Annotated in this window: 77 protein-coding genes, 2 tRNA genes, 1 other RNA gene and 5 pseudogenes (1 of these 85 running past the window's edge); 41 read left to right on the top strand and 44 right to left on the bottom strand. The window is 31.7% G+C overall.

From position 1 onward, the window contains the following. The 4 genes in view from WOVOC_RS00465 to WOVOC_RS00450 are tightly spaced (at most 57 nt apart) and all read left to right on the top strand, a layout consistent with a single transcriptional unit that may run on beyond the window. On the top strand, positions 1 to 460 hold the end of the coding sequence (locus WOVOC_RS00465; RefSeq protein WP_025263977.1) for an NAD(P)H-dependent glycerol-3-phosphate dehydrogenase. Its footprint begins 524 nt before the window's first position; 460 of the gene's 984 nt are visible here — the last part of the coding sequence; its start codon lies beyond the left edge, outside the window; its stop codon occupies positions 458 to 460. A 19-nt stretch (positions 461 to 479) separates the two neighbouring features. After that, positions 480 to 962 carry a phosphatidylglycerophosphatase A family protein gene (locus WOVOC_RS00460; RefSeq protein ID WP_025263976.1) on the top strand — a complete coding sequence of 161 codons (483 nt, stop codon included), beginning with the start codon at positions 480 to 482 and terminating at the stop codon, positions 960 to 962. Then, complete coding sequence (locus WOVOC_RS00455) at positions 952 to 1,731, top strand: GNAT family N-acetyltransferase (protein ID WP_025263975.1); 780 nt, start codon at positions 952 to 954, stop codon at positions 1,729 to 1,731. Before WOVOC_RS00460 ends, WOVOC_RS00455 begins: the two co-directional genes overlap by 11 nt. A gap of 57 nt (positions 1,732 to 1,788) precedes the next feature. Then, on the top strand, positions 1,789 to 2,925 hold the full coding sequence (locus WOVOC_RS00450) for a transcriptional regulator (RefSeq protein WP_025263974.1): 1,137 nt from the start codon (positions 1,789 to 1,791) through the stop codon (positions 2,923 to 2,925). A 3-nt stretch (positions 2,926 to 2,928) separates the two neighbouring features. Here WOVOC_RS00450 and WOVOC_RS00445 read toward each other — a convergent pair whose 3' ends face one another. From WOVOC_RS00445 to yihA, 7 genes are all read right to left on the bottom strand, one after another. Further along, positions 2,929 to 3,717: a succinate dehydrogenase iron-sulfur subunit gene (locus WOVOC_RS00445; RefSeq protein ID WP_025263973.1), complete on the bottom strand. Its 789-nt coding sequence runs from the start codon at positions 3,715 to 3,717 to the stop codon at positions 2,929 to 2,931. 84 nt (positions 3,718 to 3,801) lie between these two features. Further along, the gene (gene ybeY / locus WOVOC_RS00440; protein ID WP_025263972.1) at positions 3,802 to 4,269 is read right to left on the bottom strand and encodes an rRNA maturation RNase YbeY; all 468 of its coding nucleotides are present in this window, start codon (positions 4,267 to 4,269) and stop codon (positions 3,802 to 3,804) included. 340 nt (positions 4,270 to 4,609) lie between these two features. Further along, positions 4,610 to 5,803 (bottom strand): cell division protein FtsZ, encoded by a 1,194-nt coding sequence (gene ftsZ / locus WOVOC_RS00435; RefSeq protein ID WP_025263971.1) that lies wholly within the window; start codon positions 5,801 to 5,803, stop codon positions 4,610 to 4,612. Positions 5,804 to 8,612: 2,809 nt separating this feature from the next. After that, positions 8,613 to 9,245: a hypothetical protein gene (locus WOVOC_RS00430; RefSeq protein WP_025263970.1), complete on the bottom strand. Its 633-nt coding sequence runs from the start codon at positions 9,243 to 9,245 to the stop codon at positions 8,613 to 8,615. Between the two features lie 108 nt (positions 9,246 to 9,353). Continuing rightward, complete coding sequence (dut, locus tag WOVOC_RS00425; protein ID WP_025263969.1) at positions 9,354 to 9,818, bottom strand: dUTP diphosphatase; 465 nt, start codon at positions 9,816 to 9,818, stop codon at positions 9,354 to 9,356. 69 nt (positions 9,819 to 9,887) lie between these two features. Then, positions 9,888 to 10,826: an acetylglutamate kinase gene (gene argB / locus WOVOC_RS00420; RefSeq protein ID WP_029784304.1), complete on the bottom strand. Its 939-nt coding sequence runs from the start codon at positions 10,824 to 10,826 to the stop codon at positions 9,888 to 9,890. Continuing rightward, positions 10,801 to 11,382 (bottom strand): ribosome biogenesis GTP-binding protein YihA/YsxC, encoded by a 582-nt coding sequence (yihA, locus tag WOVOC_RS00415; RefSeq protein ID WP_014868967.1) that lies wholly within the window; start codon positions 11,380 to 11,382, stop codon positions 10,801 to 10,803. Before yihA ends, argB begins: the two co-directional genes overlap by 26 nt. A 129-nt stretch (positions 11,383 to 11,511) precedes the next feature. Between yihA and prfA the strand changes: the two genes are divergently transcribed. Further along, the gene (gene prfA, locus WOVOC_RS00410; RefSeq protein ID WP_025263967.1) at positions 11,512 to 12,591 is read left to right on the top strand and encodes a peptide chain release factor 1; all 1,080 of its coding nucleotides are present in this window, start codon (positions 11,512 to 11,514) and stop codon (positions 12,589 to 12,591) included. 2,655 nt (positions 12,592 to 15,246) lie between these two features. Here the strand turns inward: prfA and WOVOC_RS00405 are convergent. After that, the gene (locus WOVOC_RS00405) at positions 15,247 to 15,450 is read right to left on the bottom strand and encodes a hypothetical protein (protein WP_025263966.1); all 204 of its coding nucleotides are present in this window, start codon (positions 15,448 to 15,450) and stop codon (positions 15,247 to 15,249) included. Positions 15,451 to 16,051: 601 nt separating this feature from the next. On the opposite strand from WOVOC_RS00405, the gene alaS reads away from it, so the two are divergent. Beyond that, on the top strand, positions 16,052 to 18,775 hold the full coding sequence (alaS, locus tag WOVOC_RS00400; RefSeq protein WP_025263965.1) for an alanine--tRNA ligase: 2,724 nt from the start codon (positions 16,052 to 16,054) through the stop codon (positions 18,773 to 18,775). Here alaS and WOVOC_RS00395 read toward each other — a convergent pair. The 3 genes from WOVOC_RS00395 to miaB form a co-directional block, all read right to left on the bottom strand. Then, positions 18,764 to 21,499: a hypothetical protein gene (locus WOVOC_RS00395; protein ID WP_025263964.1), complete on the bottom strand. Its 2,736-nt coding sequence runs from the start codon at positions 21,497 to 21,499 to the stop codon at positions 18,764 to 18,766. The two genes, alaS and WOVOC_RS00395, sit on opposite strands and share 12 nt — an antisense overlap. Positions 21,500 to 21,558: 59 nt before the next feature. After that, on the bottom strand, positions 21,559 to 24,834 hold the full coding sequence (locus WOVOC_RS00390) for a class I tRNA ligase family protein (RefSeq protein WP_025263963.1): 3,276 nt from the start codon (positions 24,832 to 24,834) through the stop codon (positions 21,559 to 21,561). Positions 24,835 to 25,311: 477 nt separating this feature from the next. Then, the gene (gene miaB / locus WOVOC_RS00385) at positions 25,312 to 26,640 is read right to left on the bottom strand and encodes a tRNA (N6-isopentenyl adenosine(37)-C2)-methylthiotransferase MiaB (protein ID WP_025263962.1); all 1,329 of its coding nucleotides are present in this window, start codon (positions 26,638 to 26,640) and stop codon (positions 25,312 to 25,314) included. 786 nt (positions 26,641 to 27,426) lie between these two features. Between miaB and gltX the strand changes: the two genes are divergently transcribed. Next, positions 27,427 to 28,758, top strand: coding sequence for a glutamate--tRNA ligase (gltX, locus tag WOVOC_RS00380; RefSeq protein WP_025263961.1), 1,332 nt, complete (start codon positions 27,427 to 27,429; stop codon positions 28,756 to 28,758). Between the two features lie 184 nt (positions 28,759 to 28,942). Here gltX and WOVOC_RS00375 read toward each other — a convergent pair whose 3' ends face one another. Beyond that, a complete protein-coding gene (locus WOVOC_RS00375; RefSeq protein ID WP_025263960.1) occupies positions 28,943 to 30,274 on the bottom strand; it encodes a dihydroorotase in 1,332 nt (443 codons plus the stop codon). A 458-nt stretch (positions 30,275 to 30,732) separates the two neighbouring features. Here WOVOC_RS00375 and WOVOC_RS00370 point away from each other — a divergent pair, with 458 nt between their 5' ends. After that, the gene (locus tag WOVOC_RS00370; RefSeq protein WP_025263959.1) at positions 30,733 to 33,033 is read left to right on the top strand and encodes an ankyrin repeat domain-containing protein; all 2,301 of its coding nucleotides are present in this window, start codon (positions 30,733 to 30,735) and stop codon (positions 33,031 to 33,033) included. On the opposite strand, the gene sdhA is transcribed toward WOVOC_RS00370, so the two are convergent. Both sdhA and priA read right to left on the bottom strand, forming a co-directional pair. After that, on the bottom strand, positions 33,005 to 34,810 hold the full coding sequence (gene sdhA, locus WOVOC_RS00365; RefSeq protein WP_025263958.1) for a succinate dehydrogenase flavoprotein subunit: 1,806 nt from the start codon (positions 34,808 to 34,810) through the stop codon (positions 33,005 to 33,007). The two genes, WOVOC_RS00370 and sdhA, sit on opposite strands and share 29 nt — an antisense overlap. Before the next feature lie 987 nt (positions 34,811 to 35,797). Then, on the bottom strand, positions 35,798 to 38,047 hold the full coding sequence (gene priA, locus WOVOC_RS00360) for a replication restart helicase PriA (protein ID WP_025263957.1): 2,250 nt from the start codon (positions 38,045 to 38,047) through the stop codon (positions 35,798 to 35,800). Between the two features lie 532 nt (positions 38,048 to 38,579). Between priA and WOVOC_RS00355 the strand changes: the two genes are divergently transcribed. The 7 genes from WOVOC_RS00355 (at position 38,580) to rnc (ending at position 45,547) form a co-directional block, all read left to right on the top strand. After that, positions 38,580 to 38,807 carry a hypothetical protein gene (locus WOVOC_RS00355; protein ID WP_014868955.1) on the top strand — a complete coding sequence of 76 codons (228 nt, stop codon included), beginning with the start codon at positions 38,580 to 38,582 and terminating at the stop codon, positions 38,805 to 38,807. Positions 38,808 to 40,268: 1,461 nt separating this feature from the next. Continuing rightward, a complete protein-coding gene (locus WOVOC_RS04720) occupies positions 40,269 to 40,472 on the top strand; it encodes a hypothetical protein (RefSeq protein ID WP_025263956.1) in 204 nt (67 codons plus the stop codon). Positions 40,473 to 41,505: 1,033 nt separating this feature from the next. Next, positions 41,506 to 41,745 (top strand): hypothetical protein, encoded by a 240-nt coding sequence (locus WOVOC_RS04715; protein WP_369336060.1) that lies wholly within the window; start codon positions 41,506 to 41,508, stop codon positions 41,743 to 41,745. Positions 41,746 to 41,870: 125 nt separating this feature from the next. Beyond that, positions 41,871 to 42,767, top strand: coding sequence for a class I fructose-bisphosphate aldolase (locus WOVOC_RS00345; protein WP_014868954.1), 897 nt, complete (start codon positions 41,871 to 41,873; stop codon positions 42,765 to 42,767). 5 nt (positions 42,768 to 42,772) lie between these two features. Beyond that, positions 42,773 to 42,844: transfer RNA gene (locus WOVOC_RS00340), tRNA-Cys, on the top strand. An 834-nt stretch (positions 42,845 to 43,678) separates the two neighbouring features. Then, complete coding sequence (locus WOVOC_RS00335; protein ID WP_025263953.1) at positions 43,679 to 44,758, top strand: quinone-dependent dihydroorotate dehydrogenase; 1,080 nt, start codon at positions 43,679 to 43,681, stop codon at positions 44,756 to 44,758. 81 nt (positions 44,759 to 44,839) lie between these two features. Then, complete coding sequence (gene rnc, locus WOVOC_RS00330) at positions 44,840 to 45,547, top strand: ribonuclease III (RefSeq protein ID WP_025263952.1); 708 nt, start codon at positions 44,840 to 44,842, stop codon at positions 45,545 to 45,547. Positions 45,548 to 45,662: 115 nt separating this feature from the next. Here rnc and WOVOC_RS00325 read toward each other — a convergent pair. Further along, positions 45,663 to 45,734, bottom strand: a tRNA-Glu gene (locus WOVOC_RS00325). Between the two features lie 514 nt (positions 45,735 to 46,248). Here WOVOC_RS00325 and gatA point away from each other — a divergent pair. Beyond that, entirely contained in the window at positions 46,249 to 47,724 is a 1,476-nt protein-coding gene (gene gatA / locus WOVOC_RS00320; RefSeq protein WP_025263951.1) for an Asp-tRNA(Asn)/Glu-tRNA(Gln) amidotransferase subunit GatA, read from the top strand. Between the two features lie 62 nt (positions 47,725 to 47,786). Here the strand turns inward: gatA and WOVOC_RS00315 are convergent, their stop codons facing one another. The 3 genes from WOVOC_RS00315 to WOVOC_RS00305 form a co-directional block, all read right to left on the bottom strand. Beyond that, positions 47,787 to 48,716: an AEC family transporter gene (locus WOVOC_RS00315; protein WP_014868950.1), complete on the bottom strand. Its 930-nt coding sequence runs from the start codon at positions 48,714 to 48,716 to the stop codon at positions 47,787 to 47,789. Positions 48,717 to 49,023: 307 nt separating this feature from the next. After that, the gene (gene fabF, locus WOVOC_RS00310; RefSeq protein ID WP_025263950.1) at positions 49,024 to 50,289 is read right to left on the bottom strand and encodes a beta-ketoacyl-ACP synthase II; all 1,266 of its coding nucleotides are present in this window, start codon (positions 50,287 to 50,289) and stop codon (positions 49,024 to 49,026) included. Next, positions 50,286 to 50,558 (bottom strand): acyl carrier protein, encoded by a 273-nt coding sequence (locus WOVOC_RS00305; protein WP_014868948.1) that lies wholly within the window; start codon positions 50,556 to 50,558, stop codon positions 50,286 to 50,288. The genes fabF and WOVOC_RS00305 overlap by 4 nt, the downstream gene beginning before the upstream one ends. A gap of 151 nt (positions 50,559 to 50,709) precedes the next feature. Between WOVOC_RS00305 and WOVOC_RS00300 the strand changes: the two genes are divergently transcribed. Beyond that, positions 50,710 to 51,441, top strand: a complete 732-nt coding sequence (locus tag WOVOC_RS00300) for a polyprenyl synthetase family protein (protein WP_025263949.1) — start codon at positions 50,710 to 50,712, stop codon at positions 51,439 to 51,441. Beyond that, entirely contained in the window at positions 51,434 to 52,339 is a 906-nt protein-coding gene (locus tag WOVOC_RS00295; protein WP_025263948.1) for an FKBP-type peptidyl-prolyl cis-trans isomerase, read from the top strand. Before WOVOC_RS00300 ends, WOVOC_RS00295 begins: the two co-directional genes overlap by 8 nt. Before the next feature lie 32 nt (positions 52,340 to 52,371). On the opposite strand, the gene WOVOC_RS00290 is transcribed toward WOVOC_RS00295, so the two are convergent. The 7 genes from WOVOC_RS00290 to WOVOC_RS00260 all read right to left on the bottom strand — a co-directional run bounded on the left by WOVOC_RS00290 (position 52,372) and on the right by WOVOC_RS00260 (position 63,409). Beyond that, complete coding sequence (locus WOVOC_RS00290) at positions 52,372 to 53,868, bottom strand: proton-conducting transporter transmembrane domain-containing protein (protein ID WP_025263947.1); 1,497 nt, start codon at positions 53,866 to 53,868, stop codon at positions 52,372 to 52,374. A gap of 1,744 nt (positions 53,869 to 55,612) precedes the next feature. Then, positions 55,613 to 56,830, bottom strand: coding sequence for a tRNA guanosine(34) transglycosylase Tgt (gene tgt, locus WOVOC_RS00280; protein WP_025263946.1), 1,218 nt, complete (start codon positions 56,828 to 56,830; stop codon positions 55,613 to 55,615). Beyond that, positions 56,831 to 57,331, bottom strand: a complete 501-nt coding sequence (nuoE, locus tag WOVOC_RS00275; RefSeq protein WP_025263945.1) for an NADH-quinone oxidoreductase subunit NuoE — start codon at positions 57,329 to 57,331, stop codon at positions 56,831 to 56,833. Positions 57,332 to 57,903: 572 nt separating this feature from the next. Beyond that, positions 57,904 to 59,217 carry a cbb3-type cytochrome c oxidase subunit I gene (locus tag WOVOC_RS00270; RefSeq protein WP_052317716.1) on the bottom strand — a complete coding sequence of 438 codons (1,314 nt, stop codon included), beginning with the start codon at positions 59,215 to 59,217 and terminating at the stop codon, positions 57,904 to 57,906. 2,499 nt (positions 59,218 to 61,716) lie between these two features. Continuing rightward, the gene (locus WOVOC_RS04940) at positions 61,717 to 61,815 is read right to left on the bottom strand and encodes a hypothetical protein (protein ID WP_369665129.1); all 99 of its coding nucleotides are present in this window, start codon (positions 61,813 to 61,815) and stop codon (positions 61,717 to 61,719) included. A 409-nt stretch (positions 61,816 to 62,224) separates the two neighbouring features. After that, entirely contained in the window at positions 62,225 to 62,353 is a 129-nt protein-coding gene (locus WOVOC_RS04885) for a hypothetical protein (RefSeq protein ID WP_255325509.1), read from the bottom strand. A 336-nt stretch (positions 62,354 to 62,689) separates the two neighbouring features. Continuing rightward, on the bottom strand, positions 62,690 to 63,409 hold the full coding sequence (locus WOVOC_RS00260) for a triosephosphate isomerase (RefSeq protein WP_014868941.1): 720 nt from the start codon (positions 63,407 to 63,409) through the stop codon (positions 62,690 to 62,692). A gap of 2,652 nt (positions 63,410 to 66,061) precedes the next feature. On the opposite strand from WOVOC_RS00260, the gene WOVOC_RS00235 reads away from it, so the two are divergent. The 5 genes from WOVOC_RS00235 to WOVOC_RS04615 all read left to right on the top strand — a co-directional run bounded on the left by WOVOC_RS00235 (position 66,062) and on the right by WOVOC_RS04615 (position 71,472). Next, the gene (locus tag WOVOC_RS00235; protein WP_025263942.1) at positions 66,062 to 66,754 is read left to right on the top strand and encodes a phosphatidylserine decarboxylase; all 693 of its coding nucleotides are present in this window, start codon (positions 66,062 to 66,064) and stop codon (positions 66,752 to 66,754) included. Continuing rightward, entirely contained in the window at positions 66,751 to 67,521 is a 771-nt protein-coding gene (locus tag WOVOC_RS00230) for a CDP-alcohol phosphatidyltransferase family protein (RefSeq protein WP_014868939.1), read from the top strand. Before WOVOC_RS00235 ends, WOVOC_RS00230 begins: the two co-directional genes overlap by 4 nt. A 1,357-nt stretch (positions 67,522 to 68,878) precedes the next feature. Further along, complete coding sequence (locus WOVOC_RS00220) at positions 68,879 to 70,345, top strand: alanine/glycine:cation symporter family protein (protein ID WP_025263941.1); 1,467 nt, start codon at positions 68,879 to 68,881, stop codon at positions 70,343 to 70,345. A 138-nt stretch (positions 70,346 to 70,483) separates the two neighbouring features. Further along, positions 70,484 to 71,062 carry a glycerol-3-phosphate 1-O-acyltransferase PlsY gene (gene plsY / locus WOVOC_RS00215; RefSeq protein ID WP_014868937.1) on the top strand — a complete coding sequence of 193 codons (579 nt, stop codon included), beginning with the start codon at positions 70,484 to 70,486 and terminating at the stop codon, positions 71,060 to 71,062. Between the two features lie 242 nt (positions 71,063 to 71,304). Then, positions 71,305 to 71,472 carry a hypothetical protein gene (locus tag WOVOC_RS04615; RefSeq protein ID WP_155981141.1) on the top strand — a complete coding sequence of 56 codons (168 nt, stop codon included), beginning with the start codon at positions 71,305 to 71,307 and terminating at the stop codon, positions 71,470 to 71,472. A gap of 1,720 nt (positions 71,473 to 73,192) precedes the next feature. Here the strand turns inward: WOVOC_RS04615 and uvrA are convergent. Then, the gene (uvrA, locus tag WOVOC_RS00205; RefSeq protein ID WP_025263940.1) at positions 73,193 to 76,018 is read right to left on the bottom strand and encodes an excinuclease ABC subunit UvrA; all 2,826 of its coding nucleotides are present in this window, start codon (positions 76,016 to 76,018) and stop codon (positions 73,193 to 73,195) included. 486 nt (positions 76,019 to 76,504) lie between these two features. Between uvrA and ruvA the strand changes: the two are divergent. The 4 genes and pseudogenes from ruvA (at position 76,505) to WOVOC_RS00190 (ending at position 79,702) form a co-directional block, all read left to right on the top strand. Beyond that, positions 76,505 to 77,077, top strand: a pseudogene (ruvA, locus tag WOVOC_RS04090) (Holliday junction branch migration protein RuvA). After that, positions 77,074 to 78,020: pseudogene (locus WOVOC_RS04390) on the top strand (AAA family ATPase). The pseudogenes ruvA and WOVOC_RS04390 overlap by 4 nt, the downstream one beginning before the upstream one ends. Positions 78,021 to 78,121: 101 nt before the next feature. Then, positions 78,122 to 79,132, top strand: coding sequence for a hypothetical protein (locus WOVOC_RS00195; protein WP_025263939.1), 1,011 nt, complete (start codon positions 78,122 to 78,124; stop codon positions 79,130 to 79,132). A 60-nt stretch (positions 79,133 to 79,192) separates the two neighbouring features. Beyond that, entirely contained in the window at positions 79,193 to 79,702 is a 510-nt protein-coding gene (locus WOVOC_RS00190) for a DNA-3-methyladenine glycosylase (protein WP_025263938.1), read from the top strand. A 50-nt stretch (positions 79,703 to 79,752) separates the two neighbouring features. Here WOVOC_RS00190 and WOVOC_RS00185 read toward each other — a convergent pair whose 3' ends face one another. Continuing rightward, positions 79,753 to 80,625 (bottom strand): hypothetical protein, encoded by an 873-nt coding sequence (locus WOVOC_RS00185; RefSeq protein WP_025263937.1) that lies wholly within the window; start codon positions 80,623 to 80,625, stop codon positions 79,753 to 79,755. Between the two features lie 118 nt (positions 80,626 to 80,743). Further along, on the bottom strand, positions 80,744 to 81,115 hold the full coding sequence (locus WOVOC_RS00180; protein WP_014868932.1) for a glutaredoxin domain-containing protein: 372 nt from the start codon (positions 81,113 to 81,115) through the stop codon (positions 80,744 to 80,746). Positions 81,116 to 81,182: 67 nt separating this feature from the next. Between WOVOC_RS00180 and ribF the strand changes: the two are divergent. The 4 genes and pseudogenes from ribF (at position 81,183) to WOVOC_RS00160 (ending at position 85,271) form a co-directional block, all read left to right on the top strand. Continuing rightward, positions 81,183 to 82,117, top strand: a pseudogene (gene ribF / locus WOVOC_RS04975) (riboflavin biosynthesis protein RibF). Further along, positions 82,114 to 82,578 (top strand): signal peptidase II, encoded by a 465-nt coding sequence (gene lspA, locus WOVOC_RS00170; RefSeq protein WP_025263936.1) that lies wholly within the window; start codon positions 82,114 to 82,116, stop codon positions 82,576 to 82,578. Before ribF ends, lspA begins: the two are co-directional and overlap by 4 nt. A 52-nt stretch (positions 82,579 to 82,630) precedes the next feature. Further along, positions 82,631 to 83,971 carry a M16 family metallopeptidase gene (locus WOVOC_RS00165; RefSeq protein ID WP_025263935.1) on the top strand — a complete coding sequence of 447 codons (1,341 nt, stop codon included), beginning with the start codon at positions 82,631 to 82,633 and terminating at the stop codon, positions 83,969 to 83,971. Beyond that, positions 83,958 to 85,271 (top strand): M16 family metallopeptidase, encoded by a 1,314-nt coding sequence (locus tag WOVOC_RS00160; RefSeq protein ID WP_025263934.1) that lies wholly within the window; start codon positions 83,958 to 83,960, stop codon positions 85,269 to 85,271. The genes WOVOC_RS00165 and WOVOC_RS00160 overlap by 14 nt, the downstream gene beginning before the upstream one ends. A 2-nt stretch (positions 85,272 to 85,273) precedes the next feature. Here the strand turns inward: WOVOC_RS00160 and purN are convergent, their stop codons facing one another. Further along, the gene (purN, locus tag WOVOC_RS00155) at positions 85,274 to 85,840 is read right to left on the bottom strand and encodes a phosphoribosylglycinamide formyltransferase (protein WP_014868928.1); all 567 of its coding nucleotides are present in this window, start codon (positions 85,838 to 85,840) and stop codon (positions 85,274 to 85,276) included. Positions 85,841 to 86,565: 725 nt separating this feature from the next. Then, positions 86,566 to 87,090: a Na+/H+ antiporter subunit E gene (locus WOVOC_RS00150; protein WP_025263933.1), complete on the bottom strand. Its 525-nt coding sequence runs from the start codon at positions 87,088 to 87,090 to the stop codon at positions 86,566 to 86,568. 268 nt (positions 87,091 to 87,358) lie between these two features. On the opposite strand from WOVOC_RS00150, the gene WOVOC_RS00145 reads away from it, so the two are divergent. After that, positions 87,359 to 88,075 carry a TerC family protein gene (locus tag WOVOC_RS00145; RefSeq protein WP_025263932.1) on the top strand — a complete coding sequence of 239 codons (717 nt, stop codon included), beginning with the start codon at positions 87,359 to 87,361 and terminating at the stop codon, positions 88,073 to 88,075. A 3-nt stretch (positions 88,076 to 88,078) separates the two neighbouring features. Here the strand turns inward: WOVOC_RS00145 and guaA are convergent, their stop codons facing one another. The 3 genes from guaA to serS form a co-directional block, all read right to left on the bottom strand. Continuing rightward, positions 88,079 to 89,635 carry a glutamine-hydrolyzing GMP synthase gene (guaA, locus tag WOVOC_RS00140; RefSeq protein WP_029784303.1) on the bottom strand — a complete coding sequence of 519 codons (1,557 nt, stop codon included), beginning with the start codon at positions 89,633 to 89,635 and terminating at the stop codon, positions 88,079 to 88,081. 790 nt (positions 89,636 to 90,425) lie between these two features. Then, positions 90,426 to 91,697, bottom strand: a complete 1,272-nt coding sequence (purD, locus tag WOVOC_RS00135) for a phosphoribosylamine--glycine ligase (protein WP_025263931.1) — start codon at positions 91,695 to 91,697, stop codon at positions 90,426 to 90,428. Between the two features lie 35 nt (positions 91,698 to 91,732). Next, positions 91,733 to 93,010 carry a serine--tRNA ligase gene (serS, locus tag WOVOC_RS00130; protein WP_025263930.1) on the bottom strand — a complete coding sequence of 426 codons (1,278 nt, stop codon included), beginning with the start codon at positions 93,008 to 93,010 and terminating at the stop codon, positions 91,733 to 91,735. Between the two features lie 379 nt (positions 93,011 to 93,389). Between serS and WOVOC_RS00120 the strand changes: the two genes are divergently transcribed. The 3 genes from WOVOC_RS00120 (at position 93,390) to dusB (ending at position 95,409) form a co-directional block, all read left to right on the top strand. After that, positions 93,390 to 93,875, top strand: coding sequence for a hypothetical protein (locus WOVOC_RS00120; protein ID WP_025263928.1), 486 nt, complete (start codon positions 93,390 to 93,392; stop codon positions 93,873 to 93,875). A gap of 175 nt (positions 93,876 to 94,050) precedes the next feature. After that, complete coding sequence (locus WOVOC_RS00115; protein WP_025263927.1) at positions 94,051 to 94,347, top strand: hypothetical protein; 297 nt, start codon at positions 94,051 to 94,053, stop codon at positions 94,345 to 94,347. A gap of 96 nt (positions 94,348 to 94,443) precedes the next feature. Then, positions 94,444 to 95,409, top strand: a complete 966-nt coding sequence (gene dusB / locus WOVOC_RS00110) for a tRNA dihydrouridine synthase DusB (protein ID WP_044104034.1) — start codon at positions 94,444 to 94,446, stop codon at positions 95,407 to 95,409. 2,545 nt (positions 95,410 to 97,954) lie between these two features. Here dusB and glyA read toward each other — a convergent pair. The 4 genes from glyA to hemE form a co-directional block, all read right to left on the bottom strand. Continuing rightward, positions 97,955 to 99,232, bottom strand: coding sequence for a serine hydroxymethyltransferase (gene glyA / locus WOVOC_RS00090; protein ID WP_025263925.1), 1,278 nt, complete (start codon positions 99,230 to 99,232; stop codon positions 97,955 to 97,957). 56 nt (positions 99,233 to 99,288) lie between these two features. Continuing rightward, positions 99,289 to 100,509: an MFS transporter gene (locus WOVOC_RS00085; protein WP_029784302.1), complete on the bottom strand. Its 1,221-nt coding sequence runs from the start codon at positions 100,507 to 100,509 to the stop codon at positions 99,289 to 99,291. Positions 100,510 to 101,752: 1,243 nt separating this feature from the next. Continuing rightward, a complete protein-coding gene (locus WOVOC_RS00080) occupies positions 101,753 to 102,946 on the bottom strand; it encodes a pyridoxal phosphate-dependent aminotransferase (RefSeq protein ID WP_025263923.1) in 1,194 nt (397 codons plus the stop codon). Between the two features lie 69 nt (positions 102,947 to 103,015). Then, complete coding sequence (gene hemE / locus WOVOC_RS00075; RefSeq protein ID WP_025263922.1) at positions 103,016 to 104,026, bottom strand: uroporphyrinogen decarboxylase; 1,011 nt, start codon at positions 104,024 to 104,026, stop codon at positions 103,016 to 103,018. Positions 104,027 to 104,414: 388 nt separating this feature from the next. On the opposite strand from hemE, the gene WOVOC_RS00070 reads away from it, so the two are divergent. Beyond that, on the top strand, positions 104,415 to 105,230 hold the full coding sequence (locus WOVOC_RS00070; protein ID WP_025263921.1) for a transporter associated domain-containing protein: 816 nt from the start codon (positions 104,415 to 104,417) through the stop codon (positions 105,228 to 105,230). A 158-nt stretch (positions 105,231 to 105,388) separates the two neighbouring features. Here WOVOC_RS00070 and WOVOC_RS00065 read toward each other — a convergent pair whose 3' ends face one another. Both WOVOC_RS00065 and WOVOC_RS00060 read right to left on the bottom strand, forming a co-directional pair. Beyond that, on the bottom strand, positions 105,389 to 105,748 hold the full coding sequence (locus WOVOC_RS00065; protein ID WP_014868916.1) for a hypothetical protein: 360 nt from the start codon (positions 105,746 to 105,748) through the stop codon (positions 105,389 to 105,391). A 5-nt stretch (positions 105,749 to 105,753) separates the two neighbouring features. Further along, positions 105,754 to 106,047 (bottom strand): hypothetical protein, encoded by a 294-nt coding sequence (locus tag WOVOC_RS00060; RefSeq protein ID WP_014868915.1) that lies wholly within the window; start codon positions 106,045 to 106,047, stop codon positions 105,754 to 105,756. A gap of 133 nt (positions 106,048 to 106,180) precedes the next feature. On the opposite strand from WOVOC_RS00060, the gene purM reads away from it, so the two are divergent. Beyond that, entirely contained in the window at positions 106,181 to 107,218 is a 1,038-nt protein-coding gene (purM, locus tag WOVOC_RS00055; RefSeq protein WP_025263919.1) for a phosphoribosylformylglycinamidine cyclo-ligase, read from the top strand. On the opposite strand, the pseudogene purC reads toward purM, so the two are convergent. Then, positions 107,215 to 107,963: pseudogene (gene purC / locus WOVOC_RS04080) on the bottom strand (phosphoribosylaminoimidazolesuccinocarboxamide synthase). The gene purM and the pseudogene purC overlap by 4 nt on opposite strands. A 68-nt stretch (positions 107,964 to 108,031) precedes the next feature. Here purC and trmD point away from each other — a divergent pair. The 4 genes from trmD (at position 108,032) to WOVOC_RS00030 (ending at position 111,262) form a co-directional block, all read left to right on the top strand. After that, positions 108,032 to 108,739 carry a tRNA (guanosine(37)-N1)-methyltransferase TrmD gene (gene trmD / locus WOVOC_RS00045; RefSeq protein WP_025263918.1) on the top strand — a complete coding sequence of 236 codons (708 nt, stop codon included), beginning with the start codon at positions 108,032 to 108,034 and terminating at the stop codon, positions 108,737 to 108,739. Further along, positions 108,723 to 109,097 carry a 50S ribosomal protein L19 gene (gene rplS / locus WOVOC_RS00040; RefSeq protein WP_025263917.1) on the top strand — a complete coding sequence of 125 codons (375 nt, stop codon included), beginning with the start codon at positions 108,723 to 108,725 and terminating at the stop codon, positions 109,095 to 109,097. The genes trmD and rplS overlap by 17 nt, the downstream gene beginning before the upstream one ends. 113 nt (positions 109,098 to 109,210) lie before the next feature. Further along, on the top strand, positions 109,211 to 110,461 hold the full coding sequence (pstA, locus tag WOVOC_RS00035) for a phosphate ABC transporter permease PstA (RefSeq protein ID WP_025263916.1): 1,251 nt from the start codon (positions 109,211 to 109,213) through the stop codon (positions 110,459 to 110,461). Positions 110,462 to 110,464: 3 nt separating this feature from the next. Beyond that, on the top strand, positions 110,465 to 111,262 hold the full coding sequence (locus WOVOC_RS00030) for a phosphoribosylformylglycinamidine synthase subunit PurQ (protein ID WP_025263915.1): 798 nt from the start codon (positions 110,465 to 110,467) through the stop codon (positions 111,260 to 111,262). Positions 111,263 to 111,928: 666 nt separating this feature from the next. On the opposite strand, the gene lipB is transcribed toward WOVOC_RS00030, so the two are convergent. From lipB to WOVOC_RS00005, 4 genes and pseudogenes are all read right to left on the bottom strand, one after another. After that, positions 111,929 to 112,546 carry a lipoyl(octanoyl) transferase LipB gene (lipB, locus tag WOVOC_RS00025; RefSeq protein ID WP_014868908.1) on the bottom strand — a complete coding sequence of 206 codons (618 nt, stop codon included), beginning with the start codon at positions 112,544 to 112,546 and terminating at the stop codon, positions 111,929 to 111,931. Between the two features lie 1,388 nt (positions 112,547 to 113,934). After that, positions 113,935 to 114,372, bottom strand: a complete 438-nt coding sequence (locus WOVOC_RS00015; RefSeq protein ID WP_025263914.1) for a ClpXP protease specificity-enhancing factor SspB — start codon at positions 114,370 to 114,372, stop codon at positions 113,935 to 113,937. A gap of 24 nt (positions 114,373 to 114,396) precedes the next feature. Further along, positions 114,397 to 114,726, bottom strand: a transfer-messenger RNA (tmRNA) gene (gene ssrA / locus WOVOC_RS04380). 364 nt (positions 114,727 to 115,090) lie between these two features. Then, positions 115,091 to 115,343: pseudogene (locus WOVOC_RS00005) on the bottom strand (GTPase ObgE); the annotation flags it as partial.

Below are 115,343 nucleotides of genomic sequence, written 5' to 3'. Positions count from 1 at the left end.
TGTTATAGGAGTACAGATTTGTGCAGCATTAAAGAATGTTTTTGCTATAGCATGTGGGATCATTTTGGGTAAGAAACTTGGATACAATGCTCATGCAGCATTAATAGCAAAAAGTATGAATGAAATTCAAACTGTTTATCTAGCAAAAATCAATAATAGTAATATAGACACAGATACATTACTTGGACCAGCATGTTTAGGTGATCTAATTATGACATGCACATCCTTAAATTCAAGAAATCTATTCTTTGGATTCAAAATAGGTAGTAGCAATAATAGTTTTAATATCCAGCAAATTTTATTAGAAGGTAAATCAGTGATTGAAGGTCTTAGTACTGCTCAATCTGTATTTTATTTAGCAAAAAAGCTAAAGATAAAAATGTCTATATGTGAAGCTGTTTATAGACTATTATATGAAAATGCTCCTATAGAGAATACTGTTTCTGTTTTTCTAAGTTAATCTTTTGCTTTGGTGTATTATGAAAATTTTTCATAAATTGATATCAACATGGTGGTTATCTGGCACAGTAAAAAAAATGCCAGGTACTGTAGGCAGCTTAGCTTCTTATCCAATTGTTCCTATAGTACTAAGTAACAGAATTTTAGGTACAGTAACTATTATTTCTCTGTTCTTAATTGGATTATGGTCCATAAGTAACTACACAAAACACTACCAAACTCTACACGACCCAAAAGAGATAGTGATTGATGAAGTAGTTGGCCAACTATTGACAATATTTTTAATTTCGGTGCCGCTAAACCAAGAAATTAATAGCCTTTTATTGATGTTATGCTTTTTTTCTTTTAGGTTTTTTGATATAATAAAAACATGGCCTATAAATCTGATTGATAAAAATATCAAGTGTCCCTTAGGCATTATGCTGGATGATATTATAGCTGCAATTTTAGCCTGTGTTTTTATAGAAGCTTTTTATTGTTTATTATCTGTATATGCAGGATAAGGAAATCTATTATTCAAGTCTGGTTACTCAAAATCTAAAGGATTATATACTGCACGCAGCAAATTTATCTCGGTGGGAAGTACACAATGAATTTGATAACATCGGGTTTATAATAAATGGAACCAAGCAATCATTATTTAATTTTGTATTCTGTGAGGATCAATGTACTGAACTTTCTATACAAAAAACTTTAGATTATCTTAGAGCAAGGAATATAGAAGCAACATGGGTAATGAATCCACACACAAAGACAAATAATGTTCTAGAAAAAAGTGAGATAAAACACGTTAGTACACCAAAAAAAGTTTTAATTAATATGAAAAATTATCTCCTGTCTGCTGACATTGTTCCAAATTTAAGGTTGAATGTTGTAAATAGTAGCAATCTCTTAGAACAATTAGATTTATGTACCTCTAAAATCTTTCATCATAATGTTGGAATCGTCAGTACATTTTTCCGCGGCTTATCAAGCTACAATGATAAAAACTCAAGATTAAGGTTTTTTCTCGTAACACTAAATAATGAAGTTGTCGGAACATGTGGCTTTTATATTCAAGATAGCGTAGCCGGTTTTTATAGTGATGGAGTTTTACCAATTCATAGAAATCGTGGAATAGGTACCCAAATGGTTTTAGAAAGAATCAAAATAATCCAGCAGCTTAAATGTAAATACATAGTAGCACACTGTATGAAACCTTCTGTCAATCTTTATAAAAGATTGGGCTTTCAGATATTAGGCAATCTTTACTTGTATACTTCTTCAGCATAACTTATACATACCTTTATTGAGCAGTTACAAATTTTTACGTCCGTTTTTAAAGGTAATATGTTTTTTCTGTATGAAGTAGTTTTATTATTAATTTTAATACTATTCTTTCTCTCTTATTCTAAGTTGAAAGTAGATAATAAAATTAAGAGCTTACAACATCAAAATATTATAATAAACAATCTAATTGATACTGTAGACGATGGGTTTTATATCTGGGATGCAAAAAAACGTATAGAAAAGTTTTCCCCTAACTTACTGATCTTGCTCAACACCGTTTTTTACTCATTCAATGAATTTGTAAACTTTTTTGAGCAATCAGAAAGTTTAATTAAAAATTTTACTGAGGCAAAAAAAATAAATAAATCCTTTACTCTGGATTTAAAATCAAAAGATGGCGAGATTTACTGTATCTGCTATGGCAGAAGCATAATAGATAATTCTAATACTGTAATCGGCGTGTTGCTGTGGATAAGAAACATCTCAGACTATAAGATACAAGCTACTGAACTTGAATTAGAAAATAACAAACTTAAACAAAAAATAGAAAGCTACAGAAATATTTTCAACTCTCTACCATTTCCGATACTCAAATATAATGAAAATAAAAAGATAAAGTTTTATAACTCTTTTTACGATAAATACATAAATAACTCTCAAAGATTGACTGTTACTAACAGCGCTCAAAGCCTGAAATCAGGAAAACATGTAATAACTTACAAAAATGAACGCAAGGTTTTTGATTTTATTAAGATTCCAATACGAAACTCCGGTAGCATAGTAATATATGGAAAAGATGTTAGTGATACAGAAGAGTTATACGTTAGATTAGATAGCTACTTAGCAGCACAGAAAAATTTACTTGAGGAATTACCAATTGCTATCACGATATACGGTAGGAATCAAAAACTAAAGTTTTTTAATAATGCTTTTATAAAAAGTTTTCAATTTGACATAAAGCTCTTGGCATCTTATCCCACTTATCATGAAGTCATGTTTTACTTATTCGAATCTAAAAAACTTCTAAAACAAGAGGATTTTCAAGCTATTAGTAACCAAAGGCATGAGTTATTCAAAAAATTACTTACACCATATAATAGTACAATCAACCTCACAAATGGAAAAGCATTTAGAACATTAATAATACCTTATGCTTCGGAAGGTCTACTCTTCTCATACGAGGAGTGCAAGAGGTAACATTCAAACTCCTCCCCTCTTTAACATAAGCTGCTTTATTTCTACTATTGCTCTTGCTGGATTAAGCCCCTTAGGACAGGTTTTTGTACAATTCATTATTGTATGACAGCAATATAACCTAAATGGGTCATTTAAGGCATCAAGCCTCTCATCTTTCTTATTATCACGACTATCAGCAATCCACCTATAAGCCTGCAACAGTATTGCAGGTCCTAAAAATTTATTACTGTTCCACCAGTAGTTCGGACAACTAGTTGAACAACAGGCACATAATATACAATCAGAAAGTCCATCAAGTTTTCTTCTATCTTCAGGAGACTGCGAATATTCCTTATTTAATAAACCAGGCTTATCTGCTTGTAACCAAGGATTAATTGACTTATATTGCTCATAAAATTGGCTCAAGTCTGAAACTAAGTCTTTTATCACATACATATGAGGTAATGGATATACCTTCACGTCACCTTTTATATCAAATATAGACTTAATACATGCAAGAGTATTGGTTCCACCAATATTCATCGCACAAGATCCACATATTCCTTCTCTACAAGAACGCCTGAAAGTTAAGGTCGAATCTATTTCATCCTTTATCTTTATCAAAGCATCAAGCACCATAGAGCCACAATTATCCATATCAACAAAAAATGTGTCTATTCTAGGATTTTTCCCATCATCAGCTGACCAACGGTAAATTTGAAATCTTCTAACGTTTTTTGCCTTAGCAGGAGCAGGATAAACTTTACCCTTTCCATTAATTTTAGAATTCTTTGGCAAAAAAAACTGGACCATATGTTTACTTTTTATTATCTATGGCTATTTCTAAAATAGCTTCTATTTTGTAAATAACATATTTTATTATTATCTACTATACTTTTATTCAATTACCTCTAAATTAGATAAGTAATTGCAGCTAAAAGAGGTCAAAATACTGCTTTCCCAGCTTTTCATTATAACTTCTTCATCTTCTTTTTGGTGATCGTAACCAAGTAAATGTAATAACCCATGTACTAACATATGTGCAACATGAGCTATGGTAGATATATTGTATTCATTCGACTCTTTTTGTATTGTGTCTATTGAAATCGCTACATCACCTAGATCACACTTATTAGATAGTTGCTCATACCGAAACGATAACACATTAGTTGGTTTATCTATTTTTCTAAATTTTAAATTAAGTTGATGTAGTAAATTATCATCAGCAAGAACTACTGATATACTTGGCTTATAGTGGTCTATCTCCAATTTTTGCAGAGAAACACTCATAACGCTTAATACAAATCGCTTTGGATCATCTGTAACGCTATACCATCTCTCATCAAGAATATTTACTTCTAACATTTACTCATCCTTCCATCCATCTTCTATGAGACTGGAAAAACTGATAAACATGATTGTTCTAACATGACCATATTTTTCAAAAGTAATTTTTTTATATCACTCAACATCACTTGATTACCTAAAAACTTGAAAAGATCGGTAACATGATAACATTCCTTGAAGACTTCAACTATTCCAAATACCACCTTTCTTTACTTGCATGATAAAAGATGCAAAATCCCCTCGCTACATATTTCTTATACAACTTTTGAGCTTAATAGCTACCTACCCTATTTGCTATTCTTTTCTTTTCATTTTACCATAAATTCACTTAGCTCTCAGTTAAGTATCAAAAACTACATTATTTTTTTCTTCTTAAATAAGCTGGTATATCATAAATATTATTACTCCATTTTACTCTTTCACTTACTTGCTCAGCTGGCTTTGTCTTCAGTACTGAAGCTTGACTATAAGACCACTTGAATTTTTCTTCCTTTGAAATCTTAGTTTGACTGACAGACGAAGTTTCTGCTCTGCCATCACGGATATTACTACTATTATCAATACCAGTTGCAAGAACAGAAACTCTAACTTTACCTTCCATTGCCTGATCAAAAGTAGCACCAAATATTATATTTGCGTCTTCATCTACCTCTTCACGCACTCTATTCGCCGCAGCATCAACTTCAAATAGAGTCATGTCCTCACCACCAGTAATATTAATTAATATTCCCTGTGCACCTTTCATTGACATATTATCGAGCAATGGATTAGATATTGCAGCCTCTGCAGCGGTAACTGCTCTATCTTCCCCCTCTGCTTCTCCGGTACCAATCATTGCTTTACCCATTTCGTTCATCACTGTTCCTATATCAGCAAAGTCAAGATTAATGAGTCCTGGCATAACCATTAAGTCAGTTACTCCTCTGATGCCAATATGCAGAACATTATCAGCAAGTCTAAACGCATCGGCAAATGTAGTTTTTTCATTGGCAATTCTAAATAAGTTTTGGTTTGGAATAACAATTAGTGTATCTACATATTTTTGCAATTCTTCAAGTCCGAGTTCTGCAATGCGCATACGACGTACACCTTCAAAGTCAAATGGCTTGGTTACAACCCCAACAGTCAATATCTTTTTCTCTTTTAACATTTTATCTTTAACCGCAGCTCTTGCTTCCCTTGCCGCTTTCGCAATCACTGGTGCTGCACCTGTACCAGTACCACCACCCATTCCTGCTGTAATAAAGAGCATATGACTATCTTTTATATGTTCCATAATTTCTTCAATTGATTCTTCTGCCGCACCTTTACCAATATCAGGCAAAGCACCAGCACCAAGTCCCTTAGTTAGGTTAATACCTAACTGAATTTTTTTATCGCACAATGACTTTTCCAGCGCCTGAGCATCAGTATTTGCTACAACAAAATTTACTCCCTGCAAATTAGATTGAATCATATTATTCACGGCATTTCCACCAGCACCACCAACACCTATAACAGTAATTCTTGGATATAGAACAGGCAACTCCGGTAAACTGAAGTTAATAGACATTTACATTTCCAAATTTAGCAAATTTACTCAATAATAAGTTACTGTTTTTTTAACAACATGCAAACACTTTTCACTTCTATAAACAGTAAACAAGATTTACTTATTCTTACATTATAAGTATCATCAATTATCAGCGGTAACTATCAAATGTATTACCTAATTGATATAAAAACTAGAAAATATTAAAAAAGGGAAAGAGACTTATCTCTTTTTCTCATTAAACTACGCTTTTTAACTATCCCAATTTCTCCACCTATTAACTTAGGATTGCTTTGATCATCTTTTTCATAATCATTAAGTACAGTCTCTTTTACCTCTCCAATTTGGCTTACTTTACTATAGTTTATATATAAAGTTTACAGTAGGTACAACTATGTAGCAACTAACAGAGAACCAGTAGTAAATATCAGATAGTCACTGCGAGTGCATATAATCCTTTACCTTCAGCTATTATCATACCAACATAAGTTAATGCTGCTCCATAGTAACAGAAGTTACATAAACTAGACTTAAAAAATAAGCAACTATATAAAACTGCTACAATTCATATCAACAACTTGTAGCTGTTTTCATTTACCCTTTCTTCTAGTACAGTCATTAAGCCCACCCAACAGCATCTAAAATTTCCCAGTAACTTCAGCTTGTTTATATCCTTCTAAAATAGCACAAAAACACTATCTCTTGCATCTATATTTAGAATTTTTTAAAATGCCATAACTTTACTCTCTAAATAGAATATTTCAATTTATCTAAAAGTAACATACATAATTTTCAAGGCCTCATCAAATAGGTCCATTTACTAATATGCTCTATCCCTATAGTTAGCACCTTAGCGGATATGTGCTCTTCTCATCTCTCCACTTTTCTTAAAACTTGAATGGTTCTTATCACCTTCATACGCATATGCAACCCCGATTAGAAACATAGTCCTCTTTGCACGTATTTTAAATCTTAACTTTCTACTTGATCTAGCTTAGTAAATTTATCCAATGTTCCACCGCTTATTACTCTTTTTCTTACATTATCATTACCCCTCTCCTTTTGAGTAAGGTTCAAAATACTGACAGGCTAACATTTTGACACATATATCTCTTTCTTATCAAGAAACATTCTTGACATTTTTTTGCCATTACAATTTCTGTCATGCCGTAAAGTTTATTGCATGATCTACTCAAATCACCTAAATAACCACATATACATGAATTCATTGCAGCAATTGATTAAAAATGTCCTAGGCAAGTAATATGAATATTAGCCTTTAAGGTAGTAACTCTCCTAGCTTCAAACAACTAACATAGAATACAAATGATTGAGGTTCACGAAATGGAAGGGTTATTTTAAATGCCTCATTGTAGCTTATATTATACTGAAAATAATATTTATATCAATAATTTCCTGCTTAGCTAAGCTAATCAATAAACCTATAAACTGCTTGGCAAGAATCAACTTTCTAGTAGAGGTTGTTTATTGTTTAAACAACAAAAGTATATTGTATCCATCTGCTTGCTGCAATTCCAACCGTTTTCTTTACAATAACTTGACTTTTAATATCTCTATATCAAAATAGATCTTTTTTTCTGCTTATTTTAAATTATTGACTCATAATTACCTACTCACCTTTATAAGGTCTTAATACGATATCAATCAACTTCTCTATAGCCAAAACTAAAATATTCTTTACCAATTCAACCTCTACTACATTTTTCTATGGATAAATCACTTTTTTGTTTTTCTGTTTTATATTAACTACCATTAGGAAACCCCTAAAACTGAAATAATTCACCATTAAGGACAAGTTCATTTATTAAAATAAATATTATAATATAACTAAACTTTTCAATCGGAATAATATATATTAATAATAAGTAGTCTAATAACAACATTAAGCCATAATGTTTGCTCTCTTTAAGCAGCAAATCTAGAAAAAAAGATTAATTGTGATCCTTTTAGAAAATAAGTAGTAGACAATTGAACTTAATGTTAATGCTACCTTAACACATCCCTAGATTCTGCAACAGCCTCATCTGGACAATTCAATGTATTAAAGGCAAAAACACCATTTACTATATGAATTTAGATATTAATATTCATTATGTTAATACCCTAAAGTAAACAGTACTCATATTTGCAATCATAATGTACCTTATTAAGATTAGAATCTAACATGCTAAAAGAATTACAAAAAAAATAGAGGTCACGTGTTTTAACTCTCCATACTTAAGCTATTAATAGACTTCTTACATAATAATTTACAGTGTACTAGGTATGATGTTACAAAAACAAAGAAATTACTCAACAAATCTAATTAATTTCTTACTACAGCACTAAGATTATCCTTGATCGGAAACTTACCTTCGATTTATAGATTTAACAACAAAATTCAGTAAAAACTTAAGGCATTTCCCCAGGTTACATAAAATTACAACAGCTTCATACTTCTAAACTTTCTCTATATTTAGTCAAATCGACCTTAAATAAATATTAGCAAGGAGTTATTACTATTAACTCAGAGAAGTACAGAATCAAAATCAGCACTAGAAATTTTTTTACCTTTCTTCTATTTGGTAAAACTTTTAGCATTTTTAGTTGCAATTTAAGAACCTGAGAGAGATTTATTTTAGTGCACAACCCTAAAACTTATATTTCTTTTTTTTCTGAATGATAGAAACTAGTTATCTGTACAGCACTACCTTGATAAATAAAAACTACAATATCCGTACGATTCACACATAGTGTTAAAACCCAAGAACTCTCCAAAAAGACAAAAGAGGTAGATCAAGACTACCTCTTTCTTGCTTAGCTATACTGCTTACTTTGCTTGTTCTTGATCTACAGTCTGTCCAATGATAACTGAGTTCAAATAAGTATTAAACTCTTTAGCACCCGCTCTATCTAACCCTAATGTCTTCGACATGTCAGTTTGAGCTACATATTTACCTTCATTACTTTTCATATTTAATGAACTTATATTTAAGAGCAAAGTATTACCCATTTCTTGGCTCTTCTCGCTTGTAACAATAACATAGCATTCCTTACCCTCTGAGTTAGCAAAATCTATACGATACTCACCTTCTACAATCCTTCCATCTTTATCTCTATTTTTATTATTTCTTTTTATATACTCAAACTCCTTCTTTGTCACTTGCAGCTTTACATTACCGCTATCAACAACAAACTTCATAGCTTCCAACTCAGATATTTTATTATTTTTACTGATAGCATACATTGCTAAACCAATTAGTGCAACAGCAACAGTTGCTAATATACCTATTCCAAGTGGTGTAGCTGCGAAAGTTGCAAGCGGAGTTAAAGCTGAAGTCGAAGATACCCAATGTGGTGCTGAAAATGCTGCTGTTGCACCTACAACATATAGAGAAGTAAGTGCTACAAGAGCTACATTCATTTTGCGAAGTTGACCACGATGATTCCTGAAAATTGACATTATTAACCTCTTTGATAAATCATTAATATACTAAAACTATATGTAAAAACTACCTCAGTCAAGAAATTTTTCACGTCAAACCCGATTGAGAGACAACGCTTACATAAACTATCTACCACTTGAACCAAAACCGCTTGCATTTCGGTCAGTTTCTTCCATGTAAAACTCTTCTGTATTATTCCAAACTATCCAAGATACAGGAGTAACAAGAATTTGTGCAATCCTATCTCCCCTTCTTATTTCATACGGTTGGTTGCTTAGATTAATTAAGCAAACTTTAACTTCACCTCGATAATCAGAATCTACAGTACCAGGAGAATTTAAGACAGTAATTCCATGTTTCGCAGCAAGGCCAGAACGTGGGCGAATTTGTCCCTCAAAACCATTCGGTATTGCAATTACAATTCCAGTTGGAATCAGCAACCTTTCAAGCGGATTTAAAATCACAAAATTACCCAGTGCTGCATAAAGATCCATACCAGCACTCTGCGCAGTTGTGTAGCATGGAAGAGGCAAACCCTCTCCATGTAATAATTTCCTTATCTCTACTTCAATTTTTTGCACTCTATCCACCAAAAGCTAAATCGTAATATATAAACTGTATATCCATAAAAGTAATATGTCACAGTAATTAATGCTCAGCTACAAATCACTCATAACCGATATACTTGAATTATTCTCAGTAAATAAATCAATCATAACATTAGGTATTCTACCATCAACTATATGCGCAGTTCCAGCACATTCTTCTACCATTTTAGTGCACGCTATAAGTTTTTCAATAAGCCTTTCTCCCCTAATTTTACCACAGTTAATTGATGTATTTAAATTTTTAATAGATATCCTCCTGCTACCAATTTTATCTATTTCTTCTGTATCACTAAAGGTTATCATTTTAGATGCAGAAACTGCAATTGCTATCGCACTTGCAGCACTATCAGCATCGATGTGATATGTCTCTCCACTTCTTCCATGACCAACAGGTGCAATAACCGGTATAAAATCTGATTCCTCAATAAAAAACAATATATCAGGATTAATCTCAATTGGTATACCAATAAATCCCATATCTAATATTCTTTCAATATTGTCTGACCCATTTTCTTTAAGGGTAGTGCTTACTTTTTCAGCCCTTATCAGGTTACCATCTTTTCCACACAATCCAATAGCTGAACCACCAGCAGAATTTATGTGCTGAACAATTTTTTTATTAACTGAACCACATAACGCCATTTCAATAATTTTCATAGTGTCTTTGTCCGTAAGTCTGATATTATTCACAAACTTACTACCTATGCCTAAGATTTTCAGCACAGAATCAATTTCACGCTCCCCGTCATGAACTATAACTGGGTTTATACCAAGCTGTTTCAGCAAGACAATATTATGTATAAAAGTACTAAACAGTGTTTCATCTGAAATTACCACACCACCACATCTGATGACAAAAGTTTCCCCTACAAAGTTGGGTATATTAGATAGCACTTCAAGCAATATTTCTGTTTTTTGTTTAAATGATATCTTACCATTTGAAAATTCACTGCTTTTCATCTTTTCATTTTGTAAACTTGAAAAATTCATCTCTTACCTTGGTTATTTTACATTTAACACGGGTGCTCATTTGATGAATTGATACATTCTCATTATTAACCCATTTTTGAGTGCTTTCTAAAATTGCATCGAGATTTTTTTGACTTACTTTGTCTACTTTTGTTAGCACAATATCAAAGTTAATATTGTTGTATATTAACCAATAAATAAAGTCTTTGTCTATTTCTTTTAGTCCTACTTTACTATCTACCAACACAAACACTCTTTTTAGGCTTCTTCTTTGAGCTAAATAATACTCACTTAGGTTCAGATACTGTATTGTTTCTTCTTTGCTTGCACAAGAATAGCCATACCCTGGCAAATCAACAAGTCTAAACTTATCATTATACATAGAATAAAAATTTACCTGCCTAGTACACCCAGGTTTAGAAGAAACTCTGGCAGCTTTTTTACTGTTTATAAGCAGGTTAATTAAGCTCGATTTCCCTACATTTGATCTACCGGCAAACGCAATCTCCGGAACTGACTCACCTGGTAGTGATTTTATGTCTGAAGCTCCAAATATAAAATTGCTATTTGATGTCATCTTTCTTGCACTATTATAGAAATATCTAAGGTAGTATGTATATTATAATGTTATTGCTTGATGTAAAAAATTTTTTATTTCAAGTATATGTTATTTACTAAGGTAGTTAAAATATTAGACTTAAGCTATATGGACATAGAAAACAATTTACAAGATTTAAAGAAAAAGTTTAATGACATAGAAAGAAAATTAGGAAATCCTATCAACTTAAGTCAAAAAGAATTTATCAATTTCTCAAAAGAATATTCTGAACTCAGACCAATTATCAAAATAATTGATGAATACAACACGCTGAAAAAAGAAATTTCAGATTTAAAGGAAATATTAAAAGATGAAAACAGTGAATATGACATAAAAGAGTTAGCAAAAGAAGAATTTCTCGAGAAACAAAAAGTATTATTACCAAAAGTAAAAGCTAAGCTAAAATTAGCACTACTACCGACAGATGAAGATGATTCAAGAAATGCAATACTAGAAATTAGAGCAGGCACAGGAGGAGAAGAAGCAGCGTTATTTGCAGCGATGTTATTCCGCATGTACCAAAAGTATGCAGAAAAAAGAAACTGGAAATTTGAACCAATAAGCATTTCTAGTACAGGCATAGGTGGCTACAAGGAAGCTTCTGCACTTGTTAATGGAACAGAAGTCTTCGCAAGGCTGAAATTTGAATCAGGAGTACACAGAGTACAGCGAGTACCAGAAACTGAATCCTCAGGAAGGCTACACACTTCAGCAGCTACTGTTGCAATATTACCAGAAGTTGAGGAAGTCGATTTTAAAATAGAAGAGAAAGATTTACGAATAGACGTTTACAGGTCTAGCGGCCCCGGTGGACAATCAGTCAACACAACTGACAGTGCAGTAAGAGTTACTCATTTACCAACAGGAATAGTTGTAATACAACAAGACGAAAAATCGCAGCACAAAAATAAGGCAAAGGCGTTTAAAGTATTGAGAGCAAGGCTATACGAAATTGAAAGGCAAAAAAAAAAGATAGAAAGATCAACAATGAGAAAAAGTCAAATTGGTTCTGGAGATCGTTCTGAACGTATAAGAACTTACAATTTTCCACAATCAAGAATAACAGACCATAGAATTAATCTGACTTCACATCGGCTAGAGCAGATTATAAAAGAAGGCGAGCTAGATGAATTTATTGAAGCATTAATTTCACGTAACGAAGCAGAAAGGTTAGCAGGAGAAAATTAATTACCTATACATCTATAATTAATCACACCTTATCCTTTAAAGGCAACAAACAAGCAGTAAAAATGAGTTCCAGCACTACTGAGAAAAACATAGACAGCTACACTGATTACTTACCATTGTAAATACAGCTTGTTGAGTTGATAAAAATAGTCATGACAAAAAATTTGATAAATGAAACTGTGAAGGAAGTTTATACCTCTAATTTCATAGAAATGATCCAATAATATGTCAAAGGCACTATTTGATAAACTTTATAACCAATACACAGAACAACAACCATAGGTAATACTACTAAATATAAGTATTGAATATAATTATACTAAATGTTAAAAAGTAATAGAGAGATCCAATAGTAATCCCGCTTATACCATAAAAATCTTACACCATCTCGCTCCAAGTTTTTGAAAAACATCGCCTGCAATTAGACCAACACTTAAGAAACACCCCTAAAACTATTTGTATCTTAATGTAGGGCACAAAATAGTGCCAAATAAACCAAAAAAATTCCATAAGTGATAAACGATATATAAGCAACAGAAAAGAGACTCAGTATAAAAATGGCACAGTAAGTTTTACACTTGATAATAACCTTTTACAACCCTCAATCATTTTTCTCAAACTGAAAATATTATGGTTCTTTTCTATTTCTAATAATACTAAAAGCAACACAATCTAGGGAATCAACCAAATTATTACGATACCTGCATAAATATCACACCATTCACCAATTCTATTGATGAAACTATCCAAAACAGACACAAATACCATGATCATAGCATAAAAATTATTATCTTACAGTACTTAATTAAGTTCTCTGCCAAAATATAAAGAAACAATAAATGCTAAAAGCCAAAACCTATCAATACACATTTTTAAATGCTATATATAATATAGCTGTCTGTAGCATACATTTCATACAAGAATGTTGCGGATCATACATTTACAAAGTCTTTCAATGTTTCAACTAGATGTTAATACAAACTGGTCCAATAAACCTTGTAAGTAAACCTATCTAGAAGAATATTTATAGGAATAGATGCTAAAACAATACCCTATATAATATAACCTCATAAAATTGTTCTATATCTATTACTCCTATATTAAACCTTATTAACAATTCAGGAACTACAACGTTTTAAATTACACGCAATACATATCGATCTATATAAAACAGAGATATTAATAACCATATTAAGTAGTTTCACTCTACAGCAATAACTTTACCTCAAAGCTGAGTTTATAGATGGTTTAGTCATAAAAAGAAGTTTTATGTCAGAAATTGTAAAAATTATATAATTTAACTAATATTCTTATTTTTTTTACAAATTTCGCTTAGCTAAGCAATTAGATACAGGAATGAGATATTATTTAGAAAAATAGAGCAAAAAAAATATTTATTTTTCATACAATACCAAAGAGAAGAAAACACAGAATAAGAGGTGAAATATATTACTCTTAAAGTTCTAAATGAACATGATGTTAAGCACATAGTTGTTGTAAACGTGCCTGACACTAGATTATATCAGATTTCAATATGAATAAAAAAAATACTGAATAATACGAAGAAAGTCGAAATAAAGGAACTTGATCGCAACTCAAAGTAAAAAACATGATTAGCGAATACAAGAGAGAAGGCTTCAACCATCAAGATACATGATATCAGACGTTACAGATTACTTAAAATATTAAAAAACATAAAAATACTTTTAAAAATTGATATTTAAAAGAAAACTTAACACTTAATATTATCCCCTAGATACAGCAAAGAAACACTAAGGAATTACTTCTTTTTCAATTACTTTCATCAGATTACAAAACCTCTCCATAAAGTTAGCAACAAATTATATTAGTTAATCAAAAATGATGAATAATGTGAGTTAATTAAATCAAAATAACAAGAGAATGTGCTCTTATAACCTATTCTCGTTTAAAAGCGTCCAAGTTTCAAAGTAATGCTTAGATTCTATAGTAATTTTATAGAATAAAATTGATTACTTTGTAAACAAAATCCTCCTGAAGGACATACTATAGATTTCATATGCACTTCAACTTGCTTAAACTATCACTGTATCCTTTATCTTTTTAATTTAATATCTTCATAAAATTTGTAAACAGAGTATAAGTATAGTAGCTTTTATATATCGATTAAATATCAAGCCAAAAAGACCTATGTGTTTCTAGCTCGATGCTCATTTCAATTAAGCAAAGAATTATACTCTTCAGTCAACACCTTATCTCTTTCCTCTCACAATGCTTTTTTATCATTGTAACCATCTTTTCTCCTATCCACTTCTATATCAAGTTAATATTCTAAAAAACCTATAATAGTAGCTACTAATACTCCCAGTACCTCTGGCATTCAATATAAGCACTTAGTGTTTAATAATTTTATTACCATTACTCCAGCAACCACCGGTTAATCTGCAATTTAGGTAACATTTTATCCATATTATCTAGATACTAGCATAATTCCTGATGTAAAGTTATTAAAATGAAAAACAATATCTATTACATTTTCAACCGCAATTCTTATTAGTATTAGACCTTTTTTCCTTTCATTATACCTCTAATTTCCTCGCTCATTTCATTCAATGCAAAGTAAAACCTCTTACTGTTTTAAAGAAGCTAATTCTATATGATATATTCACTCTATTTTCACACATTTCCACAGTTAATCTTTCTAGCAATAGACTCTTTCCGTTGATTTAAATTAGAAAATTTTGTTATTATAATATTAGTAACATTAACTCCCCTAATAGCCGCCTGCACCATATACTTGACTCCTTCAATAGTGGACTCTTCTAATTTATTAAAATAAGATGACTTTGCTGTTGTATTATCAATTCTAACACTTTCCACAATTGGTCATTGGCTACCTTGCATATTTTCAGTAGCACTTATCTCTTCTTTTATTGTATTAAATCTTTACTACTATAAGTACCATGCTTAACGTTCTTTGTTCCTACTAAGGATATAGGCTATGCTTTACTACTTAACTTAACCAGTATTAGTGCTAGGCAATTTATTGTAAAATTTACTAATCATCGATTATTGGGATTACTAAATATCATAAAATTTTTTATGATCCTTACCCGCTTACTTCAATTTGAAAAATTACATAAATACTAAACATAAAAGAAACAATTAATTTTTACTTCATCGCTTACAATTAAATGATTAAATCAATTTAACCTTTCATTAGTCCATATCTATCTTACATTGCCTGGTAATAATTTCATAGATATTTTATACTCTCCAAATTAATTTATGAAAATATTACTCAAATTAACAAACATCTTTTTATACTAGAGATAAACCACCTGAAAGTACAACCTTTTTACTAAAATCTTTATCTAAAGATAATTTCTGTTACACTAAATAATATATATTAAATATAGATCGATACATTGATTTTTATCCTCATTACAACTTATTATTCATAAATAACTTCAATAAAACGATGAAGCTAAACGAAATTAGGGAAAGGTTTATAAAATTTTTTGTAAATAATAATCACAAGCAGATTCCTTCCTCTCCTTTAATTCTAGAGCATGACCCAACACTCATGTTCACAAATGCTGGTATGGTACAGTTTAAAAACTGCTTCACCGATTTACAAAAAAATGAATTAGAACGTGCTGTTTCGAGTCAAAAGTGCCTAAGGGCTGGCGGTAAACATAATGATCTAGAAAACGTTGGTTATACAACTAGACATCACACATTCTTTGAAATGCTTGGGAACTTCAGCTTTGGTGATTACTTCAAAGAAACAGCAATAGAACTCGCATGGAAATTTATTACTGAAGAACTATCTCTTGATAAAAGCAGATTATCCATAACTATTTATCATACTGATGATGAATCATATGAGATTTGGCATAAAATAAGCGGTTTTTCAAATGACAAAATCATAAGAATTACAACAGACGATAATTTCTGGAGCATGGGCAATACTGGCCCATGTGGGCCATGTTCTGAAATTTTTTACGATCATGCAGAGTCCAGCTTACAAAACGATGATAGAATTGTTGAAATCTGGAATTTGGTATTCATGGAATTTAACAAGGATGAAGAAGGCAATTTACAAAAATTGCAAAAAAAATGCATCGATACTGGAATGGGTCTTGAGAGAATAGCCGCTGTGATGCAAAACGTTCACGATAATTATGATATTGATCTATTTTCTGCTATAATAAGTAAATCACAAGAATATTGTGGAAATATAAAAAATAAAGTAGCTCATAAGATTATCGCAGACCATCTTCGTTCAGCTGCATTTCTAATTGCAGAAGGAATACTTCCTGGAAGTGAAGGTAGAAACTATGTGTTACGCAGATTAATCAGGAGAGCTGCACGTTATATCCACCAGCTTGGATATAACAACCCCCTTCTTCATCACATTTTTCCGGTGTTAATAGATAGTTCAAGCTCAGCTTATATGGGAGATGTTTACCCTGAGTTAATCAGAGCTAAAAGCTTAATAGAAATGACGTTAAAATCAGAAGAAGAGAACTTTAAAGATACTTTAGTAAAAGGTATTAATCTTTTGGAAAAATTTACTGCAGATTTAAAACCAGGCGATACTCTATCAGGAAAATCAGCGTTTAAGTTATATGACACTTATGGATTCCCTTTAGATATCACACTCGATCTTCTAAAAGAGAGAAAAATAAATTTCGACCAAAAAGGTTTTAATAACGCAATGGAAGAACAGAAAAAAAGGGCACGTGTTAAATGGATAGAATCCAGTGAAAAGTCAGTTAAGCAAACATGGGTTGATTTGATTAATAAATTTGACAAAACAGAATTCATTGGTTATACTTCTAATGAAGCAAAGGATGCAAAAGTACTAGCCATAATCTCCCCTGAAAACAAAGTTATTGATTCTGCACAAAAAGGAGAAAAGGTAACTATCATACTTGATAAAACACCTTTTTATGGCGAGTCAGGTGGACAAGCAGGGGATATTGGAGAGTTACTTATTACCATTCCAGTGTCAAACACTGAGATTCAAAAAAAAAACAACCAATCATGCACTACAAATTATATTACTCAAGGTATAGTTACAGTAGAAAATACCAACAAAATTAAAGACTTATATTTCCACAGGTGCATAGTTAAATCTGGCTCAATTTGTAAAGGTGACATAGTTACAGCAACTATTGATAAAGGAAGAAGGCAAAGCTTGAGAAGAAACCACTCAGCCACACATCTTCTGCACTTTGCACTGAGAAAAACCTTAGGTGATCAAATTACCCAAAAAGGCTCCTTAGCTGCATCAGATAGATTAAGATTCGACTTTAGTCATAACACTCAAATCACTCAAAATCAGCTATTTTCAATAGAAGATATGATAAACTCCTTAATAAGAGAAGACCTCTCCACATTTACAAAAATTCAGAACATAAATCAGGCAATGAACGAAGGAGCTATTGCGTTGTTTGGCAAAAAATATAATAATCAGGTTAGAGTTGTAAACATTGGAGATTCGAAAGAATTATGTGGTGGAACGCACGTGAAACGCACTGGAGAAATTGGTTTGTTTAAAATAGTAACAGAATGTTCTATTGCATCTGGAATAAGAAGAATTGAAGCTTTAACTGGCCAAGAGGCAATTAATTATGTACGTAATAATGAAATTAACTTAAAAAAAGTTGCAAAATCCATAAAAGCGCCAACAAGTGAGATAATAAACCGACTAAATATTCTAAATCAAGAATACAAAGAATCCAAAGCTAAAATAAAAAGCCTTTATAAAAAACTCATAGAAGTAGAAAACATAAAAAGCACTAAAATAAATGGGATATATTTTATAAGTCATGCTTTTACTGACATTCCAGTAAACATAATAAGAGAATTTGTCCTGCAACAACAAAAACCAAAAACAATAATAGCTTTTACAGCAACTGGAAAAAACAAAACACTTTTACAATCCTCCATCATTCCAGCGACATACACTGAAACAATGCCAAGTGAAGTTGCTAATTTCTCACTAAACAAGAAGCCCAATAAAACAGTTCTGATTGTAAAAATAAGTAAAGACCTAACTGATAAAATCAGTGCAAAAGAGTTAGTATCTACCATAACTGGAAGAGACTGTGGTGGAAATGTTGAACTTGCTCAAACAAGCTGTAATAGCAGTAGTGATATTATCATAGCTATTTCTAACTACTTAGCAAGATAGTGTATTATATGGTAGAGCTTGTTGTTGTACTCCTATGTTACAAAGTTCACTCAACTTAGTTTTTACCGTCTCTTCTGCTTCTCGATAGATGTTCTTACCTTCATTAATCAGTGTAAACTCAATATCCTTAAAAAATCTATTCCACATACTACATAAATGCTCTTTTATTTGAGGCCATATGTTTTTTTTAAAGGTCTCTCCATCATCAGAAAATACATTACCTAATAAAGCTCCTACTTTCTCATAACTTGATTCAAAATATTGAAGCAATGTCTCCACCTCCTTATAAGTACTATGTGCCGAATCTAACGCTTTTCCTTCTACACTATTTTTATCTCCGATAGCTGATAACCCAAGCTTATTATAATTCAAAGCAATCTGCGCAGGTTTTATCACCTTTCTATATACCCAACTCCAACCCTGATCTAACAAATTATTTTTATAATCTTTCGATATATTTTTTGGTACATTATTTACTATACTTTCCATTAAAATACCTATCAAAGGAGACAATAAAGCCTGACAAAAATGTTTGATATTATCTTTTGTTTTAATCACAGGATACTTGATACATTTTTCTGCCAAACAGCATTCAAGTTCTGCTCTTTCTAATAACTTCTTGATTTCCTCTTCATTAAAAGCCTCTTGCTTACATACCTTAAACAAATCGTCTTCTATTACTGCAAATCTTATTTTTTCGCGAGACGTTAGTTCTTCCCTGTAATCATTTTCTGTTTTCTCATTTATCAATAACCCCTCTTTCTCTAATCCTAATCGTTCTAATGTTTCTAGAATTTCTTGATTATTTTTCAAGCATAACTCCACTAACTCTATACTTAAAGATTCCTTCTCTTTACTATTTTTCTCACTACCCAAACTCTTATTCTGCTTTTCTATCACTTTCTTCAATTCTACAGGTTGCGTTAAATATTTTCCTATCTCTTCTCGATAAGAAACTATCCTATTCACTAAAAGTTCTTCATCTTTTTCATCAAATAGCATGAATGCGCCAGTATTATCTTCTATGTCCCTTATACTCTTCCCTTGCTCTTGAAATAAACTTTGAGTTTTACATTTCGCTATTTCTGAATACATTTTCTCTACCAAAAGGTTTACTTTGTGATAAGAACACATATTTATATTCAAGTCACAGAATTCACTAAGTAGACCCTGCTTTACATCCATTGTTAAATCTGATTGATTTAATATAACTTCAGCTTTTCTTATTTTCGATTTTATTAATTCTCGATAAACGTATTGATTAGTAGGTTCAAATTTAAAAATATCCTCAAGTCTTTTTCTTAGGTTATTGCTTACTGAATTACTATTCTTTCTCAAGGCTTTATATATCTTTGGGTACATCATCTTTAATTCCTCTTTTATCTCATAATACTTTCGTTCTCCTTTTTCTTTCAACCCTGCAATCAAATTTCCAGCCTTAGAGACAGCTTTTTTTGTTTCCTGAGGATATATCTCACTATAAACACCAATTATCCCACCAGCCACACGCTGTTTCCACTTTGCTCTAAACAAAGGAAGTGCACCATTTCTTAAGTTATTTGATATTTTTAAATCCTTTATTATCATCTCTTTCTCAGTCGGTAACTCCTTACCTTGACTCTTCAATTCCTGTTCTACTAATATTTCTCTCAGTCTTTCTTCTATATTTAACCCTCCTCTTTTTTCTCTTTCCCTTTGTGCGATTTTGATTGCCTGTATAAAGGCAACTTTATAAGCATCCTGTATTAAGTAACTTGTCAACTTAAAATCTACACTATCCACCACCTTCAATCTGAACTCATTCAACAACTTTCTTAGCTTATCATACGTAATATCCTTTTTTTCCAGTTTTACCAGTTTTTCAATATTCTTTGCAAATTCTTGAATTGACTTCGCAACCACATTCCTAATCTCACTATACAAACGCACAAGACCATTTTTTAAGTGGACATTGGCTGACAGCTTCAGTATAGTACTATGCCCTGCATCTTGTGTAACAAACAGATTACTATTTTCATCTTCATATAAATCTTTAAGCAACTGTTCAAATTGTGGTGGGAACTTAATCTCCACATTCCACGCAATGTTCGGATTAAAAACTTCTATCTCATGATTTGTTTCATAAAAAGATACTCTAATATTTCGGTGCTTATTATGATACAACCCAATTCTTATTCTAAAAGCAGCAATCAAAGAATGAGATAATTCTCTATTTAAAAAATAAAAAGTCGCTAAAGCGAACATTGCAGGAATAATTAATGCCATAAGCGCAGCCATATTAACAAGAATCACTATCATAATAAGAACACCATATGCCAATCTCTTTGGTACACTTTTACCTATTTCACTTTTTTTTGTTTTATTCTTCCTAAAACTGATCTGTGTTTTATCGTCTACCTTGAATCTGTTATACATGACCAATACTAATGCAACAGAAGCAACATAAGGAAGCATCAAAACCGACAAAGCTAAATTTAATATTCGTTTTTCTGAGCAAGCACTACTTATTTCTTTGAATATTTCACTTGATACATTATACCAGGAAGTAAAAAAATCAGAGTTATAACCTTTATAATGAAATATACTCAGCGGGATACTAAAATCAACAACATTATCCTTCTTCTTCAAATTATCCTGCTCTCCTAAAGTAACAACAGACTCTTTTTTATCTAAACTACCGCAATTATAGTCATTTAAGTTATCAACTTTAACAGCTATATTCATACCGTAACCTCATTTGAAGCAACTTAAGTGTTGCATAAATAATGATAATTTTCAACTACTTAATAATTTAATCTGACACCAATTATTAAATTTTGATATTCCTTAAAATAGAAATCGGCTTCTATTTCTACACTAACCTCTAAAGATGAGGCAAGAGTTTGCTCTTTTATATACCCACTCCATGTATCCACCGCTTTTTTAATTCCCTCATCCTTTGTTTTGACTATTACTCTAATTCTATCGGATATATGAAAACCAGCTTGTTTTCTAGTTTCCTGAATAAGCCTCACTACATCTCTCGCAAGTCCTTCTAGAATTAATTCATCATTTAGTTCAGTGTTTAAGACAACAACCCCTTTGTTGTTATCAAATACAGCAGAATATTTTCTATTTACTTTTAGTAATAGTTCATACTCACCTTTTCCTATAACATAGTTTTCTAACTTATCCCCTAAAAATACTTGTTCATCTCCAATCTGCCTCCATTTTCCCTCTTTAACATATTGAACTAGCTTCTTGATTTTATTTGGGATCTTCTTTCCAAGTAGTGGGAAATTTAGTTTTAACTCTAATGATGCAATATCTTCAAGCCTGTTTACTAATTCTAAGCTTTTTATATTCACCTCATCCTTTATCATCTCCTGATAATTATCTTCAAAAAAACCACAAAAAAATTGATGATAAATTGTCATGCTGCTAAGTGGTTGCCTGATACGCATATTAAAAGTATTTCTGATAGAAAGTGCAGCATTGCACACCTCTCTTACCAAATCCATTTTGATAATAAACTCACTATCATACTTTTCTAACTGTGGAAAATCAGCTAAATGAACAGATGTTTCTTTATACTTAAGCCCCTGCCATATAGTCTCTGTTATAAACGGCAATAAAGGAGCCGCGGCTTTTAATATATAATAAAAAACCGTATATAAGACATTATAAGCATCAATTTTGTTCTGATCTAGACCACTTTTCCAAAAACGCCTACGATTGCGACGAATATACCAGTTATTTAGCACTTCAAAAAAATCTATCAGAACTTTGCAAGCTCCTTGAGAATTATAGTTGTTCATAGAAATTTGGATGCTTTCTATAGCTTCAAAACACTTAGAGATCATGTAACAATCGATAGTACTTTGATAATCTTTACAAACTTCAGCTTTAATTTCATCTGCATTCGCATACATAGTAAAGAAGTGATAACTACTCCAAATAGGTTTTATCACGTTCCTTAAGACATCTCGTATCAAGTTTCCTTCTTTATCAAGTAGTAAATCACCACCACAGACAATGGAATTAGACAGCATAAGAAAGCGCAGCGCATCAGAACCATACCTATCAAAAACCTCCATTGGGTCTACATAATTATTTAAACGCTTAGATAATTTCTGTCCTTTTATATCCAGAACTACACCGTGACATATGCAATTCTTAAATGGTTCACTGTCAAACAAAGCAGTGGACAACACAAAAAGCGTATAGAACCACCCTCTTGTTTGCGCTATATATTCAGTTATAAAATCTGCAGGGAAATTATCTCTAAACCATTTCTTATTTTCAAACGGATAGTGGACTTGTGCAAACGGCATTGAGCCAGACTCAAACCAGCAGTCAAACACGTCGGATATACGGCGCATAACTGATTTTTTCGTTGGATCATCAGGATTTGGTCTTGTTAAAGAATCGATAAATGGTCTGTGCAAATCATCTATTTTAACATTAAAATCTCGCTCCAGTTCTGCTATTGAACCATACACATCCACTCTTGGATACCTTGCATCATCCGATTTCCATACAGGAATTGGTGTACCCCAAAACCGATTACGTGAAATTGACCAATCATGTGCTCCTTCAAGCCATTTTCCAAATTGACCATCTCTTATATGATTTGGTATCCAATTAACTCTTTTGTTTAGCTCCATCATCCTCCTCTTAAACTTTGTCACAGCAATATACCAAGAGGGCATAGCACGATAGATTAAAGGAGTATCAGTTCTCCAGCAGTGTGGATAATTGTGAATATATTGCTCAGTTTCGAACCAGTTTCCTTGTTCCTTCAATTTCCTTATTACCATATCGCTGGCATCAAAAACATGAACTCCAGCTAAATCTGGAACTTCAACAGTAAATTTACCACTATCATCAATTGGACAAACGGCTGGAATATTATGACCATGGCAAAGGTAAAAGTCTTCTTCACCAAATCCAGGAGCAGTGTGCACAACACCAGTACCATCTCCTCCTATAACATAATCAGCAATAAAAATGCGAAACGCATTTCTTGTACCCTTAAAGTAATCAAACAGTGGTTTATAAGAAAGACCTACAAGATCATTTGCTTTAAGCCTTATATTACAGTCTTTATATGTAATATTATTTTTTTCACAGTAATCGATAAATCTTTCTAAGTAGCTTTTAGCAAAGATATATATCTCATCACTCACTAAATTTCCTTTATTACTCTTCATTGTCATTCCAGTGTCTTCCATAGTCTTAGCACCTCGACACTGAAATTCAGAAGTAGATTCCAGTGTCACATCCTGGAATGACACTAAGGAACGAACTAATACCGCACAATATTCAATATCTTTCCCTATTGCTAAAGCTAAGTTACTTGGTAACGTCCAAGGAGTTGTAGTCCAAGCAAGCAACTTACATTTTTGCTTCAATTGCTGTGGATTCTCCAAAAGCTCAAATGCAACAGTGACAGCCTTGCTAGTCCTTTCTTTGTAAGAGTTATCAAGTCTTGTTTCAAAATTAGATAATGGAGTTTCACATGCCCAGCTATATGGAACAACGCGTACTGATTCATACACTAAACCTCTATCATAAAGCTGCTTAAACGCCCACATAACTGACTCCATAAACGATTTATCCATGGTTTTATAGCCATTATAAAAATCTACCCACCTTGCTTGCCTATTTATATACTTCTTCCATTTTAAGGAAAATTTCATCACAGAAGCACGACAATAGTTATTGAATTTCTCAATACCGAATTTTTCCACTTCAGTTCTGCCGGATATTCCAAGTTCCTTTTCTGCACCCATTTCAGCTGGTAGCCCATGGCAATCCCAACCAAATCTACGTTCAACTCTCTTTTGTAGCATAGTTTGATATTTTGCAAATGCATCCTTTATAAAACCAGTAAGTAAATGTCCATAATGAGGGAGCCCATTTGCAAATGGAGGTCCATCATAAAAAACAAAACAATTATCTTTAGAACGTTCTTCAACCGATCTCTCAAAAATTTTGTTCTCCTGCCAAAATTTTATGATTGCGTTTTCTAATAAAGAAAAATTAGGACTACTAGTTGTACCAGGATAATGCTTCATGCTCGCTTTACCGAATAAAGCTTAAAGAGTATAGAGCTTTGCAAAAAATTACAAATCCAAAAAAATGTAAATCATATCTCTATAAGAGTTAATTTATTGATAAATATTAATATACCAAATATATTTAAGAAAATAACTATGCCTAAAAGTAATAACAAAAAGACAATCTTATCAGGGATTTCATAATGCTAATAAAAGCATCGGCACGAAAAATCCAACTCATAATTTACATTTTTATGAGAACAACAATTCCAGAGAAATCCAGGCAACATATCATAAACGCAAAAGAAAAAAATTAATGATAACCTAAAAGTACCCTATACGAAGCTTCATATATTGGCATAACAAAGAATTACAATTACTATAGTATCCAAAAATAATTGACTAGAGGTAAACGAAAAAAAGTACCTCTCTTATTTTAGAGCAGTACTTATCCTTCAAGCAAAAGGATAATTTTCCAACAAATGGCTAATAGAGCTAATCATTAAAACTTATTCCTAATAAACTATTCTGCCAAGCTTCTAATACTTTCACATTTACTATTTTATCTCTATATTTACCTTCAGGATCACTCACACACACTGATTGCATATATGGGCTTTTACCAATAATTTGGTTTTGGTGTTTACCTTTTTTATCACTAAATAAAACAGGTATAGCTTTACCTACCATGCTCTGGTTAAACTCAAGCTGTTGCTTATTAATTAACTTCCGTAAACAAAGAAGACGTTCTGTTTTAACTTCTTCTGGCACTTGATCTTCCTTTTCTGCCCCTGGCGTACCTGGTCTTGGACTATATTTAAAGCTATAAGCTTGAGCATACCCTACTTTTTCCACTAACTTTATAGTTTCCTCAAAATCTCTCTCAGTCTCTCCAGGAAAACCAATAATAAAATCAGAAGAAAATTCAATTTCAGGTTTCAATTTGCGAAACCTATTTATTATTTCTAAATACTCCTCTACAGTATACTTCCTATTCATTGCACGCAATATTTTATTTGAACCTGACTGCACAGGCAGGTGAATAAATGGCATGAGTTTTGGTTCTTCTGCATGCGCCAAGTAAAGGGATTCATGCATATCTCTTGGGTGAGAAGTCGTATAGCGGATTCTTTCTAGCTTTTCAATCTTGGCGATACGACTAATCAATTTCCCTAAATCCCACACATCCCCTTCGAATTCTCCACGATAAGCATTAACATTTTGACCGAGCAAATTGATTTCCTTCGTTCCATTTGCAACTAATTTCAGCGCTTCACGAAATATTTCATTCGCTGGTCGTGAATATTCAACCCCACGAGTATAAGGCACTACACAAAACGTACAAAACTTATCACAACCCTCTTGTATGGAAAGAAATGCGGAAGATCCTTGGCTATTACCATAGCATTCACCTGGCAATTTATCAAATTTTGCAATTTCAGGAAAATCAGTGTTTACTACATGGTTTTTATCTCTACTTGCCTTAACTATCAGCTCTGGTAAGGTAGCAATACTCTGTGGACCAACAACAGCATACACGAACGGAGCTCTCCTGAACACTTCTTTTCCTTCTGCTTGTGCTACACATCCAGCTACTACTATAATAACTTCCTTATTCTTTCGCGATGAATAAATCTTCCCAAGCTCTGAATAAAGCTTTTCTACCGCTTTTTCTCTAATGTAACAAGTATTTAGTATTACCAAATCAGCTTTTCCTACATCGCTAACAACGTTGAACCCCAAAGGCTTAATCATATTTTCCATTAAAACGGAGTCATAAACATTCATCTGACAGCCGTAAGTCTTGATATACAAACCTTTCATCTCACACTTCTTGCAAGTTGGCACATACTCTGATATATGAAAGTGCAACCGTGTAAGCACTGCTATTTAAGGCATCATAAAAAGCCACCACTAAGCAACTAACGCTAGAGATTTAACAAGCGGTTACACAATGAAAACTCAACTTCAATATTGATACTCACACAACATCATTTCCACTACAACCTTCATATAAGTAAAATTATACTAAAAACTAGGTTACTTGTCAAGCATTTAGATAACAGAATTTATAGTTACTATTTAAGTAGCTCAACACTAAAATTCAGAAAAAAGAAATATAGATTTTACCGTCACGTGCTGAAATAACACCATTTATTGTAAAAACAAATGGCCGCACACGAATTGCCTTAATATCTAAGAAATCTACTAAGTAAAAAAAGACAAGAGAAACTTTAGCACTATCTATTTTTAGTATAGGCGTTTTTGAAAAGTCTTAAACACTTTATAAGTACATTCCCAGCCTGCATAGACAAAAACTAGAAATTTAGGTAAAATTTATAAAGATATAAAGCACATATAGTACAAAAAGTTAAACGTAAGACACAAGCTACGTAATATTTCCATCACTTACCTTGTACAAGTTAAAGATAATTGAAATACCTTCACTATCACAATAAGAAGACTGGCAAAGCCTGTTAAATAGTTTTGCTTCGTATCTCTATTAGCTACTTAAACTCTTTTAGTAAACAAAGTATTTACATAAACTTAAATTGCTTTTCTTGCTTTAGTTGCATATTTATATAAAATTAAAAGAAGCTAGAGACATAAATGCTAACAAGATTCGCCCCAAGCCCAACTGGCTATCTTCATGTAGGGAATATTCGCACCGCACTTATCTGCTGGATGTATACACGCAGTCAAAACGGAAAATTTCTGCTTCGTTTTGATGATACTGACTTCCAGCGTTCAGATATCAAGTATATAAATAGCATCATACAAGACTTGCAATGGGTTAATATAGATTGGGATTTAAATTTTAAGCAATCAGAGCGCTTTGAGCGCTACAACGAGGTGTTTTTGCAGTTAGTAAAAGAAGGGCATATTTATACATGCTATGAAACAAGAAAGGAGCTAGATATTAAACGCAAACTGCAACTAAAACGTGGACTTCCTCCCATTTACGATAGAAGTGCACTATTTCTAACTAAGCAGGAGAAAGCTAGTTATGAGCAAGAAGGACGAAAACCATATTTTAGATTTAAGTTGGATAGAAATAAAATCGTTAAATGGGACGATGAAATTAAAGGCAAAATAAATATTGCAACTAGTCACATCAGTGATCCTATAGTAAGAAGAGAAGACGGAATTTATACATATATGCTACCCTCTGTCATCGATGATATTGATTTTAATATAACCCATATCATACGTGGGGAAGATCATATACCTAACACTGTAGCGCAAATACAAATAATACTAGCATTAAAAACAAAAGCTCCAACGTTTGCTCACCTTTCTCTGCTACATTTCAATGATAGCAAGATATCAAAGCGAAAAGGTGGATTGGACATCAGACTTATCAAAAAAAATGAAATTGAACCAATTACGCTCGTTAGCTATTTAGCAAAGCTTGGAACATCAGATCCTATTAAGGCTCATGTTGATATGCAATCTTTGATTGACTCATTTGACATTAAAAAATTTAGCTCAGCATCTACCCGATTTAGTCTGAGTGAAGTATATAAGCTAAATAGCAAAGCTCTGCAGCAGATGCCATTTAAAGCGGTGAAAGAGCGTCTAAATCAAATCAGAGTAAACTCTTCGGAGTTTTGGTATTTTATAAGAAGCAATATAGAGAAGTTTTCGGAGGTAGCAAAGTGGTGGCAAATATGCAAATCCGATATAGAACCTGTGATTTTTGATAAGGAGACTATAAAAATTGCGCTCAATGTATTGCCGCAAGGTGATTGTAATGAAAACACATTATCAGAATGGGTTAAAGCTATTCGAAAGGTAGTGGATACAAAAACAAAAGACTTATTTATGCAGCTTCGTTTAGCTTTAACAGGCACAAAAACAGGTCCTGAACTTGCTAAGTTGTTAGTTTTTATTGGTAGAAAAAGGATCGTTGCAAGATTAAAAAAAGTAAAGGATAAGTAGTAGCAAAAACTATGGAAAGAAAGTATACGGAATCCTTAGAATTAATCAAATATAGTGAAAAGAGTCAGTGTTTTTACACAGCATTTAATACTCACAATAAAATTATCAAGCTCAAAAAAGTTATAAATTAACATAAAAATGAAAATTTTATATAGCTATATGAGTAAGCTTTCTGTGAAAAGAATCATTCATGTGAATATACGGTTTTGCCGGATACAATAGTGCGCACTGTGTACCCTTTTACCTTGCGTTTATCAAAAGGAGAATTTTTTGATTTACTAGCAAAACTATCAATCTTAATTTCCCATTCGTGATTCAGGTCAACTAAAATTAAGTCTGCAGCGAGGTTCTTTTGTATACGACCGCGTGGTACATGTATTATATCCGCAGGCTTATATGTAAGCTTTGCTAATACATCAAACAAACTCATTTGCCCACTGTGATAAAGTTCAAGTGAAAGGGGAAGAATTGTTTCAAGGCCCACAATGCCAAATGCAGCGTTTTCTAACGGTAGATCTTTAGAATCACGATCATGAGGTGCGTGATCAGTTGCAATACAATCAATCACACCTGTTTTTAAACCTTCAACCATAGCCAAACGATCTCCTTCAGAACGAAGTGGAGGGTTCACTTTTGCGATTGTTCCATGTTGTTTTACTATATCCTCAGTTAAAGTGAAGTGATGAGGAGTCACCTCACACGTAACATTTAACCCTAAATCTTTTGCACGTTTAATCACATCAAGCGAATCCTTTGAGGAGATATGCAAAACGTGATAGTGCACATTTTCCATATCTTTCATGAGCAGTATATCACGACTTACCATAATCGATTCTGACGCACTTAAGATTCCCTTTACTCCCAATTCTTCAGAAATCTTACCTGCATTGATCGCTCCACCTGCCGATAAATTTAGATCTTCTGCATGTTGAGCAATAGGAACGTTCAGCATACTTGAATAAAGCAGTGCTTGTCTCATAACCATTGGATTCATAACTGGCATACCATCGTCAGTAAATCCAACTGCACCTGCTTCTTTTAAAAGTGCCATTTCAGTTAATCTTTCCTCCGAAGTGGTAATTTTAGCATAGAATTCAACGTTCACATGTGAAGTTTCAAGCGCTCTACATTTCAAATACTTAGCCAAAATAACACTATCTATTGCTGGAACAGTATTAGGCTGACAAACTACAGTTGTCACACCTCCCGCAGCTGCAGATTTGCTGCCTGTATATATAGTTTCTTTATGCTCTTGGCCTGGTTCACGAAAATGTACATGAATATCAATAAGACCTGGCATCAGAACAAGTCCTTCGCAGTCTACCATCTCGTCAATTCCACTTGGAATTCCATCTAAAAGCAATGATTCACCAAAATCAACTATTTTACTCCCTTCAGTTAGCAGTGAGCCTTTTATATCAAGTTTAGTCTCTGGGTCAATAATACGAGCATTTGTATATGCTACTTTATAATTTTCCTTCTGCCCTACTTGCAATAAACTCCAAGTTTCAGCCATAGGTTTACATATATTAATTATTCATTAAATTTAAAGTTTTTTTAATAAAACACAATCAAATTAAAATATAAGTTATATGGATAAAGTCTTATCTTTACCTTTTTGAAAATAACATATACCATAAAGCTACCATTTTCATACACACAAAAATAAAGTTTAATTATCACTTTTTGACTTTTTTGAAAACAACTTAAGCTAAAGTAATTTTGAAACCCACCTTAGCTAGGTTCATTCTTTTTTAAGATTAAAAGGCTAAAATAGCAGTGAACATTAAAGTGGAGTTTATAGCTACGATGACAAATCTTCTAATAAAAACTAATTTTCTACTTTTCTACCTTATTTTGATAATACATACAATATTTAGCTAATTTAAAAATTTAATTTAACTTTTTGTTATTATTTTCAACAAAATAAGCTTCCGTACTGATAACTAAATAGCTTTGATATTGAGGATTTACATGGGTATAGACATAAATGTACTAATTACTAATACGAATAAATTAAAAGAATACATAGATAAAAATGAAAGGCGAGAGCAGGAAAAAAAAGACAAGCAATCATATACTGCTATAGAGAGAAAGGTAAAAAAAGAAGAGTACAACCGTGAAAAACCAAGAAGTCAAGATAGAACTATCAAGAAGGGCAAAAGGTTAATCAAAAAAGGTGCTAGCCCTGAAGTATTGACTAGATTAAGAGAATCACTTAGAGAACAAGAAAAATATTATATATACTATATCCGGAACTTTCTTCTAGAATTAAATAGAAAAATATCGAAAGAACTAGACCCTATAAAAAAGGAGAAAATAAGACAAGCAATTTCTGAAATTACTTACAATAGCAAACATTGCTTTAATAGTACTGCTACCCACAAGCAAAACAATCACAGGAATAGTGAAAATAGTGAACTAGAAAATGGCTACGGCAGCGATATTGAAAATGATCATAAAGTAGAAACAAACAACATAATAGTAAGTAATAGTACTCAATTATTGAAAGCAATTAAAAATCAAAATGATAAAAAATTTAAAAAACATCTAAAAAATTGTATGGATATTAGCAGCATAAAAGATAAGGAAGAAAAGAATACTTTATACTTCATTGCATTCTTAAAAAGGAAACAGAAACTTAAGTTCCTAGGTACCCTAATTAAAACGGTTAGCAGAAAAAACTCAGTACAGTCCATTTGTAGCAAAGATGATGGAAAGACTCCTATTCAGGAGATATTAATCAACAAGATAACAGAAGAAAAACATGAATCCAATATGATCCAGAGTAACAATAACACGCTTAAGTTCTTCACAAAACTGTTAAGACATAAAACCAACTATAGTAATTTAGAATTATTTATAGAAGAATTACAAGGCTTAAAAGAAGAGCAAAAGGTATACTATCATAATTTCTTAGAAAAATCAACAGAATTAATAAAACAACCTAAATCAGAGCAAAAACCTGATATAGAAAAAAAAATTAAAGATATTATAATACGCACTATAAATATTTTAGATATTAATAGTAATTATTTATTACATTCAGCAATTAATAATTACGATAAAAAACTTTTTAAAGAATTGTTACAAAAAGGGTTGGATGTTAGCTTTAAAGACATAAATGGTAACAACGCCCTACATTTAATAATTTCAAAATTGAAAAAAGAACAAAAGCTCGAATTCCTCAATATATTACTAAAAGTAGGTCAAAAAGAACAATTTATCGATGCCATAAATAATAGAAAGAATCAAGAAGGGCAAACACCTTTTCATAAACTACTCCAGTACATACAAAAAAAGAGTGAAAAATCTTCACTGACAAGTTTTGAGAACACTAAAAGATATAAAGCCTTAAAACTACTATTAGAAAATGGTGCTGACATCACTGTTAAAGATAGTAATAAAAGGAATGCTCTACACTATATTGCTTCACTTAAAGGAGAACAAAAGGTTGTATGCTTGGATTTAGTAGTAAAAAGCACAAATATACCTGAGAATAAGCTAAGTCAAGCTATAAACGCTAGTAATGGTAAAAAACAAACACCGATACAAGTAGCGTTAATTTCCAAGGCAGTAAAAAGTAGACATAATCTTCCCAATCCTAGAAATCGTGATAACACAATCAAGTTCTGTGTAAAATTACTGCAAAATGGCGCTGACCAAAAACAATTAATATTGCCTAAACTATTATGGAATAGAGAGTATTATCAAACTATAAAAGGAATAGAGAAGTCAATGGGTAAATTACTTATTCCAGATAACATGAGAACTAACTTAAAACTTAATTTTGGTAAGAAATTTAAAGTACGTGATATTGTGAAGCGTGTCAACAATATTGCCTATAAAGTAATAATAACACTTATATTTGCTGCTCTAACCTGTGCAGTAGTATTCAGTGCTGCTCAGGGAAGTATTACAATTACTACATCATCTACTATAGCAGCTATAGGAATCTGTTACCTCATCTGCTTCAATTTAGAAAACATTTACGAAAAATTTAAAAAAGCTAAAAGGAAATTTACTGGAGAAAAACAAATTATACCTCAAGGTAAGATACCAAAAAATGATACACAATACAATAATTCTTCCAAAAGAATAAAAAATATACCTAATGGTTTAGAAGAACAAAAAACGCAAGAACTGCAAGACCAGTCAAAATATATTGAAAGCCCACCTAGTTTTAAAATAGAAGGCATATCAATATCCCAATTTACCAAGGAACTATTAGAATCCAACAATCAATTTAATAAATCCTCTCTTCTGGCGCTATGAAGTCAATCTCATCACTCAAAGTTTTTTCAGCAACTTTTTTATAATCAATTTTCACATTAATTTCGCCTTCCTCTTCTTCAAGCCACGCCATAGTGTGCTTCATCCAATTCTTGTCATCACGCTTAGGAAAATCCTCACGAGCATGAGCACCTCTGCTTTCTTCGCGGTTAGCTGCGCATTCCATAGTAATAACTGCTTGTGGAACCATATTAGCGAGTTCTAGTGCTTCAACTAAATCGCTGTTCCATATCATACTGCGATCTTCAATTACAATATCAAGCATCATTTTTGCTACTTCTTTTATAGCTTTCTTACCTTCTTCTAAAACTTCAGCAACGCGAAATATAGATGCATATCTTTGCATAGTGTTCTGCATTTTATTGCGTATTTTCGCTACTTTAAGCCCTCCAGAAGCAAATCTCATCTTATTGAACCTATCTACTATCCAATCTGTACAATCTGAGTGCAATTTTCTATGTGGTGTATTGAGCTTCAATTTTTCCTTTGCTCTTAGCGCTGCAGCTCTACCAAAAACTATAAGATCGAGAAGCGAGTTAGAACCAAGTCGATTTGCACCGTGTACAGAAATACATGCTGCTTCTCCAATTGCAAATAATCCTTCTACTATTTCTTCCTTACCTTTTTTCAACGTGATCACTTCTCCATGATAATTAGTTGGAATACCACCCATATTATAGTGAACAGTTGGAATAACCGGTATTGGATCTTTGGTAACATCAACTCCTGCAAAAGCCTTTGCGGTTTCACTAATTCCTGGAAGCCTCAGTTTTATTACTTCTGGATCAAGGTGTGCTATAACTAAATATATGTGATCTTTCTTTGGTCCAACTCCTCTTCCCTCTCTAATTTCAATTGTTATTGCACGACTTACCACATCGCGAGAAGCTAAGTCCTTTGCCTTAGAAGCGTAGCGCTCCATGAATCTCTCACCTTGAGAATTAATAAGGTACCCACCTTCTCCTCGACATCCTTCTGTCATCAAGCATCCTGAGCCATATATTCCTGTTGGATGAAATTGCACAAACTCCATATCTTCAAGTGGCAACCCGGCTCTCACTACCATACCATTACCATCACCTGTGCAGGTGTGTGCACTTGTTGCAGAAAAGTAAATACGCCCATATCCACCTGTTGCTATCACCACCGCATGTGCACGAAATTTATGCAGTGTACCATCACATAGTGACCAGGCAAAAACTCCACAGCACATTCCGGTTTTATTGTCCATGATTAAATCAATCACAAAGTATTCAACAAAAAATTTAACATTGAACTTAAGACACTGCTGATATAGAGTGTGAAGAATTGCATGCCCAGTTTTATCTGCTGCTGCACAAGTACGCTGAGCTGATTTTCCTTTACCAAAATGAGTTGTCATCCCTCCAAAAGAACGCTGGTATATTGTGCCTTTTTCCGTGCGAGAAAAAGGCACACCAAAATTTTCAAGTTCAATAACAGCCTTAGCAGCGTTTTTACACATATATTCTATTGCATCTTGATCACCAAGCCAATCTGACCCTTTTATTGTATCATACGCATGCCAGCGCCAATCGTCCTCAGCAATATTCCCTAAAGCTGCACTGATTCCACCCTGCGCTGCAACTGTATGACTGCGCGTAGGAAAGATTTTAGAGATGCAAGCAACTGAAAAATTAGTGGCAGCGATTTCAAGTGCTGTTCTGAGTCCTGCTCCACCTGCACCTACTACCACTACGTCATACTCATGCTCTATAATCGCGTACGCCAACTTATCCATATTTGCTTATTCATAACTACAGACTTATAATATCACAGGAGTAGAAAAAATCTATATTAGTTTTCTAGTATCCGTAGATAAAATTAATTGGGAGTTGAGAACACTGCAGAACTTAGAAAACGAGTTATTTAGGCACTTAATTTATTGTAATTAGCATATGTTACATCAAGGTCTTCGTGCCACTGGGTTCTTTTTGCAAAACTTTCATCACCAAATTACTTGGTTTTATATGCTTATGAAAAAACTTAGAATCATGCAACAAACATATTCCATTGTTTTAACCTGTTTATAAGCTTAACTAAAGAAATATATAGCCAATCCAACACCAAGAAAAAACTGAGTACAATACCAATCAACCACCACTACATCCATCTTTTCTCTTTTCTGATTTAGCTTAGTCTGTCCATACTACCACAAATGTGGCTCTTGCTTTTCCTCGAGCTAAATAACCCAATAGAACTTAGCCCTTTTTATTCTGAAAGTTTATGTAAGTATAAAATCCTTCATCCCAATTCCCTCATTAAGCCATTTACATAACCATTTACTGCTTATTTTAAATACTTCATCACATCTTCTAGTGGGTTATTCATCAGGATTTTACATAAAATGAAGCAGCATTTTGTGTACTACCACTTCTCTTGATATCTTCATGTTATAAAGCGCTGAAAATATAGCACGTATTTCTTACATGTGAACCACTTACCCATTAAAATCTGTAACAAGTAACAAACTCTATTTCATCATTATCAATAAAGTTTATTATTAAACCAATATTTTTTTCGTTACTAGCTTAACAAATTTTTACAATTAACTTAATCATACGCACCCTTATTCTGATTACATCAATAACATAATAAATTCTGTTAAAAGTCAAAAATTTAGCTAATAAATTAATATATCTTATGAAGTTTCTATGAATATTATAGAACTAACTGCAGAGTAAACGAAACATTATCCAATTTTGATCAACATTTTGTAACAAATCTGTTAAAAAAAACTTACAGGATCAACATCTACTATAACTGTGGTACTTAAATTTAAGTTACAGCTTTGAATCCAATATTTCAGCTTCTTTTGTACGGATAAACAATGTTTATTATGTATCTTTAGTAAGATCCTATACCGATACTTCTTATTTAAGAAATTTACTGCTGCCGGCGATGGACCAAGAATTTCAAATTCTTTTCTTCTAAGTTCTGGTATCACACACTGAAATGGCAATAAAGAAGGAGCAATAGTTAAACACTGATTATGCAAAAAGCTAGCTATTTTGCTTGCTGCTTTTTGTGTTGCAATCTGATCTTTACCACAAACTATAAGTGCTATCAACCTGCTAAATGGTGGCATTTGAGCTTTAGATCTCAACTCAAGTTCAAGTTCATAAAATAAGTCCCTTTTTTGATGCTGCAATGCTTTTATTATCAAACTTTCAGGATTATTTGTCTGCACTATTACCATTCCTTTTTCGTTAAACCTTCCAGATCTTCCTGCAACTTGGTGCAATAACTGATACATTTTTTCTGCTGCCCTTAGATCAGAATTCTCAAGACTTAAATCTGCATTTATTACCCCAACTAAAGTTAATTTAGGAAAATTGTGTCCCTTAGCAATTATCTGTGTACCGATTATAACATTCACTTCTTCCTTCAATATTAAGTCAATAACATTACTCACTGACTTCTGATCACTACTTACGATCACAGTTTTTGCGTTTGGTATTAATTTTACTGTTTCCTCAAGTAATCTTTCAATCCCTACACCATAAAGAAACAATGGCTGTTCACTTTCGCAATTAGGACATTTTTCTGGAAGGGTTAATTGATAAGAGCAATGATAACATAAAAGAACATTCTTTTTTTTGTAATACGTAAGCCAAACAGAACAATTTAAGCAGGAAATTTTGTATCCGCACTTTTTACAAACTGCAAGCTGAGCATACCCTCGGCGATTTAAAAAAAGCATAACTTGCTGATTTTTTTTTATGGCTCGTTCTATGCCCTCAAAAAGCTGATTGGAAATCCACTGCTTATTATTTCTCATGTCTACTACTTTAATCAGTGGCAATTCTGCATCACCAAAACGCTTAGCTAACCTTACATAATTATAATTACCGTTTTTAACATGATGAATGGTTTCAAGCAATGGAGTTGCTGACGATAAAATTATTGGAATATTTTCAATTTTAGCTAAGACTATTGCCATATCTCGAGCATTGTATATAGTTCCTTGCTCTTGTTTAAAAGATGAATCGTGCTCTTCATCAACAATAATTAATCTTAGATTCTTATAAGGCAAAAAAAGCGCTGACCTCGTCCCTACAATTACCTGTACATTTCCATTCGCTACATTAAGCCAATTATTGCGACGAGTTTTTAGAGTGAGCTCTGAATGCCACTGAGCTAAATTTCTTGATACTTGATCGCAGATACGATTTATCAATTGCGAAATTAAAATAATTTCAGGTAGAAGAATTAAAACTTGTGCATTACGCTCTTCAGATATCATTTTAACATTTTCTGACGTCATCCTAGCATGCTCATTTACAATGAAGCTTTCTAGATTACATCGTCTTGATACTAAAGTAACATCATTTTTGTTAGAAAGCAATCTTATATTATAACATTCATACAATTGCATACTTGACACTAATTTTCTTTCCTGAATTCCAACGTCTGCACACTGAAATGACAAAGTCTGAGCAGCACCTAGAACGGTAGATGGACTACTATAATTTTTAATCAATTGTGCAACTACAGAGAGATAAACTTCTGTTTTTCCAGATCCGGTTTCACCATCAAGTAAAGTTACTGAATACCCATTCAAGTTGCTTATTATTTTATCACTAGCTATTTGCTGCTCGGCACTTAATCGGCAGCTTATATTACTTATTTCCTGTTTCTGCTCAGTACAAACCAATTTGTTTACTTGGTCCACCTTTAACACTCCCCCCATTATCATTTTGGCAAGCATACCGATAGGTATTAAATTATATCGTGCAACCCACTCTGCAAATTCAATCAATTTTGGTCTAATGTTTGGTAAATCAATCTTTTGCTCAATAAATTTCAATTCTCGATTGCCTTTGCCGCCATATTTCCAAACTATGCCGATTAAGCGTTTCTTGCCAAATGGCACTACTACATAATCCCCAATTAAAATTTCAGTATTTTCCTTAATTGCATATGAAAATAACTGGTCAATTGGAAGTGGTAGCAGTACGTCAACCGTTCTTATCATAGCAACCTAAGTTTAGCACTATTTTGAATAGCTTTTGCTTAATTTTTATGAGCAAATTAATTTTAACTAATGTTATGTAAGTTTGTTTCGCTAAGATGATAAAACATACAAGAAACTCATATATAGAAATCAATAGAATTTTCTGAACTTCATAAAAATTTTATGCAGAACAGAAAATTAAGCAAACCGAAAAAACAATTATTTGAAATGAATGAGAATTTGAAGAGAATACTTCAAAACCATATTAAATATACGTAGCAATATGATTAACAAGAGAACTCTTGTTACACGCAGTACCAATTGCTTGGATGCTCAGTATTTGCTTTTATACATGGCTAAATTACTATCAAAAAATGAAAGTAAGAAGAATATCTGTTATTGCAGGCAAATTAATATATGAAAACAAGCACAGCTTAATTTTCTGTTATCTAAATAAAATAAACCAAAATGGTATATCAACTTGAAAGATATATTTGCTTAATATATCTCACTATACTGAGATGAAAATAAAATTGCTACAATTATAATTATTATGACTTTCAGTGAGAAGCATCTCAGTCAAGACCAGGAAAATGTAAACAAAAATATCGTAGGAAAAGCAGAGTATTTTCAAGTAATAAAGAAATATGTAGAAAACATACAAAAGGTTATCTGCTTTCCAGTGGTCATAGAAAATTGGAATAATAGTAATGTAAATAACTTCAAAGAAGCATTTCAAGGTGTATTATCTTTCAGTTTCTCTAATCAGTTCGATATATAAAAAACAGAAAAGATAAACCAGAAGTACCTACTACCACTATAACTTACTACCAAAATCTAAACCTAACTTTAAAAACAATAATTGATGATTTAGGTTACCATATTGTAATATTTACCAAATCATTCCAATCAAAAGTGAGTAGCAATGTTGAACCATCAACTGCAATGATAAGCGGACTTAAGAATAACTCACTATAAACAATATCGCTGCACGATCATCCGTTTTAATTTTCACATAACAAAAACAACTAGTAAATAGGAGCTTATAGATGTTCACAAGTAAAGTAACTTCACCTTCAACACATTTCAAAAAAACACACACAAATAGAAATAACAAATTGAAACAAAAAAAACAAAGCACCCAGCAACTATTTTGCAGTAAAAACAATAAAATGTATAATTTCTCGCAAAAACAGTCTTTAGAAACCTTTGCAAGGGAATGAATAAAATAGACCTAATTACTATTTGATGCTGCAGGTACACACTAGATACAATGAGAATCGTATCTAAAATCACTGCTATCAAAGTAATTACAACAGTTGTGTTATTAGAAAATCACAGGTACTACATTAGGTAGTATAGTATATATGGTATCTTACAAACATAATAATAAACAACTTTCATACCGAAACCACTACAGAAGTGACATATTACAAAAAGCTTATCTACAATAAACTGGACTCAGTTTTTTTTTAATAATTGTATGCTATCAATTATATATAAGTTCCCATTTTCTAAAGCAAAAGATGATTTATAAAAATTTAAAGGCAGTTTAAATAGAATATTGCCAATTACTTCTGATTTTCAATTTTAAGTACACACAAATAGAACATTTACTGTTAGCATTAACTAAAGATGTGATTGTAAATTATGTCCATCAAGATAAGCATCAATATAAACAATATTCTATCAAGATATAGATATAGTGTCAAAATTAATAGCTATTATGGTAATAACATAACAGGTCCTCTAGAAGATACTTCTGAAATGATCATCAATAGAACTAGGCCTGATTCATTATTTCAACGCATAAATACATATAGTCGTAATATAAGCTTGTAGCCTAGAAAGAAAAAATAAATAGTAAATGTTCTAGTAGAAATTTATCTAAACAGATCTATATACTGAGGATCTATTGCAGAAACAAAATACAAAGAATTCTAATTTAGTTTATCATATATCTAATATAAAATGTTCAAATGATATATATGAACACACTACTAATCATAAAGAAAAATTTGATAAAAATAACGATATCTCTACTATAGTAAATAAAGATAAGCTATTATAAAAATGAAAAAGCTCTGCAAAGTTATTGCAAAAATTTAAATGATTATGCGAAGAAGTAAGAAAAATAGACTATGTTATCGTTCGTGGTTATGAATTAGAACGTACTATAGAAATCTTACTAAGACATAAAAAATAATTTTCTATATGTCAGGGACTAGATATTGGTAAAACTATGATAGTTGAAAAAGATTTAGCATTAGGTAGTGCCTCCAATACGCTGAAGTCCAGCATAATTTATGCTTTAGATTTAGGTTCATTCCTTGCAAGAACTCCCTATAGAGGAAACTTTAAAGAGAAAATAAAATCTATAATAAAAACAATCGAGACAAAACCTGGTGCATCCTTTTCATTGATGAAATACACATACTATTACTGAAGCAGATTCAACAAGTGGTAACTTTCTTGATGCTACTGGTAATCCATTTAAACTTGTACACATATTGCATCGTATAGGTACAACTACATACAGAGAATACAACAACAGCTTTGAAAAGGACAAAGCATTAGTAAGAAGGTTTCAAAAGATTAATATGAAAGAATCTTCTGTTAACGAGGCAATAAAAATACTAAACGGTACAAAGTCCTACTATGAAAGAGAGTATATTATACAAAACACGCCATTAAGGCTGCAATTAAACTTTCATATAAATATATTAGTGGTGCAGACATTATCTGATAAAGCATAGGCATATTACAATTTACAAAAGAAAACAAACGAAAAATTGCAAACAGCAAAGATATCAAGAAATTATCACTAGGATTACAAACATATTTTATAGATCTGAATTTGATAACATACAAAAGTCAAACCTCTAAAAGAGAATCTCGAGAAGATAATTTTTGGTCAAGAGTAAGCGATAGAACCTCTTGTTAATTTTATTAAAAATGCTAAATTCGAGCTGAAAAATTATAATAAACCTCTAACTAATTATCTCTTTACAGACCAACAAGCATAGGTAAAACTGAACTTATGAAAACAGCTAGCAAAAATATGAATATGAATCTTGTACATTTTGACATATCCAAATATAAAGTATCTTATTCAATATCTAGAATAATTGGTTCCCCCATGGATATATTATAAGTTATAACCAAGGTAGACTGTTTACAGAAAATGTATCTAACAGTCAATATAATGTCGTACTTCCTAATGAAATCAAGAAAGCTCACAAGCGATATTTATTAATATATTACTACAAATCATAGATTATAATTGTATTATAAGCACCTACAGGCATAAAGTTTTAACTTTACTAATATAATTTTAATTATGACAACCAACATAGAGATATCTGAACGCAGTAAAAACTCCATTAGTTTTAAATATAAGGATCTTAACATTGGTGATAGCAAAAAAGCAATAGAGGCAGGTTTTTAGTCACGAATTCCATAATCGTCTCGATGTTGTTATTTCTTTCTCTGACTTAAATATAGATATAATCCTGCATATTATGGATAAATTCGCTCATGAACTAAAAACACAGCTCATGCAAAAAGACATAATCTGCTCAGTGAAGGAAGAAGTAAAATTTTACCTTATACAAACTGGCTACAGTAAGGAAATGGGAGCAAATCCAATAAAAAGACCAATTGGAGAAGAAATAAAAAATTACTTAATTAAGAAAGATACTGAATTAGTAATTAATTAAAGGGAAAAATTAAGGATTTATATAAATAAACAAGTAAATAAGATTACTTTTAATATCGTTTACAAAACTCTTGTACTAAGCTTTACCCTTGTTATAATTTAAAATTAATTTGAGTTATAGCAACAATGAGTGACAAAGTAAAACAAATTCTAAGTTACTACGAAAGTGAAAACCCTGGGGTAAAAGCAAACCTCACTCGTATTCTCATGCATGGAAAACTTGGCGGAACTGGTAGATTAGTAATTCTCCCTGTAGACCAAGGGTTTGAGCATGGACCAATCAAAAGCTTTGAAGTTAACCCTGATGCTTATGATCCGCATTATCATTTTCAACTTGCAATTGATTCAGGAGTCAACGCATACGCTGCCCCGCTTGGTATGATTGAAGCTGGTGTTTCAACTTATGCCGGAATGCTGCCACTTATCCTAAAACTCAATAGCTCGAACTCTTTACATTCTAAAAGTTTAACTTCCGATCAGGCAATCACTGCTTCTGTAAAAGATGCACTGCGTTTAGGCTGTACAGCTGTTGGATTCACCATATATCCTGGTTCTGCTAAGTGCTTTGATATGATAGAAGAAGCCTGTGAAATCATATCTGAGGCTAAATCTTGTGGACTCGCAGTAGTACTATGGTCTTATCCACGCGGTGAAGGAATTTCCAAAGAAGGTGAAACAGCAGTTGACGTTATTTCCTACGCTGCACACGTAGCAGCTTTGCTTGGTGCAAACATAATAAAAGTAAAACTTCCAACTATCCACTTAGAAAAAGAAAAAATAAAGGTTGAAAATATTGATTCCTTATCTAAAAGGATTAAATATGTCAGAAAATCTTGCTTTGCAGGAAAAAGAATAATAGTTTTTTCTGGTGGTGAGTCAAAATCAGCAAATGATATATATAATGAGGCAAAGGAAATTAAGCATGGTGGTGGTAATGGTTCAATCATTGGTCGCAACTCTTTTCAAAGAAAAAGAGAAGAGGCTTTATCTATGCTAAAAGATATAATGGATATCTACGCATAAAAATCGGCTAGGTGGCAGAATGGTTTATGCGGAGGATTGCAAATCCTTTTATACCGGTTCAATTCCGGTCCTGGCCTTTCTCGTTTTCTATATCTTGAAAAACTACTTAATTTAGCAGTATTTTTAGTGACTAACTTACCTTAACAAACCTAAGTCTACCTGGTTATGTCTTGAGTTCAAAATCTCAATTCCTTTAGCAAGTTAACAATCTTGCCCCAGTTTTAGTTGTAACTACCAAATCCTGTATTACACCCATTATAAGTTCCCAAAATGGAAGATAATATACTTACTCGTTGCACTAACCACACCACTATTTTCAACAGAGAAATTGCTTGCTCAAAAGTTTTACTATATGGCCTAAATTCAATAACTTCAGCGCATTTACTATTTTATAAAGCATTAACAACAACTACTTTAGACGTTAATTTTTCATTAATCAACGCCATTTACAGCAATTCAAAAAGTATGTCTCCCTTGCTCGTACTATAATGTTTTTTTCTTTACTTCCTAAAGTAACTATCTCGCACCATTAAGATAAGAAAATTATAACATATCAACACTGCTTAAGAAAAATAATCCGCCATGATTTTACAACCAGAAATCATACCTTTTATAACATAATTACTTTCTTAAACACTAAGCCATTAGTTTCCAAAAAGATAGCCAGTGTTTCTACTAAATTCAGAAATTTTAATACCAAGCTAGACCGCCTCATAATCTCAATTGAAGCAGTACTGAACAACTTAAGTGCTCAGAGCTAAATTTTTTGAAGTCTCTCACTATCGAAATAAGAAGAAGAATCAGATAATAGCAATAATAAACTTTGTGAAAAAAGCTTTTACCTATTATTTACAAGTAAAATCAATGAGAACACCTTTTTAAAAATTACGGCTATGCTTCCACAGTATTTTATGATAGAAAATAAGTTGAAGAGTATCATTATAGGAATGACACTACATAACTTACTGCTTTTGTTACCACCTGAAATTGCCCATTCATTGGTAATCATGATTCTAAAAAAGATACCTTACAAAAAACCCATAGAACACCTACCTGAGTCTTTAAACGTAAACTTCTTTGATAATAAACTTAAGAGCCCCATAGGTCTTGCTGCAGGTTTTGACAAGAATGCGGAAGTTATAAGCTCCATGCTCTCATTTGGTTTTGGGTTTATTGAAGCTGGAACTGTAACTAAATACCCCCAATATGGAAATAAAAAGCCAAGAATCTTCCGGTTAACCCAAGATGAAGGAATAATCAATAGATTGGGATTTAACAATAAAGGAATAGGTTACTTTCTCAAACAAATAAACAAAATTAGGCTTAATAATGACATTTTTGGAATCAATATAGGGAAAAATAGCATATCACAAAACAAAATCAGTGATTATATTGACCTAATAAAGATGGTACATGGAAAAAGCAACTATATAGTGCTGAACATTTCATCTCCAAACACACCCAATTTACGCAACTTGCACAATAAACAAGAATTATCAGAATTACTGAAATCCATAACTCTAGCCAGGCAGTCAATTAACAGTTCTAAATATACTCCTATAATGCTAAAAATCTCACCAGATATAGACCAACAAACGAAAGAAAACATTGCTGAGCTTGCATTAGAATATAAAATTGATGGCTTGGTAGTAAGCAACACTACAGTTAATCGAGATAATCTGTACTTTCATTATAATGAGAGTGGTGGACTGAGTGGCAGGCCGTTGTTCAAACTTTCAACTGAGCTATTGAGTGATATGTATAAACTTACCAAAGGCAAAATGTTATTGATAGGGTGCGGAGGGATTTCAAGTGGTATTGATGCATACAAAAAAATAAAGGCAGGAGCATCTTTAGTACAACTATATACTGCTCTCATATATCACGGACCTCAAATCGTGAATAAAATCAATCTGGAGCTTGCAGAGCTAATAAGAAGAGATGGACTTAGTAACATCAGTGAGGCAGTGGGTTGTGATTGTGAGTTTTAGCAACTTTATTTTAATAGAATAAAACTAATTTTCTGATATAAAGGTATAAAATAGGAAGTGTTTCTTTCCAAGATAACAAACATGCAAAACTTAAATGATACTATATCCGAAATTATTAACTATAGGTTTAAAAATTATTCTATTCTAAAAGAAGCATTAACCCATCCAAGCTTAAATAAACGAAACAGTAAAAACCAAATTGAAAATTATGAAAGACTAGAGTTTCTAGGTGACAGTATTCTAAATATGGTTGTGTCTACTATACTATTTAAACTCTTTCCTAAAGAAAAAGAAGGGAGGTTGGCAAAACGAAAAACAGACTTAGTCTGTGGTAGTACTATTGCTAATGTTGCCAAAGTGATAAAATTGGGTGATTTTATTATCATGGATAACAGTGAGCGATGTAATGGAGGAAAATACAACCTAAAAAATTTAGAAAACGCACTTGAAGCACTAATAGGTGCGATTTACATTGACGGCGGATTTAGAAATGTTGAAAGATTTGTCACCCAATATTGGGAAAAGCTAGCTAAATATATGCTCAATCCCCCTCAAGACCCTAAAACCTCGCTACAAGAATGGACACAGAAAAATAAACTACCCTTACCAAAGTATGAACTTAAAAAACAGACTGGACCAGCACATAATCCAGAATTTACTATATCAGTTTACATAAAAAATTATGGCAGAGTTTCTGCATGTGCTTCTAGCAAAAAGGTTGCCGAACAAAAAGCTGCCGAGTTAATGATAGGAAAAATTAATAATAGTAAGAAAACCAATTTAACTTAAGCAATCAACCTAAATATCAAAGAAGCCAAAAACAAGAAATAAAAACTTTCTGGCCAAAAAATAAAGCATTTCATTGCTTCTAGATATGACACCAACCATACTAGTTAGCCCAATATGACTCTTACGGGATTTGAACCCGTGTTACCACCGTGAAAGAGTGATGTCCTAACCACTAGACGAAAGAGTCAATATGCAATTGACTAAGTTATATTGATTACTCATATAAAGTCAATTCAATTGTTTTATAGCAAAACAAAGAGTAAAGACTACTTTTACAAGCTAACCTTGCTTTGTTGCATAGTAAGTTAGCTTATAGCTAAGGTTATAAACGACCTATTGAAAATTCTTTCTTCTACAATCAATTTAGTCAAATTTAAGAATAGTAATTCACTATTTACATTAGTAGATTTAATTATATTAAAATAAAAATGGCTAATAAATTCTAAATTTCAACAACAAACACTATATTATTCCAATTCTAAGAAGCTTGGAACACTGTGTTTTGCTGCGGAACTATCAAATCACAATATTCATATGATATACATTGAGATGATACTTCAAAAGTATGCTATCAACTTTAATTATAAACTCATTTTGGCAATCCAAGTTACCTTAATTACATTTCTAGCTATAACTATAAATGTATAGACCCTTTATCCTATTGTTGTTATAATTAATGTTTTGCTAAAAATTGAATATTAATGAATGAACTAAGAAAGTTAAGCATTACAGAGATGCGTGATGGGCTCAATCGAAAAGATTTTTCCGCTGTTGAACTTACAGAGGTACATATCAATGCAGTTGAAGATGAGAAACTAAATGCATTTGTAACAAAAACTCCAGAAATAGCAATAAAAGCCGCTAAAGCAGCAGATGAACATTTTTCAAAACAGAAAGACGATATAACTCCACCGCTCATGGGCATACCAGTTGGGGTCAAAGATTTATTCTGCACAAAAGGAATAAAAACAACAGCATGTTCAAAAATGCTAGAAAACTTCGTTCCTACTTACGAATCTACAGTATCTAAATTGCTTCTAAAAAGCGGAGCAGTCATGCTTGGTAAGCTTAACATGGATGAATTTGCTATGGGCTCCGCAAACACAAACAGCTGGTTTGGTCCTGTTGAAAATGTTTGGACTAGGAAAAGTGATGGGGAAAAGGTTGTACCTGGTGGATCATCTGGCGGATCTGCATCAGCAGTTGCCGGATTCTTATGCGCTGGAGCACTTGGAAGTGACACCGGTGGATCTGTACGCCAACCAGCAGCTTATTGTGGAGTAGTTGGAATAAAACCAACCTATGGGAGGTGTTCACGTTTTGGCATGATCGCATTTGCAAGTTCTTTGGATCAAGCAGGAGTTATAACCCGTTCTGTCTCTGACTCAGCATTAATGCTGGAAACAATTTGTGGCTATGATAATAAAGACTCAACATCAAGCGAAAGGCTAGTACCTAAGTTTTCTAGCCTTATAAGTGGTGATATTAAGGGCAAAAGCATTGGTATACCAAAAGAGTATAGAATGGATGGAATTTCAGAAGAAATCGTCCACTATTGGGAAAAAGTTTCTTCCAATTTAAAAGAAAGCGGTGCTGAAATTGTTGATATTGCTTTGCCATACACTAAATATGCAATACCAGTCTACTATTTAATCTGCTCTGCTGAAGCTTCATCTAATCTTGCTCGCTACGATGGTGTGCATTACGGATTCAGAGCTGATGCTGATACCCTTGAAGAAATGTACTCACTAACAAGAGCAGAAGGTTTTGGAAAAGAAGTGAAAAGAAGAATCCTCATCGGTGCTTACGCACTTTCTTCAGGTCATTATAATGAATATTATGAAAAAGCACAATGTATTAGAGCATTAATCAGGAATGATTTTATAAAAGCATTCGAGAAAGTAGATTACATACTTGTTCCATCCGCTCCGACAGAAGCTTTTGGCTTAAATGAAAAGCCAGACCCGATAATTATGTGCATCAATGATGTTTTTACTGTACCAGCAAGTTTAGCTGGCCTACCTGCTATTTCTATTCCTGTTGGACTTTCTAGTGAAGGGCTACCACTTGCTTTACAAGTAATTGGAAACTATTATGATGAAGCTGGAATATTGAATGTAGCAAATGTAATCGAGCAAAATTGTGGTAGGATAATTGAACTACGTAGCTTAGTTTGATATAAGACCATATTCAATCAGTAGTCAGTGTACATATAACGTCACACTGTCCAAGTTTCTAATCAAAAAGGAATAAGTTTAGCAAAAAATAATGATATCATTAGTGGAACGTAAAACAGTCCCACTGTGGTACTTATGAGAAGTAATAAAGTAGCTCTATCTGGTTGATAATTTAAAATATTAGCAAGTACCACACTAGATCCGGAAACTGGAATAATAGCTAGCAACATCAGTGCTTTATATATACTCTCGTCGTATATACCTATAATATGTTTGTCTATCAGAACAATTCCTAAAACAAATAATGGCCAGAACACGTACTTTGCTGTAATAGTGGTTAAAGCAAGCTTCCAATCTATTTTAAAATTTGTAATTTGTACAATACTCACTCCAAACAGCACCATTCCTAATGTAATAAATGTACTTCTAATATTCATCATAACATCTATCAAAAAAGCAGGTATTTGCACATTGCATATACTTAAAAAAAAGCCTAAAATCATCGCATAAGATGAAGGAAGCCTGAACAATCTTAACATACATTCTTTCGCAGTATATATACCATTTGCAGCTATATAAAATCCTAAGCTATTTTCAAACAGCGCCATTCCTATATAACAGACAACATATACAGACACTGAATCTTCATCAAATAAAGTCATAGCAATTGGCAAGCCAAAATAACCCATGCTTGTACTGCCTGAGCTAAATGCTAATATATTTTTCGTGTTATCTTTAAATAGAAAAGAAGAAAGATAATAAACCGATAAGGACATAGTGCTACCTATGAACCATATTAAAATCGGCAAAGAAATTACCTTTAAATTAACCTCTGTATGGGATACTCCATATAGAATCACTATTGGATTAGCTATATAAAAAAGTATTTGAGATATAGTATTTTTATCAACTTTAAGGTATTTCCCTGCCAAACAACCAATCAGTATTGTAATATAAACAGGCAATATTTTAAGAAAAAGGGTAAAAAACATATTAGCCTAAATTACAATCCTTTTTGATATTTTTTACTGATAAAGTGACATTAGATCTTAAGATATTGCAAAAGTAAATAAAATTTATTCCTCAACTTATCTAGGTCACAATCGACTAAAAAAGCTTCTTGAATATCTTTCAATAACAATAAGCTTACTGAAAAGTAAAATTTATTTCCATCTAAACTTCACTATGCACTTTTAGATGGTATAAGATAGAAAATTTATAAAAAGTAACTACTCTATAAAATAAGAGAACTCTATGTTTGTATATTTTAGCTATAAACAATTCCAGTAAAAAACTGAATTATACTTGTCCAAAGATAAGTGATGCGTTAGTGCCGCCGAAGCCAAATGAATTAGAAAGTACATATTGAATTTTGTGTTCTTGAGCCTTAAACGGTACAAAATTTAAATCACATCCTTCTGAAGGCTTATATAAATTTAAAGTTGGTGGAGTAATTCCGTTATTTAATGCAAGGATGCTAAATATTGCTTCAACGCTCCCTGCAGCGCCAAGCAAGTGCCCTATAGAAGACTTAGTGGAAGAAACCGGTACTTTATAAGCATGTTCACCAAATAACCGTTTTATTGCTATCACTTCAATTTTATCTCCAAGCGGTGTTGAAGTGCCATGTGCATTAATATATCCAATTTGATTTGGGTTAATTTGCGCACTCTTTAAGGCAATTTGCATTGCTTTGAATGCACCCCTTCCTTCTAAATGTGGCGATGTAATGTGATGTGCATCCCCTGTTAGTCCATATCCAACCAATTCAGCATATACTTTTGCTTCTCTTTTCCTTGCATGTTCATATTCTTCTAAAACTAATACACCTGCTCCTTCACCCATAACAAATCCATCACGTTCTTTATCCCATGGTCTTGAAGCTTCTTCAGGCTTATCATTAAATCTAGTTGATAATGCCTTCATAGATGCAAAACCCGCAATTCCCACTCTACACAGAGCACTTTCTGATCCACCTGCAATCATTACATCTGCTTCGCCAAGTTTTATAGTTCTTGCTGAGTTTATTATTGCATGTGCACCTGTTGCACATGCAGTTACTGCTGAATCGTTTGGGCCCATAAATTTATATTTAATAGAGATATGACCAGATATCAAATTTATTAAACTTGCAGGAACAAAAAATGGACTAACACGTCTAGGTCCTTTTTCCTGCATAGTAATTACATTTTCTTGAATTGATGAAAGGCCACCTATACCGGAACCAACAGTAACACCAATACGTTCCCGATTAATATTTTGGCTTTCTAAAATTAGTGAATCGTCTACTGCCTGAACAGCAGCAGCAACACCATAGTGAATAAAACGATCTGTCCTTTTTAGATCTTTTTTAGAAACATAATCTAATGAATTAAAGCAGTGATCAATATTATCATGTTGTAAGGGAACTTGTCCTGCAACTTTACAAGCAAGATCAGAAGCATTAAACCTGCTGATCCCTCTTACACCAGATTTACCATCTATTAACTTAAGCCAAGTATTTCTAACATCTGTTGCCAGTGGAGTAATTAAGCCAACACCAGTAACTATTACTCTTCTGTTCATTTACCACTAACTATTTGTTTTTTTACTACATAATCAACTATTTGTTCCATAGTTTCCATTATTTGAGCATCTTCATCAGGAATTTCTATTCCAAACTCTTCTTCTGCTGCCATAATTATCTCAACTGCATCTAAACTATCTGCTCCATGCTCCGAAAGCTTTGAAGAACTATCAAACTTCTCTACATCTTTACTAATGTGTTCTAACACAATCTTTTTCACTTTTTCTTCTATGTCTTCTCTAGTACTTTTTGCTAGTTCGCTATCCATTTTTTACCAAAAAATAACCTATCCTTTGATGTTATAAAAAATCTTTATGTTTGCAATACCTTTTATGATTGATAAACTATCACAAAGCTTTTTACTGCTCTAGCTAAGGCATATTTTAGTATCATACGCTAAAAAACTAATAAATTCAAAAATGTTAGACAAGTTAATAAAAAGTTTACTTATCGCAGAAACAGATAAAATTTTATCTAAAGTTAGCCAAAACAAGCATATATTAGCAATGCACTACGTGCTTTTCGCTCCCACAAAACACATAATACGTCCACTTTTAATTACAGCTCTGTCACAAGTGTTCAATTCAGAAGCAATATCAATTGCTGTAGCAGTTAAATGTGTTCACACCCACTCCCTGATTCAGGATGACTTGCCATATATAGACAATAGCAATAATAATAGCAAAAATCAGCTAAGCTGCTGCTATAAGAAATTTGATGAAGCAACAGCAGTGCTTGTTGCTGAAGATGCACCTCTTACTCTCGCTTCTGAAATATTATCTTCACCAAATAAGGATAGTAATAAGCGCCATGAAATCATAAAATCACCATCTCAGATGAGAGGAACTAAAGGAATGGTAGGAGAGCAAGTTTTAGATTCTGATAAAAACTTTGGCAAAATAAAAAAAATGCATCTGATGAAAACCGCAAAACTACTTGCAGCTCCATGTAAAATAGGTGCTATAGTAGGAGATACACCGGATAAACAACGTAGAGCATTATATAACTATAGGATAAATCTTGGGCTCATCTTTCAAGCTGAAGATGATACTGAAAACTACGAACAAGCTTTAAACAATCTCAGCAAACTCCGAGGAAAACACTGGTCATACCTATATGACTTATTGAATCAAGCAAAAAAAGATGGCTAAAAAAATTGTATTACAGTTGATTGTTTCCATGATAATAATTTTTACCTTAACTTCTGCTTTTGTATTTATTATAGTACACATAAATAAAGGCAAACCAGAAAAAAAGGACAAGCTTTATGAGATAAGTACTACCCATAATAGCTTAGTGCAGACGATAGCATACTATTTAGTGAAACCAATACTTGAATCAGCATTTGACCGTTATATTAAAAAGTATGGGATAACAGAATATTTAGAAGAAATAACACAGCAAAAAAGAGAGGAAAATATGATAAGCTTTTATGAAATCACAGAAGGCAACGGCAGCAAAGCTTTATGCGGTCAGGAAGTCCTATTACAAGTGTATAAAATATCTAACAATCTAGCAATACCACTTTTGAATCAAGTCTCTAATGTCACTTTTAAAATAGGTCAAAACAACTCGAAAGAGTTAAGTTTGGGAACAATAGGCATGAAGGAAGGAGGAGAACGTGTAATTACTGTAAACAGTACTACTAATAATACCGAAGCGAGCATTAGTTCTTATTATGTTAAACTACTTGAAGTAAAAGATAAATATCCAGATCTAGTAAATAATATGATGATTTTTGATGATCTAATTGACAAAACCGGGAAACAAGTAAAGTGCGGTGACGAAATATCGATTAAATATAGCATAATGAGGCATAATGGTAAATATATAATCAAAAATCAAACAACACAGTTGAAGGTTGGTGATAAAAAAGTACCACTTGCCATAGAGCTTGGAGTTATAGGAATGAGAGCTTTTAATAAAAGAACTATCATTTCTCCACCAGAACTCTTAAATATTACTGATAGCATGTCAATCAAAGATATAGGTTTCGACAAAGAACATATTTCGATAATTCATCTAAATCTAGATACCAACTCACAGTAGAATTAAAGTTCTAAAGCAAAAAGACAGATACTTTAAAATATTATTTGATAACTAAAGAAAATAACAAAAGTACATATTGCAGTAATAACCGGTGGTAAAACTAGAAAAATAGGTGTTTTTTTAATGAAAAACCTTTGGGAAGGTTTTAAGAAAAAAGCATTGTAAATTATTGGCAAAAAGTACATAGCATTGAGTATAGTGCTTACAATCAACAGAAGAATCACAAATATAATAAGTGATAAATCGCCGGAGTCAGAGACAGCTTGGAAAATGAGAAATTTACCCCAAAAAGTTGGAGCAGGTGGCACCCCTATCATAGATAACGCACCTATAGTAAATGCTATCATGGCAATTGGCATACTACGTCCTATGCCATGAATTCTATCCACATATTTCTCACCTGTTTTCGTTATTATGCTACCTGCAACAAAAAATAAAGTGATTTTTGCAAACGCATGACAAACTAACTGAAAAATTGCAACCTTTGCACTGAAGTCGCTAAGAATTGAAGCGGATAATATAATATATGATAATTGAGAAACAGTAGAGTAAGCAAGCAATTTTTTTAATTCTTTCTGCTTGAGTGCAATCAGCGAGGCAGCAACAATGGTAAACCCCGCAACATATGGCAGCCATCCTCCAGCAAACCAATTTTGTTGTGCAAAGCGTTGCAGATTACCGATACCGAAAATACACAATATAACTTTTATGATGATAAAAGCTCCGGACTTCACAACAACAACAGCATGCAGCAAAGCACTCACGGGAGTTGGTGCAACCATTGCTTTGGGCAACCAAAAATGCATTGGCATTAGTGCAGCTTTGCCTATTCCATAAATCAGCATAGTAAAACATACTGCAGTAAAAGTAATGAGTGAAGTATCAAATTTAAATATTCCATCGCTTACAAAGTCTAAAGTATGAAATTCACTGTATAAGAAACCAAGAACTGGAAAAAATAGTACTAAGGAAGAAAAAAACAGTACGCCAAAATAATAGCGTCCAGCTATCACTGATTCATTTGTGGCATTATAGGTAACAAGAGGATAGGTACTGATAGTTAAAAGCTCATAAAAAACAAATGTAGTAAGCAAATCTCCGGAAAAAGCAATAAACATCGCACAGCTAATCGATACCGAAAAAAAACATAAGAAACTTGAGTGATTACTACCAGGATAGTTACTCTTCATATAGCATACTGCATATATACTGGTTAATATCCATAAAAATGATATTAATAAACTAAATATTATTCCTGTAGACTCTAGTTTTAAACTAATATGTAAATTATTACCAAAATCAATGAGGATAAATTGAAAATAATCACTATATGCCCAATATAAAGTGCACAGACACGTATACGTAAATAGAAGTACAGAAGAGACAACAGTAATACTGTTACTTACTCTAGGCCATCTACCGGTAAAAAAGATAATTACTGCACCAAGCATCGGAATCAATGCAGTAATTAACAAATAATTTTCAGTAATAAAAAGCGGTAAGGAAAGAGATGTTAAAACATAGTCCATTAAATGATTCATCTTTCTGCTTAGGCAAAGCTAGAATTATACTCAAATTACAGAAAAGTGCCACTTTTTTAGTAAATTAGTTTTATATATTATGATATTTATCATATGGATGAAATAAGAGACGGGTACCAACTACTCTCTCATATAACTTAACCCAACCTAGATAAGTTTTTCTAATTTGTCATATATATCTTACACATTATAAAATTAAACAATGTGTTATCAAATCATCAACTTTTCTCAATAGCTTTAGCTTTATCCCCCATCTTCACTTTTTCATATGGCTTTCAGAAGCAATAATAGTCTTCTGCTTAAATTTATATTTTTCTTTATAGCCTCCTCCTATAGAGTTAAAATTCACACCTATTTTTTTATAAATTACGGCTCAACAACATTAATACCTTTTGTTCCAGCTGGTTGCCTTTATAACTACTTACAAGATCTTTGATCTTTTACTTTCCTTTTCATAACCAGACTACGGCGTCAATAGTATATTTTTATTTTAGAGATTTACATTGGTTTATTTCCTTTGACAGTAACTTCACTTTTCCTCTATTACACTATTGCCTTGCTTTTCAATTTTCGTCATCATTTTCTTTCGAAGAAATTACAAATAGTACCTATTATTTTTTGAATAACAATCTCTAAAAAAACCCTTGGTTACCCTGAACTTGTACTAAGAGAAATAATTTAGAATACATATTCATTTTCCACTTAGTGATAATTCCTCAGGTAGATTTTATTTGCTTGATAGGTCAACGCTGCATAATATCTTGAGTGCATTAGTCTTGTTTATCCTTCAGACAATAATATACCTTTAACATCCTCTTTTTTTACTCCTAATCTCATCAACAACTATACCAGTACTTGATTCCTTTTTCTTAGTAAGCAATAATGGTAATAACTTTTTTTAACAATGACTATGAATACCTAAAATTTCGGTATATAGGTTCTTACATAGGTTGCATTAATAAATTCTTGTACTTTTTAGATAATTAACACCTCCTACCATTTCACCATTTTCATTTATAGTGCCTACCACCCTTAAATTTGACTTTTTGTATTTCTTTATTTAATACTCAGCCTACTTTTTTCAAGGCCATTCCTCTTTTTTATTTATTAATTTAATAATTTTATTAATTTTCTTTATACTATTTATACTATAAAAAACCAAAAACAGATCTTTAGCAACTTCATGTTTGTTTTTATGTTTCACAATTGCCTTATAGATAGTGTAAATCTTCTCTAACTTAACTCTGTTGTTCTATGAGTCTTTTTGGAAACATAATATAATAATTCTCTTAGAAATCACTAAACATAAAAATACCAACTGCTTGCTCCTTAAACAAACTTAAATAATCTTCCATTATTTTCTTTCATAGCATACATATGACGATACAATATTGACCTTTACTCTACTTGAAAGTGCAGATTACAGTACAGGTTTCAGCCTTTTTTTTATTTCACCTTCATCCTTTAAAAACCCTCCTATTCATTATTAGACACTCCATTTTTTAAACCATAATCTCTTTCTATTTACTAGTAAAACGACTATACATGCATCCATTAGTAACAGTATTACCAAAATTGAATATTAATAAAATATCATCTCCTTTAGCGATATCTTCATCTTATAATTTTACTAATCAAGAATAAAAAGGCCAATACTAACAGGTTAATTATCTATTGTAACAATTTCAAAATCAATAATAAGAAAAAAAAGCTAACAGCATGAAGAAAAAACTTAAGAAGAAACAAGGTTACAAAATGACGGTATTTCACTAACCCAGTTACTCCTTTCCTGATTTAGTCTATTATTCAATATCGCTTGTCTTATTGATTTCATCAGTTCATTCATAAAGAAAATATTGTGAATAGTAATAAGAGTGTAAGCTAGCAGTTCTTTAGCTTTTAACAAATGGTATATATAAGCCCTTGAATGCTTTCTGCAAGTAAAGCATAGACAGTCACTTTCAATTGGACTATTATCCAGTTTAAATTGTTGATTTCGTAAATTAATATGCTCTTTGCACTTCGAAATAATAGAATTCCTATTTTTCACTTTAATAAGCGCACCACCATGTCTTGCTAAACGAGTTGGATGTACACAATCAAACGTATCGATTCCAAGCCCTACTGCATGAAAGATATCCACAATTCCACCAATACCAAGCAAATGAGTAGGTCTCGTTCTTTTTAAATGTTCCATAGTAAAAGAAACTATATCATGCATTTGCTTCTTACTCTGACCAAGAGATCCACCTATTGCTTGACCAAAAAATGGTAAATGATTAATAAAATCACAATTCTCTCTACGCAAATCTTGATACACTCCGCCTTGACTAATTCCATATAGTGCTTGTTTGCCATTATTATTCCTTTTAAACTCATTCAAAGAACGCTCAGCCCATTTATGGCTCATAAGCATTGATTTCTGTGTATATTCTTTGCTAACGTGAAACGGGGTACATTCATCCAAAACTAAGATTAAATCTGCACCTAACTTTCGTTGAATTTGAATAGACTTTTCAGGAGTTAAACAATAACTTTTACCATTGATGTAAGAACGAAAAACTGCTCCATACTCATCAACTTTGACTAGAGTTTTTTGTTTTTTTCTTATTCCCTTTATCTCTTCTGAAACTGATCCGTGTCCTAAGCTAAATATCTGGTATCCACCAGAATCAGTTAGCATCGGCCCATTCCATCCTATCATCTTGTGCAACCCACCAAGTTTTTCTACGGTATTCTCTCCTGGTTGAAGCATTAGGTGATATGTGTTAGACAGTATTACTTGAGTGCCAGCTTCGCTGACTCTCTCGATATCTGAAACTCTAATTGCAGCCTTTGTCGCACAAAACATAAATGCCGGTGTTTCTATATTTCCACTTGGAGTTTCAATAGTACCAACTCTTGCAGAACCTGATTGCTTAGTTATTTTAAATGAAAACTTTCTTTTCATCTACTTATTTGAAAGTTCTACTATAATGTTCTCTACTTTTTGAGGAGTAAGATTTTCATAAAAATCATTATTAATCTGTACAACAGGAGCACTAACACATGCACCAAGACATTCAACTTCCTTTAAAGTAAACAGATTGTCTTTAGTGGTCTCACCAACATCAATTCCTAGTTTCTTTTTAAAGGTATCTAGAACTTCTTCACTACTGCATAACCAGCAAGGAGTTGTTCTGCAAATTTGTACAAGATATTTACCCACTGGTTTTAAATTATACATAGTATAAAAATTTGCTACCTCGTACACACGAATATGTGGAATACAAAGCATATCAGCAATGTAGCACATTGCAGATCTAGGAACCCATCCACATTGTTCTTGAATCAAGTATAGCAAAGGCATAACAGCACTACCCTCTCTCCCTTTTGGATACATCTTTATAAACTTTTTTGCCTTCTCAAGATTTTCCGATGTAAAACTAAATTGTCTTTCTTTTTCTTTCATCTATAAAGATTACATAAGTCTCAACAGATTATATATTTGAATGATCAATAATTGCAATTAAACTTCTTGTATAACCTAGAAAGAAGTAGATATTTTAAATATCGTATTTTCTACAACACTGCGATTCAGCTGTTCTTAAATTCCCTTAATAATAAAATATCAAAAGCTTTAATAAGCAGAAAAAGGCAGAAGAAATCCTCGCTAGTACTTACTTCTAGCACTAGCGTTTTTTCTAAGCCTTAAAGCGCTGCAATTTAGCTACTCTTAAACTGTATCAGATATCCTAAGTTTAAATGCTCAGAAAAAAAACAAAAGAAATCCTCATGCAGACAGTTATTTATTATTCTCTAATCCTGTAAATTGATGTTCTCATTTTTTTAACGTTCTATAAATGCATTTCAGCTTGTATGGATAAAAACTAAAATCTAGTAAAAACATAAAGCCATAAAAATAAAATATAAGACACTAATCTCGTAATACTTCCATCACTTGACCTGCAAAGGTTGAAGATAATTCAATATCTTTATTAGTATAATAATAGGAGTTAGCAAGAAATTTGTTAAAGAATTTTTCTATGAATTATTCCAAGAAGCACAGCTACGCGCTCTGCCTTTAAACAGAGATAAAAGCACAATTACTACAAACAACACTCCACCAATAACTGATATAGCTCCACCCGCAATAAAGCAGGTACGTGCTAATATTGATGAAATACTTGGCAAATCCGCAACTTTTCTTAAGGCACTGTATCCACCAAGCCAAACAAGACCAGTAATATGAAGAAAATGTCCAAAGCCATAGGCATAAATTTGCAATTTTACCACAAAGTTTTCTACCTCTTTACAGTTCAGTTTTGGTAATAACCAATAAACAAAATTCATAAAAGCTATAGTGATGCCAATTACAGAACCGTGATAATGAGCAGGAATGGTAACATTTCCTTCAACAGTTAGTACTCCAAGTATGCCTCCATAAGTGAACAACACAAATGAGTGTAATAAATAACTGTTCTTATCATTAAGTAAGCTTTTTATACTACGACACACTAATATTGTTAAAAAACACGGCAAAATTGCTCCAGCAGTTCTCATATGCCAAGTAAAAAACTGTATCAATTCAGCACTATTCACCGAGTAAATAGAATATATAAATGGTCCACATACAGCCAAGATCATATTTATAAATAGTGGCAAAATAGCAATTTTATTGTTTGAAGTTAGATTGACATTGGAACTCAACATTATCAAATAAACTAAAAACATTCCTTGAGTAAAAGCAAATTGCAGCAAATGTCCACTTCCCCAAAAGAGATATTCGTAAAATAAATTTTTATCTAAGTGATATAAATCTACAGGCATGTTTTTGTGAGCTAGAACAAGGCAAAGGAACGACGATACAAATATAATAACTAACCCAACTTGCCCAACAAAAAAGTATGAGACTTGCCTATTTAACATACAGGTAAAAGCTGCATTTACCAATATGCTGATAATAAACAAACTAAGCCCAAACAAAAATAATTTGTTTTGTAATACGGGAATATAGTTGCTCTTAATAACTTCAGTACCCGGAACAAATGCTGACACAAATATCAGTAGCATGGAAAGGGTTGACAGAACCCATAAAAAGCTAAGCCAATTATTGGTGTTTTGTAGGTTTATAATAAAAAGTAAAGATATTATAGAGCACATCCATACCAAAATTGATAAATTCACATGTATCACTAGTGCATTATCAAAGATATATTGTGCAGAGGGAATGAGAGAGAAAACAAAAGGCAACCGCAGGAAAACAACAATTATCGACAGTAGCCCAGAACAAGCAAGAGCGCATACTGCCAAAAATATCCATCGTTTGCAAAGTGAAATGTTATCTTGTATAAGCACAGCTATTTTCCCCTTTTTATTTTTTGATCGATAAAGTACTATAACATTAATATAGAGTAATTTTTCGATGATTAATATAACTCTATATCAGTTCGTTCCACTAACAATTTAAGTGAAATACAAATAATATCACAACAAAGTAGGTTGTATCTTTCATCATGAAAATACCATATCCACCTTTGGTTAATACTACAATAGCGTTGCTATTAGCATTAGTCTGGGCCGTAGATATTTCCTTTTAGCAGCCCATGCTTAGGCATATTTAATAATAAAAGTTATTGTAGATTGTCCTTTAACATCAAATGTAGGTAACTCTTTTCATAAAACAGCAATTCCCTTCATATCTATATATACTAATATCATGCTCACTTAAATGAATTATCAAATTACACAACTATTTTTGAAATTAAGATAGGTTCCACCTTCGTAAAAATATTGTTAAATTAAGTATTACCATATTATTAAATCAAGGTAATAGTTACTATAAAAATAACTCCTATAGCAGTTTTATTAATAAGGTCAACAATTTGATAAACTATGTTCTAAATATTATACAAATAATAATTAATAGCTTTAAGCCGCATGCTAGTACTTTGTATTAAAGTTTATTTTTTTGTAAGCAAATATCAACTTTATTTTACAGATACATGATTAGAGCTTAGCTCAAGTACTTACTGGCAAAATGATAGATGTACTCTTAAACATCATTACAAGGTTATTTTCAAACAGATACCAGGAAAATCATCTTTATGGATCCTCATAGCAAAATTATTAAAGCAAAACAGAGAACCTTAATAGCCAGGCATGCCAATTTTCACTTTCTATGCCTTCTCATTTATAACTGTACAAATACTTAATTTATTATTTTCTAACTAAAGAAAGAGTTAAGGATTAATAACTACCGAATACTTTTTTCCTTTATTACGATTATTAACATAGCAATAGCTAATTCTCTTTGGATGATAGCGAAAAACTTTTTACGATTTTCCAATCGTAAGTAAGAATTACTCAAGCTCTAAGAACAATTACTTTCACTCATAAAATTTAAGATCAGCCAAATATTATAGATCTAGCCATTAAAAAAAACCAAAACTACTTTTGATAAAATTCATTTCCATTATAAACAATGCAATACTAATATTTAGAAACAAGCTCATGATAATTGAATCTAACCAAAAAGTAGAACCTGTTGATTATTCGGGTAAAGGCAAATCAACATTCTGTAACCCTAACCTCTCAGGTTTTACGATGTAAAGTCTAGAAAATTTTAATTAACGGCAAGATATTTCCAACATAACAGAGTTCTTTACACAAAAGAGTAAAAACGATTCCACAAGATTCATCACTTTTTCATATAACTCTGTTAAAATACTCATTATGACAAAATATAGGCTAGTGATGATGAAGTTGTAGAGGCTGTTAAATGTTCACATGCCGATGGATTTATTTTAAAATTGCCTCAAGGTTACGAGTCTCTTGTTAAGAGAAGAGGTGTAAAATTTTTGGATTGGTAGAGGTAAAGTATTACAATTAGTAAAAGCAATTTTTTTAATTGCACCTATATTAATTCTAGATTAGACAACATCACAACTCAATTCTGCAAGTAAAAATAATATCCAAAAATTTCCATATGAATCATATATAAGATGAAGTCTATCATAGTAATAGCACATCCCCTATCTATGTTTTTGCATATAGACCGCATTTCAGTACTTAATTACTTAATTATGTGACAAGATTATAGAAAACTGCATGAACTAAAAACTTCTTGATAAAGACGGAATGTATAAAACTCTATAGGATGCATAAATTGAAGATTTTTACCAAACAAAAAGGGAAATGAAAAGTGAATATGTATAGCGCTAAAAAAAGTATACTAAAAAGTAAAAGTAAGGCATTTAAATTTGGATAATGTCTACTACGTCCATAAACTATGTAGTGGATTTATCAAATGAAGCTGGACTAAGACATAATCTTAGACCCGTGTGAAGAGGTCATTTTCTTTGATCAACACATCCAAGACTTAAAATTTAGATATAAGAGGATTGAATACTTGCGAAAATATTGCACCATTATTAACATTTTTAAAATTAATTTTTCATGGCTTTATAAAATTCCTCGACCCAAAACTTGACTACATGCTACAGCAATAAACAGAGCAATATTCGTGAGAACTTTTATTGAAGATGAAAGAGGATTTTTTTTTGAAATTAATTTTTAGGAGCAGGTTTCAAACTACCTCAAGTGATTCTACTTAATAGATATGGTCATAAGCGTTAAGGGAAAATTAACACAAGACGCTAACTTGTCCAATAATATGGAAGCATGCCGCTGCTACTCTTTCACTTCTTCCAATAGAACCCAATTTTTCTGCAGTTGTTGTCTCTATATTACAAATTTACAATCAATATAAGGCAACATTTTAGGCTCTTCACAAATTATAGTAATGTCTAAATTAGATACACGATCCTCTTCCTTTAGCTCTTGTAGCAGCAAAGCTTAGAAAATAAGATGAGTCACAATCTTTCCAATTAGCAAAATTAGAAGGAAAACCCCTATATCATCATATTCTAGCGTTCCCAATATTGCATCAACTATTGCGTGTATTATCGCATCACCATCGCGAATATACTTCTATTACTATATAGTGCTCAATCTCTACAGCACAAATTTTTACAAAATTCCTGGGTTCATCTTGAGTTTTGATAAACTTATATATATGACAACCCGTTCCAACAACACGATATTTTGGTTATTCAAGAAGGAGATTTACCATACCAATATCTTCTTTTATAGTTAACTTGAAATTACTTTTTTCACCTCCAATAACTACAACACATTTTTGTACTCTACCACAAGCGATGAACCATCAGTAAATTTTTTATTTAACCGACGGCATAATAGTAATTTTTTAAAATCAAAGATTTGAGGAGTTTATACCACTCTAAGTTTCTCTCTTAAAATCATGAATTCGACAGAACCATCATTTATCATCAACATAGTACTTTCAACTTCTATTGCCTTGGACTACTTCAGCATGCCGACCATTAATCATAAACTGAGCTAAGCTATCTATTAGAACATCTAACGCAAACAGCCTACAGGCATCGTGCATAATGACAAAATCATGGTTCATTTCTTTTGCAAACTCTCAAGTCCCAATTTAACTGAGTTTTACCTAATTTCTTACCCGTATACTGACCTCAGAATTTAGTATCTATAATTGATGATATGATGATATAGCTTTTTTATAAAAATTTTCATAATCATTCGTTAATGACCACTATTACATAATCTATATGCTAGTTAGCTAAGAATTTTCTGACTGTATGAAACAAGATAGGTTTACCTGTTAGCTTTCTTTATACACTGCTTAGAAACTGCACTATTTTGCATTTATTGCTCCTCCCGCTGCAATTATTAATGCTGCTATCTTGTACTCCTTAAATCTGTTAGTATGTATACAGATTTCCTAATTACTGATTTCAGAATTGTAGGTTTCTTCAACTTGTTGTATAATTTTATAAAAGTAATCAAAATCTAGGCTTGCACTACCAATCAAAACTCCTGATAAATTTGAGATCCTAAGCAAACTTCCTATATTTTCCAAACTAACTGAACCACCATATATAACCTGTTTTTCACCAATACAGGATTTTATTACCTCTATTACCTCAGCAATTTCATCATTGCTTGGTATATACCCTGTACCTATTGCCCACAACGGTTCATATGCTACAGTATATTCACTATGTATCAATAAGCGGTTTTTGCATTGATATACTATTACTTCCTTTGTTCTCCTACTCTTATAATTTTCTGCATTTTCACCTACACAAATAATTGGGTGTAGACCAGACTCTATTGCTATTTCTGACTTAAGTTTTATTTCACTATCTGTTTCGTTGGTTCTTTCAGAATGTCCAAGTATTACATAAGTACATTCTAATTCTTTTAACATCCTTGCACTAACCTCACCTGTGTAAGATCCATATTTTTTATAATGGCAATTCTGTGCTCCTATATTAATATTATCGCTTAGCTCTATGGCATCTGGCAATGATGTAAAAGGTGGACAAACCACGATCTTAGAGGTAATTCCATTGCTCTTATTGTTAAGTTTATTTATAAAGTCAACAAACAAAGACCGCGTTCCATTCATTTTCCAATTTGCTACAATTAAAAAAGACATCAACTTTACTTATATAGATAACGAACAATATTAAAGCTAATTTCCCTCATGCTTAATTGTTAATTTAACGAAATTGACTATACGTAAGGTGTAACCTCATTACCTTTACTTATAATCAAAGGCATATACTTAGTTATATAAAGTAACAAAAACAAATCAAGTCTATTAAATAGAGTAGAGTCAACAAAAAATTTTTTACCATTACTCACTTTTACTAAATTTTTCTTTCATTGGAGCTTTCCTGAATTCCACTTATCCAACTTATAACCCATTCAGTCTCTGTTTCCACTCTTTAAACAGTTATTTTAACAGAGCTTCCCATTAGCCAAAACTACCGGTGATTGCAAGAGAAATAAGTACCAACATCACAGAGTAAACAATTAGAAAAGAGTATGGATTTATAGAGCTCTTTTATGGATTCTCATAAGAAGACATTTCATTAGCATAATGAGCTATACAAAAAAGGAAAAGAAGCACTATATGAAAAAAAAGAAAGTCACTACGCTTGCAAATAGGGTACTGAAAGATATAGAAAGGACAATATAGCATTAGAGAGTTTTTTGGTGTATGGATAAGCTAAGTACAGATAAGAAACTAAAAAAGAGGTATTTTAATATCTCCTGATGAGATAAGGTTAATATGAAAAATAAGTATAATCTTGAAACTTTTAAAAAGAAATCAAAAAGCACTTAAAGCAAAAACAGTTCAAGGTGAGCTTTTTAAATACTTAACAGAAGACAATTTGCTATTCTAGAAATGACTAAAGTACAAAAAGAAGCATAAGGTAAAATTGAGATACAATATTCAAAATATTTAGCAATCAAGATACTTAATTATATGCAGGTAATAGTCAAGTCCACTCGGCCAATTTATCAGCAGACATTTATTGATACTTATTCATAACTTAAACTTACCAAATTGTATATAAACAAAATAGCTATTATATGGCTATAGATTTTCTCGATGACAGAGTCATTTCACTTTTTAATGAGCATAAAATTTCATTATTATAAACTCTAACTGATTAGAAGTATAAAATATTGTAGCAAGCCTAAAAACCATATTTTATCAGCTATATTTGGAATTAGAAACATTAACCATTTTAGTACAAAGCCAATTCCCCATAAATAAATGGTATGTGTATAAGATTCCGTGAAACTATGTAAGATAAGTGTTACTACATTCTTTTCAGAGAAAACTAATTCACAATTCTTTAGAAAATTTATAAGTAAATGTTGATCAGGTGCTATATTCTTATAATGAAACAACGGCTTTCCTTAAGAAAAAATATTGTTATGAAGAATATCCATGCAGACTTTTCTAGATACTAAGTACATTACTTTTTTTAAAAAAACATCTCTATTCAGAGATATAATAGAAAAAAACTAAACAAGCACAATTGTTAAAATAAGGTAGGCTAAACTTAGAAAAAATGTAATCACTTCTTAATATTTTATAAAATCCAATAAGAAAAATAGACTTCTGAAACTATAACATGTTTTTAGCCATACTCAGTAAACAAATATGGTTTTTTACCTTTTTTCAGTTTTGATAAACCGTCTTATAAAGAAAAATTAATCCATTGACAAAAGTTTTACAAAAAAATTCAATCACAAGATTATTAAGATCTTAATGTATTTATTATAATAAATTAAGTAGCTTATTCTTAAATTCTTTAAAAGTCTTAAATGACATACCCTCAGTCAAATCATTGTTTAATGTTCTTCAAAAGAGCTCCTATCTTATTATTTCCTTGCAACCTATATGACTTTGCATATCAATACTTTATCTTTATTTAAGTTAACACTCTTTCAAAAGGATGCTCATTCATATTACTTCTGATACAAGTTTTGAACCACTACTCGTCATTACTTCCTCAAGCATATGCTGTAATTTTGCTTTATGTAATTAAAATACCTCAACACTATAAGTATTACTTTTACAACTTCCTCTACACTATGCAGCTTATATTGTCTATTTATAAATGCTCAATTTTGTCTCTATTTACCATCATATTTTTACTCAAATAATAATATAATGCTAACCTTCACTTTTTTTACTAAAGGCTATTTCTCTAATTATTTTTCTTTTTTACCTTCCCTTATGCTCTATATTAGAGCTTTAAAAAAATTATATATACTACACTCACATGTGTTCCATTATACCACTTTTTTAGTACAAATTTTGTTATCTATTTATACCCTTCTTTCGTCCTTATAACTGAATTTCCTATTCCAATTTCTGCTTTCCTACTCTGTTACCTTAGCTTTCTTTTTTTTAGCAAGAAGCTCTTTTTCATTCCACTGTTTTATATTTATTATGCTACTCATAGAATGTTTGTTTACTTATACTATTTTTGTATAGTAAAATCACTGACAAATTCATACAACACATGCCTTTTTACTCTTGTTTGCCCACATCCTCTAAACAAAAGTCCATTTATTCTGACAATCCCTTTCTAAAGTTTTATCCTCTATACTTCTCCTTACTTCTTGCGTCCAAAAGAAACCTAACTTAGAGTAAAACCTTTGTCAAAAAACTACTTAACCTCTACATCGATTAAGAGTTTTTTTCTTGAAGCGGTTAAAAAAGACTTTCCATTAGAAGCGATAAGTGATAAATTGTTAATAACAGATTATTGCTAATAAGGTTATGTGCTTTTGGTTACCTAATATAAACAGGGAAGGTTACTTATTTATAGCAATTTCTTTTACAGTGACATGTATAGCATTCTCTTTATCTTGGGGGTTTGGTATTACATGCTTATTTCCAACATTACTATGCATCTACTTCTTTCGTGATCCAACAAGGGTCGTGCCAAGCAATAGAGATCTTATACTAAGTCCTGCCGATGGTATAATTTCAAAAATTGAAGAAGCGAGTTATCCTTTACCAACGGAAAATGAAGAGGAGAAAAAATTCATACTTATTAGTATATTCTTGAGTATTTTGGATGTACATGTGAATCGCATACCAATATCTGGTACAGTAAAAGAAGTACACTACAAAAAAGGCAAATTTATGTTTGCAACAAGTAATAGATCTAGCAATGAAAATGAAAAACAAGTTATTGTAATCGAATACGAAAAGGAAAAAGAAATTATTGTAGAACAAATAGCTGGACTAGTTGCACGCCGTATCGTTTGTAACCTAAAAGTTTTCCAGGCTGTAAAAGCAGGTGAAAGGTTTGGAATTATAAAGTTTGGAAGTAGAGTAAATATCTATGTACCTGTTGATACAGAAATAAGAGTCTCAAAAGGACAAACCGTTATCGGTGGTGAAACAATTATAGCAAGTTTAAATAAGAAAAATACTCAAGAAAAGCTTACTTTTGATATTATATGAACAATAATGGTAATAACAATAGTTTTCTGCCTGTTGCTAAATTATTTCCAAATTTTATAACTTTATTAGGTCTATGTTCTGGTCTTACTTCACTTAAATTCACATTTAATGAACAGTGGGAGTTTGCAGTAATTTTTATCATCATTGCAGCAATTATAGATGGAATGGATGGCAAAATAGCCAGAATCTTAAAATTAACTAGCAATTTCGGAGCACAACTTGATTCTTTTGCGGATTTTCTGAACTTCGGTGCAGCACCTGCATTTCTCTTATACTTTTGGAAATTAAAAGAAATCAAAGTTATAGGATGGATACTGGTAATGATATATGTAATCTGCATCTCGATCAGACTTGCAAGGTTTAATATATCATTAAATGTAGAGCAATTTGACTGGGAAAAGTTTTTCTTTTCTGGAGTACCAGCACCAATATGTGCTTTACTTTCCTTGTTACCAATAATTGGTACCTTTCACTCTCAAGAAAGTGAACATTTACTTCTTATAGAGCAATTTTTCAACATAAAGAACACTGCTTGTTACTTTTTTGCTATCTCATTTTTCTCAGTCAGTCATATTCCAACTTTTTCCGCAAAATATATTTATATTCCCAGAAACTTATCTTATATATTTGTATCGCTTTTTGGAGTGTTTATCGTATTTTTTGTCAGCAAGCCTTGGGTTACTTTACCAATTTTAGGCATGGTGTACGCACTTACTATTCCAATAAGTACTGGATTTTATATATATTATACCTATAAAACTCGCTAGCTGCAAATTGCAATAAAAAGCAGTAAGTGGTAGCATAATTGAAAAATAAGTGAACTATTTAGTTCATTTCTGTATACAAAGATATCTTAGTTCCGTTTTACTTATTTAAGTAATTGCAACTGGATTCTTTTATATCTAATTTAATTTTACTAACTTTAGCTCAGTTAAGCATAGAATATAGACGCTATCTAACCACCTAAAATGTATAATTATAACAACATATAATCATTCATAGGTATTTATAGCAGCAATTTCGGAAACAATTGGTCTTAGGGCTTAAAATAATATCAAGAAGTTGCAATTATTGTACAATAAACTCACGTGCAATTTTTAGATAATAGTCATCGTAATGCTTAGTATGCCACAAGGTTCGCCAAAGTAGTGTTTGTATTTACTTATCGTTCTGAAAATTTAAAACTGGCAAATCTCTTTGTAACATAAAATATAAACTTGCAAAAATTAGATTTATAAAAACTGGTAAATTACCTGCATTTACCTATTCAATTAAGCTACTTATTGCAATGATTTCATATGATACACTACTTCAAACAAATTAAATTGTAGTATTGTAAAATGCCCTCTTCGAACACAACATGTCTTTTATCATATTTGACGCTTGTTCTAATTGTAATACTGAGGAAAGCAGAACAAATTACCTTTAGTTCAATAGGTTTACTACCCACTATTGATAATTCTGTATACAGGTATGCCTGCGTTTTAACCTATGTAGACGGAGATAATTCATTGAATATTTTACCCTACAATATTCCAAAATATCTCTAACAAATCAGCTATAAAGGCAAAGTATTAAATGGATTAATAGTAGCGTGAGAAGTTATTATTTACTAATAAAGCAGGCACCGGAACAACAGTATAACACATTCAGTTGTAAAAGAGAAAAATCCAATTAAAGCTGAAAGCTTTACACCAACTGCATTATTTGTAGACATAATACTAGTTTCATCTTTAATTAGAGCATTATGATAATATCACTGGTATTCAATAGCACCATGACGAGGGGTAATATCCTGTGGTTAACTCAGCGTTTTCAACAGCCTTACCTTTATTTAACAAGCCAGTTCCTTCGCTAATAATGTTTTCTTTTGCATTCCCCACAACAATAGCTTATTATTGCTACTATAAAATAGCACTTGTTTGGTAATAAAAAGTACTAGTGTTACTTCAAATTTTTGCAGTAGTTTCAATGTATATCAAAAGGTACAAAACTTATATCTTATCTAGGCAATGATTTGTTTATGTGCTTTATGGTTCCAAATGCTATTACAATATATCTCCTAAGAAGGAAAGCCATAAATACAATAATAGATTCTTATTATAATTCTAAGAGGTATTAAACATGACTTATAGGTTACTGTATGTAGTACTATTTTGCCTATTACTTAATGACGCATATGCTACTTCGGGTCTTTACAAAAGCTATGATGCTGTATTAGATGGAGTAAATAACTTCATAAGTAAAGTATTGTTTTTTAAAGTTTTCTACATACCATTCACAATTTTCCTAGTGGCCTTCAGTTATGTGTTTTTAACATTACGTTTTAAATTTCTCAATATAAAAATGTTTAAGCATGCATTCGCTATCCTATGTGGGAAGTATGACACAGATTACCACGATGGTCACATTACGCATTTTCAGGCATTTATAACTGCACTCTCAAGTACGGTAGGTCTTGGAACTGTTGCTGGTGTTGCAATTGCAATTTCAACTGGAGGACCAGGAGCAGTACCTTGGATGATGATTACAGGTCTTTTCGCCATGTCAGCAAAGTTTGCTGAAGTAACTTTAGCGTTCAGACACAGAACAGAAGGTCAGAAACAGTTATTTAGTGGTCCATTTCAATATATCAGAAACGGACTGGAGGAATTTGGATTTAAGAAACTTGGTATTATCTTAGCTGCAGTATACGCGGTATTTTTCGTATTATCTGGTCTTGGTGGAAGTGTAGCATTTCAAACTAACCAGATGGTTTCAATATTGTCTGGCCATTCAAATTGGGTAGATAGTCACCCCTGGTTGATCTCTTCCATAATTTCTGTGTTGCTTGCTTTGGTAATTATCGGTGGAATTAAAAGGATAGCTATAGTATCCTCTGCATTAGTGCCCGTCATGTCGCTTATATATATTTTCAGTTGTATCACAATTATTGCATTTAATATTAACAATCTTGGTAATACACTTAAAATATTATTTTCTAATATGATAGACTTCAATGCCGCTGGTGGAGGAGTAGTAGGAGCATTTGTTACCGGAATTCAAAGAGCAATTTTTGCTAGTGAAGCAGGTATTGGCTCTGCCTCAATTACGCATGCAGCGGCTAAAGATGAGGAACCAGTTAGAACTGGATTAGTTGCAATGATAGAACCATGTTTTGATACAATGTTAATTTGTTGTTTAACAGGAATAACAATAGTAATAACAGGTGCATACCAAACCGGCGTTGGTGAGGGAATACTAATTACTCAAAAAGCATTTGAAACAGTTTCTTTTTGGTTTCCTATACTCTTAACTATAGCTGCACCTTTATTTGCATTCTCTTCAATAATTTCTTTTGTGTATTGCTGTGAAATGGGATGGCTATATTTGTTTGGTACAAAAAGTATAGTAATATACCGCATAGCGGTAATAATTGTGGCGTTTTTCTCTGGTCTTTCTAAAGATATAATGACTATTGCCAATATTGGTGGGACTTTATTCTCTTGTTTAGCTCTTATTAATATGACAGCACTTATACTATTCAGCAATCAGATTAACAATGAAGCTCAATATTACCTAAAAAGATTAAAGGATAATAAAATTAATTAGGTTCCTCTTTAGTATGCAACCATATCAGATAAACACAAGCCGCTATCACTTCAGTACTTGGTGCTCGAATCTATACTCATTTTTTCTGAAGTTTAGTACTTACTACGTATTAGGGATAGTACCAAAGATGTAAGTGTAATGGAGAAATATATAGTCCTTATATCATCATATGTATTGGGTTCAATACCATTTAGTTCAATTATTACAAAGATAAAAGGAATAAATTTAAGAGAAATAGGTTCTGGAAATATTGGTGCTACAAACATTGCAAGAACAGGAAATAAAGAACTTGCTGCTCTGGCATTGTTTCTAGACTCTTTGAAAGGGTTTATTGCAGTTTACGCAGCGCAACAATTTTTCAATAATGGTATTATTACATATACATCTGCAATCTTAGCAGTTCTAGGACATATGTTCCCTATCTGGCTAAAGTTCAATGGAGGAAAGGGAGTTGCAACAACTTTAGGAATTTTAATAGCACTTAATACCCGTGTGGCACTGCTGTTCGTACTTATTTGGCTAGTAGCATTTTCTACTCTTCGATATTCTTCCCTTGCTTCTTTAACTTCTATTACAGTAGTTGTTATAGCAACTTTCTTTTTTCAAAGAGAGTTATTTTTTGTACTACTAATTGTAGCAATACTAATTTTCTTAAAGCACCACAAAAACATTGTAAATCTTCTACAAAGCAAGGAATACAAGTTTTTTAAACAGTAAACATCTATATTCTATAGCTAATGCAGAAAGGCTTATGTGGTGCAAAATAGGTTAAAATGACATAATAAGTATTAGAGACCTAAACCCTAGATTAAAAAAGAATAGAAAAGATAGAAAACAAGATAAACCTAGTTAATATTGAGAAACCAAATTTAAATAAGTTATCCATAAATTAAAGATACAATGAAGCTACTTTTGCTTAGTTGATGATTTCTATAAATTTATAGAAGAAAAATTTGTAAATGAACTACTATCTATCAAATGGTAGAAAGCCTATAGGACATATGGACAAAATTTTAGAGAAGCCAAACAAAAGCATAACAACAAGAAAATCCATAAAAACCTCAACAGTTTTATTAAACCTGGAAAAAATATATTCGATTTTACCGAAAAAACACTTAACTAAATGACTCTTTTTACAGATATGCTCACTATATACCTCTACCCTTTTCTGATAAATTTTAATAGAATAACTACTGTATATCCCTTACCTTTTAATACTTGTAATAAAAACATTATACCGTAGTTCTTGTCAGCTGCTAGATACTAGAATTACAAATACCTCAGTTAATCAGGTAACTGCATTTCCTTAATCAGGAGTAAAAGTAAATTTAAGTGAATTCTTATTACTAGTTTAGCCATAGATGTAATTTTATATCCTTGATAACATTCCACTTGTCTCTTGGAATAACCTTAAGAAAACTTTACTTATAGAAGTAATAGAATTACCTATACTTTTGCAAACTTTATAGATAAATATATAACCACTTTTCTTAACACTCTTAACTACAGGCACCTCTAAAACACCTTCTTCTTCTAAGAAACATCTTTTACTTAAACTTAATCTATTTCTTAACTTACTAAACTTTGCTTTGTTTTCATCACTAACTTCTGCTTTTATATTTTTATTATCTTTCCTAATTTAATAAAAGACATCTCAATACCAACTTATGCAAGACATCTATATAATTTCTTTTTCCCTTTCTCATTTTCAATTTTTACTACACTTTTCTCTATTTAAAGTAGGCTAATTCTTATATTTAAATCTTAAGCTTCTTTATTGTTCAAAATTTTCACAGGTTTAATAGTACTATCTTATAGTTATTTTACATAAAAATACCCATTATCTATTTCTACTTTTTTTAGCTCCCTTCTTGGGTTTATTCTCTATTTACAATAACCTTTATATACTATATTTTAGTTCTTCTTCTCTACTCTAACATTGTTTACTAAGGTTATTTAAACAATCAAAGTTATAATACTCGTTTTGTAAGCTTGATATCACTGAAGAAAAATCCTTATCATATTCCACTTTTAACAACAGATTACTTATGCTCCCTTTATAATCTAGCCTAAAGCTTTACATTCGTCGCCACCACTTTTATCAACATAATAGAACACATTAAGTATTACGGTTTGAAGAAAATAAATTTACATAAAGCTGAACAATAGCTTTTTCCATTTCTTTTAATATCAATTAATTAAAGTTTTTCCACAATAACTACAACATAAACTCAGTCTTGTTCTTTTCTTTAAGAAACTCTTTACCCTTTTCTCAATGTTTCCTAAAACACTTTTTTCAGACTTCTTATCTATCGCAATTAATGCTATTTTTAGCTTCACCGAAAATAAGTTTTTTAGAAAAAGGTAATCCACTTGAACTACAGTTTAAATCCTCATCTTCTAAGCTAAAATTACTTAATCTATCAAAAACCACCTTGCATTACCATCAGAGCCATACATTAGATCATCATAAAGTGCCTAATTGCTACAGGTAATGTAACCCTTTTCTGACTTTAGATTAGTGAAAAAAGCGTGCCGAATAGACCAGAAGCACTTATTTTTAGTAATATATTTCAACTGAAACCTTCACTCCGATCTTGCACATTTGAATCAGATCCTGTCTTTAGAAAAGGAATTATATATTTAACATAATTGAAATTACCTAATGATGCATATCGGTCACTAACTCATTTAAAACATCAAGCAATTTTTTATCTAAACTGTATTGATTATCACTTTCACCTAACTTTTCGTTAGTACTTCACCATAAATAGCAGGTAAGTCGACAAAAAAAATTTTCATATTTCTTTATCATGAACATCTACCTCACCGTCTCACATACTGCAGTTATTGTGATGATTTTATACCGTTGAGTAAGTATGGCTTAAGATATCTACCTGTAATACTCTCTGGTATATCTATTATACTTTCCGGAGTGCCTGTAGCAACCACTTTTCCACCTTTTATTCCGCCTTCTGGTCCGATATCTACTATATAATCTGCAGTTTTTATAACGTGCAAATTATGCTCTATAACTATAACAGTGTTTTCTAAATCGACTAATTTATGAAGCACTTTTAATAAGTTATTTACATCTTCAAAGTGCAATCCAGTTGTTGGCTCATCGAGAATATATAATGTCTTACCAGTAAATCGTTTTGAGAGCTCTTTAGATAGTTTTATTCGCTGTGCTTCTCCCCCAGACAACGTTGTTGATGGTTGCCCGAGTTTTACATAGCCAAGCCCTATTTCTTGCAAAGAAACTAACTTTTCTTTTATCATTGGAAGATTTCCAAAAAAATCACAAGCTTGATCTATCGTCATATCAAGCACATCAGAAATTGATTTACCTTTATAGGTAATCTCTAATGTTTCCCGGTTATACCGTTGACCTTTACATTGCTCACACTTTACATAAACATCCGGTAGAAAATGCATTTCTATCTTTAAATATCCATCACCTTTACACGCTTCGCACCTTCCTCCCTTAATATTAAATGAAAATCGGCCTATACTGTAACCTCGTGCTTTTGATTCTGGAAGACCTGCAAACCAATTCCTTATATGAGTAAAAATACCTACATATGTTGCTGGATTTGATGCAGGAATCTTACCGATTGGCGATTGATCGACTTCTATAACTTTATCTATATACTCAAGGCCTTCTATTTTATCACACTTACCATACTTTACAGATGAACGATATATTTTATATGCTGAGTATTTATATAGTATTTCTACAACTAAACTTGATTTTCCTCCCCCTGATATCCCAGTAACACAAATAAAATTCCCTATAGGAAACTTAACGCTTACATTCTTTAAATTATTCTCACACGCATTAATTACCTTTATGAACTGAGTTGTTTGTTTTCTCCTCTTCTTCGGAATCAAAATCCGTTTCTTTCTGCTTAAATATTGTCCTGTTACGCTTTCTAAGCTTTTTCGCACCTGACCTGGTGTTCCCTCTGCAACAATTCTTCCTCCATTTACACCAGCTCCAGAACCAAGATCGATTACATAATCAGCAGCCATTATTGTATCTTCATCATGCTCAACAACAATCACAGTATTGCCTATATCTCTCAAGTTTTTGAGTGTGGCAATTAATCGATAATTATCACACTGATGAAGACCTATCGAAGGTTCATCAAGCACATACAGCACACCTGTTAAACCAGAACCTATTTGTGAAGCAAGCCTAATTCTTTGGCTCTCACCACCAGAGAGAGTGCTGGACTCACGATCAAGTGTAAGATAACTCAATCCTACATTCTTTAAAAATGTCAATCTCTTAACTATTTCATTTAGTATTCTAATTGAGATTTGCTTCTGTTGTTCCGTAAGTTTATTTGGCAAATCTCCAAACCATTTAAGAGATTCATCAATATCAAGTTTAGATATTTCACCTATGTGTTTTTCATCAATTTTTACTGTAAGTGCTTCTTCTCTTAATCTGTAGCCATTACATTCTTTACAGTAAGTAACAGAACAATATCGCTCAATAAGTGTTTTATCATAATCTATTTGATTTTCCAAGATATTGACCAAACCTTGAAATTTCATTTCTCTAGAACCAAAAAGTACCATATCTTTTACTTTTTGATCTATATCCTTCCATGGAAGATCAAGACTAAATTTAAAATTTTCAGCCAATGATAGTATTGCATTTTTTATAAACCCATAATTTATGTGCATTTGATGGAATACTGACCCTACTGGTTTTAAAGCGCCTTCAGATATTGAAAGTGTTTCATCCGGCACTATTAGCTTTACATCAATACTTAGTTTTTTACCAAGCCCATTACATGATCCACATGCACCATAAGGACTGTTAAAAGAAAAGAACCTTGGTTCTATTTCTTCAAGAGTAAAGCCGGATTCCGGACATGCAAAACTCTCAGAAAAGGTTAGGATATGACCACTTTTATAATTGGAATTATGATTGTTAGGCAAGCCTATTATCTCTGCATACATTAACCCGTGACCAAGCCTCAATGCTGACTCTATACTGCTTGGCAATCGATTTCCTATATCATCTGATATTAATATCTTATCTGTAACCACAAAGATATCATGTCTTCTGCCCTTGTCAAGCTTTGGTAAGTTATTTATATCATATATTTTGCCATCTATTTTTAGTCTTACATAACCTTGCCTTTTAATTTCCAATATCTCTTTAAGATGTTCCCCCTTTCTACCACGTACAATGGGAGCAAGTATATATACTTCAGTTTCCAAAGGTAGCGCCACTATAGTATCTACAATTTGAGACATAGTCTGTTTTCTTATCGGTAATCCAGTTACAGGTGAGTAAGGAACTCCTATTCTGGAATATATTAAGCGCAGATAGTCATAAATTTCAGTAACGGTCCCAACTGTCGATCTTGGATTCTTTGAGATCGATTTCTGATCAATGGATATTGTTGGAGAGAGGCCTGTAATCGACTCAACATCTGGTTTATCTTTTACGTTAAGAAATTGACGTGCGTAGGTTGATAGGCTTTCAATGTAGCGACGTTGACCCTCTGCATAAATTGTGTCAAATGCAAGGCTGGATTTACCAGAACCACTTAGCCCAGTTATAACAACTAGATTATTTTTTGGTATATCAACATCTATACTTTGTAGATTATGTTCTCTCGCACCCTTAACTCTGATGAAACTTTCCATAAACCAAGCATCTTTGAGTATTATAGTCTTATAAATACATGAATTTATACTAACTTTCTACAAATTTTTAATTATTATGGAAAATAATATGAATATAGGCTTACAAGAAAGATATCACGCAAATAGCTAACGCATTCAGACTTTTTCAGCCACAGAAATAAAAAAACATTTAACAAACTTTTTAGCTCTCTTCTTACAATACTGAGGATGTTTAATTGTCTTTAACCCATGCAAGGTTGAAACGATTGGTGATGCTATATAGTTGATGTCTTATGTTTAATTTCTCGCACTATGTGTACCTATATCTTTATTAATTTTATCTAAATTCTTAACTTCTTAAGTTGAGAGTGCTCATAAAGTTTTTTAAGCACAGCATAGCGTAGAACATCAATTTGAGAAAGTAAACAATTATTTATCATGGTCCCTTGCCTTTTTTCTGTTTAGTAGATTTCTTAAAAATTACAGCAATCACTAAACTAGCAAGCAATGATAGGAAATTTAAGTGGAACAGTCGATAAAATTCAGAGCAACCATATAATATTGAATGCAAAGGATGTTGCTATATAGTATAGCTTTCATCTAAAGCCTTAAATAAAGGCTTCCATTGAAGGTAAAATCAAATTGTTTATTGAAACTATGTGAATAATAGAGAGAACATTATTCAGCTATATGCTTTTATAAGCAAAGAGGAGCAGCAAGTTTGCTAATTGTAAGATAAGCTGTGTTATCTATAGAACTGCAATATAATTTTGAGTAAATTAACTCCAAAACAGATGTTTTTAGCAATCATAAGCGAGAAGAAAGTTGCACTCAAAATAAGTGAACTCGGTTTGAAGCTCATAAATCAAATTATTACTAAACTGAGTAGCAAAGTGAATAAATCGAAAATAAATAATAATAACTTTCATCCGATTAAAGAAGATTCTGTTTCAGCTTTGATAGATCTTGGATATAAAAAAATGAAAGCCTACGATATAATAAAAAACACAAGACAAATCGCTAAACCTGAATATTAAGAACATTATTTGTATGGCGCTTAAGGAACTTTCAACATTATAAAAATAATACTATTTGATAAAGAATATACTGAAGGTATACGGAATTTAAATATTAGAGCCAAGCGGCTTAATGATTTTGTCTAGCAAAAAGAATTAATACAAAATTTAAGAGTGTTTATAAATACTGCACACAGACAAGAACTAAAGCTTTGGATCACATTCTATTGTATGGTCTCCCCAGGAATTGGAAAAACAACTTTAGCATAAACTGTTTCTAAAAAATTAAGAGTCAGCTTTCGTGTAACTTTTCTGATCCTTTACTTAACAAAGCTGGGAAATTTAGCTGCAGTACTTACTACTTTAAATACAAAAGACGTTTTATTTACAACAAAATCACAAATCAAACCACAACATTAAAGAAGTTTTATATACTGTTATAGAATATTTCCGCCTAAACATATTAGTAGCGTGAAGGCCCATCTACTCGCACTCTAAAAATAGACCTACCACCATTTTACGTTGATTGGAGCAATAACACGCCTTAGACTACTTTCCGCATCGTTGAGAGAACGTTTTGGTATCCTTTTGCATCTCGAATTCATCCTTTTGAAGAGCTGGTTAACATTATAATAAAGGAGGCGCAAGAGTTCTTTCTGATGAAATCAGAAGGGTGCAATACAGGAAAATTGCTTATCGTGTACGTGGCACTCCAGAATTGCTTTGAGATTACTCAGAAGAACAAAGAATTTTGTCGAAATGAAAGATGATAAAAAAATACTCACGAAATTTCTGACTCCGCGCTATCAAAAATTGAGCATAGATAAAATGAGACTAAATAAATTAGATATGAATTATTTAAGGTAATATCCCAGGAGCATTCAAATTAACACCATATCCACTGCGCTATCTGAAAATAGCGGTGTATTGAAGAAATGGTAGAGCTTTATTTGATAAAAATCACTTTTATAAAGTGCATACCATGGGAACACGTTCTAACTAACTAAGCGGAAAAGTATTTTAGCCTTCAATATTAAACAGCTGAAATATTGACTAACTGATATAATATTCTTATACTAGTTATACGTCAATATTAATGGAGAAGTATATGTTAGACAAGATTAGAAAACTTTGGAAAGCTATCTGTTCTACAATTAAGGGCAAAGTCGAAAGTCCTTATGCACTTATGGTAGAAGAACCTTCTTTTAATGAGACAGATTTAAAACCAAACAAAAAAAAACAAGAGGAGCATCTTATTTCTCTGAATAAGAAAGTAAGGGGAGATGATAATCCTGATATAATTGTGAAAGAAGAACTTTCTGGTGATTTGAGCAATCAAAATATATCTAAATCAATATTAGACAAAGGCGAGCATAGCATCACTCTTGATGATGACGAAGCATGGAATAAGTTTTTTTCATTGCAAAATAACCTTTCCACCAATATCACAAACCCAAAGCCCTTTGCTCGTGGTAAAAATAAGTATAATGGCAAAGATATTACAGGCAAAATATCTGAACAAATCAAAAATGAGATATCTAAAAATATAGTAAATAACACTATAGAATCTATAAGACTCAAAGAAGCCAAAAGGGAAAATGATATCGTTTACCCTTCTATAAGAGTTGTGTTAAATGATAGTGAAAAAGAAGTAAATGTAACCAAACTTCTAAGTGGCAACATATGTAGAAAATACAATGTAAAAACAATCACATTTTGCTACCCTAATCAAAAAAAGACAAGAGGAGCATGTTGCTATATTAATGATAATGGAAAAAGAGTTTATGAAGTAATTAATGGATCATATCAAATGACTATAAAATGGTATGCCGGAGAAAAAGAATGTAATATTAAAATTAACATTAACGATGATGGCTCCATAAAGCTTATCAAAGATAATGGCATTACTGAAGAACAATTACGTGCAAATAAAGAAGTAAAAGTAGGCAAGAAATGTGAAGCAAAATTTTTACATGAAGCATTAGCATCACAATTACAACAAAAGAGCTCTGAATTAATCAAAGTTTTGCAACATCCTTCAACAAATGTAACAGGTATAGATAAACCACAAGAACATCAAACTCCTGTTTCTCAGAGATGTATATATCCTCTTAATTAAATAGGGAAAAACAAAAACATTATAAGTTACTTGTATTTACAAGTAACTTATAATGTTATAATGAATAATATAATACTACCAAGAAATTTCTATAAACAGCCAACTTTGATTGTAGCCGGAAAGTTGTTAGGAAAAACATTAAAGTTTTCCAGCTTTAGTGGGATAATAACTGAGGTTGAAGCCTATATAGGAACAGACGATCCAGCTTGTCACGCAGCACAAGGCTATACTAACCGAACTTCAGTAATGTTTGGCATGCCTGGATTTTCATACGTGTATTTTATATATGGAATGTATCACTGTTTAAATATCGTAACAGAAACAGAAGGATTTCCAGCTGCAGTATTAATACGAGGGTTGAAGCTTATTAAACCGCTCGAAGTAAATCTAAATGGGCCAGGAATACTATGCAAAAGACTGAATATTACAAAAGAATATAATAAACGAGATCTTACTATAAACCATGAATTTTGTGTTTACGAATCCCATCTCAAGCCAGATTACGTCTGCACTCCAAGAATTGGAATTAGTAAAGGCAAAGAGAAATTTTGGCGATTCAAGGTTTTTTAACTTTAGCATTATTTCTATAGTTTAGCCACGGAAATAACATGTAAAATACCCTAGTGAAATTTAACAAGCTTATCTATAGTTTTAGTAATAATTCTTGGAGTATCAGGAGAAACCTCTAAGCTTAGCTTATTTAGTTGCTCTATAGTAAATTCACTGTTCTCATTTATTACAAAACTAGATAAAATCTTTTCTATACCTTTAGTAATATTTTCATACTTTTTCAAAGGATGGTTGTGTGGATATCTATTTATAGTCTTAATGCTGGAGTACTCACCAAACACTTGATCTTTAAAAGCAAGTTGTTCTAATCTCTTTTTGAATTTCACTTCTTCCTCTTGTGCTAAAAAACAAGATTTTATTAGTAATTTTACAATTGAATTTATAACCTGATATACTCCAAAATATACTACTATATTAATAGTATTCTCCTTCACTACACAATCATACATACTTTCCCCACGCTTTAATAACTCTATAAACATTCTACTATTTTGCGAATCTAACTCTAAATTCTCTTCATTCATAGGAGTTATTATGAAAACGTTTTTATTTACTCTAATATTAAATTGTGGAGAACCATCAAAAAGGGAAAATACCACATCCTTAGCTTCAAGTTTACTATTATATGCAGAAAAGAGAGTACATGCTACAACGTCGTTTGGTATCTCCATCCCATGTCTATTCAAGTGAAGTAATATATTTTCAACGTCATGATATATAAAACCTGAACTCTTTAGCAAATTAACAACCTCTATGTTGTCATGTTGTTCATACTCTATTCTCACTTCTTCTGTAAAAAGAGTTTTTGCTGCTACGTGTTTATTAAGCACTGTGAAAATCTTAATGAAATTTTCTAAATCTTGTTTATTAACTAGTTCAACACTAATCAAATTCTTATCAACAATTAAAATATTCCTTGTCATTTCTACCCACTAAAAAACTTACCAAGTGAATTGTATTTTTAATGGATTAAAAATTACTTAAGCAAGTATACTAATTTTTCACTTATAAATTGAAAAACAATGAAAACGAGATAAGAAACTACATAAAATTATCATCTGGTGGTATAATATATTCTTCACATTCACAATTGCTATCTGTATAGGCAGTAACACCAATATAATCCTTATTATTGTTTAATATATAATCCAACTTTCCTTCTCTGTCAAGATTTATCAATTTATCACAACCAGCAATATGGTACATATAATTACCATTATCATCATTAACAAAGATTTGTGGAACTGTTCTAACATTATATTTCAATTTTATATCATCAAACAAATCTGAGTTTTCAATCACATCGATTTCTTTATACTCCACCCCTTTTTTGTCTAGCAGCTCTTTTGCTTCTTTGCAGAATGGACAATACTGCCTTACGTATATTACAACCTTTTCTTTAGTATTTTTCACGATTTACCTCGGTAGTTTATAAAATATACCTATTATATATAGAAATATTTATAAAATATCAAGTTATATAAAAGTTGTTTATGACTGCAAACAAGGGATAAAAAGTAGCGTAGCATTAAACTTTCGGAAATTTTGATGGCGTGCATTTAGGATATGAATTTGCAATTTCTTCTTTAAAGAAAATAGCTCAGGAAAGAAAATTATCCTCTGTAATTCTAACTTTTGAGCCTCACCCATCAACTATTTTATTTAACAGAAATAATTTCAGCTTAATAAGCCAAAAACAGAAAAAAGAGCTAATCAGCAACTACGGCATAGATTACTTATATAGTATTAATTTTAATGAAGGTTTTGCTCAAGTAAGCTTTAATGATTTCATTAGCAAGATTTTAATAAATAGATATGGCGCAGAATACATAATTGTTGGAGAAAGTTGCACTTTCGGTTATAAACGATTGGGTAACACATTAATTTAAAAAAAAACGTTCTGAAATATATGGATACTCTTTAGCTAAATTGGAACCATTGATGATTAATGAAAAAGTTTGTTCCTCTTCTCTAATCAGAGAACACATACAAAAAGGTGAAATAGAAACTGCTAATAAGTTACTTGGTAGGCCTTACCAAGTTTCTGGTATTGTAACAAAAGGTGCATGTAGAGGTAGGAAAATAGGATTCCCAACTATAAACATTACGATAGAAGATTGCATGATAAAACCCAAGTTTGGTACATATTGTGCTAAAGCAGCATTTTCTGATATCAATCCAAATTGGCTATATGGAGTAGTTAATATTGGTATGAGACCTACGTTCAAGGACTTGAAAAAGCCTATAGTAGAAATGCATATATTCGATTTTAATAGAGATGTATATGGTTGTAACGTTAATATACAACTTTTTAAATTTATCAGATCAGAAAAAAGATTTCATAGTATTGATGAATTAACAAAACAAATAAATCACGATATACTTAAAGCTTATCAATTAATGGCAAACTTATGAAAAAATTATGTTTAATTGCCATACTAATTATGGCATCATCTGATCAGATGAGCAAATTATACATAAATTCATTAATTGATGAAAGAAAGTCAATCGAAGTTTCTAGCTTCATAAAATTAGTTAAAGTATGGAATACAGGAATTAGTTTTGGAATGTTTAGCACTTTACCTTATAGTGACTTTTTTTTTTCAATATCTTCAATACTAATAATTAGCATACTCATATATTTAATACACAAATCTAATGATAAACTAACTTATTTTAGTTTCTCCCTTATGGTCGGTGGGGCAATTGGAAATGTAGCTGACAGAATCTACTGGGGAGCTGTATACGATTTTATATATTTTCATATTGGCAATTGGTACTGGCCAGCCTTTAATTTAGCAGATATATATATAGCCTGTGGAACATTTATATTGTTATATAAGTGGTACATACACAACAGATTTATTTCAAAATAGAGCGAGGAATAAGGTCATAGTCTTAAAAGTTAAATTATACTAGGTTAGAGCAATGCTTTACAAGTTTTTTAGTTTCCTTATATTATCCATGCTTTTTTTTATCTACTCAATTCCCTTGAAAGCCATAAGTGCAGAATACAACATAAAATATGCTAAACTTAGCAATAAACTGGATATCTATGTCGTACCTAATCATCGAATTCCAGCTGTTTTACACGCAGTAATATATAAAGTTGGAGGAATGGATGATCCAATTGGCAAAGCAGGATTAGCTCACTATTTTGAACATTTAATGTTTAAAACTACGGGAAAATTTAAAGATATAGAATCAACCATGAGTAGCATTGGAGCGCAATTTAATGCGTTTACTACTAGGGAATATACCTGTTACTACGAACTAGCTCTCAAAAAAGACTTACCATTAGTAATGGAAGTTGAAGCAGACAGAATGAGCAACTTTAACATTACTCAAGATAAAATAGATATAGAAAAAAACATTGTATTAGAAGAAAGAAAGATGAGATTCGATAATCATCCTAACAATTTATTGTGGGAAGAAATGAACAGTGCATTTTACCGTACTGGCTACGGAAGATCCGTTATTGGATGGGAGAGTGATATCAAAACTTACAATCAAGATGATATAATAAGGTTTCATAACAACTATTATCACCCAAACAATGCAATACTAATGATTGTTGGAGATGTAGAGTTCGATGAAGTAGTAAGATTAGCAGAAGAGAAATATGGGAGAATTAAAGCTAAGCCTGTAATTAGATATTACCCAAATCAAGATCCAACACATAATGCAGATCTGTTGGTAACTTTAGAAAGTACTGAAGTAAAAGAACCTGTTTTATACTTTCGCTACCGTGTTCCTTTATTTAAGCGCATAGATGAAATCTTTGTTGTTGATTTAGCAGTTGATATTTTAGGAGGTGGCAAGTCTAGTAAGCTATATGAGAATTTAGTTTTAGATAAAGGTATCGCAGTTTCAACAAATGCCCACTATAATGGTTTAGCTTTCAGTGATGGCTATATTGATATCGAAATAATTCCAAAAAGCGGAATGAAGTTGGACGTTATTGAAAGAGAGCTAGATAATGCCATCAACAATTTTATCTCTGAAGGAATAACAAGTAGAGAGTTGAAAAGTGCAAAGTCAAAATATAAATCAGCACAATTTGATAAGCTATCTGACTTAACTAATACAGCAATATTTTATATACCATATTTAGCACTTGGTATTCCACTTAATGAAATAGACATTTCATACAGCAAGATTAACAACATTGATTTAGATACTGTAAATAGTAAAATCCGTACTATCTTTTCTACTGATAAGTTAATCGGTCGTTTGCTACCAAAAGGAGGTAATAATGAAAATAAGTAAACTTGTATTTCTACTTTTTTTCTGTCTAGGCTTTAACTTACAAGCAAGTAGTAACCTAATAAATATAGAAGAGGTCACTACCCATAAAGGATTTAAGTTTTTATTTGTTAAAAATTGTGATATACCGAAGGTTTCACTGAATATATCATTCAAGAATGCAGGTTATGCGTATGAGAACAAAGAAAAACAGGGACTCACTTGGCTTACTTCTCTTGTAATTCAAGAAGGAGCAGGAAAAAATGATTCCAAAGGTTTTGCAAAAAAGCTTGAAGATAAAGGAATAAATCTAAGCTTCAGCACCAGCCTAGAAGCATTTAAAGTTTCATTAAACACTTTATCTAGCAACTTAGAAGACACAATTTCGCTACTAAGCGACGCTATAATGCGTCCTAAAATTGACCCTGAAGGGTTAAATAGAATTTTTGAAAAAGCTAAAGTTAATTTTAATAATCTTGAAAAAAAACCTCACTTTGTTGCTACCAAGAAATTAGACATGCTTTTGTTTAAAAAGCACCCTTATTCAAAAAGTGAATATGGAACTTTTAACACTATAATGAGCATTACTAAAGAAGATATTCTAACATACATAAAGCGTAATTTTACTAAAGATAACATAGTTATCAGTGTTGCTGGTTGTGCAACAAAAGAAGAAATTAGTGCACTACTGGATAAATATTTATTCAAGCTACCATCTAAAAGATCGATAATTAAAAAAATACCTGTAAAAAATGATTTTGGCCCTGCAGAAAGCGAGAGCATTTTTATGGATATACCACAAAGTATAATACTTTTTGCTCAGAAAGGTATAACTTATGAAGACCCCAATTATTATAACGCTATTGTCTTAATTAATGCTCTTGGCGGCATGGAGCTAAATTCAATAATGATAAAAGAGTTAAGGCAAAATTTGGGTATTACTTACAGTGCTAATATGAGTATTATTTCCAATAAACATGGAAACGCTATAATTGGATTTATAAGCACTGATAGCTCCACTGCTAGCAAAGCTATATCAGCAGTGAAAGATATATTGAGTAGGATAAAAAAGGAAGGAATTGATAAGCAATTGTTCAAGGATGTAAAAATCAGATTAATAAATAATCTTACCTTTTTCCTATTCAATAATACAAACATAGCAATGTTGCTTAATGACACACAAATAAATGATCATGATATTAATCGCATAAATAATTATGCAAACATCATTAATAACGTTAAATTAGAAGAAGTAAACAAATTAGCAAACTCTTTACTGGATCCTGAAAATTTGTTTTTTGTTAAAGTTGGAAGAAGTACCTAAGGTTAATGATTAATATTTTCTGCTATCAACCTTATTGCTTCCACGTAACACTTATGCTCTTCAGCAAGAATGCGTTCTGAAAGGCTTTGAATATTATCATTTGGTAACACTGGCACAGCAGTTTGAGCGATTATGCTTCCAGCATCAACCTCAGGAGTAACGTAATGCACGGTACAACCTGTAATTTTGACACCTGCCTTTAAAGCTTGCTCTTGAGCACTTAAACCCTTAAAAGATGGAAGTAAAGAAGGATGAATATTTATAACTTTATTATGCCATTTAGTCAGAAAGTCAGCTTTTAAAATCCTCATAAACCCTGCGAGGCAAATTAAATGAACTTTATGTTGAACAAGTATTTCGTGAATTCTATCAGCATCAAGTGGGTTATTCTCAACAATAAATGCTGAGATACCTGCTTGCTTTGCTATTTTCAAGCCAGCTGCCTTATTGTTATTTGTAATAACACATACAACTTCTGCAGGAAAACTGCAATCTTGGCCTGCCTTTATTAGGGCCTGCATATTTGATCCCCTACCTGAAATCAGTACTCCGAGTTTTATCTTTTCCACTGATATAATTAATTTAGAACTTATGTGAAAGTCAATATTAATAAAATAGCTAACGATAGAAAACCTATTTTATAAAGAATAGAACAACATTATATTAACAAATTTTCTCTGTTATAGATGGAAAAACTTCTCACTTTATGTTTTATGCTTTGCTGAACAGTATAAAGCATCATATACATAACTAAAATTAGCTATAATGCTCATTAATATTAAACCATTTGTATATAAATATACCAACAACACAGCTAGTAGCATTTGTAATCACGTTATCATTTATTTAAAAAAGTACTAGTATAATCTAATTACTAGGCCAAATACAAATAGAGAAAACCGAATGAGTAAATTATCGCATAACATAAAAATAAGTAAACTTCAGGTTACTCAGTGGAAAATAATAAAAAATTGTAAATATGCTGATAACTGCTTGTCAAAAGCAGCAACCTTATACATGAATAGCTCGATTGTCTAACCTTTATACAAATAATGAATACTATCTTGATAAGAGTAAATATAACAAGTAAAAATGTTTTCTTAGATAAAGCTATTACTATTGAAATTATGGAAAATATTTTTCCATAAAAATTCAACAATGAGAAAAAAATAACATATTAAGATTAGAAAATTTATATAATCATTACCCTTTATTGTTGGTAATAGCCTTCCAAAAGAAATGTTTGAAAGCCCAGTAAGAGAATATGATAATGCTACTAATTTATTTAAAGCAATTACTTAATTAAATGTAGTAGCCTTAAAACTTCGTTCTCTATTTTATAAACGCCACTCTTAAAGCTTTCATCCATCAAACATACAGTAGAAAGATATATTTGCTGTTTTCTTGCAACATCGATAGTCAAAGTACCAGGAGTGATCGTGACTGAATTTGCAAATAATGCAATACTTTTATTGTTATGTCCTTCGCATTTCTTTACAATGATTATTGGCTTGAGTTTAAGTTTAGTTTGTAAAACCTTCTTTGTTACATAAATGCTTGATAAAATAATCTGATATGTTAACCACGGCATATAATTTACTAGTAACTTATAAAACGATAATTTACTTACACCATTTAAGATCTGACTGAAAGCACTTTCAGCATTTATCAATCGTTTAAAGATAAATAATGTGAACACAGAAGAAAATACCCCACAAAGAACAAAAAACGTCTCAAAATTACCAGATAACATAGTCCATAAAGAAAACAAAATTATAAATGATAGAGAAAAAAACTTAATTTTTTGCTTAAGATTCATGATTTGCAGTATAATTCAAGTAACTTCTTAAGAAAAGACAATAATAAATAATAACCGATATGAATTTACATATTAATAATGATCTGATTTTAGGCTATAGAAAGAAAATTCAAATTTACTAATAAATTATTAATCCACTACAACATACTAGCAACTAAGGCCACAATGGTATAGTGCAGAGAAACTTGACCTGCACTTTCGTCCAAGTAGAAATTACTTAATTTTTACATATCTACTGTAGAATAGAATAGCTGAATCTGAAACGAAAATGTTAGCTGAAGCTCAAACTTTACTAATGCTTACATTACTTGAAATTATACTTAACATAGATAATTTGATCTTTATTTCTTTATCTCTAGATAAGATACCAAATACTCTAAAAGAAAGAATACGCCTTGCAGGTCTTGGACTAGCACTGTTAATGCGTCTTATAACACTGTTTTTTACATCATACATATTATCAATGCAAAAACCTATATTTCATCCTGCATCGCTAAACATTTCAGTAAAAGATTTACTTATGATAACAGGAGGATTATTTCTCATCATTAAAAGTGTCATAGAGTTACAGAATGACATTTTTTTATGCAAGCAATCTGAAAAAAAAATAGATATTAAATCACAACCATTTTTAGTTATATTACAAATCACATTAATAGACTTAATCTTCTCAGTTGACTCTCTATTAACTGCTATAGTATTAACTCACAACACGGCTATAATTGCTATAGCGTGTACATTTTCTATATTAGTAATGATATTCTTATCGAGTTACACTGTTCAGTTAATTAAATCTAGTACAAGACTAAAAACAATTGCCATCTTATTTATTTTACTTGTTGGTGTATACCTAACCCTTGAAGGGATTAATATAGAATTACCAAAAGGATACTTATACTCTTCATTGATATTTGCATTGCTTGTAGAAGCTACAAACAATATAAAAAAAAGTATGCTGTATGAAAAAGAGAAAAAACAACTTTAGATTTTATTCCCACTCAATAGTTGCTGGTGGTTTAGAAGTTAAGTCATATACGACTCTATTTACCCCGGAAACATTGTTAACGATTATGCTGCTGACATCTTGTAAAAAACTCCAAAATATTGATGAATATTGACTTTTATTTTCAAATGGAAATGCATCAGCTGTCATACCATCAGAAGATGTCACGGCTCTCAAAGCACAAACATACCCGTACGTACGACTATCTCCCATGACACCTACAGTTCTTATTGGCAACAGTACAGCAAAAGCCTGCCATATTTGATCATATAAATTATAATTTCTCATTACATTAATATATATTTCATCCACGTCTTGTAATATTCGTACCTTTTCTTCATTAACCTCACCTATAATCCTTACTGCGAGCCCAGGTCCAGGAAAAGGATGTTGAAATAATATTTTATCTGAAAGACCAATTTCTCTTCCAAGCATTCTTACCTCATCTTTAAACAGGTAGCGTAAAGGTTCCATCAACTTTAGATTCATTTTTTCTGGCAATCCACCAACATTATGATGAGATTTAATTGTACTAGCATATCCTGAAGCGTGTCCTGATTCAACTACGTCAGAATAGATGGTACCTTGCATCAAAAAGGCTACATTACCTATTTCCTTTGCTTTTTCTTCAAACACTTCGATAAAAGTGCTACCAATAATTTTTCGCTTTTCCTCTGGATTAATTATTCCCTTCAATCTATTCAAAAACAAACTTGATTTATTAACATAGTTCACAGGAATTTCTTTCAACATAGTGATAATCTGGCTCCTGTGTAATAATCCAGTATCAATAAAAATACAATTCAATTGTTTCCCTATAGCTTTATATGTGAGAGTTGCTGCAACACTCGAATCAACTCCACCACTTACCGCAGCGATTACTTTCTTATTACCTACTAAATTCCTGATTTTTCTCTTCTGTTTTTCAACAAGTGATTTCACCGTCCAATCTCTTTTACAATTCGTAATATCCAAGAAATTAGAAAGCAACTTACTACCATTTGTCGTAGGCTTAACTTCAGGATGGAACTGAGTACAATATATCTTACGTTGTTCGTTGACAATTATTGCAATTGTTTGATTTATTACACCTGATGCAATAACAGTAAACCCTTGTGGTATAGTTTCAACACTATCTACATGATTCATCAATACATCTACTTCAGAATTAATATTCCATGTACCTTTTATAATAGGAGATTCTTTTAGTATTTTAATCTTAATTTTACCAAATTCTTGCTTGAATTCCCTTCTTACCTTTGCCCCAAAATGATGACAAATAATTTGTTGTCCATAGCATATCCCAAGTATAGGAACACTTGTTACCTCGTTAAATTTTATAATCTCACGTGCTACTCCATCTATATCAGAATAACTATCATTGACAGATTGCGGTCCTCCAGAGAAAATAAATCCATTGCATTTTGACATTACTTCAAAATTAATGTTGCTTTGGAATATCTCACAATAAACACCCATTTCTCTGATTTGTTTTGCAATAAGCTGTGTAAATTGTGAACCAAAATCAATAATAGCAATCACTGATAACGTGTTCCTCTATATCATATTATTCAAAGCAATACTCAATAATAAAGAAAATGATGGAGTAAGTAAATTGAGACCTCCTCAAAAACTCTAATATATGGTGTAGGCTAACTTAATTTAGCTTAAGTTGACAGAAATTCTACATAATGTAATTTGACTCTCTTACCCTTTCTTCTTAAGGTTAGGCATATTTTAAGTTTTTCCTTAACCATTATAATTCCCCCCCCCTCAATAACAAAAATAATGCTATTACCTATATATAGGATGTGTATAAAGACTTAGCTAAAATTATTTCCCGGTTTCACTGTTTATAAACTTTTTTCACTTTAATTCCATATCTCTACCTCTTTTAGAGTAATTTAACACAAGCATTTTTCCTAAATATAAATAAAGCATCATCGATAAGCTCCTCATTTTATACTCCAGTATATTCATACTTAATTACCTTTTAGGCTTATCTACCCTTAGATTTATCGACTTTAAATATATCTAATGCTCACTACCCACCATATTATTCAATACCTTACACAACAGTATATATAATATTATAATTTTGTCTCTAACTCTCTCTCTGCCCTTTTTTACCTACATATTTTTCTATTCCACTAAAAACACACATTCCTAAAATGTTAAGAAAATTTCATAAGTTGAATAAAATTAATTTAGATGCTTTTATAAATTTTTTCCCAATTCCATTGCCACTTGAATAATGTATCCAGCACACCAAAATACACTTAAGAAAGACAATCAAAATTCCTGACTTTAATCTTTAATATACAAGCACATACTAACTACCAATGTCGTACCTGAAAAATCCTCCTGGCCATCGCAGAAAATTTAACGCCGAATATACTTTATTTTTAGCTTCCTCTAAAGTATTCCCCTCTCCTACTACATTTAATACTCTTCCACCATCAGAAATCCAATTACCACTTTTATCCAATTTAGTACCAGCATGAAACACCAATATACCAGGAATGCTTTCAATTTTATCCAACCCTTTAATTACTTCTCCTGTTTGATAATTACCTGGATAGCCCTTACTTGCAACAACTACACAAATTATAGTTTTGTTGGTGAGTTCCACCATTTTGGAACTTAATTTTCCTTCTGCAACTGATAACATCAATTTTAATAAATCACAATTTTTATCAAATCTAGGCAAAATAGATTGTATTTCTGGATCACCAAATCTAACATTATACTCAAGAAGTTTTGGGTCATTTTTACAAATCATCAAACCAGCAAAAAGCACTCCACGATAAGGGGTTCCCATATTAGCCAGTGCTTGAATTGTCGGGTATATTATTCTTTGGATAATTTTTTGTTCCATATCCTTACTTATCATCGAAGGTGATGAGTATGATCCCATACCTCCAGTATTCTGACTATCATTACTCTCATCAACCCTTTTATAATCTTTCGCACATCCAAGAGTTACTACTTTTAACCCATCAACAAGAACAAAAAAACTTATCTCTTCCCCAACTAAAAATTCCTCTATAACTATTTCCTCACCTGATTCACCAAATTTCTTTTCTACCAGCATCGAATCTATTGCTACAAAAGCTTCGCTTTCTCTATTACATATTATCACACCTTTCCCTGCAGCAATCCCATTTGCTTTTACCACAAGTGGAAATTTTATTTTATTGCTGAGTATAAAGTTTTTAGCTAATCCCTCATCAATAAAACACTCATACTTAGCAGTTGGTATGCCATATTGCCTGCACAGCATCTTGGTAAAGGATTTTGACGCTTCAAGTTTTGCAGCAGCTTGACTTGGAGCAAAAACATTTATTCCCTCTGCAACTAAGTTGTTAGCAAGACCATCAATTATTGGTTGTTCTGGGCCAATGATAACTAACTTTATATTTTCTCTTTTGCAAAATCGTGTAACATCAATTGGTTTTTTAATATTTATGTTCACAAGAACCCCAAGATTTCTCACAGCTGCTCGTCCAGGAGCGACATACAACTCAGTTAAAATAGGAGACTTTTTGAGAGCCCAAAGCAAAGCGTGCTCACGTCCACCAGAACCCACAACTAGAACCTTCATCTTTAATTTCCTCGTTTTTCCACATACTTAAACCATCACCTGTCTATAACGGTATCATTACTCATATACTTTTGCAATACGCTTGGTATTGCAATCGACCCGTTAGAATTCTGATAATTTTCCATTATGGCAATAATCGTCCTTCCTATAGCTAAGGCTGAGCCGTTTAAAGTATGAACGTATTTTTTCACCCTTTTATCAGCCTCTAAAGAATATTTAGTATTCATTCTTCTTGACTGAAATGTACCACAACTCGAGCAACTTGATATTTCTCTGTACTTATTTTGCCCAGGCAACCATACTTCTATGTCATAAGTCTTTTGCACAGCAAAACCCATATCACCACTACATAGCAGCATCACTCTATATGGTAATTCTAATCTTTTTAATATCTCTTCAGCAATACTCGTCATGCGTTCAAGTTCGTCTTTTGATTGGCTTTCAGTTGTGATACTTACCAATTCTACTTTACCAAATTGGTGTTGTCTTATCATACCCCTTGTATCCCGCCTTGCACTGCCAGCTTCTTTACGAAAGCACTCTGAATACGCAGCAAAACGAATAGGCAGTTCCTTTTCTTCTATTATTTTACCAGTAACTAAATTTGTTAAAACAACTTCACCTGTAGGAATCAATCTTAACTCATCGGTAGTCAAATATGACTCATCAGAAAATTTAGGCAGCTGGGCAACGTTATACATCGCCTCATTCTTCACTAAAATTGGATGATATACTTCAGTATAGCCAAATTCATTAACATGCATTTCAAGCATAAAATTTATTAATGCTCGTTCAAGCTTGGCTAATTTCCCTTTCAACACTACAAATCTTGACCTAGAAATTTTCGTCGCTTGTTCAAAATCCATTAAATTCAACCCTTCCCCGAGTTCATAATGAGACTTTGCTATAAAACCAAATTGTCTTTTTTCTCCATACCTTCTAATCTCTAAATTAGAACTCTCACCTTCACCCATTGGTATATCTTGCATAGGAATATTTGGTAAACTAAATAAGATATCCACCAACCTGTCATTCTCTATTTGCTCCTTTAAGCTAATCACCTTTATTTCACTTGCAATACTTCTTGACAATTTTATTTGCTTTTCGCAAGGGCTATTGCTCATTTTAAGTTTTTTTATTTCCTCTGTAATTTCATTAAGTTGCCTATTTAAATCTTGCAATTTAGTGGTCAATAATCTTTTTTCGTGATCAATTTCTAATACCTTTCTTACGGTAAACTCTTTAATTCCTCTTTCCCTCATAATCTTCTCAAATTCTTCAGGTTTTTTTCGTATATATCTTATGTCATGCATATATTGCATTACTACCAACATTGTTACTGTACCTCAAAAGTCTTTAATACTCAATATCTTTACTCATATTACTAACAAACGCTAAGATCAGTACAATTGACCTTATTCTCAAAATTCATTAAAATTTAGTTAGTGTCCGTAGAACTAATATGTTATCCATAACAAAAAGATACAATAAGTTCAAAGGAAGCACTCACTTCACTAAGCTTAAAACTAATGGGAGATTTGCTATCTACGCTCCTGGTACATATCTGACAGCTACATTCCTTATTGCTTATCTGAGGTCGATAATAGAATTTCCTCTCTTACCTTTACCATTTACTGTGTTAATTTCTCATCCTGTAATTCAGGTTGTAACAGGAGTAGTTTTTACAGTAACATGCAAGATGATATCAAGACTTTATACAGCTTAATCAAAGGCTTTATTAGTAAAAAAGAAGCAAATCAAAATAAGCAAAAAGTTCCAAGTGAGAATAGTAGTATTATAGCAGGTAATAAACATAGCTTAGAGAACAGCAGTTATATAAGTTTTCCTACTCTAAAGGACAATGATTTAGATGGTAAAGAACTTTATGAAAATTTACCAACGCTTGTACATCAAACAAATAGAGAAAATTATACCTATTGGTTACAACAACATGATATTGCTCATATTGCAAGAGCTGTATATAACTATTCAGAAAGTTTAGATGACCATATATCCCTTTGTACTCCTGGCAACCTTGAGACTTTTAATGAAAGATTGATAAAATATAAAAATAAGGCAGAACAGAAAGATCAAAAAGTAACGTTCACTTCAATGATAAACTTAGGAAAGTGTTATTGGGCTACGTTAGTAGTTGCATACAATTCAAATAGTAAATAATTTAGAGCCTATTATTGTGATTCTTTTAGAGCTAAACTACCACCGCTTTGGTAAGCAACTTAGTAATACAGAAAATGCAAATGAGTTAGTTACCCCCTAAATAAGCAAGCTAGTGAAAGCTAAATGCACAAAGAAAAAAAGAAATGGGTAAAGATGTCCAAAAAAAACAGTACAAATGCGCCGGAACAAAAAAAATAAATTAGTTAACATTCCAATAAACACTAATAGTATAGTAAGTGCACTAGAAGAGATCTTGAAAATAGAGAGCAATGATATAGTAAATTCCTCGATTAAGCAGCAAAACGACAGTTGTAACTGTGGAATATTTGCGTTAGAAAACGATCATAAAATTACACAAAAGCTCAGTGAAGGCAAACCACTTGATGAAATTGATAAAGAGCTATCAAAATATAGATTTAATTTAAATAAGAAAAGAAGAGAATTTACAGAAGCACTCATAAAAGATGAATAATGGAAGGAAGATTTGAAAAATGGGCTGTTATGTGAGCTCATAATTATATTCTACTTCAAAAAAGGAAAAGAAAAGTTGGCATAGCATTATGTTATTATGAAAAAGAACCTTATACCCCTTCAAATAGGAAATTTAATAATCAATTCTCCGGTAATTTTGGCACCAATGTCTGGGGTAACTGATTACCCATTTAGAAGTATTATAAAGAAACTTGGTGCAAGTTTACTAGTCTCAGAAATGATCGCAAGCAAAGCCATGATTATACATACTCGCAAAAGTATGCAAAAAGCTAAAGTTGATGAATTGACTGCTGTGCAACTTGCTGGATATGAGCCGGATGTGATTGCAGAAGCTGCAAAATTAAATGTGGATATGGGTGTAAAAATCATAGATATAAATTTTGGGTGCCCAGTAAAAAAAGTTGTAAATGGTTACGCAGGATCAGCGCTAATGCGTGATGAAAAAAAGGCCGCTGAAATAATTGAAGCTGCAGTTAAAGCAGTTAATGTGCCAGTTACAGTAAAAATGCGCACTGGATGGAACAATGAAAGTCGTAATGCTCCACGTTTAGCAAAAATTACAGAGGATCTAGGCGCAAAAATGATAACCATTCATGGAAGAACAAGAGCACAATTTTACAGTGGCCAAGCAGATTGGAAATTTGTTAGAAGCGTCAAAGAGCAAGTAAAAATTCCAGTTATAGTAAATGGTGATATTAAAAATTTAAACGATATTCAAAGAGCTCTCAAAGAGTCTGAAGCAGATGGAGTGATGATAGGTCGTGGTACTTATGGTAAACCTTGGTTGATTAATCAAGCAATAAATTTTATAAGCGGAAACAAAATCTCCGAACCAACAGCCTTAGAAAAATTAAGTATAATACTTGAATATTACGATAGTGTTCTTGAGTATTACGGAAAGGATACAGGAATGAAAATAGCCCGCAAGCATATAGGCTGGTATAGTATCGGGCTTAAAAATTCATCTGAATTTCGCATGAGAATAAACAATATGACAGACAGCATGGAAGTAAAAGAAAATATAGTTAGCTTTTTCAGCTAAGAAATTCTCTAGATAACTTTAACTAAACAAAGAAAGATAATTTACTGTTTATTATGATATTAGTATTTTTTGTGACACTGCGTGCTTTTAAATTCTTTTAATATTCAAGAAATTTCCTAAACAAAAAAAGATAGAAGAAACTTAGCAGCAGACAGTCGTTTACTCATTTATATTATACCTTTGCAAATTGGTGTTCTACATTATCTTAAACAAATTATAGTGTATTTTAACTTAAAAACCTAAGAATATAAGGTGAAACTAATAAAGACATGAGCATATAACATAAAAATTAAATATAAAACTAATTACATAATACTCTTATCGTTCAATCTACATAAAATTAAAGACAATTGAATACCATTATCCTTATGATAAAGGAGCTGGCACAAAGTATATCAAATTGCAAGTAATTTTTATCTGGCGTCATTTAGGTAAAAACTACACAAGAAATTTAGTATATATATAAGCTAAACTTTATCAACAGACAAGTGACCTAATACTATTAATTTTTATAGGCTTATCTCCGTTATATAATATTAACAAAACTTCATTGCCTTTGTAATCAACAGTTTCTACTAGTATAGATATTGCATAATTACTGTTATTAACAATTCTTATATTAAGAATATCATAATTATTTAATCCTAGAGTTGAAGAATGGATTTATATCAAACTTTTTATCTAAGTAGGCTTACGCTATAGTTAATTCCCCGCAAGAATATAGTTTCACTATTATTTATGCATATTTCTACACTCTAATTCTCTTCTGTTAAGCAAATTAATTTAAGTTATACTACCAAGCTCTATCTTATTTGCTTATTTTATTTTCTGAAATATATACTAGTACAAGCGCATGATTAGAATTAACTACGTGAGTTATCTTCTGTTTAATACTAATAAAGTTCTCCTTCATTCAGATTAATCATATTTATATGATCATCAACAGAAAACTTAACTGTAATATTTTCCAAGTTTAGCTCTAGCATTCTAGATTAACTTTTATATTTTACAACACAATAAAAGTTACCTCTAGCTTATATACCCCGTAACTTTTTTCACATTCTCACCATCAAATAAATAAACAACAGCAATCTTATCACTTACTCCTGAGACAAGTTTGGTTTCATTAAAAAAATTTAACCGCATTAAAAAAACTAAAGTATACAGGACAACTTTGTAACCTACACTCCTAAACCCTTACTGAAAAAACTACTGGTTGTACTATTATTGCTATAAATCACTTATTTTTTTCTCAAAAATACACCACTAAAAAAACAACAGAACAACAGCGTACTAGAAATAGTAATAACTTCGCTTCTCATCTTTAAGTAATAAAGTCTACTAACTAGCTTTTGTTAGAAACATACATACAAACTAGATTGTAGAATTAGAAACAATAAGCACAATATTAAGTTTATCGTTATACTATAAATAAAGAAATAAATATAAATATCAATAAGTTTTTTTATCTTTTTTGTTTAACAAATTTCTTAATACTTTTGGTTAAAGTAACCTATAATACAATCTGCTACATATTTGGATAATAGGAGGAAAATTCTAAAACAATAAGCCTTCAGAAAATTTATGTAAAATTCAGTATTCATAAAAATTATGCTTTTTTCATGCATCTCATAGTTTTTGTAATTAATGAAGAATGCTGTAACAGCTGGTTCAGCTTTCAAAACACAAAATAAAATCACTGGCACAATAAATTTAGGAAAGTTAAAATTACAACCCTGAAAGATAAGGTAAGCAAAACAAATATACCTCTTGACATAGAAGGAAAAGGAAGAACAAATAGAGAGCTTAATTATGGTATTATACAAAAAGTATAATATAAATAATTTAGGTGCAGCTCTGAAAAATTTACTTCTGTAGAAAGTAGTAAAACCGATAAACTAGTTCTTACAGAAAAAGTAGCAAAAAAGCTTACTACCACGGAGTTATAGATGCAGATGCTTAACTATTCAGCGCTACAAAAGCAAAAATAATTTTAGGAAAAAAGATGTAAAGGTACTCAAAAACTCTCATTAGAAATAGATCTTGTAAGTAACATAGACTCACAAAAAAGCTATGGTAGAAAATACAGACTTACGTACTGCAGTAAAAGTAAAAGGAACCCTAGCAGTAACACAACGTTTTAAAGTATCGTTAAAATTGAGGTCAACGTAAAGAATCAGAAAATTATAAGGCTCTGTAAAAAAATAATATCCAACTAGTTTTTGAGGTTTCAATTAACGAAAATATTTAACTTTCCTAGTGATTGGTAAATTAACTTAGATTACATATTACAATACTTACTTTTGTATTTTTTTTATCATTCCAGCATCACACGCTGGAATCTAAGTACTTCAAAAACTAGATCTTATAGTTAAGCCATAGAACAAAGATAATCTTCATTATTTAAATTCAAGTATTACAATATTGAGGCGATATCATCAAAAGCATTAAAAAACACTGTCTATTATAAAAATTAACTACAAACCACAATCCCATATAGCTTATGCATTTGTATTAGGATGATGCAATATATATATCATCACAACTAATAAATAGGAAAATTATTACAAATCTTTTCAACTTTGTCTTTCACTACTTTTTCGACATTTGAGCTATCTCCACTAATTAATCCCTGAATTACTTTATTTATTAGCTCAGCTATTTCTTTAAAATTTTTCGCCTCAAGCCCACGTGTTGTTTCAGCAGCAGTACCGAAACGCAGTCCTGAAGTAATAGTCGTTTTTTCTGTATCAAACGGTATAGAGTTTTTATTGCAAATAATACCAGCTCTCTCAAGGCTATCCACAACGCCTTTTCCAGTTAATTTCTGCGGTCTTAAGTCAATTAACACCATATGAGAGTCAGTGTCACCAGTTACAATGTTCAGCCCATACTCTTTCAGAGCTCGAGCCAAAGCTTTAGCATTCTCAATAACTTTTTTGCTATAAGTTTTAAACTCCGGTGCTAATGCTTCTTTAAATGCAACAGCTTTTGCAGCTATTACATGCATAAGCGGTCCACCTTGCAATCCTGGAAAAACTGCAGATTGAATTTTTTTATGTAATACTTCATCATTTGTCATTATTACCCCACCACGAGGGCCGCGTAAAGTTTTATGAGTAGTAGAGGTTATAACATGTGCATATTCAGTAGGTGATGGGTACTCACCTACTGCTATAAGCCCCGCATAATGAGCAATATCTGCAAGTAAATATGCACTAATCTTATCTGCAATCTCACGAAAACGCTTAAAGTTTATTCTCCTTGGATAAGCAGAAGCACCAGCTATTATTAATTTTGGTTTATGCTCAAGCGCTAGTTCTTCTATTTCATCCATATCGAGCAAATAAGTATCTCGTCTAACCGTATACTGAATTGACTTAAACCACTTACCAGAAAGACTCGGCGTTGCACCATGAGTTAAGTGCCCACCACAACTTAATGATAAACCAAGTATTGCATCGCCTGGAGAAAGCAGTGAAGCAAACACTGCTTGATTTGCCTGAGAACCAGAGTGAGGCTGAACATTTGCAAACTTAACACCAAACAGTTTACAAAGTCTTTTTATGGCGAGATTTTCAACTTTATCTACATATTCGCAGCCACAATAATACCTTTTTCCTGGGTAACCTTCTGCATATTTATTAGTTAGAAAAGAACCTTGCGCTTCCATTACTGCTCTACTTGCAAAATTTTCTGATGCAATCAGCTGCAGTTGTGACCTTTGACGCTGCAACTCTTTCTCTATAGATTGATAAACTTCACTATCAGAAAATCTTAAACCCTTTTTAAGGATGAAAACTTCCTCTGAAACGCTTGCCATAAATCAAACCATGTTAAGCTTAATAATACTAAAATACACTCTATCTACAAGTAGTTTTAAGAACGTTCCCTTAACCACACAAAACCGAAAACAGCCAAAAGTAGGCATACAGGAATAATTGATATTGCCTTTATCAACAGTTCAGGACCATACACAGGATTCCCTTGTATTACTGTTCTATCCCAATAGAAACTTACTATTTTTGCAATCCCAATATGAAAAAAATAGCCAAAAATCATAATTATCATATTTGAAACAGCTGTAGCTAGTCCTACTAAGTTATTGCTTACGTAGCTTATTGCTTTGTAAATGGTAATTACCTGATATCCAGATGCAAAGCCGATAATAAGAAGTGTAGGAACCACAACATATAAACCACCAACCTGTATAAAAAGTAAGATGAAGCTGATAATCATTGTAAGAGAACATGTAATAATCACTTCATAATGCCTACTTGGATACTTCTCTAATAAAAAAGCTAAAAAGAATGTTCCAGCTCCAAAACCTATAAATATAAAAGAAGAAAGAAAAGATGCCAAATCTCCTGTTATCTGATAGACTTCACATAAGAACGTTCTTGCCCAGCCATCAGCAAAACCTTCTAGTGGACCAATCATTAAGCTACCAAAAAAACTAATCAAAACTATGTGCTTGTTACAAAGTACACTTTTTAAATCTTGAAGTATATTGCTATTTATAGCTTCTTGTGTATTATTATTTGGTGTTACAAAAAATAACAACAAAGCGAGTAAACAACCAATTATTGAGAAAGCATATATAACATAATCCCAACCAAAGCTATTAAGTAAGAAATCTAGAGGTAATCCGCCATAAATAGCTCCCAGTAACCCTATTATTATAGATAAACTAGTCATTTTTGCTGATCTTTCTCGAGAGAAATACATGGTTGCAACTTTAAAGATCCCAATTGCTGAAGCAGATGATCCAACTCCAACAAGTATTCTACCAAGAATTGAAGGATACCATTCATCAAAATATATAAGTGGTAGTGTTCCAACAAATGTTAAAATAGTGCATATAGGCAAAATAAGCTTTGGCCCAGATCTATCAAGAAAAAGACCAACAGGTATATGAGCTAATGTATATCCTACATAGTATAACCCACTAAATTGACCGACATCAACTATGTTTATATTAAACTTTGTCATTAACCCAGGTGTGATTATATTTGGGATTACACGTAATATATATTGATATGCATAAAAGAGTGATGCTAATAACCATACTAAAAACTTTCTCTGTAACACAAAACTCATTTTAAATTTACTACTATAGGTGCTCTAGCTACAAAAAGCAACATCTTTGCAAATATTTTTTCAATTTATTAAAGTTTAACAAAATTAAATTCATAACTATCATATATCGACTAAATTTTATAGCATAAAGAGAATATTTTCTAAAAAGGCTTTTTACTTTGTTTCCTTCACAAATTTTATTTATACTTTTATTTTGTAATAAAATTTTATCTTAAATAGCATAATTTTTAACAAACTTAGCATCAAAACCATTACATCTACCCAGTTGATTAGCCTCTTTACATATAGAATGACATAATACTAAAGTAAAAGATAGATCAGCGAACATGAAAACAACAAACAATATACTACAAAATCACATATGAAAGTATTAAGTAAGACACCTAACACACCATCTAGGTAACAGACATGATAGACTAAATAGAGAGCTTTTAAGCAAGATAGAAGAAATAATAAAATTATCGTAAATCAAGCAAAGCACTATGATAAAGATTTAGAAAGTCTATATAAAGATTTAAGACTTGATAAAAATTTGTTTAGGTTTTTGCTAAACACTAAGTGCTAAAACTTCTAAGCACTTACCTAAAAAAGAAAGAAGTCATTACAAAATTCAATAGTAAACATCACATCAACGGAAGCTATTTAAAAAATCTAAAGAGAAAATTTAGTAAATAAGATAAACAACATAAACTTGATTTAACAAAATAAGAAAAATGAGAAGCTAAACATAAAAAATGTGTTCATTTGATTAATGGGGTACGGCTTTCTTTACAAGTTAGAAAGCTAAAGATAACTTCTAGTAAACATTACTAACATAGGAAAACAAATTTCCTAACTTACTTTGCTCTGATTTTTGGTTACAACTAATTTCTAATCATTTATTAGAAAAACCTTCAAGCCTAAAATATTGAACGTTACCAAAGTAAGAAAAAATTAAACGGTCTAAAATTAACTAGATCATTAAAAAACATTTATTCCCATCATTATTATACCTATATAACTTACGCCAATCTAAATTATGCAAGATGTATAAAAAGAAACATACTATACTTATCGCCAATAAGACAAAATAAAGACTTACAAAGCTATAAACTAGAACGGTTCCTATAGAAAGGATAATAAAAAAAAAGCCATATTACTATTATTTTAGAGGTACAATTCTATACCACTTAAAATAAGCTAGCTAATACTAAATATATCATATATTAGATTTATTTTATTAACACAAGGAAATACAGAATAGCTAACTTAGCATCTCACATGCTTTTACAATACTATTACACCCAATCTCTAGTTGCTCCTGAGAAGTCGCATAAGAAACTCTAATAAAGTTTTTCAGACTAAACGCAACCCCTGGAATCACAGCAACTAAATGGTCTTCTAACAAATACTCAGCAAAATCAAGATCATTATTTATTACTTTACCGTTTTTTGTACTCTTACCCAACAGATTTTCACACGAAATAAACAAGTAGAACGCACCTTGTGGAATAAACACCGACAACCCTGGAACGGAGCCCAATTTTTCAGCCACAAAATCTCTGCGATTTTTAAAAATTTTTATCCTTTCTTTTAGAAAATCATGATTACCATTTAATGCTTCAACCGCTGCTGCCTGTGCTATTGAATTTGGATTTGAAGTACTCTGAGACTGCAGTATAGAAATAGCTTTTACTACATCACTTCTACCAGCAACATAACCTATTCTCCAACCTGTCATTGCATAAGCTTTTGATACTCCATTAACTACAAAAACTCTGTCATAGAGCCTTGGCTCAACCTGAGCAATAGTAAAAAACTTTCCATCGTATACTATGTGTTCGTAAATATCATCCGTAATAATGTTCACGTGTGGATACTCAAGCAATATTTGTGCTATTTTCTTCAATTCGTCATATGTATATACAACTCCTGCTGGATTATTTGGCGAATTGAGAATTAACCATTTAGTCTTTTCAGTTATCTTACTTCTCAATAACTCTGATGTCAGTTTAAAGTTTTCCTTGCATTCTGCTATAACTGGTAAGCCGCCAAAAAAGCTTACCATATCAACGTATGAAACCCAGCAAGGAGCTGGAATTACAGCTTCATCTTCAGGGTTAATCGTTGCCATAAGCAAGTTAAACAGTACTTGCTTAGCACCAGCACTAACACAAATTTGGCTAGGCATATATTCAAGATCGTTGTCCCTTTTTAGCTTGTCAATTATCGCTCCTTTAAGCTCACGCGTTCCATCAACAGCAGTATACTTAGTTTTACCTTCATTTATTGCTTGGATAGCTGCTTTCTTTATATGACCTGGAGTATCAAAGTCTGGTTCCCCTGCAGCTAAAACACAGATCTCTTTTCCTTGACTTTTTAGTCTATTTACCTTATCAGTTACAGCAATTGTAGGTGATAGTTTTATTAAAGACATTCTTTTTGCGAGTTCTAACATAATCTTACTGAAGCCAAATCCAAATAATAAACCTCGTTCAACAAAAAAGCCAGAGATTTCGTTATCGTGTTAATAGTTTTTTACTAGATTCACTAATGCAGTAATATTTTCAACTGGAGTATCAGGAAGCACTCCATGCCCAAGATTAAATATGAAAGGTAAATCTCTAAAGCAATCCATTATATGTTTTGCTTCTTTAATTGCCCCTGCTTGATCGTAGGCTAAAAGACTAGGATTAAGATTACCTTGTAGAGGAACTTTTAGATTTGTCTTTGCCCATTCTACTGAAATGTCATAATCTATGCTTATCGCGGATATACTAGTCTGTTGACAGTAATCTTTGTAGAGCTTTCCAGCAGATTTTGGGAAACCTATTATCGGAAAATCTGAAAATTTATTTTTTATTGCTAAGACAATCTCTCTTGTTGGCTTAATGATATATTTTTTAAATAATTTTTCTGAAAGAATGCCAGCATTACTATCAAATAGCTGAATAACGTCCACTCCATACTCTATTTGTTTGGTTAGATAAATAATCGTTGCTTCTGTTATTTGTTCAATTATTTTTTCCAATTTTGAGGAACAAAAATTTAGCGCTTTGTAGAAAGTTCTATTGTTTCTACCTTCTATAATGTATGAAGCTATTGTCCATGGTCCCCCGGCAAATCCTATAAGAGACTTTTCCTCTGATAATTCATACCTTACTTTTTTTATAGCATTTAGAATTGGCAAAGTTTTAGTCTCAATTTTTTCTAAACCAGTTAACTCTTTAGGGTTTTCTATAGGCTTTATTACTGGACCTATGCCACGTACGAAATTTATATCACACCCTAAAACATCAGCTATTACTAAGATATCTGAAAAAATTATGGCTGCGTCCATATTGAATCTTGTCACTGGTTGGAGTGTTAGTTTTGTAATTAGATCTGTGTTATAGCATGCTTTCATAAAGTTGCTCACACCTTCCATTGCTTTATGATACTCTGGGAGAGATCTACCTGCCTGACGCATTAACCAAATTGGTGTTTTTTCGGCTTGTTTACTGTCTCTAATAATTCTTGCTATTATTGACTTATTCATTTTTTATATAAAAGGTATATATATAATAATAATAGATTCTTAATAATTTGTTGCTAGTTTAAAGGTTAATGATAACTCTCTTTGTCTCACTTGTAGATAAGTATGTTAATAACTTTAGTACGTTATTGGCTTTCTATTGTAAACCGTGTGTATAAGTGAAATGTTTAAATTATTGGCAATCTCTTTTTATGAAAAATTTTTTTTTGTTGTGTGTTGTTACATAGCTATGTATATGCTGGTGAGAAAGTTGTTGAGAAACTGTTAATATCTTATATCAACATATAACTCACAGATTAATTTAATGTTATTCACACACTTATTAAATATTTGACAACAGTTTTCTTGATAAATCTAATATGAAAGTGTTTTATCTATTACAGGAAGTAACTTGAATAAAAAAAGGACTTTAGGAGAAAAGATTGTGTGTAAAGTCTTTCTGTTTCTTTTCGGGAGATTTCGTATGCTGAGAAAATGTGCAATCGAAGCACTAATGAAAAATCTGCCAGGTTTTAATGTATTCAATGATTTGCTGAAATTTCATGACTGTAATATAACTGATATAATGACTCCACGTACAGAAATATGTGCGTTAGACATTGAATCAAGTAGACATGAAGTAATAAAAAAGATAAGAAGTACTCACCACACTAAGATACTAGTTTATAAGAACAACTTTGATAACATAGTAGGATTCTTTTATGTGAAAGATGTTCTTTTTGATAAAAATGAGATTTTTGATTTGAAAAGTCTTGTGCAAAACGTAATATTTGTTCCGCCTTCAATGAAGATTACTAACCTTTTTATTAAAATGAAGTCTGCTAGACCACACTTAGCTGTTGTGCTAGACGAATACGGTGGAACTGATGGTTTAATTTCAATGATCGACCTTATAGAAAAATTAGTACCGAACGTTAATAGTGAAAATGAATCTTTTGAATGCACAACCATTAAGTTATCTCAAAATGAATTTGAGGTGTCAGCGAGGGCTCTTATAAAAGATATAGAGGAAAGTTTAAAAATAGAATTACGTGATCCAAAAGAGGATTACGTTACGCTTGGTGGATTAATTCTTTCAATTGCAGGTAAGGTGCCTTCTGAGGGTGAAATTATCAAGTATAAAAATGGTGTAAAGTTTATCATTAAGGATGCAAGTGAGCGCTACATTAATAGAATAATATTAGACCTCAATGATTATAAAAAGTAGATTGGTCTCCTTTATAAAAAATTGTCTCATTTTTAGATAAGAGGGTTTACAACGTGTTGATACTCGCTTAGCGAGTATGCCTTCCTTTAAAGATGCTGAACAACTTTAGTTCCTATACTAATACTTAAGCTTGTAGATACTTTTTGTAAAGTGTGAGGTTATCCTTGAGTTAAAACTAAACCTATTTCTAGCAAATTATTTTTACAAGAACAATGTATTTCAGTGTTATAATATTCTAGTAATAGAGAAGTCATATAGACATTAACATCTTTTGCATTTAAATTAATACTATCTTTTTTTGTTAATTTGTTTGCTAAAGATTTGCTCATTAACTTGTGCTTGTTTAAAATTTTTATAGTTAATAACGTTTTACCTTCTGTTTGGCTTAATAAAACAGAAACTAATTCAACCTCTGCTATTACACTAGCTATAGTTAGTGCCATATTAGAAATTATCTTATTTATTTTTTCAATTAAATCTTCTTTACCTTTTACAGGATATTCGTCTATCTCCCACATAAACTTTACTTTTTTTTTAATAAGTAACTTTCAATGTTAGATTTAGTTTGGCCAAAATTGTAATTATCTGCTGAAGAAGAATATGCTTGCTTCATAACTTTATGTTTATTTATTAAATCATCAGAACTTTCTTTAAGTAATGACAACGCTTCTTTGCACGCAATGTCATTATTCTTATTGTATTCTTCAAACTCTTCTAAGCCAAACATTATTCCATTCATAGAATTAGCGAAGTCATGAAGCAGCTGTCCTGACAGTAATTCTGTTATTAATAACATGTTTTTGATGTTTTCATTCATTAGGCGATTGTAAATGATTTAAATTACCCTATATTGGTAAATGTGTGATAGTCAATTGAGAGGAAGTTTCGTTGTACTTTTTGTGATGGCTTATTAATATAGTATTAATAACTATGAAGTTTATAAAGAGATTATGAATACCTATTCTAAATCGGGAGTAGACCTTGAACTGTATAATAAGTTGATGAAAGAAGTCAAACTCATTGTTGAGAAAACTAAAAAGGAAGAAGTACTTAGTGAGGTAGGTTCTTTTTCTGCACTGTTTGATTTTGCTAAGTTAATTAAAAATTATAATCATCCTGTATTAGTTTCCTCAACCGATGGGGTAGGTACAAAGCTGTTAATAGCTCAAGAAGTAAATAAACATGATACTATAGGTATAGATTTAGTTGCAATGTGTGTAAATGACTTACTTGCACAAGGAGCAACACCTTTATTTTTTCTTGATTATTTTGCAACTGGTATTTTGAATAAAGATATTTTGCTTTCTGTAGTTTGTGGTATTGTAGAGGGATGTAAGAAAGCTAAGATAGGGTTAGTTGGTGGGGAAACTGCAGAGATGCCTGGAATGTATGACAATGATCATTATGACCTTGCAGGATTTGTAGTTGGAATAATTGATAAAAGTAAAATTCTTCCGAATTATAGTATAATGAAGGCTGGTGATTATATAGTTGGGTTAGAGTCAAGTGGAATTCACTCAAATGGGTTCTCTTTAGTACGTTGTGTTTTTAGAGATTTAGGTATAAGCTATAATGATTTATCTCCATGGAATAGCCAATTTTGGGGAGAAGTGTTACTTAAGCCAACAAAGATATATGTTGACTCTCTGTTACCTATTACACCGCAAGTAAAAGGTATTGCACATATTACAGGTGGTAGCTTGGTAGATAATATCCCACGGATTCTTCCAAAAAATTTGTTTGCAAATATAGATACTAGTTCTTGGGAATGGCCAGATATATTTTTATGGTTAATGGAAGAAGGCAAGATAGGAAAGAAAGAAATGTTAAAGATATTTAATTGTGGTATTGGTATGGTATTGATCGTGGATCCTGAGAATATGCAAAATGTAAAAGATCATTTTCAAAAACATGGGGAGAAAACTGAAATTATTGGAAGACTCAATGAGGTATGTGACCCTTCCTTTGATAGAATAGTACTTAGTTAATCTAACTTTAATGATAACCTTTTTGCAACTTCTAAGTATGCTTCTTTTAAGTCCCCTAAGCTTAAACGAAAAATATCTTTGTCTAATTTTTTGTGTGTATTTTTATCCCAGAGTCTACAATTATCAGGGCTAATCTCGTCAGCTAAGACGATTTTTGTACTGTTATTTATTAATCTGCCAAATTCTAATTTGATATCGACCAGGTCCATTCCTGCGTTTGAAAACAAGTTTGTTAGAAATGTGTTGGCTTTTAAGGTTATAATTTTAATTTTTTCTATTTCTTTACGAGATAACCAGCCAAAATATATGATATGGTTTTCATTTACCATTGGATCAGCTAGATTATCATTACCATTGGATCAGCTAGATTATCATTTTTATAAAAAAACTCAATTATAGGAGATGTAAGTCTCTTACCTTCTTTTATATTAAAGCGCTTACAAAAACTTCCTGCTGCAATGTTTCTCACTACTACCTCAAGAGGTACAATTTTTAGTTTTTTAACTAGCTGTTCTCTTTCGTTTAGAGTTTTTATAAAGTGTGTATTAATTACCATTTTCTCAAGTTTTTCCATGATGAAAGCACTGATAAAATTATTGATTATTCCCTTACCTTTAATAACCTCATGTTTTTTTTTATTAAATGCTGTAACATCGTCTTTGAAGTGCTGTATCACGGTTAATGGGTCTTTAGTTTCAATAATAGACTTAGCTTTACCTTCATATATTATTTTACCTGGTAGCATAAATGGTTTGACTATGTATTATAAACATAATATCAATTTCTACTTAGGTTTGCTACAAATCTATAAAGATGTTCAATATTACAATATTAACCATATTTCCGGAGATGCTTCCTGGGTTCCTAGAGTATTCTCTTGCTGGAAAAGCGTTAGAAAAAAAAATATGGAACCTTGAAGTAGTAGATATACGTTTTTTTGCTGAAGATAAACATTCAACAGTAGACGATGTTCCATATGGAGGTGGAGCAGGAATGATTATGCGTCCCGATGTGATTGGTAGTGCAGTTGATAGTGTTTTTTCTGCCCATAAGAATACTAGATTTATTTATATGACTCCATCTGGCACAAAATTTAATCAGAATGTTGCAAAAGAATTAATAAAATTCTCTCACATAACAATATTGTGTGGTCGATTTGAGGGTATTGACCAGAGGGTGATTGATGAGTATACTCCTTATGAATTAAGTATTGGAGATTATATCCTTTCAGGAGGTGAACCAGCTGCTATGGTGGTTATTGATACATGTGTTAGGCTTCTTCCTGGAGTAATAGGTAATTCAGATAGTCTTATTGAAGAAAGTTTTAGTTATACTGGTGGTATACTTGAGTATCCTCAATATACTAGACCTAAGCAATGGAGAAAACGTAAAGTCCCTGAAGTTTTGTTGTCTGGTGACCATGAAAAAATAAATGGTTGGAGGCAGAGGCAGTCTCAAATTATAACAAAGAGACGTAGACCTGAATTATTAGGTGGAGAAATAAATGATAAATTTACTTGAAAAGTTTAATAATAAACAAATGAAAATGCTAATTAAAAAAGTACCAGAGTTTCGTTCTGGTGATGATTTAAAGGTCACTTTTAAAATAGTTGACGGTGCAAGTGAGCGTATCCAAATATTTGAAGGTGTATGTATATCGAAGAGGAATCGTGGATTACACTCTTCTTTTACGGTTAGGAAAGTGAGTTATGAGGAAAGTATAGTATCCCAATTTTTTGTTTGTTCTCCTACGTTAGTTTCAGTTCAAGTAACAAGGAAGGGAAAGGTTCGTAGAGCAAAGCTGTATTACTTATGTAAACTATTTGGAAAGTCTGCGAGAATAAAAGAGCGTACTACTTATAAAAGCGATAGGGTCTAGGTGAGTGAAATGGAGTTTTGACGTCAACATCGTACAATAATGTGAGCACTAAGGTGACAAAAAAGGTATTAGTATTTAATATGAGAGAATATCTTATTTAGAATAGTTATAAAATGAGCATAGAGACAAAATTCCTTAGGTTGCTTCGCTCCAGGCGTGTACACGCTCGTATAAAAAGAAAAAATAAAAGAAATAGAGTATTGTATTTTTGTTCTTTTATAACGTTAGTTATTTCACTTGGTTGTCCTATATGTATATTGCTGAGTATATTAATTAACTCTTATAGCGCCTTAACAATAACAAAAATTTTATTGCCAATAGAAGTAAACTCTGATTTTTTTTTAGCGGGTAGTCCTAGTGATTTAAGATACAAATCCATTGAACTACTTAATGATTCACTGCGTAGAGTATTTAAAGGAACTGATTTTAAAAATAGTGACGAGATTCTGAGTCGTAGTTCTTATAAGGAATTAGAGAACTTTTTTTGTAGAAAAGTGGAGTATGGTGGTAAATATGAAATCTGGTTTACCGCATCAAGTATAATTAATTCAATAAATAAGAATAAGTATTTTAATGATCATCACGCTAAATTACTTAACTGGCTAAAAGAGAAGAAAAGGGTAAAAAAATTCTTTAATAAATCTTTGTTTCTTAAATCTGATTCTCGTGAACCTGAAAATGCAGGAATTTTAGGAGCATTTGTTGGCTCTTTAATGACGATTATGGTATGCTTAGCTTTAGCATTACCAATAGGAATTATGTCAGGTGTTTATCTTCATGAGTTTATGTCAAGAAATAGTGTAATGACTAATATTGTAGAGGTTAGTATAAATAATTTGACTGCAGTACCTTCAATAATATTTGGAGTAGTAGGCCTAACCCTCTATCTTGGCATATTTGAACTACCTCGTTCTTCGCCAATTGTTAGTGGAATGACTCTTTCATTTATGATGTTGCCTAATATTATAATTGCAACAAAAAATGCCTTTGCAAATGTTCCTATTACGATAAAGGATGCAGCTTTTGCTCTTGGGGCTCCTCATATCAAGGTAATATTAGATCACTCTTTGCCGATTGCGTTACCAAGAATAATACATGGTACTATGCTTGCGGTTGCAAGAGTTTTAGGTGAATCTTCTCCTTTGCTTATGGTGGGTACGGTAGCATTTATCGCTGATACGCCTGTATCCTTTTTCGATCCAGCAACTGTTTTACCTGTACAAATATACATATGGTCAAGTAGTCCTGAAATTGCGTTTATTGAACTTGCTGCTATTGCAATTATAGCTTTACTGATAATGTTATTTGCTCTAAATTTAGTGGCAAATTTTGTGAAAAGAAAATTTGAGTTTTTTAATTTTTAATTCATGAAAGTTATTATTTTATTTGGTTATGGTTTAAATTGTGAAAAAGAAACTGCATTTGCATTTGTAGAGTGTAGCAGAAAACTTGGTATTAGTAATGTAGAAGTAAAAATTGTTCATATTAATGAGATTATATGTAATCCGGATGAATTGAAATCGAGTGATATACTTGTAATTCCAGGTGGTTTTTCTTACGGTGATAACACTGGTGCTGGTAATGCTTTTGCTCTACGCATTAAGAACAACTTATTGAATCAATTTCAAGATTTTTTATCTAAGGACAGGCTTGTTATAGGAATATGCAACGGTTGTCAAATATTAGTAAAATTAATTCCAGAATTTTTTGATTTAGCTTTAGTACGTAATGATATAGGCAATTATCAATGTCGTTGGATTAGAGTTAAAGTTAATCCACATAGTAATTCTATTTGGCTACATGGTCTAGATGAGTTGTATCTTCCTATTGCTCATGGGGAAGGTAAGTTTTTTATGAGCAATGGTGTTTTGAGCCATTTGATTAAAAATAACTCTATTGCACTGCGTTACGTTGATGAGAATGGTAACTATGCTAACTTGCGGTTTCCTTATAATCCAAATGGATCCATATATGACTTAGCAGCTTTGTCAGATAGGAATGGTAAGGTGTTAGCTTTAATGCCTCATCCGGAGAGAGGGATATTTTTTACTCAGCAAGATAACTGGCCACTTGAAAAAGAAAAGTGTAAGCGCCTAAAGTCCGCTGTGCCAAAGTATGGTGATGGGATGCTCATATTTGAAAATGCATTGAAATATTTTTGTTAGGATGATTTTACAGATATTTAATTGCAAATTAATCTGCAAAATTTATGTTTTGTATATACCCATAAGAAATAAAAATCTTTTTTTTCGTCTTGACACTATAATAGTAGTGTAAGTGTTAAAGAATAAAGGATTATATAATGATCATGAATTTGCCTATTTTATTGGAAAATTGATATAGAAAAATTGACACTTTCTGTGAATCTTTCTTTTATAGATTCAATAGATTATTGTACCGAAGTTAGTAAAGTTATCAAAATTTCTGCTTCCACTTCACTAGAAATATGAGCTTGTTTTAAATAATTCTTTCTTTTTTACTAGAGGATTATCTTTCTAAATAGGAAATTAGATAAAAAGTTCATATTTCCCCTAATATATTAAATTATTTTGCTATTATTAATTGGTGTACTAATCAAAATTATTTGCTCAAAATTTATCAAAGTTGGAAAAAAGAGGATTGTCATTACTGCATATTTTCTCCAAAAAATGGGTGAAAGTTAAATATCAAAGCGTTATAGTAAAAGCTTTGATATTTAATAGTAATAAGGTCTAACTCTTTTCTCTTGGAAGAGGGAAGAATAATATCAACTTGATTTTGATTGTTATAGATAGAGTTAGTCTATATAGAAAATAAATTGGAGTATAAAAAGTAAACGATGATGAAATATATTAAAATATCTTATAAAACTCTTTTTTTAGTATATCATCTAATTCAGGCAGTGGAGCTTCAACTCCTAGTTTTTTCATTGATGTAATACCGTAGTCTTTTAGTCCACAAGGGATAATGCCCTTGTAGTGAGAAAGATCTGGAGAGACGTTGAGCGCTATACCATGGTAAGTTACCCATTTTCTTAAACGAATACCGAAAGCTGCTATTTTTTCTTCTACTCCATTTTTAGTTACCCAAACACCTATTCTATCTTCTTTGAATTTTCCAAATATATTGAAGTGCCTTAAAACGCTTATGATCCAATTACTTAGGTTTCTAATATATAGTTTTATATCGCATTTATTTCTTTTTTTAAGGTTCAACATTAAATATATAATACGCTGTCCTGGACCATGGTATGTATACTTACCACCCCTACCTGTTTTATGCACAGGAAACAATTCTTCAACGATTTCATCATCTATTGCACTAATCCCTGCTGTGTATAGTGGAGGATGTTGGAGTAGCCATACTAGCTCGTCGGATGAATTGTTATAAATTTCTTGAACTTTTGTTTCCATGAATTTTACAGCATACTTATAATCAATAAGCTGATCAGGTATTAGCCATTTTACCATGTTCAATTTCTTTGTTCTTTAGATCTGTTATTGATGTTAATGATACTCTAATCCCGAAAGAAATCCAGAATTTTGCTAAAGAAGACTATATTATTAAAGATATTATTGCGTTTTTGAGCGATCATGCGGTTGTAGATACTACACTTCGGCGCTCTTTATTTTTATCGATGCTGGTTAGGAAAAGTTACACCTGAAGGTCTATCAATTACTGAAGTTGCTTTATTCTCCTAACCTAATAATATCAAAATTAGAGTTTGTTGAGAGTAATTATGACTTATAGATTAATCAGTGGTAAATACTTATGCTAGATGATATGATTGAATTGAAAAATAGCAGGAAAAACTACCAACATAACTTTGCCTTCTGCGACAGATAAGATTAAAATTATTGAGGGAATAATGTTTCTTATGTATCTGCTGTACTTGTGAATAATAATAACTACGACTTTAATTTTGGTAAGCTTGACCGAACATATAGCAATGTTAAATCTTAAAACCTTCAATCTTTTGAGTACTTTAATATGAGCTACACCAATTATGGTGGTGCGTATAATGTAGATCAATATAATTAAACTGGTACTTGTGAAAACTAAGCAATGTTCAAAATAGGGTAAGATCAAAATGTAGTATGTAAGTCAGCAGATGGAAGGTGGTGGTAATTTAAGTGGAGAATAATATTAACTCTTAAGAGCGGAGAACGATCATTATTCAGGTCTTGTGTTAATGATTGAGGTTAGTCTTTCTTAAAGAAGGCTTGGAAAGTAAAGGTGAGTGTTAATATAAAGAATTTTCTTGGAAATACTCCTTTAAATTATGTTGTTGAATTAATAGTAATTGTATATAGTAAAACTAAAAGCTGCGAATTTGTATGTAAGTAAGAGGAATTTGTAATTTCAAGCTCAAATGATACTGAAAATAAAAAAAGAGAGTATTCCTACATAACTTGTATAAGCAGTTAATTGATACTTTACCTCAGCCACTCTTACTATGGGTAATTCACTTGATAGAATAAAAACCTTTCTAAAAGAAAACAGAGATGGATTTAAGATGAGGATGAGGCTTGAGATTCAATGAAAAATATCTGATTGATTCTGTTACTTTCGAAGATACTACAGTACGGCATGTTCTAAAGCTGGAATTGTGTGTGATTATTTTAGGGATGATTAAAAATAATCATCAAATAGGAATCTTAATAATTCAAGTGCTGGGCAACTTCAGGCAGCTATCCGACTTGTAATTAGTGATTATGTACATAAATATTCATTGATGTGGAAAAAACATGTTTCCTAATTACGTCTAAATAAATTACAACACAAAATCTTCCGCTCATTGTTTAATTAAGGTAACTTTTTCCCTCTTTTGCGTGTTACGAAACTGAGTTTTCAATGACTACTTATCACGCAGCTGATCTATATGTATAATGCTACTGCTTAATAATTTTTTAGTACATTTTTTACCATTGTATTTTTTGTCAGAATCTATACTGATTTTATCAAATATTAAAACATCTCCTGAAGTTTTATCGTGAAACTCACTGATAGCAAAAAGTGATACAGTAATTTGTTCTTGTTTTCCGTGAAAGCTTAACCTGACACTAAATCTGTCCTCAAAAACTTTTAAACCATGAGACTGATGCTGTAATATGATAAGCATTTGGGTAGGGTATGACTTTTTCAAATAATCTGGCACGATAACGCCATTAAGATATGTAAAAAATAGTATTTCTAAATGAGGTGTGAAATCATTATCTGATATGATGGCTAAAGCCTTTTTGACAACTTGAAACTTTGCAAAAGTAAGTGATTTTTTGTAATCTGTTTTATTCATATAACTTTTATACACATAAATTCTTGGGGAACTTTCTGTTACCCGGCGTTCCCAAACCGTGCTTATAGTAATAAGATTATAGCTTAGTTTAAGCAACTAATGCTACAACATTACTATTAGCAGCAAAATTATCGTTTGCATCTAAATTATAAACTCTTAACGGTGGTATCTGACCGAGCAAAGCTACCATCTTTACTATGTATGTCGATCCTTATTCACCCCCATGTAAAAATATGGTGGAGGCGCCGAGTACTGCCCTCGGGTCCAATACACCTATTACAAGGTAATTTTATTGCCATAGTGTACAAAATGCACACACTTATTATGTAGTAGCATTGAGTAGATGTCAAGATATTTAACTTCAAGATGATTAATAACTAAAGTAAAATTAAGATTTCTTAGTATAAAGAGATTACTTTATTTGTTTATTTAATGATACTACTGGTTACAATAAAGGTATTTAGAGAGCTTAAAATTTATCTCTGCCTACAGGTTTTTATCTAAATTTCAGTTAAAATGAAGTGTACACATTTTTTAATGTACATAGGTGCGTATACACGTGTTTAATCTCTTTCACGTATGCATTACATTTTTTTTGAATCTTTTTTTATGTGGTGGACCTTATGTCTAAAATTTTATACTCTTAATAAAAAACCACTTAAGCTATTAAAATCCTTAATTATCACATGCCTGTATAAGTATTGAATAGGGGGGGAGTTTATATCTTGAAAGGGTCGTATACATTAGTAGTTCTTTTTGAGTCGCTTTTTTTTAATTTCTCACTTAATAATCTTAGAATAGGCTGTAAATCATCATTAATTGATAAACATAGTATTTCTTTATTAAGATAATTAACTAAGTAATTTCTCTTTTTAAGAATTTCTGCTTCTTGCAACAAGTCGCATTTGTTTAATACTACAATTTCTTCCTTTTTAATGAGATTATAATTGTAAAGCTTCAACTCATTGCGT

Origin of the sequence: Wolbachia endosymbiont of Onchocerca volvulus str. Cameroon (genome assembly GCF_000530755.1) — a bacterium.
Lineage (GTDB): Bacteria > Pseudomonadota > Alphaproteobacteria > Rickettsiales > Anaplasmataceae > Wolbachia.
The sequence above is the reverse complement of the archived record's forward strand: the minus strand, read 5'-3'. Positions and strand labels throughout refer to the sequence as shown.

What these genes read in the sequence shown, in the direction of transcription:
- WOVOC_RS00030 (WP_025263915.1), top strand. Translation starts at nt 110,465, where the DNA reads ATGAAAGTTATTATTTTATTTGGTTATGGTTTAAATTGTGAAAAAGAA.
- WOVOC_RS00430 (WP_025263970.1), bottom strand. Translation starts at nt 9,245, where the DNA reads ATGTCAATTTTCAGGAATCATCGTGGTCAACTTCGCAAAATGAATGTA.
- serS (WP_025263930.1), bottom strand. Translation starts at nt 93,010, where the DNA reads ATGCATGACATAAGATATATACGAAAAAAACCTGAAGAATTTGAGAAG.
- WOVOC_RS00290 (WP_025263947.1), bottom strand. Translation starts at nt 53,868, where the DNA reads ATGGACTATGTTTTAACATCTCTTTCCTTACCGCTTTTTATTACTGAA.
- WOVOC_RS00160 (WP_025263934.1), top strand. Translation starts at nt 83,958, where the DNA reads ATGAAAATAAGTAAACTTGTATTTCTACTTTTTTTCTGTCTAGGCTTT.
- WOVOC_RS00080 (WP_025263923.1), bottom strand. Translation starts at nt 102,946, where the DNA reads ATGTTAGAACTCGCAAAAAGAATGTCTTTAATAAAACTATCACCTACA.
- WOVOC_RS00300 (WP_025263949.1), top strand. Translation starts at nt 50,710, where the DNA reads ATGTTAGACAAGTTAATAAAAAGTTTACTTATCGCAGAAACAGATAAA.
- WOVOC_RS00230 (WP_014868939.1), top strand. Translation starts at nt 66,751, where the DNA reads ATGAACAATAATGGTAATAACAATAGTTTTCTGCCTGTTGCTAAATTA.
- lspA (WP_025263936.1), top strand. Translation starts at nt 82,114, where the DNA reads ATGAAAAAATTATGTTTAATTGCCATACTAATTATGGCATCATCTGAT.
- WOVOC_RS04615 (WP_155981141.1), top strand. Translation starts at nt 71,305, where the DNA reads ATGAACTACTATCTATCAAATGGTAGAAAGCCTATAGGACATATGGAC.
- WOVOC_RS00150 (WP_025263933.1), bottom strand. Translation starts at nt 87,090, where the DNA reads ATGAATCTTAAGCAAAAAATTAAGTTTTTTTCTCTATCATTTATAATT.
- WOVOC_RS04720 (WP_025263956.1), top strand. Translation starts at nt 40,269, where the DNA reads ATGATAGTTGAAAAAGATTTAGCATTAGGTAGTGCCTCCAATACGCTG.
- WOVOC_RS00345 (WP_014868954.1), top strand. Translation starts at nt 41,871, where the DNA reads ATGAGTGACAAAGTAAAACAAATTCTAAGTTACTACGAAAGTGAAAAC.
- WOVOC_RS00455 (WP_025263975.1), top strand. Translation starts at nt 952, where the DNA reads ATGCAGGATAAGGAAATCTATTATTCAAGTCTGGTTACTCAAAATCTA.
- pstA (WP_025263916.1), top strand. Translation starts at nt 109,211, where the DNA reads ATGAGCATAGAGACAAAATTCCTTAGGTTGCTTCGCTCCAGGCGTGTA.
- WOVOC_RS00335 (WP_025263953.1), top strand. Translation starts at nt 43,679, where the DNA reads ATGATAGAAAATAAGTTGAAGAGTATCATTATAGGAATGACACTACAT.
- priA (WP_025263957.1), bottom strand. Translation starts at nt 38,047, where the DNA reads ATGATAAGAACGGTTGACGTACTGCTACCACTTCCAATTGACCAGTTA.
- uvrA (WP_025263940.1), bottom strand. Translation starts at nt 76,018, where the DNA reads ATGGAAAGTTTCATCAGAGTTAAGGGTGCGAGAGAACATAATCTACAA.
- WOVOC_RS00375 (WP_025263960.1), bottom strand. Translation starts at nt 30,274, where the DNA reads ATGGCTGAAACTTGGAGTTTATTGCAAGTAGGGCAGAAGGAAAATTAT.
- WOVOC_RS00145 (WP_025263932.1), top strand. Translation starts at nt 87,359, where the DNA reads ATGTTAGCTGAAGCTCAAACTTTACTAATGCTTACATTACTTGAAATT.
- WOVOC_RS00195 (WP_025263939.1), top strand. Translation starts at nt 78,122, where the DNA reads ATGTTAGACAAGATTAGAAAACTTTGGAAAGCTATCTGTTCTACAATT.
- WOVOC_RS00220 (WP_025263941.1), top strand. Translation starts at nt 68,879, where the DNA reads ATGACTTATAGGTTACTGTATGTAGTACTATTTTGCCTATTACTTAAT.
- sdhA (WP_025263958.1), bottom strand. Translation starts at nt 34,810, where the DNA reads ATGGATAAGTTGGCGTACGCGATTATAGAGCATGAGTATGACGTAGTG.
- miaB (WP_025263962.1), bottom strand. Translation starts at nt 26,640, where the DNA reads ATGAAAGGTTTGTATATCAAGACTTACGGCTGTCAGATGAATGTTTAT.
- WOVOC_RS00165 (WP_025263935.1), top strand. Translation starts at nt 82,631, where the DNA reads ATGCTTTACAAGTTTTTTAGTTTCCTTATATTATCCATGCTTTTTTTT.
- nuoE (WP_025263945.1), bottom strand. Translation starts at nt 57,331, where the DNA reads ATGAAAGAAAAAGAAAGACAATTTAGTTTTACATCGGAAAATCTTGAG.
- trmD (WP_025263918.1), top strand. Translation starts at nt 108,032, where the DNA reads ATGTTCAATATTACAATATTAACCATATTTCCGGAGATGCTTCCTGGG.
- WOVOC_RS00185 (WP_025263937.1), bottom strand. Translation starts at nt 80,625, where the DNA reads ATGACAAGGAATATTTTAATTGTTGATAAGAATTTGATTAGTGTTGAA.
- alaS (WP_025263965.1), top strand. Translation starts at nt 16,052, where the DNA reads ATGAAGCTAAACGAAATTAGGGAAAGGTTTATAAAATTTTTTGTAAAT.
- fabF (WP_025263950.1), bottom strand. Translation starts at nt 50,289, where the DNA reads ATGAACAGAAGAGTAATAGTTACTGGTGTTGGCTTAATTACTCCACTG.
- rplS (WP_025263917.1), top strand. Translation starts at nt 108,723, where the DNA reads ATGATAAATTTACTTGAAAAGTTTAATAATAAACAAATGAAAATGCTA.
- WOVOC_RS00460 (WP_025263976.1), top strand. Translation starts at nt 480, where the DNA reads ATGAAAATTTTTCATAAATTGATATCAACATGGTGGTTATCTGGCACA.
- WOVOC_RS00395 (WP_025263964.1), bottom strand. Translation starts at nt 21,499, where the DNA reads ATGAATATAGCTGTTAAAGTTGATAACTTAAATGACTATAATTGCGGT.
- gltX (WP_025263961.1), top strand. Translation starts at nt 27,427, where the DNA reads ATGCTAACAAGATTCGCCCCAAGCCCAACTGGCTATCTTCATGTAGGG.
- yihA (WP_014868967.1), bottom strand. Translation starts at nt 11,382, where the DNA reads ATGACATCAAATAGCAATTTTATATTTGGAGCTTCAGACATAAAATCA.
- ftsZ (WP_025263971.1), bottom strand. Translation starts at nt 5,803, where the DNA reads ATGTCTATTAACTTCAGTTTACCGGAGTTGCCTGTTCTATATCCAAGA.
- purM (WP_025263919.1), top strand. Translation starts at nt 106,181, where the DNA reads ATGAATACCTATTCTAAATCGGGAGTAGACCTTGAACTGTATAATAAG.
- WOVOC_RS00015 (WP_025263914.1), bottom strand. Translation starts at nt 114,372, where the DNA reads ATGAATAAAACAGATTACAAAAAATCACTTACTTTTGCAAAGTTTCAA.
- WOVOC_RS00370 (WP_025263959.1), top strand. Translation starts at nt 30,733, where the DNA reads ATGGGTATAGACATAAATGTACTAATTACTAATACGAATAAATTAAAA.
- dusB (WP_044104034.1), top strand. Translation starts at nt 94,444, where the DNA reads ATGAAAAAGAACCTTATACCCCTTCAAATAGGAAATTTAATAATCAAT.
- WOVOC_RS00450 (WP_025263974.1), top strand. Translation starts at nt 1,789, where the DNA reads ATGTTTTTTCTGTATGAAGTAGTTTTATTATTAATTTTAATACTATTC.
- WOVOC_RS00355 (WP_014868955.1), top strand. Translation starts at nt 38,580, where the DNA reads ATGACTTTCAGTGAGAAGCATCTCAGTCAAGACCAGGAAAATGTAAAC.
- gatA (WP_025263951.1), top strand. Translation starts at nt 46,249, where the DNA reads ATGAATGAACTAAGAAAGTTAAGCATTACAGAGATGCGTGATGGGCTC.
- WOVOC_RS00235 (WP_025263942.1), top strand. Translation starts at nt 66,062, where the DNA reads ATGTGCTTTTGGTTACCTAATATAAACAGGGAAGGTTACTTATTTATA.
- argB (WP_029784304.1), bottom strand. Translation starts at nt 10,826, where the DNA reads ATGAATTTTTCAAGTTTACAAAATGAAAAGATGAAAAGCAGTGAATTT.
- WOVOC_RS00445 (WP_025263973.1), bottom strand. Translation starts at nt 3,717, where the DNA reads ATGGTCCAGTTTTTTTTGCCAAAGAATTCTAAAATTAATGGAAAGGGT.
- lipB (WP_014868908.1), bottom strand. Translation starts at nt 112,546, where the DNA reads ATGGTAAAATGGCTAATACCTGATCAGCTTATTGATTATAAGTATGCT.
- glyA (WP_025263925.1), bottom strand. Translation starts at nt 99,232, where the DNA reads ATGGCAAGCGTTTCAGAGGAAGTTTTCATCCTTAAAAAGGGTTTAAGA.
- WOVOC_RS00190 (WP_025263938.1), top strand. Translation starts at nt 79,193, where the DNA reads ATGAATAATATAATACTACCAAGAAATTTCTATAAACAGCCAACTTTG.
- WOVOC_RS00120 (WP_025263928.1), top strand. Translation starts at nt 93,390, where the DNA reads ATGCAAGATGATATCAAGACTTTATACAGCTTAATCAAAGGCTTTATT.
- WOVOC_RS00315 (WP_014868950.1), bottom strand. Translation starts at nt 48,716, where the DNA reads ATGTTTTTTACCCTTTTTCTTAAAATATTGCCTGTTTATATTACAATA.
- WOVOC_RS00305 (WP_014868948.1), bottom strand. Translation starts at nt 50,558, where the DNA reads ATGGATAGCGAACTAGCAAAAAGTACTAGAGAAGACATAGAAGAAAAA.
- plsY (WP_014868937.1), top strand. Translation starts at nt 70,484, where the DNA reads ATGGAGAAATATATAGTCCTTATATCATCATATGTATTGGGTTCAATA.
- ybeY (WP_025263972.1), bottom strand. Translation starts at nt 4,269, where the DNA reads ATGTTAGAAGTAAATATTCTTGATGAGAGATGGTATAGCGTTACAGAT.
- tgt (WP_025263946.1), bottom strand. Translation starts at nt 56,830, where the DNA reads ATGAAAAGAAAGTTTTCATTTAAAATAACTAAGCAATCAGGTTCTGCA.
- WOVOC_RS00115 (WP_025263927.1), top strand. Translation starts at nt 94,051, where the DNA reads ATGCGCCGGAACAAAAAAAATAAATTAGTTAACATTCCAATAAACACT.
- WOVOC_RS00260 (WP_014868941.1), bottom strand. Translation starts at nt 63,409, where the DNA reads ATGTCTTTTTTAATTGTAGCAAATTGGAAAATGAATGGAACGCGGTCT.
- WOVOC_RS00060 (WP_014868915.1), bottom strand. Translation starts at nt 106,047, where the DNA reads ATGAATGAAAACATCAAAAACATGTTATTAATAACAGAATTACTGTCA.
- WOVOC_RS00065 (WP_014868916.1), bottom strand. Translation starts at nt 105,748, where the DNA reads ATGTGGGAGATAGACGAATATCCTGTAAAAGGTAAAGAAGATTTAATT.
- prfA (WP_025263967.1), top strand. Translation starts at nt 11,512, where the DNA reads ATGGACATAGAAAACAATTTACAAGATTTAAAGAAAAAGTTTAATGAC.
- hemE (WP_025263922.1), bottom strand. Translation starts at nt 104,026, where the DNA reads ATGAATAAGTCAATAATAGCAAGAATTATTAGAGACAGTAAACAAGCC.
- WOVOC_RS00390 (WP_025263963.1), bottom strand. Translation starts at nt 24,834, where the DNA reads ATGAAGCATTATCCTGGTACAACTAGTAGTCCTAATTTTTCTTTATTA.
- WOVOC_RS04885 (WP_255325509.1), bottom strand. Translation starts at nt 62,353, where the DNA reads ATGAACCATGATTTTGTCATTATGCACGATGCCTGTAGGCTGTTTGCG.
- rnc (WP_025263952.1), top strand. Translation starts at nt 44,840, where the DNA reads ATGCAAAACTTAAATGATACTATATCCGAAATTATTAACTATAGGTTT.
- WOVOC_RS00295 (WP_025263948.1), top strand. Translation starts at nt 51,434, where the DNA reads ATGGCTAAAAAAATTGTATTACAGTTGATTGTTTCCATGATAATAATT.
- purD (WP_025263931.1), bottom strand. Translation starts at nt 91,697, where the DNA reads ATGAAGGTTCTAGTTGTGGGTTCTGGTGGACGTGAGCACGCTTTGCTT.
- WOVOC_RS00085 (WP_029784302.1), bottom strand. Translation starts at nt 100,509, where the DNA reads ATGAGTTTTGTGTTACAGAGAAAGTTTTTAGTATGGTTATTAGCATCA.